At 40.8% G+C, this 95,837-nt stretch carries 98 protein-coding genes; 63 read left to right on the top strand and 35 right to left on the bottom strand.

Annotation, left to right across the window (positions count from 1 at the left end):
• The 3 genes from FHS57_RS31715 to FHS57_RS29225 all read left to right on the top strand — a co-directional run.
• Nucleotides 1-254 (top strand): hypothetical protein (locus tag FHS57_RS31715; protein WP_221225761.1); only part of this gene is annotated, 254 nt, incomplete at its 5' end.
• A 4-nt stretch (nt 255-258) separates the two neighbouring features.
• Nucleotides 259-1,479: an MFS transporter gene (locus tag FHS57_RS29230; protein ID WP_183979951.1), complete on the top strand. Its 1,221-nt coding sequence runs from the start codon at nt 259-261 to the stop codon at nt 1,477-1,479.
• 195 nt (nt 1,480-1,674) lie between these two features.
• Nucleotides 1,675-2,046, top strand: a complete 372-nt coding sequence (locus tag FHS57_RS29225) for a hypothetical protein (RefSeq protein ID WP_183979961.1) — start codon at nt 1,675-1,677, stop codon at nt 2,044-2,046.
• Between the two features lie 13 nt (nt 2,047-2,059).
• On the opposite strand, the gene FHS57_RS29220 is transcribed toward FHS57_RS29225, so the two are convergent.
• Both FHS57_RS29220 and FHS57_RS29215 read right to left on the bottom strand, forming a co-directional pair.
• Nucleotides 2,060-3,043, bottom strand: coding sequence for a tyrosine-type recombinase/integrase (locus FHS57_RS29220; RefSeq protein ID WP_183979949.1), 984 nt, complete (start codon nt 3,041-3,043; stop codon nt 2,060-2,062).
• Nucleotides 3,009-3,407, bottom strand: coding sequence for a hypothetical protein (locus tag FHS57_RS29215; protein WP_183979947.1), 399 nt, complete (start codon nt 3,405-3,407; stop codon nt 3,009-3,011). The genes FHS57_RS29220 and FHS57_RS29215 overlap by 35 nt, the downstream gene beginning before the upstream one ends.
• A gap of 335 nt (nt 3,408-3,742) precedes the next feature.
• On the opposite strand from FHS57_RS29215, the gene FHS57_RS29210 reads away from it, so the two are divergent.
• The 22 genes from FHS57_RS29210 to FHS57_RS29110 all read left to right on the top strand — a co-directional run bounded on the left by FHS57_RS29210 (nt 3,743) and on the right by FHS57_RS29110 (nt 30,171).
• The gene (locus FHS57_RS29210) at nt 3,743-4,183 is read left to right on the top strand and encodes an HYC_CC_PP family protein (RefSeq protein WP_183979945.1); all 441 of its coding nucleotides are present in this window, start codon (nt 3,743-3,745) and stop codon (nt 4,181-4,183) included.
• A 122-nt stretch (nt 4,184-4,305) separates the two neighbouring features.
• Nucleotides 4,306-4,869 carry an AraC family transcriptional regulator gene (locus FHS57_RS29205; protein WP_183979943.1) on the top strand — a complete coding sequence of 188 codons (564 nt, stop codon included), beginning with the start codon at nt 4,306-4,308 and terminating at the stop codon, nt 4,867-4,869.
• A gap of 15 nt (nt 4,870-4,884) precedes the next feature.
• On the top strand, nt 4,885-6,375 hold the full coding sequence (locus FHS57_RS29200; RefSeq protein ID WP_183979941.1) for a multicopper oxidase family protein: 1,491 nt from the start codon (nt 4,885-4,887) through the stop codon (nt 6,373-6,375).
• Nucleotides 6,376-6,421: 46 nt separating this feature from the next.
• Nucleotides 6,422-7,471: a sialidase family protein gene (locus FHS57_RS29195; RefSeq protein ID WP_183979939.1), complete on the top strand. Its 1,050-nt coding sequence runs from the start codon at nt 6,422-6,424 to the stop codon at nt 7,469-7,471.
• Nucleotides 7,472-7,506: 35 nt separating this feature from the next.
• On the top strand, nt 7,507-8,793 hold the full coding sequence (locus tag FHS57_RS29190) for an efflux RND transporter permease subunit (protein WP_183979937.1): 1,287 nt from the start codon (nt 7,507-7,509) through the stop codon (nt 8,791-8,793).
• Nucleotides 8,790-10,724, top strand: coding sequence for an efflux RND transporter permease subunit (locus FHS57_RS29185; RefSeq protein WP_183979935.1), 1,935 nt, complete (start codon nt 8,790-8,792; stop codon nt 10,722-10,724). The genes FHS57_RS29190 and FHS57_RS29185 overlap by 4 nt, the downstream gene beginning before the upstream one ends.
• Nucleotides 10,708-11,988, top strand: a complete 1,281-nt coding sequence (locus tag FHS57_RS29180; protein WP_229601489.1) for a TolC family protein — start codon at nt 10,708-10,710, stop codon at nt 11,986-11,988. The genes FHS57_RS29185 and FHS57_RS29180 overlap by 17 nt, the downstream gene beginning before the upstream one ends.
• On the top strand, nt 11,963-13,567 hold the full coding sequence (locus tag FHS57_RS29175) for a heavy metal-binding domain-containing protein (RefSeq protein ID WP_183979933.1): 1,605 nt from the start codon (nt 11,963-11,965) through the stop codon (nt 13,565-13,567). Before FHS57_RS29180 ends, FHS57_RS29175 begins: the two co-directional genes overlap by 26 nt.
• Entirely contained in the window at nt 13,564-14,772 is a 1,209-nt protein-coding gene (locus tag FHS57_RS29170) for an efflux RND transporter periplasmic adaptor subunit (protein ID WP_183979931.1), read from the top strand. Before FHS57_RS29175 ends, FHS57_RS29170 begins: the two co-directional genes overlap by 4 nt.
• A 165-nt stretch (nt 14,773-14,937) precedes the next feature.
• Entirely contained in the window at nt 14,938-15,405 is a 468-nt protein-coding gene (locus FHS57_RS29165; protein ID WP_183979929.1) for a 5-fold beta-flower protein, read from the top strand.
• 67 nt (nt 15,406-15,472) lie between these two features.
• Nucleotides 15,473-16,345, top strand: a complete 873-nt coding sequence (locus tag FHS57_RS29160; RefSeq protein WP_183979927.1) for a DUF2911 domain-containing protein — start codon at nt 15,473-15,475, stop codon at nt 16,343-16,345.
• 13 nt (nt 16,346-16,358) lie between these two features.
• Complete coding sequence (locus FHS57_RS29155; RefSeq protein WP_183979925.1) at nt 16,359-17,006, top strand: class I SAM-dependent methyltransferase; 648 nt, start codon at nt 16,359-16,361, stop codon at nt 17,004-17,006.
• Nucleotides 17,007-17,010: 4 nt separating this feature from the next.
• The gene (locus tag FHS57_RS31910; RefSeq protein WP_183979923.1) at nt 17,011-17,223 is read left to right on the top strand and encodes a GDCCVxC domain-containing (seleno)protein; all 213 of its coding nucleotides are present in this window, start codon (nt 17,011-17,013) and stop codon (nt 17,221-17,223) included.
• A gap of 57 nt (nt 17,224-17,280) precedes the next feature.
• Nucleotides 17,281-17,760, top strand: coding sequence for a DUF3347 domain-containing protein (locus FHS57_RS29145; protein WP_183979921.1), 480 nt, complete (start codon nt 17,281-17,283; stop codon nt 17,758-17,760).
• Complete coding sequence (locus tag FHS57_RS29140; protein WP_310587024.1) at nt 17,760-18,293, top strand: hypothetical protein; 534 nt, start codon at nt 17,760-17,762, stop codon at nt 18,291-18,293. The genes FHS57_RS29145 and FHS57_RS29140 overlap by 1 nt, the downstream gene beginning before the upstream one ends.
• 231 nt (nt 18,294-18,524) lie before the next feature.
• Nucleotides 18,525-20,603, top strand: coding sequence for a copper-translocating P-type ATPase (locus tag FHS57_RS29135; RefSeq protein ID WP_183979919.1), 2,079 nt, complete (start codon nt 18,525-18,527; stop codon nt 20,601-20,603).
• Entirely contained in the window at nt 20,578-20,991 is a 414-nt protein-coding gene (locus tag FHS57_RS32125) for a DUF6660 family protein (RefSeq protein ID WP_310587023.1), read from the top strand. The genes FHS57_RS29135 and FHS57_RS32125 overlap by 26 nt, the downstream gene beginning before the upstream one ends.
• A gap of 118 nt (nt 20,992-21,109) precedes the next feature.
• On the top strand, nt 21,110-25,450 hold the full coding sequence (locus tag FHS57_RS29130; protein WP_183979958.1) for a CusA/CzcA family heavy metal efflux RND transporter: 4,341 nt from the start codon (nt 21,110-21,112) through the stop codon (nt 25,448-25,450).
• A 12-nt stretch (nt 25,451-25,462) separates the two neighbouring features.
• Entirely contained in the window at nt 25,463-26,710 is a 1,248-nt protein-coding gene (locus FHS57_RS29125; RefSeq protein WP_183979917.1) for an efflux RND transporter periplasmic adaptor subunit, read from the top strand.
• Between the two features lie 66 nt (nt 26,711-26,776).
• On the top strand, nt 26,777-27,508 hold the full coding sequence (locus tag FHS57_RS29120) for a ZIP family metal transporter (protein ID WP_183979915.1): 732 nt from the start codon (nt 26,777-26,779) through the stop codon (nt 27,506-27,508).
• 50 nt (nt 27,509-27,558) lie between these two features.
• Nucleotides 27,559-28,182, top strand: coding sequence for a cytochrome c biogenesis protein CcdA (locus FHS57_RS29115; RefSeq protein WP_183979913.1), 624 nt, complete (start codon nt 27,559-27,561; stop codon nt 28,180-28,182).
• 12 nt (nt 28,183-28,194) lie between these two features.
• The gene (locus FHS57_RS29110; RefSeq protein ID WP_183979911.1) at nt 28,195-30,171 is read left to right on the top strand and encodes a heavy metal translocating P-type ATPase; all 1,977 of its coding nucleotides are present in this window, start codon (nt 28,195-28,197) and stop codon (nt 30,169-30,171) included.
• A gap of 14 nt (nt 30,172-30,185) precedes the next feature.
• On the opposite strand, the gene FHS57_RS29105 is transcribed toward FHS57_RS29110, so the two are convergent.
• Complete coding sequence (locus FHS57_RS29105; protein ID WP_183979909.1) at nt 30,186-30,611, bottom strand: MerR family transcriptional regulator; 426 nt, start codon at nt 30,609-30,611, stop codon at nt 30,186-30,188.
• An 88-nt stretch (nt 30,612-30,699) separates the two neighbouring features.
• Between FHS57_RS29105 and FHS57_RS29100 the strand changes: the two genes are divergently transcribed.
• Genes FHS57_RS29100 through FHS57_RS29085 form a run of 4 tightly spaced genes read left to right on the top strand, consistent with a single transcriptional unit; the run spans nt 30,700 to nt 32,355 of the window.
• On the top strand, nt 30,700-30,990 hold the full coding sequence (locus tag FHS57_RS29100; RefSeq protein ID WP_183979907.1) for a hypothetical protein: 291 nt from the start codon (nt 30,700-30,702) through the stop codon (nt 30,988-30,990).
• Nucleotides 30,991-31,025: 35 nt separating this feature from the next.
• Nucleotides 31,026-31,355: a YnfA family protein gene (locus FHS57_RS29095; protein ID WP_183979904.1), complete on the top strand. Its 330-nt coding sequence runs from the start codon at nt 31,026-31,028 to the stop codon at nt 31,353-31,355.
• Between the two features lie 12 nt (nt 31,356-31,367).
• Nucleotides 31,368-31,748 carry a hypothetical protein gene (locus tag FHS57_RS29090; protein ID WP_183979902.1) on the top strand — a complete coding sequence of 127 codons (381 nt, stop codon included), beginning with the start codon at nt 31,368-31,370 and terminating at the stop codon, nt 31,746-31,748.
• Between the two features lie 31 nt (nt 31,749-31,779).
• Nucleotides 31,780-32,355 (top strand): redoxin domain-containing protein, encoded by a 576-nt coding sequence (locus FHS57_RS29085; RefSeq protein WP_183979900.1) that lies wholly within the window; start codon nt 31,780-31,782, stop codon nt 32,353-32,355.
• Between the two features lie 60 nt (nt 32,356-32,415).
• On the opposite strand, the gene FHS57_RS29080 is transcribed toward FHS57_RS29085, so the two are convergent.
• The 3 genes from FHS57_RS29080 to FHS57_RS29070 form a co-directional block, all read right to left on the bottom strand.
• The gene (locus FHS57_RS29080; RefSeq protein WP_183979898.1) at nt 32,416-32,625 is read right to left on the bottom strand and encodes a heavy-metal-associated domain-containing protein; all 210 of its coding nucleotides are present in this window, start codon (nt 32,623-32,625) and stop codon (nt 32,416-32,418) included.
• Nucleotides 32,626-32,646: 21 nt separating this feature from the next.
• Nucleotides 32,647-34,863 carry a heavy metal translocating P-type ATPase gene (locus FHS57_RS29075; RefSeq protein WP_183979895.1) on the bottom strand — a complete coding sequence of 739 codons (2,217 nt, stop codon included), beginning with the start codon at nt 34,861-34,863 and terminating at the stop codon, nt 32,647-32,649.
• Nucleotides 34,864-34,951: 88 nt separating this feature from the next.
• Nucleotides 34,952-36,142, bottom strand: coding sequence for a replication initiation protein (locus tag FHS57_RS29070; RefSeq protein ID WP_183979893.1), 1,191 nt, complete (start codon nt 36,140-36,142; stop codon nt 34,952-34,954).
• An 877-nt stretch (nt 36,143-37,019) separates the two neighbouring features.
• Here FHS57_RS29070 and FHS57_RS29065 point away from each other — a divergent pair.
• The 4 genes from FHS57_RS29065 to FHS57_RS29050 all read left to right on the top strand — a co-directional run bounded on the left by FHS57_RS29065 (nt 37,020) and on the right by FHS57_RS29050 (nt 41,184).
• Nucleotides 37,020-38,021, top strand: coding sequence for a hypothetical protein (locus FHS57_RS29065; RefSeq protein ID WP_183979890.1), 1,002 nt, complete (start codon nt 37,020-37,022; stop codon nt 38,019-38,021).
• A 230-nt stretch (nt 38,022-38,251) separates the two neighbouring features.
• On the top strand, nt 38,252-38,734 hold the full coding sequence (locus FHS57_RS29060; RefSeq protein WP_183979889.1) for a hypothetical protein: 483 nt from the start codon (nt 38,252-38,254) through the stop codon (nt 38,732-38,734).
• A gap of 877 nt (nt 38,735-39,611) precedes the next feature.
• Nucleotides 39,612-40,409, top strand: a complete 798-nt coding sequence (locus FHS57_RS29055) for a hypothetical protein (RefSeq protein WP_183979887.1) — start codon at nt 39,612-39,614, stop codon at nt 40,407-40,409.
• A 220-nt stretch (nt 40,410-40,629) separates the two neighbouring features.
• Nucleotides 40,630-41,184, top strand: coding sequence for a hypothetical protein (locus FHS57_RS29050; protein WP_183979885.1), 555 nt, complete (start codon nt 40,630-40,632; stop codon nt 41,182-41,184).
• Between the two features lie 120 nt (nt 41,185-41,304).
• Here FHS57_RS29050 and FHS57_RS29045 read toward each other — a convergent pair whose 3' ends face one another.
• The 3 genes from FHS57_RS29045 to FHS57_RS29035 are packed head-to-tail and all read right to left on the bottom strand — an operon-like array spanning nt 41,305 to nt 42,998.
• Complete coding sequence (locus tag FHS57_RS29045; RefSeq protein ID WP_183979883.1) at nt 41,305-41,787, bottom strand: hypothetical protein; 483 nt, start codon at nt 41,785-41,787, stop codon at nt 41,305-41,307.
• Nucleotides 41,784-42,167, bottom strand: coding sequence for a hypothetical protein (locus FHS57_RS29040; RefSeq protein ID WP_183979882.1), 384 nt, complete (start codon nt 42,165-42,167; stop codon nt 41,784-41,786). Before FHS57_RS29040 ends, FHS57_RS29045 begins: the two co-directional genes overlap by 4 nt.
• A 6-nt stretch (nt 42,168-42,173) precedes the next feature.
• Entirely contained in the window at nt 42,174-42,998 is an 825-nt protein-coding gene (locus FHS57_RS29035; protein WP_183979880.1) for a ParA family protein, read from the bottom strand.
• A gap of 155 nt (nt 42,999-43,153) precedes the next feature.
• Here FHS57_RS29035 and FHS57_RS29030 point away from each other — a divergent pair, with 155 nt between their 5' ends.
• The 5 genes from FHS57_RS29030 to FHS57_RS29010 all read left to right on the top strand — a co-directional run bounded on the left by FHS57_RS29030 (nt 43,154) and on the right by FHS57_RS29010 (nt 45,188).
• Nucleotides 43,154-43,588, top strand: a complete 435-nt coding sequence (locus FHS57_RS29030; RefSeq protein WP_183979877.1) for a plasmid mobilization protein — start codon at nt 43,154-43,156, stop codon at nt 43,586-43,588.
• Entirely contained in the window at nt 43,585-44,211 is a 627-nt protein-coding gene (locus tag FHS57_RS29025) for a relaxase/mobilization nuclease domain-containing protein (protein WP_183979876.1), read from the top strand. The genes FHS57_RS29030 and FHS57_RS29025 overlap by 4 nt, the downstream gene beginning before the upstream one ends.
• Nucleotides 44,212-44,327: 116 nt before the next feature.
• Entirely contained in the window at nt 44,328-44,618 is a 291-nt protein-coding gene (locus FHS57_RS29020; protein WP_183979874.1) for a hypothetical protein, read from the top strand.
• 113 nt (nt 44,619-44,731) lie between these two features.
• A complete protein-coding gene (locus FHS57_RS29015) occupies nt 44,732-44,944 on the top strand; it encodes a helix-turn-helix transcriptional regulator (protein WP_183979872.1) in 213 nt (70 codons plus the stop codon).
• Complete coding sequence (locus FHS57_RS29010; RefSeq protein ID WP_183979870.1) at nt 44,937-45,188, top strand: HipA N-terminal domain-containing protein; 252 nt, start codon at nt 44,937-44,939, stop codon at nt 45,186-45,188. The genes FHS57_RS29015 and FHS57_RS29010 overlap by 8 nt, the downstream gene beginning before the upstream one ends.
• On the opposite strand, the gene FHS57_RS31905 is transcribed toward FHS57_RS29010, so the two are convergent.
• The 4 genes from FHS57_RS31905 to FHS57_RS28995 form a co-directional block, all read right to left on the bottom strand.
• Entirely contained in the window at nt 45,189-45,398 is a 210-nt protein-coding gene (locus FHS57_RS31905) for a GDCCVxC domain-containing (seleno)protein (RefSeq protein WP_229601488.1), read from the bottom strand.
• The gene (gene merTP, locus FHS57_RS29005) at nt 45,398-46,000 is read right to left on the bottom strand and encodes a mercuric transport protein MerTP (protein ID WP_183979868.1); all 603 of its coding nucleotides are present in this window, start codon (nt 45,998-46,000) and stop codon (nt 45,398-45,400) included. The genes FHS57_RS31905 and merTP overlap by 1 nt, the downstream gene beginning before the upstream one ends.
• Nucleotides 45,997-46,371 (bottom strand): ArsR/SmtB family transcription factor, encoded by a 375-nt coding sequence (locus tag FHS57_RS29000; protein ID WP_183979866.1) that lies wholly within the window; start codon nt 46,369-46,371, stop codon nt 45,997-45,999. The genes merTP and FHS57_RS29000 overlap by 4 nt, the downstream gene beginning before the upstream one ends.
• A 225-nt stretch (nt 46,372-46,596) precedes the next feature.
• A complete protein-coding gene (locus FHS57_RS28995; protein ID WP_229601487.1) occupies nt 46,597-46,932 on the bottom strand; it encodes a hypothetical protein in 336 nt (111 codons plus the stop codon).
• Between the two features lie 388 nt (nt 46,933-47,320).
• Here FHS57_RS28995 and FHS57_RS28990 point away from each other — a divergent pair, with 388 nt between their 5' ends.
• Nucleotides 47,321-48,304: an IS110 family RNA-guided transposase gene (locus FHS57_RS28990; protein WP_229601486.1), complete on the top strand. Its 984-nt coding sequence runs from the start codon at nt 47,321-47,323 to the stop codon at nt 48,302-48,304.
• Here the strand turns inward: FHS57_RS28990 and FHS57_RS28985 are convergent.
• On the bottom strand, nt 48,283-49,125 hold the full coding sequence (locus tag FHS57_RS28985) for an IS110 family RNA-guided transposase (protein WP_183979862.1): 843 nt from the start codon (nt 49,123-49,125) through the stop codon (nt 48,283-48,285). The genes FHS57_RS28990 and FHS57_RS28985 overlap by 22 nt on opposite strands.
• Nucleotides 49,126-49,334: 209 nt before the next feature.
• Nucleotides 49,335-49,757, bottom strand: coding sequence for a transposase (locus tag FHS57_RS32025; protein ID WP_374758009.1), 423 nt, complete (start codon nt 49,755-49,757; stop codon nt 49,335-49,337).
• Between the two features lie 195 nt (nt 49,758-49,952).
• Here FHS57_RS32025 and FHS57_RS28975 point away from each other — a divergent pair, with 195 nt between their 5' ends.
• Nucleotides 49,953-50,342 (top strand): HipA domain-containing protein, encoded by a 390-nt coding sequence (locus tag FHS57_RS28975; protein ID WP_229601485.1) that lies wholly within the window; start codon nt 49,953-49,955, stop codon nt 50,340-50,342.
• 1 nt (nt 50,343) lies between these two features.
• Here FHS57_RS28975 and FHS57_RS28970 read toward each other — a convergent pair whose 3' ends face one another.
• The 12 genes from FHS57_RS28970 to FHS57_RS28915 form a co-directional block, all read right to left on the bottom strand.
• Complete coding sequence (locus tag FHS57_RS28970; RefSeq protein WP_183979860.1) at nt 50,344-50,907, bottom strand: conjugal transfer protein TraO; 564 nt, start codon at nt 50,905-50,907, stop codon at nt 50,344-50,346.
• Nucleotides 50,908-50,928: 21 nt separating this feature from the next.
• Nucleotides 50,929-51,873, bottom strand: a complete 945-nt coding sequence (gene traN, locus FHS57_RS28965; RefSeq protein ID WP_183979858.1) for a conjugative transposon protein TraN — start codon at nt 51,871-51,873, stop codon at nt 50,929-50,931.
• Nucleotides 51,874-51,887: 14 nt separating this feature from the next.
• The gene (gene traM / locus FHS57_RS28960) at nt 51,888-53,363 is read right to left on the bottom strand and encodes a conjugative transposon protein TraM (RefSeq protein ID WP_229601484.1); all 1,476 of its coding nucleotides are present in this window, start codon (nt 53,361-53,363) and stop codon (nt 51,888-51,890) included.
• Between the two features lie 248 nt (nt 53,364-53,611).
• Nucleotides 53,612-54,226, bottom strand: coding sequence for a conjugative transposon protein TraK (gene traK, locus FHS57_RS28955; RefSeq protein ID WP_183979854.1), 615 nt, complete (start codon nt 54,224-54,226; stop codon nt 53,612-53,614).
• Nucleotides 54,223-54,432, bottom strand: coding sequence for a hypothetical protein (locus FHS57_RS28950; protein ID WP_183979852.1), 210 nt, complete (start codon nt 54,430-54,432; stop codon nt 54,223-54,225). The genes traK and FHS57_RS28950 overlap by 4 nt, the downstream gene beginning before the upstream one ends.
• A 4-nt stretch (nt 54,433-54,436) precedes the next feature.
• A complete protein-coding gene (locus FHS57_RS28945) occupies nt 54,437-55,702 on the bottom strand; it encodes a TraJ family protein (protein ID WP_183979850.1) in 1,266 nt (421 codons plus the stop codon).
• A 1-nt stretch (nt 55,703) separates the two neighbouring features.
• Entirely contained in the window at nt 55,704-56,705 is a 1,002-nt protein-coding gene (locus FHS57_RS28940) for a hypothetical protein (RefSeq protein WP_183979848.1), read from the bottom strand.
• 11 nt (nt 56,706-56,716) lie between these two features.
• A complete protein-coding gene (locus FHS57_RS28935) occupies nt 56,717-59,239 on the bottom strand; it encodes a TraG family conjugative transposon ATPase (protein ID WP_183979846.1) in 2,523 nt (840 codons plus the stop codon).
• Nucleotides 59,236-59,568 carry a DUF4133 domain-containing protein gene (locus FHS57_RS28930; RefSeq protein WP_183979845.1) on the bottom strand — a complete coding sequence of 111 codons (333 nt, stop codon included), beginning with the start codon at nt 59,566-59,568 and terminating at the stop codon, nt 59,236-59,238. The genes FHS57_RS28935 and FHS57_RS28930 overlap by 4 nt, the downstream gene beginning before the upstream one ends.
• Nucleotides 59,565-59,984: a DUF4134 family protein gene (locus FHS57_RS28925; protein WP_183979843.1), complete on the bottom strand. Its 420-nt coding sequence runs from the start codon at nt 59,982-59,984 to the stop codon at nt 59,565-59,567. Before FHS57_RS28925 ends, FHS57_RS28930 begins: the two co-directional genes overlap by 4 nt.
• Before the next feature lie 2 nt (nt 59,985-59,986).
• Complete coding sequence (locus FHS57_RS28920; RefSeq protein ID WP_183979841.1) at nt 59,987-60,376, bottom strand: DUF4134 family protein; 390 nt, start codon at nt 60,374-60,376, stop codon at nt 59,987-59,989.
• 4 nt (nt 60,377-60,380) lie between these two features.
• Nucleotides 60,381-60,698, bottom strand: a complete 318-nt coding sequence (locus tag FHS57_RS28915) for a DUF4134 domain-containing protein (RefSeq protein WP_013931207.1) — start codon at nt 60,696-60,698, stop codon at nt 60,381-60,383.
• 269 nt (nt 60,699-60,967) lie between these two features.
• Here FHS57_RS28915 and FHS57_RS28910 point away from each other — a divergent pair, with 269 nt between their 5' ends.
• The 5 genes from FHS57_RS28910 to FHS57_RS28890 all read left to right on the top strand — a co-directional run bounded on the left by FHS57_RS28910 (nt 60,968) and on the right by FHS57_RS28890 (nt 65,133).
• Entirely contained in the window at nt 60,968-61,564 is a 597-nt protein-coding gene (locus tag FHS57_RS28910; protein ID WP_183979838.1) for a nucleotide-binding protein, read from the top strand.
• Between the two features lie 14 nt (nt 61,565-61,578).
• Complete coding sequence (locus FHS57_RS28905) at nt 61,579-61,848, top strand: hypothetical protein (protein ID WP_183979836.1); 270 nt, start codon at nt 61,579-61,581, stop codon at nt 61,846-61,848.
• Between the two features lie 3 nt (nt 61,849-61,851).
• Nucleotides 61,852-62,292 carry a hypothetical protein gene (locus FHS57_RS28900; RefSeq protein ID WP_183979835.1) on the top strand — a complete coding sequence of 147 codons (441 nt, stop codon included), beginning with the start codon at nt 61,852-61,854 and terminating at the stop codon, nt 62,290-62,292.
• A 106-nt stretch (nt 62,293-62,398) separates the two neighbouring features.
• Entirely contained in the window at nt 62,399-64,561 is a 2,163-nt protein-coding gene (locus FHS57_RS28895; RefSeq protein ID WP_183979832.1) for a YWFCY domain-containing protein, read from the top strand.
• 47 nt (nt 64,562-64,608) lie between these two features.
• Entirely contained in the window at nt 64,609-65,133 is a 525-nt protein-coding gene (locus tag FHS57_RS28890) for a hypothetical protein (protein ID WP_183979830.1), read from the top strand.
• A gap of 5 nt (nt 65,134-65,138) precedes the next feature.
• Here the strand turns inward: FHS57_RS28890 and FHS57_RS28885 are convergent, their stop codons facing one another.
• The 4 genes from FHS57_RS28885 to FHS57_RS28870 all read right to left on the bottom strand — a co-directional run bounded on the left by FHS57_RS28885 (nt 65,139) and on the right by FHS57_RS28870 (nt 67,303).
• A complete protein-coding gene (locus FHS57_RS28885; RefSeq protein WP_183979828.1) occupies nt 65,139-66,152 on the bottom strand; it encodes a HipA domain-containing protein in 1,014 nt (337 codons plus the stop codon).
• On the bottom strand, nt 66,149-66,490 hold the full coding sequence (locus FHS57_RS28880) for a HipA N-terminal domain-containing protein (protein ID WP_183979826.1): 342 nt from the start codon (nt 66,488-66,490) through the stop codon (nt 66,149-66,151). The genes FHS57_RS28885 and FHS57_RS28880 overlap by 4 nt, the downstream gene beginning before the upstream one ends.
• Entirely contained in the window at nt 66,487-66,690 is a 204-nt protein-coding gene (locus tag FHS57_RS28875; RefSeq protein WP_183979825.1) for a helix-turn-helix transcriptional regulator, read from the bottom strand. Before FHS57_RS28875 ends, FHS57_RS28880 begins: the two co-directional genes overlap by 4 nt.
• Before the next feature lie 97 nt (nt 66,691-66,787).
• Nucleotides 66,788-67,303, bottom strand: coding sequence for a M23 family metallopeptidase (locus tag FHS57_RS28870; protein ID WP_229601483.1), 516 nt, complete (start codon nt 67,301-67,303; stop codon nt 66,788-66,790).
• Between the two features lie 200 nt (nt 67,304-67,503).
• On the opposite strand from FHS57_RS28870, the gene FHS57_RS28865 reads away from it, so the two are divergent.
• From FHS57_RS28865 to FHS57_RS28850, 4 genes are read left to right on the top strand one after another with little or no spacing between them, the layout of a single operon-like run.
• Nucleotides 67,504-67,785, top strand: a complete 282-nt coding sequence (locus tag FHS57_RS28865) for a hypothetical protein (RefSeq protein ID WP_183979823.1) — start codon at nt 67,504-67,506, stop codon at nt 67,783-67,785.
• A gap of 20 nt (nt 67,786-67,805) precedes the next feature.
• Complete coding sequence (locus FHS57_RS28860; protein ID WP_183979822.1) at nt 67,806-70,121, top strand: toprim domain-containing protein; 2,316 nt, start codon at nt 67,806-67,808, stop codon at nt 70,119-70,121.
• Nucleotides 70,122-70,127: 6 nt separating this feature from the next.
• Nucleotides 70,128-70,568 carry a DUF1896 family protein gene (locus FHS57_RS28855; RefSeq protein WP_183979821.1) on the top strand — a complete coding sequence of 147 codons (441 nt, stop codon included), beginning with the start codon at nt 70,128-70,130 and terminating at the stop codon, nt 70,566-70,568.
• A complete protein-coding gene (locus tag FHS57_RS28850) occupies nt 70,558-75,540 on the top strand; it encodes a helicase-like domain-containing protein (RefSeq protein WP_183979819.1) in 4,983 nt (1,660 codons plus the stop codon). The genes FHS57_RS28855 and FHS57_RS28850 overlap by 11 nt, the downstream gene beginning before the upstream one ends.
• Before the next feature lie 3 nt (nt 75,541-75,543).
• Here FHS57_RS28850 and qatD read toward each other — a convergent pair whose 3' ends face one another.
• Genes qatD through FHS57_RS28830 form a run of 4 tightly spaced genes read right to left on the bottom strand, consistent with a single transcriptional unit; the run spans nt 75,544 to nt 80,228 of the window.
• On the bottom strand, nt 75,544-76,266 hold the full coding sequence (qatD, locus tag FHS57_RS28845; RefSeq protein ID WP_183979817.1) for a Qat anti-phage system TatD family nuclease QatD: 723 nt from the start codon (nt 76,264-76,266) through the stop codon (nt 75,544-75,546).
• A gap of 1 nt (nt 76,267) precedes the next feature.
• Nucleotides 76,268-77,599, bottom strand: coding sequence for a Qat anti-phage system QueC-like protein QatC (gene qatC, locus FHS57_RS28840; protein WP_183979815.1), 1,332 nt, complete (start codon nt 77,597-77,599; stop codon nt 76,268-76,270).
• Complete coding sequence (gene qatB / locus FHS57_RS28835; protein ID WP_183979813.1) at nt 77,596-78,381, bottom strand: Qat anti-phage system associated protein QatB; 786 nt, start codon at nt 78,379-78,381, stop codon at nt 77,596-77,598. Before qatB ends, qatC begins: the two co-directional genes overlap by 4 nt.
• A 2-nt stretch (nt 78,382-78,383) precedes the next feature.
• Complete coding sequence (locus FHS57_RS28830) at nt 78,384-80,228, bottom strand: KAP family P-loop NTPase fold protein (protein WP_183979811.1); 1,845 nt, start codon at nt 80,226-80,228, stop codon at nt 78,384-78,386.
• 418 nt (nt 80,229-80,646) lie between these two features.
• On the opposite strand from FHS57_RS28830, the gene FHS57_RS28825 reads away from it, so the two are divergent.
• The 14 genes from FHS57_RS28825 to FHS57_RS28760 form a co-directional block, all read left to right on the top strand.
• Entirely contained in the window at nt 80,647-81,225 is a 579-nt protein-coding gene (locus tag FHS57_RS28825; protein ID WP_183979809.1) for a restriction endonuclease subunit S, read from the top strand.
• Entirely contained in the window at nt 81,218-82,729 is a 1,512-nt protein-coding gene (locus FHS57_RS28820; RefSeq protein ID WP_183979807.1) for a type I restriction-modification system subunit M, read from the top strand. The genes FHS57_RS28825 and FHS57_RS28820 overlap by 8 nt, the downstream gene beginning before the upstream one ends.
• Before the next feature lie 12 nt (nt 82,730-82,741).
• The gene (locus FHS57_RS28815; protein WP_183979805.1) at nt 82,742-83,899 is read left to right on the top strand and encodes an SAVED domain-containing protein; all 1,158 of its coding nucleotides are present in this window, start codon (nt 82,742-82,744) and stop codon (nt 83,897-83,899) included.
• A 2-nt stretch (nt 83,900-83,901) separates the two neighbouring features.
• Nucleotides 83,902-85,113: a nucleotidyltransferase domain-containing protein gene (locus FHS57_RS28810; RefSeq protein ID WP_183979803.1), complete on the top strand. Its 1,212-nt coding sequence runs from the start codon at nt 83,902-83,904 to the stop codon at nt 85,111-85,113.
• 4 nt (nt 85,114-85,117) lie between these two features.
• The gene (locus tag FHS57_RS28805; RefSeq protein ID WP_183979801.1) at nt 85,118-85,579 is read left to right on the top strand and encodes a type II CBASS E2 protein; all 462 of its coding nucleotides are present in this window, start codon (nt 85,118-85,120) and stop codon (nt 85,577-85,579) included.
• A gap of 11 nt (nt 85,580-85,590) precedes the next feature.
• Complete coding sequence (locus tag FHS57_RS28800) at nt 85,591-86,670, top strand: Fic family protein (RefSeq protein WP_183979799.1); 1,080 nt, start codon at nt 85,591-85,593, stop codon at nt 86,668-86,670.
• On the top strand, nt 86,654-87,967 hold the full coding sequence (locus FHS57_RS28795; RefSeq protein WP_221225759.1) for a restriction endonuclease subunit S: 1,314 nt from the start codon (nt 86,654-86,656) through the stop codon (nt 87,965-87,967). Before FHS57_RS28800 ends, FHS57_RS28795 begins: the two co-directional genes overlap by 17 nt.
• Nucleotides 87,968-87,972: 5 nt before the next feature.
• Complete coding sequence (locus tag FHS57_RS28790; RefSeq protein ID WP_183979796.1) at nt 87,973-88,719, top strand: DUF3800 domain-containing protein; 747 nt, start codon at nt 87,973-87,975, stop codon at nt 88,717-88,719.
• A gap of 220 nt (nt 88,720-88,939) precedes the next feature.
• A complete protein-coding gene (locus FHS57_RS28785; RefSeq protein WP_183979794.1) occupies nt 88,940-89,824 on the top strand; it encodes a CBASS cGAMP synthase in 885 nt (294 codons plus the stop codon).
• 77 nt (nt 89,825-89,901) lie between these two features.
• Nucleotides 89,902-93,150: a type I restriction endonuclease subunit R gene (locus FHS57_RS28780; protein ID WP_183979792.1), complete on the top strand. Its 3,249-nt coding sequence runs from the start codon at nt 89,902-89,904 to the stop codon at nt 93,148-93,150.
• Nucleotides 93,137-93,847: a M48 family metallopeptidase gene (locus FHS57_RS28775; protein ID WP_183979790.1), complete on the top strand. Its 711-nt coding sequence runs from the start codon at nt 93,137-93,139 to the stop codon at nt 93,845-93,847. The genes FHS57_RS28780 and FHS57_RS28775 overlap by 14 nt, the downstream gene beginning before the upstream one ends.
• 96 nt (nt 93,848-93,943) lie before the next feature.
• Nucleotides 93,944-94,246: a hypothetical protein gene (locus tag FHS57_RS28770; protein WP_183979789.1), complete on the top strand. Its 303-nt coding sequence runs from the start codon at nt 93,944-93,946 to the stop codon at nt 94,244-94,246.
• Between the two features lie 6 nt (nt 94,247-94,252).
• Nucleotides 94,253-94,819, top strand: coding sequence for a Crp/Fnr family transcriptional regulator (locus FHS57_RS28765; protein WP_183979788.1), 567 nt, complete (start codon nt 94,253-94,255; stop codon nt 94,817-94,819).
• 70 nt (nt 94,820-94,889) lie between these two features.
• The coding region (locus FHS57_RS28760; protein WP_183979787.1) for an MBL fold metallo-hydrolase at nt 94,890-95,837 on the top strand (948 nt) is incomplete at its 3' end.

The following is a 95,837-nucleotide window of genomic DNA, read 5'->3' as shown; positions in this document are numbered from 1 at the left end:
AAATTCTACCTGCCCATACCTCAAAGTCAATTGAAATCGGGCAAGGAATTATTTCATCGAGCTTAGGTCAAATCAAAAAGTCAATCACAATGTTATCTCTTGAAAAAGAGATGTTTATCGAAACTGTTTTGTCAAAATTGCCACCTACTCCTGCAAATTATTTACAAATCGCCGAAATCAATCGAAATGCCGACGCCTCTGGTTATTCTCTGGCTGATTTAGAAGCGGGAGCGAACCGTTGCGCCATTCAGTAGGACTATGAAAAATATACAACAGGGGTTACGAGAGAACTGGCAACAATTTTCGTATTTAGTTATTGTCAATGCTTTTGTAGGGGGAATGCTTGGTCTTGAACGTACTGTTTTGCCACAACTTGCTGAACAGGAATTTGGCATTACGTCCAAGACGGCCATTTTTTCATTCATCACTACTTTTGGAATCACAAAGGCAATCTGTAATTATTTTACGGGCAAATGGGCAAATGTTTTCGGTCGAAAGAAATTACTTGTCTTGGGCTGGTTTTTTGCGTTACCTATTCCTTTTATGCTAATATATGCCGAAAGTTGGACATGGATTGTGCTAACTAATATTTTACTCGGCATTAACCAAGGATTGACGTGGAGCATAGCAGTTGTGATGAAAATAGACCTTGTGGGCGACAAAAACCGTGGCTTGGCAGTCGGTATCAACGAGTTTGCGGGGTATCTATCTGTTGGGATAGTTGCTTTTCTGACTGGATTTCTTGCCGAGCAATATGGCGTTAGACCATACCCTTTTTATATCGGTATTTTGTTTTCGTTTTTAGGGCTTGGAATAAGCATTTTTAAGGTCAAAGACACAGGACATTATGTATTAAAAGAAACACTATTAAATAACAAAGTTCCTCTCCTCCATCCTTTTTTAGATACCTCCTTTCGGCATAAATCATTGAGTTCCATTACCCAAGCAGGTCTAATCAACAACCTCAACGACGGTATGATATGGGGCCTTCTCCCTTTACTGTTATTCACCCAACACTTCGGGTCTACTACCATTGGAGTGATTTCAGCAGTGTATCCTTCGGTTTGGGGAATCAGTCAGTTATTTACTGGAAGATTATCTGATATTTATTCCAAAAGACTGCTTCTATTCTGGGGGATGCTGATACAAGGCTTGGCGATTATGTTTTTGACTTGGGCTTTTACATTTACCCATTTTATACTCATAGGAGTCACCTTGGGGCTGGGGACTGCACTGGTTTATCCAACATTTCTAAGCTCCATTGCGGATTACACTAATCCAACGCAACGAGCCGAATGTTTAGGAACATTTCGTTTTTGGCGGGATTTAGGGTATGCCATAGGGGCATTATTGACTGGTACACTTGCTGATGCCTTCGGTATAAATATGTCCATTACATTTATAGGTGTATTGACCATTATTTCAGGGATTATCATTTTGATTAGAATGGATAATCAAAGTGCTTTACCTAATTCGTAAAATTCTTTCAGCTTATAGTACCAACTTCGTAGCCGTGCCTTATATCAATCCAAAAAATGATTTCAGCCTTGCTTTCGGAAAATGGGGCAATTACAACCAATGTTGCAGAAAATGAAGATTTAAAAAGAAAACTAATGAAGAAGTGATTGAAAAAGATAAAAAATCCGTTCTTTGCAGAATAATGCTGATTTAAATATGGCTGATTTAAAATTGCAATCTATTCTCCAACAGGTACTTATAGATTTAAGTGATGAATCAAATCATTACTTCCTTATGGCTAATTATTATGAGCACACCTCATCTGAAAAATTGAATGAACGATGGTATTTAGCCAACATCTATATCCATAAAGATGCCATCTCTAATTTGCTTGTTGGTCAAGATAGTATTGGTATTGACGTTAGATTAAACCCTGATAGTCCTCAGCAAATTGACAGCATCAAAATTAATCTTGATCAAATTTACCGAATTCGAAAGAATAAAACAGGTGGAATATTTAGCGACGAAGATGATATTTATGTAGAAGTATCTAAATTAAATCTCCCTACTTTTACAAAGGAGGGCTAATCCTATTTTCGTTTTAAAGCCCCAATTTCGTAGCGGCATTGTGCTGCTTGATGTCTTCAATACGGGTATAGCGTTGAATCATCACACTCGTCTTGTGCTTAGACTGGCGCATAATTTCTGAGTCATCAGCCCCGTTGATTTTAGCAATGGTAATAAAAGATGCCCGTAAGGAATGTGCCGAATATCGGCCACCTATATACTTTTTGACTGTATCATAAACGGTCATGTCATTGAGTCGTTCTTCTGTGATTTTATCCCCTTTCCGAACACGTACAAACAATGGACCAGTGGGTCCCTCCAAACGCTCAATCCACTGTTTTAAGTTACGAATGGGGCAAAAATTAACCTCGGGGCTATAAAAAAAGGCTTTCTCCTCTGATTCTCCATATTGATTGGTTTTGCTTTTAGACAAGGATATGATTACTCCATCGTCATTAAATACAACATCCTCAATATTCAAACTTACTAACTCTGATCTCCGATAAGCTCCTACAAAGCCAATCAGCAACAAGCATTTATCACGCAAACCTGCGTTGGTAGTCGTGTCTATTCCTTGCAAAATAGTTTTCAACTCCTTCATCTTAAAAGCAGGAGCTTGTTTTTGTCGAACGCCATTGGTACGCTTGATGCCTTCCATCACTGCACGAAAAGCTTTGTCTTTGGTCGGCAAGTCCAAATTGTTTAGTTCGTGTAGCTTGCTAATCGCCGCCAATTTTCGATTGATGCTGGCCCACTTATGAGTATCGGCTAAGTGTGACACATACGCCGCTAATGTTATGGCTGAAACAGGCAATTCAGACTGGTCATGTTCAACGCACCAGTTTTTAAAATTCCTAATGTCCGATTTATAGGCCCGTTGGGTATTGGTCGCCCCCTCTAAACCCTTGCGGGCGTAGCCAGCCATTTTTTGGGAAAGCACTTCACTGACAGGGGAAGACCGACCTATCTCAATCTCCGTGATTTCATTGGTCATCACCATCGCTTTTTTTGTATTCATTCCACTTTTCCCAATCTGCTGGACGCAATAATCTTTTGATATATTCATCCATCCCAATATCACGACGCTCCATCACATGACGGCGAAAAGGCCAGGCGGATTTAGACGCTTCAAATCCTTCTTCTTCAAAATGCGTTCTTATGTTTTCGGGAAGTCCTTCAAGCCATTCTTCAAAATCTTCTATCGTTTCTTCACCTCTGGCAAGGCTCATATAGCGATATGAAGCATTTCCAAAATTCATAGACAGCAGCCAAAAATCGAAATTATCGTCAACCCTTGATAACAAGAAATCTATTTGATTCTCTCCCGTCTGTTTGTGGGGATGTTTGACATATATGAGTTTTTCAAGTTCTTCTCTGGACATAATTTTAAGTTTTTTACAAAGGTATTATTACTTACGATAATTTAATGTTATCGTAAGTAATAAATATTCAATTTTCAATGACTTTGTGAGACTACTTTAATATTAAAACCTCTTCCTACAATTGCTTTATCATTTTATTACTAACATCAGCCATTTCTTTGGCCGAGAAGGGCATTCGGTCTCTACCTATTTAAAAAGCAAGAATCGTCTTAAAGGAAATGAGTGTTGGCAGTTACACTCATATAATCTGAAAATTATGTAAAAAGTAACGATAAAAATATAACCTTTCATATACTTGCCTCTTCGTACATTTGTCGTTATCAAAGCATAGTATAATGAAACAATTCATCAGACGTACCTTTTGCCTTTACTTAGCTATCCAAGTGCTGTTCGCCAGCACAGGATTTGCTATGTATGAGCATTGGTGTTTGATGAAGGGAACAAAGACTATTTCTTTTGTTCACGAAGAAAAATGTCAGAAAGCAATCCACAAAGCCAGTCATAAAAAGTCTGGGTGTGGAGATAGTTTTAAGCGTAGCAAATGCTGTTCGGACAAAGTTTCTTACTACAAAATCCAGACCCCTTCGGCTGACGGCAGTTCCGTTCATTTCGTGAGCCAGCATATTGATTTGGCCTCTATTTCCCCCCTTATTTATTCCTCTTCGGCGGCTTGGATTAACCAAACTGTTTCGTTTCGCTTACCTCATTTTTATAGTGCTGCTCCGCCACTTCATGGGCGTAGTATGCTCATTTTTGTACAATCTTTCCTAATCTGATTAGATAAAAAGCCACTTGTGAGCTGATGGCGACCTTTGGGGTTGCCTGTTGGTGTTTTTCTTTTTCCACCAAGATTTATCTAATCTACCATGTTATTCTACCTACGTTTCTTAGAAACCTTATGAAACTGTACATCAAAAATATGGTGTGCAGTCGCTGTAAAACCGTGGTTCGTCAAGAACTCGAAGCACTTGGACACCAAGTATTAACAATCGAATTGGGTGAAGTTGTCCTCGAAAAACCTGCCACCGAAGTGCAACTCAATCAAATTTCGGAGCGATTGCAAGCACATGATTTTGAGTTGTTGAGCGATAAAAAACAGCAGCTTATTGAACGAGTCAAGACGGCCATCGTTGAGTTGGTTCACCTCCAAAACGATGGTCTTCGTCGGATGAAACATTCTGACTATATCACCGAAAAAGTAAGCCGAGACTACCGATACCTTAGTACACTTTTTCCAGAAGTGGAGGGAATTACCATCGAGCAATATTTGATCAATCAGAAATTAGAAAGGGTAAAAGAGCTACTGGTCTATGATGAGTTGACCCTTTCGCAAATTGCTGATTTACTTAATTACAGTAGTGTGGCTCATCTCTCAACACAATTCAAGTCCATTACAGGAATGACCCCGAGTCAGTTTAGAAAAATTCGGGATAAGAAAAGGAAGCCATTGGACGAGGTATAATAACAAAACAAAAACATGAAACGGAACGATTTTTTAAAAACACTTGGATTGGGAACGGCGGGAGTGCTGGTCGGCGAGAGTTTGTTGTCTGGTTGTATGAATCACGACATGGCGGCAATGGATATGGTAACTGCCCCTACCGTGGTTGAAGGCGCATTTACGACGGTTTTACCCATTCCCGAAACTATTACTTCGGGCACAGCACTGAATGCCCGCAGCCAAAGCGCAGCAATTTTGGCAGGCAAAACCGAGCAAGTGTTAGGTTACAAAAACGGTATTTTAGGGCCTACTTTTCGGGTGCAGCGAGGCAGTACAGTTACGATTCCGTTTACCAACGGGCTTTCGGAAGTAACCAATATTCACTGGCACGGCCTGCTTGTCCCTGCTTCGATGGACGGACATCCCGACCAAATGGTTATGGCGGGACAGTCATTTAACTATACTTTCAAAATAGATCAGACGGCGAGCACGGCGTGGTATCACCCGCACCCACACGAGAAAACAGGCAAACAGGTGTTTATGGGTTTGGCAGGAATGTTTATTGTTGAAAGCCCAGAGGAAAAAGCCTTAAATCTTCCTTCGGGCAACTACGAATTGCCGTTGGTAATTCAAGATAAACGATTGGACACTAACGGGGCAATTATGTACAGCCCCACGTTGGAAGAGGTAATGATTGGCTACATGGGTGAAACCATTACAGTAAATGGGGCAAATGCACCCGTTCAAAATGTAACTACCCGAACCTATCGTTTACGAATCGTGAATGGTTCTAATGGAAGGATTTATAGCTTGGCATTGAGTAACGGCAATTCTTTCATGGTTATCGGATCGGATGGCGGCTTACTTGCTGCCCCTGAAACGGTAATGAGCCTATTGCTTGCCCCAGGCGAAAGAGCTGATTTGTTAGTGGATTTTAGCAAAGTAGCCCTCAATAGCGACGTGTTTCTGCAAAGTAATTCTTTTTCGGGTGTAAGTTCTCAGGGTAGCCAGAGCTTCAAAATCATGAAGTTTACTGTGAACAAAGCCGAAACAGACACCTTCAAAATACCGACTTTGTTAAACTCCTTAACAAGTATTTCTGCTGCTTCTGCCATAAAAACCCGCACGTTCGATATTGGTGTGATGATGGATATGGGTTCTGGTGGGCATGGAGGCTCAATGGCCATGAAAGGAATGCACACCATCAACGGCAAGGTTTTCAACAGCAACCGCATTGACGAAAGTGTAACCCTGAACAGTACCGAAATCTGGGAGTTTGACAACACCAAGGGCGACGAGCCTCACCCCATGCACCTGCACGGCACTTTCTTTCAGGTAATCAGTCGAACGGGCGGACGGGGCAACATTTTGCCGCACGAAAAAGGTTTGAAAGATACTGTTTTGGCAATGCCAGGCGAGAAAGTTCGCATCATTGTCAAATTCGAGCATACTGGAAAATTCGTTTTCCATTGCCACAACCTCGAACACGAAGACGACGGAATGATGCTCAATTTTGAAGTGAAATAACAATCTAATTATACTTTGATTCATGCTTTTTAAACCATTCAATACCATGTTTAGTAGAATTCTTCTGGTACTTGTCATTGGTTCTTCGGTTGCTCGTGGGCAACACGTTTTATTCCAAACGAAAGGCATTCAGCCTGCCATTTGCATCGGTGAAAACGAATCCATAGAAATGGTATTTGGAAAAGGCAATGCGTTTTATTACACTGATTCAAAAAATAAAGGTCTGTCTTTTACTTCACCTGTTCTGGTTGATAGTCTGCAAGGACTGCATTTGGGGGTGTCAAGGGGTCCACAAATCGCCTCTTCTCGTCTTTCCACAGTGATTACCGCCATAGACAAGAAGGGCGATTTGTATGCATATGTGCTTAATCGTAAAATGGGAAAGTGGCAAAACCGCCTTATTATCAACGATGTACCAGAAATCGCCAAAGAGGGTTTCAATGCCTTAGCGAGTGATGGTAAGGGTACTTTTTTTGTGATTTGGCTTGACCTGCGGGACGACAAAAAGAATAAAATTTTTGGTGCAATTTCTACGGATGGTGGTCAAACGTGGGGAAAGAATAAACTTATCTATCGTTCACCCGATTCGACAGTCTGTGAGTGTTGCCAGCCCTCCATTATTATGAAAGACAAACAGGTGGTTGTGATGTTCAGGAACTGGATTGGTGGTTCACGGGATATGTACGTAACGACTTCAAAAGATGGCGGAAACACTTTTCAGCCTGCCATAAAAATGGGAAATGGAACATGGAAATTGAACGCCTGTCCAATGGATGGTGGAGGGATTAGTTTGAATAAAAACGGCGTATTAGCCTCTGTGTGGCGGCGTGAGAATCAGTTGTTCACAGCAACATTAGGCGAACCAGAACAATTCCTTGCCCAAGGTCGAAATGCCTCTATTGCGACCAGTAGTGTAAGCACATTCATCGCTTGGCAAAATCAAGGGCAAATCTGGTTGAGTCAATCTGGGCAAAAAGAACCAACAAGTTTGGGCACAGGCAGGTTTCCAAAAGTGTCTATTCTTAATGAACAGCAAGCCTTTTGCGTGTGGGAAGACAATGCCATCATTAAAGGAATGGTTTTAACTGAAAAATAAAAGATATAACAAGCAAAAATGAATTTGAAAATATTATGGTAGAAAAACTCATCCATTTTGCCCTGCACAACAAATTAATCGTGATTGTAATGGCGTTGGGTCTGTTTGGATGGGGCGTGTATTCCGTCCGAAACAACCCCATTGATGCTATCCCTGACCTTTCTGAAAATCAGGTTATCGTCTTTACCGAGTGGATGGGGCGCAGTCCTCAGCTTATCGAAGACCAAATCACTTACCCATTGGTTTCCAACCTGCAAGGTATTCCTAACATCAAAAATGTACGGGGGACTTCCATGTTTGGGATGAGTTTTGTTTACGTCATTTTTGAGGACAATGTAGATGTCTATTGGGCAAGAACTCGGGTTTTGGAACGGCTCAATTATGCGCAACGACTACTTCCACAGGGCATTACACCCACATTGGGACCCGATGGCACGGGCGTTGGACATATTTTTTGGTATCACCTCGAAGCCCCAGGCATGGACTTAGGCGAGCAACGGGCTTTACAGGATTGGTACGTCAAATTTGCCTTACAAACCGTAAAAGGAGTAAGCGAAGTAGCTTCGTTCGGTGGGTTTGGAAAACAGTACCAAATCAACATTGACCCCTATAAGCTCAATTATTTCAACGTGCCGCTCATGGATGTACTCAATTCCATCCGTAAGAATAACAATGATGTGGGCGGTCGAAAATTTGAAATGTCGGACATGGCCTACATCGTGCGGGGATTGGGGTATATAAAAAATGTCAAAGACATTGAGGATATACCCATAGGAAATTATGGCTCCGTTCCTGTGCGGGTGCAAGATGTGGCAACAGTTCAAATGGGCGGAGAACTCCGTTTGGGTATTTTCGATGTAGATGGTGAAGGCGAAGTCGTAGGCGGTATCGTGGTGATGCGTTACGGTGAAAATGCCGATGCAGTCATCAAAGATGTAAAAATCAAAATGAAGGAGGTTGAGAAAGGGCTTCCGCCAAACGTGAAATTCAAGGTTTCCTATGACCGCAGCGAGTTGATTGAAGCGGCCGTAGCGTCAGTAAAAGGAACGTTGATTGAAGAAATGATAACTGTTTCGATTGTAGTTCTCATCTTTTTGCTGCACTGGCGCAGTGCCTTAATCATTCTGATACAGTTACCGATTTCAGTGGCAATTGGCTTCATCCTGCTCAATGCATTTGGTATCTCTTCAAACATCATGTCGCTAACGGGCATTGCTTTGGCTATTGGCGTGGTGGTAGATGACGGCATCGTGATGGTTGAAAATGCGTATCGGCATCTTTCGGAAGCCCAATTGGATAAAGAAAAAAATCAAAATCTATGAGTTGGTTTAAAAATAAATTTCGGATCTCAAAAGACCCGCTTACCCACGATGAACGGTCGGAGATTATCGAAAAATCATCGAAACAGGTAGGACCCGGGGTATTTTTTTCGACGATTGTGACGATTGCTTCCTTCTTACCTGTTTTTTTACTGACGGGTATGGAAGGCAAACTGTTTTCCCCTTTGGCATGGACCAAAACATTTATCCTGCTCGTTGATGCGTTTTTGGCAATTACCCTAACTCCCATATTGATTGTCTTGTTACTTAGAGGAAAATTAAAACCTGAAAGTGCCAATCCAATCAACCGATTTCTCGAAAAAATCTATACACCTATTCTAAAATGGTGCTTAAAATACCGCAAGACTACTATTGGTATCAATCTGTTGGCATTGGCTGTTAGTGTTCCGATGATGCTCAACTTGGGCACAGAGTTTATGCCACCACTCGACGAAGGTTCGCTGCTCTTTATGCCCGTTACTCTTCCTGACGTATCCAATTCAGAAGTAAAACGGTTGCTGCAAGTCCAAGACAAATTGATAAAAACAGTCCCCGAGGTTAGTCACGTTATGGGAAAGGCGGGTCGAGCCAATACCGCCACCGACAATTCACCCATCAGTATGTTAGAAACGATAGTACTGCTCAAACCAAAAAGCGAATGGCGGGAAGGAAAAACCAAAGATGACATCATCAACGAATTGAATGCCAAACTGCAAATCCCGGGGGTAACGAATGGCTGGACGCAACCCATCATCAATCGCATTAACATGCTTTCAACGGGAATTCGTACCGATGTGGGATTGAAGGTGTACGGGCAAAGTTTAGATTCAATCAATCGAGTTTCGCAGATGCTCAAAAAGCAATTGGAAGGCATTGACGGAGTAAAAGACTTATATGTTGAACCCATTACAGGAGGTAAGTACATTGATATAATTGTCAAAAAGGAAGAAATCGGGCGTTATGGACTGAGCGTGGATGACGTAAACATGATTGTAGAAAGTGCCCTGGGAGGTATGATTCTGACTACTACCGTAGAAGGTCGTCAGCGTTTTACGGTCAATGCTCGTTTTGCCCAAGACTTCCGAAACAATATTCAAGCCTTGAAACGAATGCAGGTTCAAACGGCAGGCTACGGGCCTATTCCCCTGGATGCCGTTGCGGAGGTGAAAATTTCAGAAGGCCCCCCAATGATTAACTCAGAAAATGCCATGCTTCGGGGTACGGTACTTTTCAATGTCAGAGATCGAGACTTGGGAAGTACGGTAGAGGAAGCTATGAAGAAATTGGAATCTTCGGTAAAAAAATTACCCAAAGGGTATTTTATCGAATGGAGCGGGCAGTGGGAAAACCAAATCCGAGCTAATCACACCCTTAAAATCATCCTGCCAATCGTGCTGGTCATTATTTTCTTCGTATTGTATTTCACTTATAATTCGATGAAAGAGGCACTTATTACCATGATTACCGTGCCATTTGCCCTCATTGGCGGGGTATATATGGTGTATTTCTACGGGGTTAATCTTTCGGTGGCGGTGGCGGTGGGCTTCATTGCCTTGTTCGGTATGGCTATCGAAACCGCTATGCTCATGACGATTTATCTCAACGAAGCCATGCAAAATTTGGTCGCTGCCAATGGTAATTCAAAAGATACCATCACCAATGCGGATATTCGTGAATATGTGATTCGGGGAGCTGCCCAACGGCTTCGCCCCAAGCTCATGACCGTCTCCGTTTCTTTGTTTGGTCTGATTCCGATTCTGTGGGCAACCGGCGTAGGTTCAGATGTGATGCTGCCCATTACAATTCCACTTATTGGCGGCACCATTACTTCTACAATTTATGTGCTATTAGTTACACCCGTTGTGTTTGAGATGACCAAAGAATGGGAACTTAAACGATACGGAAAAATTGAACTTTATGATGTTAAAGAGTAAAAAGCCATGGTTAGTAGTAGGGTTATCGCTCTATACTATTGTTTGCGAAGCGCAACAAAAACTGAATTTGAGCGGGATACTCCATCAAATTGAGCAAACACACCCCAATTTGAAAATGATGGATGCCAAAGTGAAAGAATTAGATGCTTACGCCGAAGGTGCTCGAAACTGGGAAGCTCCCAAATTTGGGGCAGGATTCTTTATGACCCCGTACAACTATATGATGTGGAGTCGGGCGGGTGCATTATACCACGAAGGCATGAATCAGGGCATGGGTTCCTTTATGATTCAGGGAGAACAGATGATTCCCAATCGTAAAATGCTTGATGCCGATGAACGCTATATGAAATCCATGTCAGGTATGGAAACCGCTCAAAAAGGCGTGATGAGGAATATGCTTTTTGCCGAAGCTAAAATGGCTTATTATCGTTGGTTAGTGTTGGAAAAGAAAAAAAATGTCTTGAAAGAGAGCCAGAATCTACTCAAATACATGATTGAGTCGGCAGAGGTTCGGTACAAATACAACCAAGAAAAATTAAGTAGCATCTACAAAGCCAAAGCTGCCCTCTTAGATTTAGATCGCATGAACCTGATGTTCGACGGTGATATTCGTCAACAAAAAGTAATGCTCAACACGCTCATGCTGCAAGACCGAGCCGCTGATTTTCAGATTGATACGCTTTCTTTGGCCTATCTGTACCCAAACACTCCGTTAAATTTGGATACCATATCTGTAATCAACCGCAGTGATTTGAAGGTGATTGACCAAAGCTTAACCATTTCTCGCTACAAACAGGAGGTGGAATTTCAGAAACTCAAACCTATGTTTGGAGTGCAGTACGGCCACATGTTCGCTTTTGGCAACCAATGGCAGTTTACGCTCATGGGCATGGTCACAATTCCATTTGCCAAGTGGTCCAGCCGCCAAATCAAGGCCAATATCAAAGGACTTGATTATCAGCGACAAGCCTACAATAAACAGCGAGAAGGCTTGACCAATCAGATTTTGGGAAATTTGGCAGACCGTCAAGTCATGATGCAATCGTACCAAGCTCAAATCAAACAGTACGACAACGAGCAAATCCCCACACTACGGAAACGCTACCAAAGCACCTTATTAGCCTATGAACAGAATACCGACGAATTGTTTATGGTACTCGATGCGTGGATGGAGCTAAAAATGGCTCGTATGAACCAACTGGATTTGTTGCAACAATTACTACAAGCCCAAGTAGAATATGAAAAAGAATTGGAAAAAAGATAACCGCCTCGTTTGGTTCATTCTTGTCTTACTCGTTGGTTTATCAGGTTGTCAGTATGTCAACCAATATTTCCAAAAAGGAGAAGACAAGCCGAAAGATGTGTATGCCTGCACCATGAAATGCGAAGGCAACAAAACCTATGATAAGCCAGGTTCTTGCCCTGTTTGCGGGATGGATTTGGTAAAAGTGACTAACCACCAAACCCACAGCGATACAGCAACGGTAATGATGGGGCAGATGAAGAAAGTAGGCAAGAAATATTACTGTACTATGAAATGCGAGGGCGCAAAAACCTACGACAAGCCCGGTTCCTGCCCTGTTTGTGGGATGGATTTGGTCGAGAAAAAACAAACTGCCTCAACTGAAAAAGTAGTTTACACCTGCCCCATGCACCCCCAAATTCAGAAAGGCCAAGCGGGTTCTTGCCCAATTTGCGGGATGGACTTAGTAAAAAAAGGGGGTGCTGCCGAGGGAGAAACTCTTTCTCCTGATGATAGTTTAGCGATTCTGGTGAAGCCCACTTATGAGTATGTATTGAGTGGCGTAAAAACCACCCAACCTGAGCAACGCTCCCAAAAACTGGTGGTCAATGCTTTTGGTTTTTTGAGTTATGATGCACGGGCTTTAAACAGCATTGCCACCCGCTTTGGCGGTCGTATTGAGCGACTGTACGTGCGGTATCCGTTCCAAGCAGTGAGCAAGGGACAGAAAATCATGGACATTTACAGTCCCGAAATTGTAACAGCCCAACAAAACTTAATTTTTCTTTTACAAAACGATGCTGATAATCAAAACTTAATAGAAAGTGCCAGACAACGATTATCGCTGTTGGGCCTAACTTCTGAGCAAATCAAGACTGTTGAACAAAGTAAAAAGCCAACGATTCAATTGAGCATTTACAGCCCGTATAGTGGTGTGATTGTCGAGCGTGGAGTTGGAGGATCAGCCCCAATGCCTTCGGGTGGAAGCAGCATGAGTAGCGGTATGGGCAGCTCCAAAACTGGTTCAGCAATTGCTCCACCACCCACCGCTCAAAACGGCGAATTAACCCTTAAAGAAGGGATGTACGTGCAAAAAGGACAACGCTTGTTCGAGGTACAAAGCACGAGTACGGTCTGGGCAATGCTTGAATTTTATCCAACTGATATACCCAAAGTAAAAGTAGGACAGACGGTTATGATTATGTTGGAAAACAATGAAGAAATCCAGCTTTTTGGCAAAGTAAACTACCTCGAACCCATGATTTCTGCCAACAATCGCAACCCACGGGCGAGGGTATATCTGAGCAATCCAAACGAAAAATTAAAAATTGGTTCACTGGTCAAAGCCTCTATCAATGCTGGCAGTCAGGCCGCTTTGTGGGTACCAACAACAGCCTTGCTTGATATGGGCAGAACCAAAACAGCATTTGTACAGACGAAAGGAGCGTTCCTCTCCCGTACCGTCAAAACGGGCTTGCAAGAAGGCAACTGGATTCAGGTGTTGTCTGGTCTTTCGAGCCAAGATACGATTGCTAAAAATGCCCAATTTCTCATGGACAGCGAAAGTTTTGTAAAATCTAACGACCTCTCAATGCGATGAAAAGACGAGCATTTATCAATACCGCAGGTTTAATAGGGCTAACGGTACTTTGGGAATCTTGCAAACCAAAAAGCACTGAAAAAGTAGCCGATAATGTATTTTATACCTGCTCAATGGATCCACAGGTTATGGAAAAAAAGCCTGGCACTTGTCCGATTTGCAAGATGGCTTTGACCAAGATTGTCATTGACCCCAACATGAAAAATCAGGGGTTAAAACTAAGTGACCAGCAGAAACAACTGGCAAATGTACAGGTAGAAACGGTAGTCCTGCGGCCACTCGGTGAAGAAATTACGCTGGCAGCCGTACTTACAGAAAACAAAGACAAACTATCAACCGTCACGGCTCGGATACCCGGACGTATTGAAAGGTTGTTGGTACGCAATGTAGGTGAGTTTGTGCGAGTAGGACAGCCCATTTATGAGATATACAGCGAAGAACTCTCGGCTTCGCAACGGGATTTCTTGATTGCTTCGCAAAAACAAAAAGTGCTGAAAGACATAGACATTAACTTCAAACAGTTGGTTGAAGCCGCCAAGAATAAATTGTTGCTTTGGGGCATGAGTGATGCTCAAATTGCTGAATTGGAGAAGTCAGAACAACCCAACAACAAGCTGACTGTCAATAGCCAATACGCAGGTGTAGTGAGTGAGGTTCTTGCAGAAGAAGGTTCATACCTAAGCGAAGGAAGTACTGTATTGAAGCTCTCTGACCTTAGTACACTTTGGGCGGAGGCACAATTGTACGTAACAGAATTGCCATTCCTGAATCAGACCAAGGATGCGCTTGTGGAGATTCCGTATTACGCCGACCGCATCATCAATGGGCGGGTTAATTTCGTCAATCCTGAGCTGCAACCTTCAAGTAAAATCGTCACGATTCGGGTGGATATTCCGAACAGCAAACGGGAGTATCAGACAGGCATGCAAGCCTACATTACCCTGAAAGGCAAGGTAAAAAATACCATTGCTGTACCCACTAACGCCCTGATTCAAGACACAAACGGCGTTACGGTCTGGTTAGAAAACGCTGTTGGTGCTTTTGAAAGTCGCATGGTAAGCGTTGGCATGACAAATAAAGACTATACCGAAATTACGAATGGCTTACACGTGGGCGAAAAGGTGGTAGTGTCAGGGGCGTATCTGCTCAATAGCGAGTATATCTTCAAAAAAGGGAGTAACCCAATGGAGGGTCATAAAATGTAAGTACCATGAAAGAATGTTGTAAAACAGGAAATGAGCCACCCCTCAAAAGTGGAAAAAGTATCTCAGATGGCTGATTATTGTCATTTTAGTGGGCCTGATTCTATTCGTAACTTTTCAGAAGTAAACCAATTTTTAAATTTTAATTAACAATCAATTTCAATCAAAATGAAAACAAACCAATTATTCCGAATCGGGGCTTTTATCGCCCTATTGTCAATCGTTTCAATTTCTGTCTTTGCCCAAGCCAATTACAAACAACCCATGAGTATTGGCAAAGACGGCAAAATTATGGACAGCAAAGGCACAAGTGTAGGGCTGGTAACCAAAGACCAAATCATCAAAGACCATGACGGTCACAAAATTGCCTTTGTGGACGGCGAGGGTAACTTGATAGATGCCAAGACCAACAAAAAAATGGGTAGAATGGGCAAAGACGGCAAAACATATTACAATGCACAAGGCCAGCTACTATTCACGATAAAAGACAATCCAGATGAAACTTGTGACATTGTAGATGCCAAAGGAAAAGTAATTGGAAACGTACACGATAGCTTAAAAGGTGTTGCCTGCGCTATCCATTGTTTTAATAAAGATATGGCTAAAAAGGCAGACGGTAGCCACATGAAACACTAAACTCAAAAGTCAGGTGGCAATAATTGTCCACCTGACTTTTTTCACTCTCTATAAACATCAAAACCCAATGAAAAAATTACTTATTCTCGCATTTTTAACGGCAAGCCTTTCGGCAAATGCCCAATTAAACTTCCCCCCAGCCAGCCCCGAAGCCCACTTTACCCAGCAAGTAGGTTTTACTCAAATCACTATAAAGTACGAACGCCCTCTGGCTCGTGGACGCAAAATTATGGGCAGCTTAGTGCCGTATAATGGCGAACTTTGGCGAACGGGCGCAGGGGATTGCTCAACCATTAAATTTAGCGAAGGCCTTACCATTGGTGGTCAAAAAGTACCCGCAGGAAACTATTCGCTTTTTTCCATTCCCAGTGCTGACGAATGGACGATTGTACTAAACCGTGATACCACCATGCACGGTACAGGTGGATATGACCAAGCAAAAGATTTGGTGCGCTTCAAGGCAAAATCCGAAGCTACTAATCGCTATTATGAAGCCTTTACGATTGATATTCAGGACATCATAAAAAACAATGCCAATCTGTATTTGACTTGGGAAAACACTTCCATAAAAATTCCAATTCAAACGACTGCCGATGAAAAAATTATGACAGACATCAAGAAGAAAATTGTAGATGAAAAAGGCACTCGCCCCATGCTGTTGTTTCAAGCGGCTAACTATTACTACGAAAATGATAAGGACATAAACCAAGCTCTTTCGTGGATTCAGCAAGCCACGGCACAAGAAGCCAAAGCTAATTTTTTGATGACCCAAGCCCGAATCCAAATGAAAGCTGGTAAACACAGCGAGGCCATTGAGTCAGCAAAAAAATCAGCAGAAGTGGCTCGTACTGATAAAAACGAGGCGGCGGCCAAAGCGGCAGAAGCGTTTATTGCCGATATGAATAAAATGCACAGTGGAGGCATGGAGCATAAGCATTAAAACGAGAGTATCTATGAGCGACACCACCTACATCCCCGCCCTACGATTCAACTGGTTGACGAAAATATATGACCCTTTGATTCAATGGACAACGCCCGAAAGACTATTTAAACAAGACCTTATCATAGAAGCGGGTATCGAAACCGAATTCCATGTCCTTGATTTTGGGTGTGGAACGGCTACGCTTTCGATGATGACTAAATCGAAATACCCTTCGGCTTTCGTGACGGGTGTGGATGTAGATGCAGAAGTACTGGCAATTGCCAAGAACAAATTAAAGGATTTCCCCTACCCTATTCGTCTTGATCAATATGACGGTATGAAACTGCCTTATCCCGATGAAACATTTGACCGAGTGATTTCAAGTTTGGTATTTCATCACCTCACCCCCATTCAGAAAGCGAAAGCCTTCCAAGAAATCAAACGGGTATTGAAATTTGACGGTGAGTTGTACATCGCCGATTGGGGCAAAGCCGAAAATAGCCTGATGAGGGGATTGTTTTATGGTGTGCAACTCTTGGACGGCTTCAAAACAACCCGTGATAACGTATCGGGTCTGATGCCCTCCTACTTGCTTGAAGCAGGCTTTTTGAGTGCTAAGGTTTTGAAAAAATACCGTACTGTATTTGGAACGTTAGAATTATTCAGAGCAAAAAAATAAAACTATGGTGACCGCTATCATTTTGCAATCTGAAATCACCTGCCCAAGCTGTGGTCATCAAAAAATAGAAGCCATGCCTACCAACGCTTGTCAATTCTTTTATGAATGTGAGCAGTGTAAAACTGTTTTGAAGCCCAAAGATGGTGATTGTTGCGTCTATTGTAGCTATGGCGATATGCCTTGTCCACCCATTCAACAAAACCAAACTTGTTGTTAAGATTAAAACTCTTTCACTTTCAATCAATTATTTTTTACAATCAAACAATTCAAAACAATGAAAAAAACAATCATTCTTATCCTTGCACTTTTAATTTCAGGAATAACATTTGCTCAACATGAAGGTCATGATATGAGCAAAATGAACATGGGTATTGACCCCGTTTTGACAGCTTATTACAAGGTTAAAAATGCTCTGGTTGCCTCAGATGCAAAAACTACCGCAGTCGAAGCAAAAGCCCTTTCGGCTGCACTAAAAAAAGCCGAAAAAATGGTGAGTGCTGATGCACTGAAAGCGGCAGATTCCATTGCTAAATCATCGGACATTGATACCCAACGTGCTCAACTCGGTACGCTCACCGCAGGGATATATGCCGCCGCAAAAATGGCAAAACCAGGCAGCCCTGTTTATTATGATTTCTGCCCGATGGCCAACGGTAATAAGGGCGGCTATTGGTTGAGTGAGAAAAAAGAAATCGCCAATCCGTACTTTGGAGATATGATGCTCAAATGCGGTAAAGTCAAAGAAACGCTCTGATGAAACGAGCGGAACTGCACCGTAAAATTCGCAAGAGCCACCGCTATTTAGGGGTGGCTCTTGGCGTTCAATTCTTGTTTTGGACACTGGGCGGACTGTATTTCAGTTGGTCAGATTTGGACGATGTCCATGGTGACCATCAAAAAGCCCATATCCATCCCGTGGGAGGCAATGTTCAACTGGCTCCGCTGTATGATGTTTTACAAAAACTCAAAGCAAAGGATACAGTCAATTTTATTTTCGATACGCACTTGATTCAGGTTTTGAGCGAACCTGTCTATCAAATCACCTATTCCAAAGAGCATGACCGAGGCAAAAAAATCCAATTAGCCAACGCCGTTTCGGGTGAATTGAGACCCGCATTGAATAAAACCGAAGCGGTTCAAGTAGCTCAACGCAATTTTACTGATGACGCAAAGGTGAAATCGGTTGAATACCTAACCCCACCAACGGACATCACGAATACAGAGCAGAACCCTTACCAGCCTTCGCTATCACTTTCGACCACCCTTCTAACACAACGGTCTATGTAAGCACTGAATTAGGTACTGTTCAGAAGTTTAGAAACAACAAATGGCGCATCTTTGATTTTCTGTGGATGCTACACACCATGGATTACCAAACCCGAAACCACTTTGGTAACGGGTTGTTACGGGCTTTTTCAATTTTGGGGTTATTGACTATTTCCTCTGGATTTTGGCTGTTTTTTTTGAGTAGAAAAAAGAAAGTTACCCCTCAAACATCTCTTTCCAATCGCTAATACCATGGAACACTCACATCATCACTCGTCCAACGATACCAATAGGAATAAAGGCAATGCCAAAAAGATGGACATGAAGCCGATGGATCATTCACAGCACGACATGAGTCACGCAGGGTATGGGAGTAATCCGAAACACGGCGAAATAGGGCATAATCATTCAGCCATGATTGAAGATTTTAAACGGCGGTTCTATGTAAGCTTAGGATTGACAATCCCAATTTTAGTGCTATCTGACATGATTCAGCATTGGTTGGGCTTTCAGTTGGAATTCATGGGAAGAAAATACCTACTCTTGGCACTCTCGACGGTATTGTTTTGGTATGGCGGGAAACCATTTTTAGAAGGGTGTATGGATGAACTCAAAAGTCGTCGCCCTGGCATGATGACCCTAATTGCTATGGCCATTACTATTGCATTTGTATATAGTGTAGCCACTGTTTTCGGGTTTCAAGGCATGGATTTCTTTTGGGAATTGGCTACGCTGATTGTAATTATGTTATTGGGTCACTGGCTCGAAATGCGTTCAGTTGCCAATGCTTCCAAAGCCCTCGAACTTTTGGTACAGATGATTCCTGCCGAAGCTCACGTGATGCACGGGGAGATGATACACGATATGCCTTTGAAAGAAGTAAAACCAGACTTTCGGATTTTGGTACGCCCAGGCGAAAAGATTCCTGTGGACGGTACAGTTTTAAAAGGAGAAAGTTACCTCAATGAGTCCATGCTTACGGGAGAATCCGCCCCCGTCCTCAAACAAGTCGGTACGAAAGTGATAGCAGGAGCATTAAATGGTAACGGTTCACTCGAAATTAAAGTAGAGCAAACGGGTGAGGGTACGTATCTGGCAAAAGTGATTCAAATGGTGCAGGATGCCCAAAATACCAAATCAAATACCCAACGGCTGGCCGACCGTGCTGCATTTTGGCTTACCATTGTTGCCTTAGTAATGGGTTTTGGTACGTTGACGGCATGGCTTCTCATAGGCCAATCGTGGGCGTATGCCGTGGAGCGTATGGTTACGGTCATGGTTATTTCTTGTCCTCATGCTTTGGGTTTGGCGATTCCGTTGGTAGTAGCTATTTCTACTTCCCTTGCCGCCAAAAACGGGTTGTTGATTCGTAACCGCACTGCCTTTGAAAACGCCCGCAAGATTTCGATGCTTATTTTTGATAAAACAGGAACACTCACTACGGGTATTTTTGGAGTCACTCGTAGAGGAAGTTTTTTACCCAATCTTACCAAAAACGACCTTTTGGCGATTACCGCAGCGTTGGAACAAAACTCAGAGCATCCCATTGCCACGGGCATCATTACCGAAGCCAAAGCCCAAAATATATCCATTCCCCATGTAGAGGATTTTCAGGCAATCACTGGAAAAGGTGTTTCGGGTAAGGTTGGCGGAAAAAATGTATTGGTTGTCAGCCCGGGCTATTTACGAGAAAACAACCTCAATATTCCCGAAGGAGCAGTCGCTGATGCCTCTGAAACGGTCGTTTTTGTGTTGATTGATAACCAATTGGCAGGCTTTATTGCCCTTGCTGACCAAATCAGGGAATCGTCTGCCGAAGCCATTCAAATTCTTAAAAGCCAAGGAATTAAAACATTTATGCTAACAGGTGATAATCAGAAAGTAGCCGAAACTGTCAGTGAAAAATTAGGCATGACGGGCTACATTGCCGAAGTGTTGCCTCATCAAAAGTTAGAAAAAATAAAAGAACAACAGCAAAAAGGCGAGTTTGTGGCCATGACTGGCGACGGTGTAAACGATGCTCCTGCTCTTGCCCAAGCCGACGTAGGTATCGCCATCGGTTCAGGTACAGACGTAGCCGCCGAAACCGCCGATATTATTTTGGTAAACAGCGATCCAAAAGATGTTGCATCCCTGATTCAATTCGGACGTGCCACGCACAAAAAAATGATTCAAAATCTAATTTGGGCAACCGCCTACAACACCATAACGTTACCCTTAGCCACGGGTTTTATACCAGGAATAGTTATCTCTCCTGCCATTGGGGCTGTGTTTATGAGTTTGAGTACTATTATCGTGGCTGTTAATGCGCAGACATTACGGTTTAAGTAATTCCAATTTAGATGTAAATTGTCATTCTGAAACCCTGTTTCACAACATTTTAACTTATATTTGCCGTGTGAAAATTTTAGCTGTCATATTATCCATGTATGTACTCGTGCTTTCATGTCTGCCATGCAGAAATGATGCCTGTCATGTATTGAATAATGGAAAAATATCAACATCTCAAACCAACTACACCGACCATCAAGAAACCACCGAATCATGTTCGCCTTTTTGTGCTTGTTGTGGCTCAATCATTTCATTTGGTTTTCATTTTCCTGTATCAGTTCCTGACAATCAAACTTCCTTTTTTACCCAAAGAGTAAAAAATATTCTCCACGACGATTCTTTCTTTTCCAATTTCTACGGAAATATCTGGCAACCGCCTAAAATCTAATTTTAAAAGTCTTATTGCCATTTCCTCATGCTGATAGGTATCTATCGGCATGGATAATTATTTGTGGCATTTGCGGAACGCCGCTCGTATCAATTTTTTAAAATTAGATTCAAAAGAAATGTTAGATAAAATCATTCAATTCTCAATAAAAAATAAGTTTATCATAGGCTTATTTACGTTGGCACTGGTGTTGGTAGGTATCTATAACCTCAGCCGCCTGCCTATTGATGCCTTGCCTGATATTACCAATAATCAGGTTCAGGTCATTACCAATGCTCCTACATTGGCCACCCAAGAGGTGGAACAGTTTATTACCTATCCCATTGAACAAACGATGAAAACCATTCCCAAAACCGTTGAAATGCGTTCTTTCAGCCGCTTTGGATTAAGTGTCGTTACCTTGGTTTTTGAGGAAGATGTGGATATTTATTGGGCAAGAACTCAAATCAGCGAGAAACTAAAAGAGGCTGAACGGCAAATTTCCCAAAGCATAGGTACGCCCGAATTAGCGCCTATCAGTACAGGTTTGGGCGAGATTTACCAATATGTGATTTATGCCAAAAAAGGCTTTGAAAATCAGTATAATGCTTCCAAACTACGAAGTATTCAAGACTGGATTGTAAAACCGCAGTTGTTGGGTACACCAGGCATCGCAGAAGTAACAACCTTGGGCGGTAGCCTCAAACAATACGAAATTGCGGTTCAGCCCGACCGGCTGAAAAGTATGAACGTGACCATTACGGATGTTTTTGATGCCCTCGAAAAAAATAACGAGAATACGGGCGGAGCTTATATTGATAAACAACCGTATGTGTATTTTATCAGGGCCTTGGGAATGGTTAAATCTATTCCTGACATTGAAAAAATAGTAGTAAAAAATAACAATGGTGTACCGATTTTGATTCGTGACGTGGCAAAGGTGCAGGAAGGTTCAGCTTTGCGCTATGGGGCGGTTACCAAAGACGGTAAAGGCGAAGTAGTAGGCGGAATGGTGCTGATGCTCAAAGGCGAAAACTCGTCGGCGGTGGTGAATCGAACCAAAGAAAAAGTGGAGCAAATTCGCAAATCATTGCCCGAAGGCATTGCCTTAGAGCCATTTATTGACCGTACTAAATTAGTGAACAGTGCCATCGGAACGGTGCAAACCAACCTACTTGAAGGCGCTTTGATTGTAATTTTTGTATTGGTTTTATTGCTTGGAAATTGGCGTGCAGGTTTGGTAGTAGCCTCAGTAATACCCTTGGCGTTGCTTTTTGCTGTTAGTATGATGAATCTATTTGGCGTGAGTGGCAACCTGATGAGTTTGGGCGCCATAGATTTCGGATTGATTGTAGATGGGGCCGTCATTATTGTGGAGGCCGTTATTCATCGGTTGCACCTGAATAAAGAAGGGCAATTAACTGCCCAACAGATGGATGAGGAGGTTTTTGGTGCATCAAGTAAAATTAGAAGTAGTGCGGCTTTTGGCGAAATCATCATCCTAATCGTTTATTTGCCCATTTTGGCACTGGTTGGCACAGAAGGTAAGATGTTTAAACCCATGGCCCAAACGGTTACGTTTGCTATTTTGGGGGCTTTTATTTTGTCACTTACCTACGTTCCGATGGCTTCGGCTTTGTTTTTGAGCAAAACGATTAACCATAAAAAGACTATTTCCGATAAAATCATTAATGTCATTTACCGTTTCTACCAACCCATTTTAGACAAAGCCCTGCGCATGAAGGCTTTGATTTTGGGTATATCAGTCGCTTTGTTTTTCTTTGCTTTATTTGTTTTTAGTAGAATGGGGGGTGAATTTATCCCCACCTTAGAAGAAGGAGATTATGCTATTACCTTTCGAAATGCTAATGGAAGTTCGTTGAGTATGAGCATTGAAACATCAACCAAATTAGAGAAAATTTTGAAAACAAAGTTTCCCGAAGTGGTGGAAGTAGTTACAAAAATTGGCTCTGCTGAAATTCCAACCGACCCCATGCCTATTGAATCGGGAGATATGATTGTCATTCTAAAACCTAAAAAAGAATGGACAACCACCCAGGATTTCTACGAATTGGCTGATTTGATGAAGGAAGAATTGGAGCAAATCCCAGGGGTAGGCTTCGAGATTTCACAACCGATTCAGATGCGTTTCAATGAATTAATGACAGGTGTAAGAAGCGATGTAGCCATTAAAATTTTCGGCGAAGATTTAGAAAAATTAGCAGCTACTGCCACTACTGCCATTGGCTTAATTGGCAATGTTGAAGGCGTGGCCGATATAAAAGCAGAACGTATAACGGGGATGCCACAAATTACAGTGCGGTATAATCCTGATAAATTGGCTTTGTATGGCCTAAATGTAGGCGACTTAAACAAAGTAATCAGAACGGGCTTTGCTGGCGAAGCCACGGGCAAAGTATATGAAGGTGAAAGGCGATATGAATTGGTGGTGCGGTTAGACAAAGATTTTCGTCAGGATATTTCTAATGTAAAAAATATTTTTGTGAGCCTGCCAAATGGCAATCAGATTCCATTAGAACAAGTAGCGGAGGTAAGCATTGAGCAAGGCCCGGCCCAAATCAGTAGAGAAAACGGCAGAAGAAGAATCGTCATCGGGTTAAATGTGCGTGGTCGTGACGTAAAAAGCGTCGTCAACAACATCCAAGCCATCATAGACACCAAACTCAAACTCCCCGAAGGCTATTATGTAACCTACGGCGGCCAATTTGAAAATTTGGTCGAGGCCAATAAACGCCTTTCGGTGGCCGTTCCTGTGGCTTTGCTGCTGATTTTTGTGTTACTTTTCTTCACTTTCAATTCCGTAAAGCAATCTTTATTGATTTTTACCGCTATTCCCCTTTCTGCCATTGGCGGCGTGTTTGCGCTTTGGTTGCGTGGAATGCCGTTCAGCATTTCGGCAGGAATTGGCTTCATTGCCTTGTTTGGCGTGGCGGTTCTAAACGGAATCGTGCTGATTGGCTATTTTAACCAACTCAAAGCCGAAGGTTGGGACAATGTATTGGATAGAATCAGGGAAGGGACAAAAGTTCGTTTGCGACCTGTGGTCATGACGGCGGCAGTGGCCTCCATGGGTTTTTTACCCATGGCATTAAGCAACGGTTCAGGGGCGGAAGTTCAAAAACCATTGGCAACTGTTGTGATTGGAGGCTTATTAACGGCCACTTTACTGACGCTTATTGTTTTGCCGATTTTGTATTTATTGCTTGAAAAAGGCATAAAAACCAGCAAAAAAACAAACATTACATCGGCCATAATCTTAATTGGGTTGTTTTTGGGCGGAAATGTTCAGGCTCAAACTTCTCTCAATCTCCAACAAGCCATTGAGTTGGGTACTAAAAACAATGGCCTTGTGCAAGCCAATGAACTGGCCGTCAAGTTGCAAAATCAGCTAAAACCAACGGCGGTCGAATTGCCCAAAACCAACATCAATGCCATGCTTGGGCAGTATAATACCCGTAGTTTCGACCAAAATTTTAGCATTTCGCAAGGGTTTAGTCCGTTTCAGTTTCAAGCCAAAAGAGGCTTAATCAATGAATACATCAAAAGTAGCGAACTGAAATTGGTGGCTACGAAGTATGACATAGCCTTTCAGATTCGGCAGTCTTGGAACACCATTTTGTATCTCACTGCTCTGAATCAATTACTTCAAAAGCAAGATGAGTATTTACAAACATTCGTCAAAGCGGCCAGCCTCAAATTCAAAACGGGCGAGAGTAATCTATTGGAAAAAACGACTGCCGAAACCAAACAGCAGGAGTTGGTACAAATAATAAAGCAAAATGATGGTTTGATTGTGAGTGAAAAAATCAAATTAAAAAGCATTTTGAATCTCAATAATGATTTTACGCTTGCCGAAAATGAGTTTTTACCCTCAAAACTTTTTAGCAGCGATTCGGCGCTTATCACCCAAAACCCAATGTTACAAATAGCGTTGCAACAACTTGAAATAGCAGCGGCCAATAAAAACGTAGAGAAAGCCCTGCGAAAACCTGATTTTTCGGCGGGCTATTTTCTACAATCGCTCACAGGAAGCCAACAAGTTGACGACAAAGCGGTTTATTACAATGGAGTACCCCGTTTTCAAGGAGTAACCTTGGGCGTAAGTATCCCCATTTTTGGCAAAGCCAGTAAAGCTCGCATCAACGCCTCGGAAACGGATATTCAAATCCAACAAAAAAATGCTGAATACCTGAAAAATCAGCTCAATAGTCAGCTTTTGCAGCAAATTCAGGAACACAGGGTTAATCAATCGCTGCTTGATTATTTTACTCAAACGGCTTTGCCCAATGCCGAAATTATCTCCAAAAATGCCACCAAAGCCTATCAAAGTGGCGAAGCGGGTTATGTGGAGTACCTGCAAGGATTAGAAACGGTTTTGAGTATTCAGCGGAATTACTTGCAAGCCATTCTTAATTTGAACCAAAACATCCTCAATATCCAGTATTTGTTGAACAACTAAATTTTTGAAACAATGAAATTCAATATAAAAAATATTTTTTCAGTAAGCACGGCTTTTGCCCTTTGCTTTTTGCTCCTTTCCTCTTGCGACAAAAAAGCGGAAACCACCCAAGCCGAAGAACACCACGACGACGCAAAAAACGTGGTAGAACTTACGCCTGCCCAAGTAAAAGCGGCACAAATTGTCTTCGGCAATTTTGAAAAGAAAAACCTGAGCGAAGTCATCACAACCAACGGGTACACCCAGTTACCACCTCAAAATCAAGCGGATGTATCGGCTTTTATGGGCGGAATTGTCAAAACAATTGCCGTCATTGATGGGCAATATGTAAAAAAAGGACAATCACTTGCCACTTTTCAGAGTATGGAGTTTAATAACCTTCGCCTTGAAAAAGCAAAATTGACGGAAGAATTGCAACAAGCCAAAGTCAACAAGGAATTTTTGGATTTAGATTTTGCCCGACAAAAAGAATTGAGTGATGAAAATGTCACGGCTAAAAAAACGTTTCAAAAAGTCAGTTCAGAACTTGATTTGGTGAATAATAAAATAAAAATAACCCAGCAGCAAATCGAGATTTTAGAGCAAAACCTGCTACTCAGTGGTAATGGCAACTCTACTACTATTGTCATTACCGCCCCAATTTCTGGTTATATCACCGCCGTAAATGTAAAAATAGGGAGTAACGTTTCGGCGAATACTTCTTTGTTTTCAATTGTAGATAATTCAGAAATGTACGTTGAATTATTGGTTTACGAAAAAGACCTCTTTAAAATAAAAGTAGGGCAAAATTTACGTTTTGTACTTACTAATCAAGGCAATAAAGAGATTGTCGGCAAGATTTTCAGCATTGGCAAAGCCTTTCAGAAGGAAACGAAATCGGTGGCAGTCCGTGCCAATATTAATAATCTGAATATTGGTTTAATCCCAGGTATGTATGTCAATGCTTTGATTGATATTGGCAATAGTGATGTGAATACCCTACCGATTGATGCCATTGTAAAAGCCGAAGGCAAAGAATTTATTTTTATTCATGAAGCCGAAGAAAAACACGAACACAAAACGGGCGAAAAAGTCCATGAAGAAGATACTGGCGTGCATTTCAAGCGAATTGAAGTAAAAACAGGCACAACGCAATTAGGATACGTTCAGGTTACGCCTTTGGAAGCGATTCCAGCGGGTGCAAAACTCGTCACAAAAGGGTCTTACTATTTACAATCATCCATCGCAAACGCTGAGGGTGGAGATGAGCATGGACATTGAATAACCTAAACAAACAATGCCTAACAATCCATTTATCGCACTAAAAAAACGCTTTTTTTAAAGTTCATGACAAAATTTTTAGACGTTATCCTTTATGCACTAATCCCAGTCATTTCTATTGTTTTGGGGGGAATTGTGGGCTTATTCCGAAAACCAAGCGGAGTATTTCGAAGTTCGGTGTTACATTTTGCTGCGGGCGTGGTTTTTTCGGTGGTTGCCGTAGAGTTGTTGCCTGATATTATTAAAGAACACAAACCCATAGAGGTAGGCATTGGCTTCGGATTAGGCATTGTTACTATGCTTTTCATAAAATATTTCGCTGAAAAATTTGAATCAAAAAGCGAAGAAAATAGAAATGCAAAAGCTTTACCAATGGGACTGTTAATTGCTTTGGGGATAGATATGGTGATAGACGGTTTGTTGTTAGGCGTAGGCTTTGCCGCAGGAAATATTGAAGGTATTTTGCTATCAATAGCATTGGCATTTGAGGTCTTTTCATTGGGCTTAGCTGTTGTGCTGGCTTGCAGCAAAAGCAATATCTCTAAACAAAAGAACCTAATTATTTTATTCGTTCTGGGCTTAATGTTCTTTGCAGGAGCCGTTTTGGGAATTACTTTATTGTCAAGTTTATCACAAGAAATGCTTGAACTGGTTTTATCGTTTGGATTAGCTGCCTTGCTGTTTTTAGTTACAGAAGAACTACTCATCGAAGCTCATGAAGAAAAAGAAACCCTCTTACAAACCAGTATGTTTTTTATCGGTTTTCTTATCTTTCTTTTAGTAGGAATGGTGACATAACTTTTAAATGTTTGGAAGTCAAGAATCAGATACCCCCCAACAAGCAAAATATGAACCAAATCCTCATCGGCTCATTGATACTGAGCATTTTACACGCTCTGATTCCCAGTCATTGGCTACCCTTTGTCACCATTGGCAAAACGGAACGCTGGACCGAAAGCCGCACACTTACTGTAACAGCTTTGGCAGGACTTGCCCATACGATTAGTACCACTATTTTAGGGCTAATCGTTGGCTTGGCTGGCTACAAGTTAGCCGAAAATTATCATCAACTCGCTGAGAGTGTGATTCCTGCCGTACTGCTCATGTTGGGGCTTTGGTATCTGATGCAACACCTGCGACACCAACACGCCCACGAACACATTGATACCCAACAACAAAAGGGTAAATCATTCAAAACGCTCTTGTTCTCACTTTGCCTCGGTATGTTCCTGTCGCCCTGCATGGAAATCAACGCTTATTTCCTGAGTGCTGGGGCATTGGGCTGGCAAGCATTGGGTTTGGTGGCACTTATCTATAACTTGGTGACCCTCGCAGGAATGCTCCTCATGGTCTGGGTAGCTGGTCGAGGGTTACGACTTATCAATGCCCACTGGTTTGAACATAACGAAAATCTCATTACAGGGCTGACGCTAATTGCCTTAGCCATTCTCAATTTCTTTATCGAATTCTAACTGATTATTTCCATGGAAAAGAAAGTGCAAAATCATACAGATGATTGCTGCGAAAAGCCGATAGAAGTACAAACAACAACACATAGCGATAACGACGGACATGACCACGATGAAGAATCGGGTGAAGAAAACCTGCTGAAAAGCCGCTGGCGACTGTGGGTGAGCTTAGTCATTTTATTGGGCTTTGTGGCACTTACGCAACTTGCCAAGATAGAAGTCTCCAAACCCGTCGAAATCGCTTTGATGACGCTCGCCTACCTGCTGGCGGGTTACAACACCCTCGAACGGGCTTTTCGATCGCTACGACGGGGCGATTTTTTTAATGAGTTTACACTCATGTCCGTTGCTACGCTGGGGGCATTTTACATCGGCGAATACAGCGAAGGCGTTGCCGTCATGATTTTCTACGAAATCGGTGAATTGTTTCAAGATTTGGCCGTCAATCGCTCCAAGCGTTCTATTAAAGCCCTCTTGGATGTTCGTCCTGATACCGTAACCGTACTACGAAACGGAGCGCAACAAACAGTCAGCCCTGCATCAGTACAAATCGGTGAAACGATTATGATAAAGCCTGGCGAAAAAGTAGCCTTGGATAGTACCTTGCTTACTGATAATGCCAGTTTTAATACCGCAGCTCTTACGGGCGAGTCTCGCCCTGACACCAAGCGTACGGGCGAAGCAGTATTAGCAGGAATGATTAACTTGGATAAAGTGATTGAACTGAAAGTAACCACTGCTTTCAAAGATTCCAAACTCTCCCGTATCTTAGAAATGGTGCAGGAGGCTACTGCCCGAAAAGCACCTACTCAATTGCTTATCAGCCGTTTAGCCAAAGTTTACACACCCGTTGTTTTCCTCTTGGCCATTGCCATTTGCCTTTTGCCCTACTTATTTGTTCAAGATTATTCGTTCAATCAGTGGCTGTATCGAGGTATGGTGTTTTTGGTGATTGCCTGCCCGTGTGCGTTAACAGTCTCAATTCCATTGGGTTACTTTGGAGGTATTGGATTAGCTTCTCGCAATGGCATTTTGGTAAAAGGAGCTAACTTTTTAGACGTGCTAACCGAAATTAATACGGTTGTTTCAGACAAAACAGGGACACTTACCAAAGGCGTTTTTAAGGTACAGGAAGTAAAAACAAACCTTGGTAAAAGTAAATTTATAGAATTAACTGCTGCTCTCGAAAGTAACTCTACTCACCCTGTTGCCAAGGCTGTTGTAGAATATGCTAATGAGCAAAGCACAAAATGGCTACAAACAAAAGTAGAAGAGGTAGAAGAAATTTCGGGACATGGGTTAAAAGGGATTGTTGACAACAAAACAGTTTTGGCGGGTAATCTCAAATTATTACAAAAATTTAGTATCTCATACCCAGTTGAATTAGAGCAAATCGTTGAAACAATCGTTGTGGTTGCCATTGGCAATCAATACACTGGCTACATCACCATTGCCGATGAAGTCAAAGAAGATGCCAGCCAAACCGTCGCTGATTTGAAGGTGTTGGGTATCGAAACCGTCATGCTGTCGGGTGATAAAACAACAGTAGTCAAAAAAGTAGCCGACCAACTCGGCATTACCCAAGCCTACGGCGATTTGCTGCCCGAAGGAAAGGTAGAAAAAGTACAGGAACTTAAAAACCAAGGCAGAAAACTCGCTTTTGTCGGTGATGGGGTGAACGATGCTCCTGTGATAGCTCTCGCTGATGCAGGAATCGCCATGGGCGGCATGGGTTCAGATGCGACCATCGAAACTGCCGATATTGTGATTCAGAATGATCAGCCACACAAAATCGTGTCGGCCATCAAAATCGGAAAAATTACCAAATCAATCGTTTGGCAGAATATTTCGTTGGCCATGGGCGTAAAAATCGCCGTGATGTTGCTCGGTGCAGGTGGCATTGCTACACTTTGGGAAGCCGTGTTTGCCGATGTGGGTGTGGCTCTGTTGGCTATTTTGAATGCTTATCGGATTCAGGGTAAGAAAATATAAGATAAGAATATGTTCTATGATGCTGGCGATAGAGCGAACTTATCATCCGTCAGCATCATGCAGTTCGTTGATTCATCATTGGGCATACAGCAACTCAAACAATTATTAACTCCGTTCAGCATACTATTGCGTAGTTCTTGTAATGCCTTTATTTTTTCGTCTATAAGCGTCACTTTTTCAAGCATTTTTTGCGACACGTTATCGCACGAAGCTGTATTGGAGGCTAACAATGCTAAAAAATCTGCTGTTTCATTTAAGGTAAACCCAAAATTTTTTATCCTTTTGATGGCAAGCAGATTTTGAAGCGTTTCTTCCGAATATTCTTTATAGTTGTTGAACCGTCTTTCTTTACGTCCAATTGCAATCAAACCTTGTTTTTCGTAAAAGCGGATGGTGTCTCTGGACAAGCCTGTTTTATTTGACAATTCTCCAATTAACATTTTTTTAAAATATTTTAAAGTTTTGCTTGACCGTGGACTATACTCCACTGTTTACCTTTGCAAAGGTAATTTTAAAACATTCAAAAAAATGGAAAAAAGCGAAACAAAATTGAAGCAATCCAGCTTTAAAAAACTTGGCTGGGTAAGTATCGGATTATGTGGATTGTGTTGTACCTTACCTATTATCGGAACCTTTGCAGGAATTAGTTCATTAACAGCCATTGCTTTTTATATGGAGAAAATCGGTATAGTGACATTAGCTTTGGCAGGTTTTTTGTTTTTCTATTCATTTTACAAAAAGCAACAAGCAACAAAATCTTGTATGACTTCTTGTGATGTAAACTGTGATTGTAAAGAACCGAACACAATAAAATCGTAGGTGTATTGTGTTTGAGAGCCGTCAAATTCAAGCAAATGAGCTTTATAAAGGTAATAACAGTTTTTGTTTTGGCAGGTTTTTGTGAAATTGGCGGTTGTTATTTAATCTGGCTTTGGCTCAAAGAAGACAAATCTTTCTGGTACGGGCTATTAGGTAGTGCAATACTGGTGTTGTATGGCGTTGTCGCAACCCTTCAACCCAATAGCTTTGCCCGAACTTACGCTGCCTATGGAGGGATATTTATTATAATGTCCTTCCTATGGGCTTATAAATTTGACAATTTTAAACCTGATAAATTTGATCTTATCGGGTCATTATTTGTATGTGTCGGTATTTCGATTATTTATTTTGCTAAACGTCATTAAAACCAATCAAAGATGAAACAACTAACAATTCTTGGAATCGTCCTTTTGAGCTTTCAAGCGATGGCACAAAAAAAGGAATCTTGTTGCAGTGAAGATGCTGCAATGGCTTGTAAACTTACATCAGCCGAGTTTAAAGAAAGAAAAGCAACGATTATTGAAAATTTGAAGAAAGAAATCGTTGAAACTGTTGAACTTAAAAACGGTATGAAATATGCCTTCAAAGATAGCGATGAGACGATAGCTATGTTGGCTGATTTTATAAAAACAGAAAGACAATGCTGCGATTTCTTTAATTTTGGACTTTCGGTTTCTGCCCAAAAAAAGTATGTATATTTGGAACTGACTGGACCAAAAGGCGTAAAAGACTTTATCAAGTCAGAGTTATCGCTGTAAATTATCACAATACATTTCAACCCATTTGGTTATGAAAACCTTATTAATTTTTGTTTTAAGTTTTAGCTTTTTTACGAGCGACACTCCAACTGCCCCATTTTTGAATAGTAAAGCGATTGCTTTTGAGTTGAAAAACGTCAATGGTGAAACCATTTCAATGAACAGTTTTAAAAACTCAAAAGGCATTATCCTAACATTCCTTACCAACAATTGCCCTATTGCCAAAATGTATCAAAATCGGGTGAAGGCATTACAGGAAAAATATAGTAAGTTGGGTTTTGTTGTGGTAGCCGTTGACCCCGCCGATTCGATGGAAGATATGAAAAAAGTTGCCTCAGAAAAAGGCTTTAATTTCTATTATTTGCATGATGCTAATCAAAAAACCTCGTTTTCTTATGGTGCAATCGTCAATACGCATACATGCATTTTGGTAAAAGAAAAAGATGGTTACAAAATCGTTTATATTGGTGCAATTGATGATAATAGGGACGAAAGTAAAATTACCGAGAAGTACATCGAAACAGCAATTGCATCCATTTTGGCAAAAGAAGAAATAAAAGTGACTACCACTACCGCCAAAGGATGTGTAATCACTTATCGAAAATAGGACAATTCTCAAAATATCTAAAAACTACAAGAGGGCTAATAATCAGCCCTCTTGTAGTTTTTAGACGAGTTCAATCTCAAATCCAGCTTGTTTAACCGTCGTTTCTACGAGTTCGCAAGTCAGGTCTTCACCCACTACTGTCAGGATTTTATCAGGATTGGCAGTATCTACTTTCCAGTTTTCTACTTCTTCCAGTTGATTCAGAAAGGGAGTCACTTTTGCCACGCACCCGCCGCAATTGATATTGGTTTTGAATTGTAAGGTTTCCATTGGATTGATTGTTATGATTGTTTAAAAAGTTTTGTATTTGAGTCTAAGGCTATTAGCTACTACCGATACCGAACTGAGTGCCATGGCCGCCCCTGCAATCATAGGATTGAGCAAAAAGCCATTGACAGGATACAGCACCCCCGCCGCCAGTGGAATTCCAATAAGGTTGTAAATAAACGCCCAAAACAGGTTTTGATGAATGGCGACTACTGTCCATTTAGAAAGGCGAATGGCTTGGGGTATTTTCTGCAAATCGCTCGAAATAAGCGTCATTTTGGCCACGTCCATGGCAATGTCTGAGCCTTTTCCCATGGCAATGCTCACATCGGCTTGGGCCAAGGCGTGAGAGTCGTTGATACCATCACCGACCATCGCTACTACCTTGCCTTGACTTTGCAGTTCCTGCACAAAGGCCGCTTTATCGGCAGGCATAACCTGCGCCTTAAATTCCGAAATACCGACCGCCATAGCTACTTTTTGCGCCGTGGCAGCATTGTCGCCCGTGAGCATATACACTTCAACTCCATCTGCTTGCAATGCTGCTACGGCCTGCGCCGAAGTAGCTTTAATGGGATCGGTAATACCGAAAATAGCCAAAATCTGCTGTTCGTCGGCAAAAGCAATCACCGTCTGCCCTGCTTGTTGCCACTGCTCAACGGGCAAATTCACCACAGGAAAGCCCAGTTCGTTTATCCAGGTCGGGCTTCCTATGCGATACCATTTTCCTTCCACCATAGCCTGTACGCCTTTACCCGTCAGATTTTCAAACTGTTGGACGATGGTTGTCTGAACGCCTTCGGCCCGTAAGTGTTTGACCACCGCCTGCGCCAATGGGTGGGCTGATTGGCTCTCAATGGCAAGAACAATTACTTTAAGTTCCTGTGAGTCGGGTAGCAACCATGACTGATTGACTACCGTAGGTTTTCCTTCGGTGATAGTGCCAGTTTTGTCCAAAATAACTGCATTGATCCTATGTGCTAATTCCAAACTCTCGGCATCTTTTATCAAAATTCCGTTTTCGGCTCCTTTTCCTACGCCTACCATAATAGCCGTCGGAGTCGCTAATCCCAAGGCACAAGGGCAGGCAATGACCAGTACTGTTACGGCTGCCAACAAACCCTGAGTAAAGGCATTCTCCTGACCCAAAACGACCCAAGCAAGCAGGGTAAGTAACGCAATACCTATCACAACAGGTACAAAAATCCCCGCAATTTTATCCGTAAGTTTTTGAATAGGAGCTTTACTTCCCTGAGCATTTTGAACCATTGCAATGATTTGAGCCAGCAGCGTTTCACCACCCACTTTTTTAGCAATAAATCGAAAGCTGCCCTGCTGATTGACAGTGCCTGCATATACTTGATGTCCTTTACTTTTTTCGACAGGAATCGGTTCTCCTGAAATCATGCTCTCATCTACAAACGAAGTACCCGATAATACTTTTCCGTCCACGGCTATCTTATCACCTGGCTTCACAATGATTCGGTCGCCTACCCGTACTTCACTAATCGGGATTTCTCGTTCTTCGCCATTTTCAATAATCCACACTGTGCGGGGTTGCAATCCCATGAGCTTTTTGATGGCCGAGGAGGTGTTGGCTTTGGCTCTTTCCTCTAACAGTTTACCGAGCATGATAAATACAATGACCACAGCCGCCGCTTCGTAATAAACGTGGGGGTGTAGGCCACGGTTGTGCCAAAAATCGGGATAAACCGTATTGAAGAGGCTGAACAAATACGCTACCCCTGTACTGAGGGCTACCAGCGTATCCATGTTAGCCTTCCCATGTTTAGTCTGTTTCCAAGCATTGACAAAAAAAGACCTTCCAAACACCACTAAAACGGGAGTCGAAAGTACCAACATAAGCCAATTAGCATAAGGAGTGTCCATAAAAAACATCCCGATTATGACCACAGGCAAGGTCATTACTCCCGCCCATATTATCCTCTTTTTGAGACTTTCGTAGTGATTAGCCTTGATTTCAGCCTGTTTAGTCGAAGCATTTGCAGTATCCAGCAAATCATACCCAACCGCTTGGAGCGACTTTTTGAGTGCCTGCATGGTAGTCTGCGACGAATCGAAGGTGATTTTGGCAGACTCATTGGCAAAGTTCACGGCAGATTCCAATACCCCTGTTTGTTGGTTCAGGATAGTTTCTACGCTGTTGGCACAGGCGGCACAGGTCATGCCCGTTATGGGTACGATATGTTGCTGTGTTGCTTGATTGATAACCGTTTTCATGATTATTGTTCATTTGACAGCACAAAAATACAGCCTACTGATGGGTGGGCTGTTACAAGATTTTCGGTAAGATTTATAGAATTTTATGCTATATTGCCTTTGTCACTTTCAACCCAAATCCCTCGTCTAATTCAAAGTATAGCAAAAATCCTCGTTGTTTAGATTCTTGTTCCGTAACTTCAATGTGCGAGCGAATAGCAGAGAGTGAGCGTAATGATTCAGCATGGTAGGGAAACATACGGAAGAATTCTTTCATCATCCATTCTACATCAGTTATCATATTGAACTGATTGACTAAGGCTGTGCCTTGGAATTTGGCAACTAATTCTCCATAATGAATCTTATTGGCTGCATTACCCAAGAGGCGGTCATAAAATTCATCGGCGTGTTTTCGTAGCCGAGTTTTATAGTCGGCTGTTACTTGCTCAATGTATTTGTCCACGTCCACGATGGCTTCTCCCCTACCCTGCTTGGCTTTCTTCTCTTCCAGGATCTTCACGTTTTTCTTTTCCCACACCCAAAACCGTATGCCTGTTACTCGTGGTTTTTTTGATTCTAAATTATTACCAAGTAGTTCATATTTTACAAACAAGTCCGTTTTCTCGTTTATCTCGTGAATGGCTGGGTCAATGACGTGCTTCTTTAAAGACGAAAAACGTGAATAAACTGCTTTATTGAAGCCCAATTTTTCCTTGAATGACTTCAAATCTACGTCAATGGGGCGACCATAATTCTTCCAACTACTAAAAAAAGGAAATAGCTTGATAGACCGAGTAGTTTGTAGCGCAAATACGTTCTTCTTGAAGAAACTAAAATTCTCGGTTTCTTTTACTTGCAAAATCTGTTTGGCTAAGTCATGCGAGATGTATAGGTCTATCTTCCCTGAATCGTGCTTATGTACACTCTGTGAAATAATCGGTACGATGATGGTCTCTCGACCTTCTATCCATTCTACAAGCGTAGTTTGAAGCATTTTAATCGAGTCAATCAAATACGAATAGCCCGATGTATTGGTAGTTTGGATACTTTTTAAGAAGTCTTTAATTTCGAGTGTTAGTACAATGTTTGTATTGCGGCTTAGGTTTTCTAAGTCGGAGGGTTTTAGGCGTGAAGCAATTTCGTAGAATAACTTTGGAGTATATACTTCGTTAATCTCCGCTTTTTTGCTTTTCGACAACTGACGTATAAAGGTGGGCGTTGCAATGGGGTTATTCAGAATGACCACATCGGAATTATTCTGCAAGTCTTCAATGTATTCTGAATTGGTCTTCTTTGCCATTACGAGTATGATTGGATTTAGAATTCAAGCAAACATAGAAAAAAAGTAAATACACTCAAAATACATTTACATTGTTACTTTATAAGTATATTGATTATCAGTCAATTAACCATTATTCAGTAATGAACGGATATACATTATCGCCAAAAATGTATATTACCTCACACCAGTATTCATTTTTTGGAGTTGGTCACGGCAGTTTTACATGAATGGATATACATTTTATCCTGAGTTATCAACAATAAATTTAATTTAACTATTTGTTTATCAGATCAATAACTACTTATCCACACATGAATGAATATACATTTTATCCGTTTGGGGTTTATACATGAATGGATATACATTTATACATGACTCAATATACATTTTCACATGAATGGATATACATTTATACATGACTCAATATACATTTATACATGAATGGATATACATTCTATGTTTTATAAACTATTAAAAATCAGGCAATTACAGCCACTTTTAGGACTTCTAAAAAACTATTATATAAAAGCATTTAAAAACCTTCCTTAAAAAACTATATAAAAAAGATATTTTTGATTTTTGTTCTTTTATTTTTTGAATCAATGGGGAAAAGAAAAATTTATTAAAAGGATGTCACAAAAACTAAAAGTTTAGTTTTTGTATTGACTTTAAAGATAAAGATACTTTAAATTGATAAAATAAACAAAATTATTTATTGCTCGACATGAATGAATATACATTCTTACAAGAGAATCAAATCGAACCGCCGATGCGGGGGTAATTTTGAACCGCAACCAGAGGGATAAATAAGTGATTTTTAGATATTTAAGTGCTTTTTTCAATCAACATTCGTTCGTACTTTTGAATTGTAACAAACACTTTAACACTTATCACAATGAAAACAGCATCAAAAAATGCCAGTAAAAATCTATTGTCTCATGCTACGAATTGGGACAAAATCTGCTTTCCTGTTGAAACCGTAGCCTTAGAAGGACTTTTGCCCGAAAACTATAACATTATAGCGACTGACCGCCAACAAGCGATTGTAGGCCAAAAGGCAGACGGTAGTAACCAAGTTTTCGCTATCCAGAGCAAAAGCTACTCTTTGATTCCTAATTCGCTCATTAAGTCCGTGGCCGACGAGTGCTTAGGCCTTGATTATGAACTTAGCATTCGGTACAGCTCACAAGGTGAGTTTTCGATTGGGATTGTACTGCCTGATTCGATGGTAATTGGTAAAACTGGGAATGATACCATTCGGAAACAATTGACTTTTACGAACTCTTACAATGGGAAAACGCCTTTTACCATTCAGGGGCATGAAATGCGAGGTATGAAAAGTGCCGTCATGAGAGTTTCGTATTATCGCCAAATATGCTCAAACGGAATGATGGGTTGGGCCGACGAGTTTATTTCATTGGATGAGTATTTGCGCTGGCTCACAAACGGGATGCCTGCTAACGCCAAGGTAAAAGGGCTCGAAGAACGATTTGAGAAAAATGAAGAAGAACAATTCCTTCGGATTTTCTCGCACAAAGGCATTAACTTAGACAAGTTTCAACAGTTCTTAGTGGGTTTGGTCAGCGACTTTTCCCAAACTAAGAAAGAAAGCAGTACTTCTCAGGTGTACAACTTAATGACGGATTTACAAGTAACAGATTTGGACGAAGCAACCGAAATTGTACGAAAAGTCGGCATTCCTAAAAAGTTAGTAGCGGCGGCTTTGGAGCGAATGGAATTAGAGCAAGGATTGTTGGGAAGCTCCGCCAATGTTTGGCTGTTTTATAATGCGGTGAATCACTCTCTATTTAATCAACCAACCTCTATGAGCGTGCAAGACAGATTCTATGCTGATGAAAGGGTGTTTCATGGTTTGCTAACAGCATATCTTAACTAATAAGATATTTTAATATTTACCTATCTTAATATGAAAATAATTAAGGTTTTCTTGATTTTCTAATACTTCAAAAAGTAGCTTGATTTTACAAGCTACTAAAATCGGGAATCAGGGGGTAATTGAAAAATGTAAAACAATAGGTGATTAGAAGTTGATACTAACTTTCTGATAATGAGAAAGATATTTTAGTATTTAAGTATCTTTATATCAAGATAATAAACTAAAATCCAATGAGAAAAACAAAACGTGTGCCTACCCTTTTGAAAAAGGAATTCCAATTAGAATTGATTCACTTCGGCAAAAGTAAGCTGGAAGAATTTGCCACTGCCATTGCTGAAAAGGTAGAAAGTGGTGAGGTTAATCCTGTGCTTGCGGAATCTTGGCTCTACCGAATTGAGTACATTGCCAAGCAAGCCCGTGAAAAAATCGCTCAAACTTTGCAAGATGAATTAGATCGTTATCCTGAAAAAATTCCTGCTGCTTATGGATTGGCTTTTACCCGAAAGGCTACTTCGACACGCTACGATTATTCGGCAACGCCTGATTACAAACGCTTGAAGGACGATGTGGCGTTGATTGAGCAATATGCCCAGAAAGCCGAAAAATCGAAAACACCAGTTCAACTCTATGATGAAGACGGGACTTTTAGATTCACCATTCATCCAGCCAGTAAGATTCAAAAATTCGGGTATAGTCGTGAAATCGTTGATTAAATCATCATGCCCAAACGCTGAAACAGCCCGATACCGTCGGGCTGTTATTTGTCATACGATTGATATGGTTCTCAGAAAAGGACTCGTAGGAAAGGTGATTCCTAATCAGAAACAAATACTGCTTGCGAACCACAGGGTTACACCCGATTTTGAGTTCGTACCAGACATCAATCCTGATTTATCCTTTTTGGTTTTTGAATCTGAGATTGCGTTTTTGTAATCTCAGATTTAGATATTTTTCTATTTTGATACTAAAATACTGGGCTGCTTTTTTGAGAACGAAAAAAAAACGTATAAGGATATGAGTTCACAACCTTGTACGCTGTCAAGAAACCAAGGGGAAGCCTTCAAAATAAGTTCAGCTTTGCTTTAAACACATTTTGAAGGCAAAATACACACCAAAGACATTCAAGCCAGACACGCACAAAACCCCTTCTCAACTCAATTGTCTGACTTGAAAATCTTTGACCCAAGCGCAATCATGGGGAAAAATCACACCAAAGCCCTTCAAATCAGATATGCACGAAGCCCCTACGCAAATCTTTTGTCTGATTCGAAAACCTTTGACCTAAGCACAATCAAGGGGAAGCCTTCAAAATAAGTTCAGCTTCGCTTTGAACACATTTTGAAGGCAAAACACACCAAAGACATTCAAGCCAAACACGCACGAACCCCCTACACAGGTCAGTTGTCTGGCTTGAAAGTCTTTGACCTAAGCGCAATCATGGGGAAAGCTATAATCGTCTAATCAAATGGTAGTTAGAAGTTTTATAACTAATTGATTATCAGATATGAATTGTTTTTGTTGTGCTTTAAAATCCGTATTTTTGGTAAGTAATCAAAGATAAGTTATTCTTTCACTTTAATCATTTTCATCATGTCAGCAACTGCAATTTCTCCTGAAACTACCACAGTTTCAACTGCTCTAACTGTAAACGGTACGCAAAGACCACTTCAAGAATTGTTCCCTAATTTATTTGAAACGTTAGTAGATGAAGATACAGGTGAGGAGACGCTCGAACCCAAAATCATTTACATTGAAGGAAGACCCAAGATATACCGCTTTGATGGAAAAACAGGGCGTTTCAATCTCGATGGGAAAGAAGATTTAGGGACAGAGTTTTCTTTTCAACCTTTTGCTTGGCGGCTTTTCAGTGGTGGATTATTCGACCGTAAAGAAAGTACACAGTGGGTTGAGTTCTTCTTTTTGGACGCTGATTTGTGTGTCAGCACGATTATGTTTAACAACACGAGCGCTATTAACTTCAAAGAAGCCCGTGAAAAAATAGTCTATCAGCGTAAGAAATTTGAAGACTTAAAGTTCGTATTAAAAGCCGAAAAGAAGGATTACGAGATAACTCTACCCGATGGAAAAACGCAAAAAGGCAACTACTTTGCCGCAACTTTTCAATTTGAAGAAGGTGATTTAGGATTTCGGAAGTTAGGGCGAGATGTGGCACGAGCCTACAATGTGTATGGAGTTGTTACCCTTCAAAATACCGTTACTACCTTCCTATCTGACTGGTTTCCCAAACACCTAATTTATGGACTTCCCTTAATTGAACCACCAAAGGAAGAAGTTAGAAGCGAACCATTACCAGTAGTTGAGCCCATACCTGTTGAGGAGGTACAAATCGTTTCAAAATCCAGCTCTAAAAAATCGTCAAGAAAGTAAACCAACACGAAGGTAAGGCTTAACTGCTTTGCTTTTCGTTGGTTGGGAATCAAGGGGTAGAATCCAATTTAAAACGAATGGTAGTTAGAAGTCTAAGGTAAATGCTTGATTATCAAGTTAAATATAAAAATATCTAAATAGTTAGGTATCTTTATAGTAAGCTAATTACTCAAAATGGGGCAGTTATTAGCACTTTGTTTCATCATTAATCAATCACAAAATGAAAAATTTATTACTCAAAATTACAGTTATTTCTCTGGTCTTTTCTTTAACAATTCAGGCTCAGACCGATTCAACTAAACGCTTTACTTTATCGAATGCAGAGGCCATGGTGGGCTTGGGACTTCACCCTACTGGCAATATGTACGGCTTTCGATTAGGATTGAAAGATAATCTAAACCCTAATCGAGATATACGAGTATGGTTCAATTCGACCAAATTGATTGGCGACAATACGACCCGTCAAATATTAGCTGGTGTAGGGATAAGGAAAAAAATCCTTGAATTGCAAAGTGGCGTGTCTGGTTTTTGGGGTTTGTCCGTTTTTGGTGGGCACGAGAAAAAATCCAGCGAGTACCAGGTATTAGGCTTTGTGGTCGAAGGGAAGCAATCCCGCTTTGTTGCTGGCATTGAGGGAAATGTAGAAGCTGAAAAAGGACCAATTGTTATTGGTTTTCGTTACCGAGTTAGTCCTTTATCACTGGCTGAGAAAAGTTATGCGCTTGTTTCCTTCGGGTATCGTTTCGATGCTCAGTTATTTCGATTGAAAAAATAATCCAAATCGAAGCCCCAAGCGATTTGGTTGAGCCTCTGAAAAGGAGGCTCTTTGCAGGGAGAATCAGGGGGTAAACGCTAATAACCGAATAATAAAATAGAAAAATATCTAAATAGAAAACTACTCAACTATTTTATTCTCCTCTTCCATGGCCTCCAATAGTTGCTCAAATTCAAATAACTCAGCTTTTCGTTCTTTACGCTTGGCTATAATTTCTTCCAAGTTTTGTTGAGCTTGGCTTACCGAGGCTTGAATCTCCTCATTAGAAAATAGCGCAAAATGCTGTTCTGAATCATCACTTGCAAACTCGGAATGTTCTTCAATAGGTAGAGCCGCTGGTTTTAGTTTCTGACCTATTAAGCTATTTTGATAGGAAACTATTTTAGTATCTAAGTCATCTAACCGTGAACTAATGATTAAGTCATCCGTATTTTTGAATGAGCCACCTTGTTTAGGCTGAAAGAATGTGAAGGTTTCGGGAGTAGGTCTTTTTTTCTTAGTTCGTTTTGAAACTTTGAAAAAGCCCAAGAGCAGAGCCGCCCAGATTACAATTATCAATATGGCACCGACTAAGTATAAACTCAACGAGATTTGTAACATCATTGGGTTTTAGCTTGAAAATAATCTGCCATTTCTGCTAAAAAATCATCAGATTCGCTTTTTTCAACAGCTTTGGCATGAAGGAACTCAACATATTTCTGCATTGAAATCTCCACACCATTCCGCAATGCCAACGAGTATTTGATTTGTAACCACTCCGAACGGAATTGCTCATCTAATTTTAGACCGATGTGAAATACCTTTTCGGATTTTACCTTTACTGCCTGCTGAGGCTTGGGTTTTATACTTGTTTGGTAAGTAGATACCCGCCGATTGAGGGTCTCGTCGTCAAAGTCCATTTCTGAGATGGCAGAAGGGGTTTGGCTTTCTGCCTTCTTTTGTTTGGACAATCCTGTTTTGAGGGTTTCGGGTAGTTGTGGCATGGATATTTAACTATTTTGATAATTAGATAGCTTAATAACTTCCTCGGTGAACCGTGCAATACCATTGAGATACTGACCGCCTTTGAATAGGATAGGAGACGAAATGGTTGTCCACATCTTGGCACGGTCAAAGCCAGTGTCGGCATCATTCAATCGAGTTTCAAGAAAGTCAAATGAAACGCCCTTGGCAGCAAACTTGGTTTTTAATTGCAATTCAATGAGTTCGGCTTTTTTCTGAAACGTGAACTTATATTTGTTCCAAAAGCAATGAAATTGGGTTGAGTCCGAAAGATGTCCTTGCTTCACATGGTCGGCTAAGGTTAGACAATATTCAAGCGAAGCCATCACATCAATGTTTTGCGTTGTAAAAGGGACGAGAACCAAATCGGCAAAACGGAGTGTACGAACAATACTTTCGTCAAACCTACCACCCAAATCAAAGAAAACAAAGTCGTAGGAGTCACTGATTTTCTCAATGTCCAATTCGTCTAATTCCGATTGCTCAACAGTGTAAATCGGATAAAAATCAGTAATACTGCGTTGTTGATTGTGGCGATACCGTTCATAAATGGCTTGGTCGGCTGCTGAAAGCTGAGAGGCAAAAAGAGCTTTTTTGACCTCATCAAAATCGTGACATTTTTGGCTGATATTTTGGTAAATGGTTTGTTCTCGATGGCGCAGGCTGTCAATAGAAAACTGCGGAGCATCAGCATCAATCACCAAGACCCGTTTACTCAATTCGTAAGTTAAGTAAGACGCTAAAATGGTCGTGATAGTAGATTTTCCTGTTCCACCTTTGGAAGTGTGTACACAGATGATTTGAGCCGACATAAATTTAGTAAATTATATTAAAGTTGCTAAAATAAATAAAATAGTTTATTTAATATTGTTTTTGAATTGAGATAACTCGAAATTAGTTCGATAAAGAGGAAAGAATTTAGGAATGAAGGGGAAACTTTAAAGGTTAAAATCAGAATAAGCAAGTTATGTTTTTGGCAGACAAAAAAAGGGTAGAAGAAACAGACGAAGGGTTAAAATCCAAACTCAAAAAATCGAAAATTCCAGTAAATGGCCGCCCTAAAAAAGACGAAACGAAAGTAAGGAATAGGCGACTTACTGTACGATTTACGGAGGCTGAATGGGACTTATTGAGTAAACAAAGTAAAGCAAGTAACCTGAGTAGGGCTGACTTTTTGAGGCAATGCAGTATGCAAAATAAGCCCTACTTCCCTGTGCAACAATCGTTACCGACGGATGTACTTGCTTTACTCAAAAACCTTGAAAAGTTATCAGGAACGATGTTGCAAATGAGTCACAAAGTAAGCCACGAAAAAACTATTTCAACGGAGATAAAACAGACTGCTTTGCAGGTATCTAATATCGTTCAGCGTACTTATGACTATCTGGAAGAAACCTTATGATTGGAAAAGTAGCCTCTATCGGAACGAGCTTCTTGGGAACACTGGAATACTGTTATTACACCACTCGCCCCAATCGAAGCTTGGACCGTTCACAAGTAAGGGGTGAATTGGTCTATTTTCAGCACGTACCTGTTTCGACAGTCAATGATTCAAGGCAGGAACAAGGGGCAAAAGAGATTTTTCTAAATCTCGAAAAAATGGCAGAACGGATGCAGCGAACAGCGGGTATGAATCGTCGTATTGAGAAACCCGTTTGGCACCAGGCTTTTTCGTTTCCAGTAGGTGAGAAAGTTGATACCGAAACGATGGCCGAGATTTGTCAGTTGTTTGCACAGCGTTTCGGCATGGAAAACAACCAACTTGTTGCTTTTCGTCATGCTGATAAAGACCATGATCATTTTCACATCATTGCCAACAGAATCAGTTTAGACGGAAAAAATACCGCAAAAACTCGCTTCAATTTTTTAGAAATGGGTCGTTTTTGTAGGGAAATGGAGCAACATTATGAGCTTACGCCAACTACTCAAATGAAGCGAGTTACTTGGAAAGAACAGCAAAGTGCTGATACCAAAGATGTTACGGAAACGATTAATTCTAAACGTCTAAAAGTGCGCTTTGGATAATCTTATTAATTTAAGAGGAATCTATTTGGATAAAAAAATCACCTATTAAACCCTATTTTTTGGCAAAATAATTTACTATCTGTATATTTAGATATTAAAATAGCTAAATATTTCCAATGGAAACAACAACATTACCAATTGAACAAGCACCCAAACGACGAGCCGAAGCATTGGGATTTCAATTGGTTCGAGTACAACAGCAATCGGCAGATGTGTATCAGATTTTCGACCCAACAGGGCATTTGTGGCAAATCAGACTTTGTGATGAATGGGACGAAGACCCAAACTGGCAACGTTGGAGCGAAGCCGAAAAAGATGCCTTGTTCACCTTGGCAATGGATGAATACTACGGCTCACTTTTTTGGGAAGAAGGCGGAGACTTAGGAATCATGCCCTGTTTAGAATAGGCATGAAAATAGTTTGTACCCATTCGGGTATAAATCGAAAGTATTTTATATATTCGTACCCGATTGGGTATAAAATGTATAAATGTAAATAAAATAACCCCGAACAGGTATAAATGAAAAGCCTTATCGCCGAATTTGTAAAGGAAAAACGTAAATCGCTGAAACTAACCCAAGTAGATTTGGCCGAAAAATCAGGCGTGGGACTTCGCTTTGTGCGAGAACTCGAACAGGGCAAAGCCACGCTGCGACTCGACAAAGCAAACCAAGTCTTGGATTTATTTGGGTGTGAAGTAGGACCCGTCAGGAAGGAGGTAAGCCATGAATAGGAGTGGAGAGGTTTATTACCAAGACTACTTGGCTGGTATCATTAGCGAAGAAGAAGAAGAGTATGTATTCACGTATGAAGCAGTTTATTTGAAAAATAATTTCCTGCCAGTGAGCTTAACTTTACCGCTGAGGGAAGCATCCTATAAAAGCAAAATTATATTCCCATTTTTTGACGGATTGATTCCCGAAGGTTGGTTATTGGACATTGCCATTCAAAATTGGAAGCTCAACCCGAGGCTATAATTAGCAACAAAATTTGTTGTGTTGAATTGGTGGACATGGAACTGTTCCATAACTGCAAAAAACACAACAATCTCCACTTTTTGGCTTTAAAACTTGCTTACAATTCTCACATTCATAAAAAAATTGGCAAGAATCAGTTGGCATTATTTCAGTTTTTTTATATTCGCAACTCGGGCAAGTAATTTCTGATTCTAAAATTATAGTTTCCATTATGTAAGAATTTTATGTTTAACAACTTTGTAACCTGTCGAATTGATTGCTTTCTCAATTTCTTCAACATTTGTTTTTCTTTTCTCAAATTTGATAATAGCATTTCCCTTTTCATAAGAAACCAAAACTTCGATTATACCTTTCAATTTTTGGATTTCAGCTTTTACATGATGTTCACAACCTGTACAAGTCATACCTTTTACAGTAAATTCTACTTTTTGTGTTTCGGCTATGGCAACAAACGAATTTTGATTTTGTGATTTGGGAAAGAAAAGATAAGAGTAGCTTGGAAATGATAGCAAAATAACCGATACGATTGTAATGATGCTTAAAAATGCCTTTGATTGCCAAAAAGAAACTGTATTTTCTTTCTCACAATTACATGAAACTTCCTTCTTTTGGTTTAATTTATGATACCATGCGAAGCCTAAAATCAGAACTGTCGAACCGATAAAATAGGGTCTGGCAGGTTCAAGCCACGAAATATTTGAAGCCATGCCAGAAGTTCCTGCTAAAAAAGCAAAAACAGGTAAAATACAGCAAAGAGAAGATGCAAATGCTGATAAAATACCTAAGTTTGGAATTAAAAGCGTATTTTTCATATTGATAATTCGATTTGGCTTATATGTTCAAATAAGGGTTTGACGATAGAAAAATGGTTAGATTTTAATGAATAAAAGATAGTTTGTCCCTCTTTTCGAAACTGAATAACATTGGCATCTTTCAATTTTCGGAGGTGTTGAGAAATAGCAGGTACACTCATTTCTAAAATATCTGAAAGATCGCAAGGGCATAATTCAGATTCTTTGTCAAGTAGAAAGAGAATTTTTAACCGTACTTCATTACCTGCCAAACTCAAAACTTGTGAAAGGTTTGAAAACGACTCATCCGCAAGCTGCAAATTTTCCTTGCAATTTTGAATTTGTACTTGATTTGCAAATATTCTTTGACAGTTTATATCTTGATTTTCCATTTAATGTGTTTAGTTATGAACACCAAAGGTAGATAACAATTTGCTTATTTAAGCAAATTGTTAAATTAATTCAAAATAAATATATTATCAAACATTTGTTCGAATAAAACTATCATTGGGAAGCTGTTTAAACTTTCTGTTTTTTATCAATTTTTCGTAGGAAAATGACTGAGAATGCGATAAAATGCAAAGCCATCCAATTTCGCACCGAGAATTCAAATCTGACTAAAAGGGCTTTAAATCCATCAATCCAGGCATTTGCGTGTTCAAAACCGACCTATCTTTGTAAAGTTCATCATCAAAAATATGAGTTCCTGATTCATAAGGTTCTTGTTCTTGATTAGCTGAGTTTCTTGTATTGGCTTTGACGTTAGCAATAATTTCTTCTTTTTGACAAGCCTCCCGAAATTCTTTGGAATCAAAACCTGGATCTGCGTTTAGAAATAAATCTTTTAAGTTTATACCAGCGGCTTTCAAAATGGTACAAATTTCATCAAAGAGTGTCTGAATTTGGAATAAGTCATGATGTTGGCCTTCTTGTGGCGTGGACATAGCAAGCATAATACCGCAGGGATTTCCATGGTTTAAGCAAGCACAGGCGTATAATTTTTATCATATTTTTTTCCATTATGCACCACTGCACATACCCGATGAATAAGTTTATTACGCACCGCATTGAGGACCAGCCGCATCGGCCTTTAGATTTGCGTGATATAAAAAATCCAAGAAAATCATAACTTAGAATTCTCTTAAAGTGAGAGTAAACCAGTTCCAGTGGGGATGCCTTACCGCCGTCGGCTGAGTTAATGACTCATGGATCGATTTAAGACCCCACTGGGTTACTGTAACACAGGACTCAGATAGAAATTCGGGTTTGTGACCCATGAGCAAGGTATCGAGTGTGCGACAGTGTACTGGTTTGAGTAAAAACATAAACTCATTCAAAATTATGGAAACATTTTCATTTTTCATCGGTATTGACATCTCAAAAGCGACGCTTGACTTTGCCGTCGTAGTGGCTAAGAAGTTGCTGTTTCACTATCAGTCAACGAATGATAAAGCAGGAATAAAGTCGTTTGTAAAACATTTAAAAAGTCAATGTCCTGATGCTGATTTTACCAATAGCCTTTATTGTATGGAACATACAGGCATATATAATAATCATTTACTGAACTACTTACATTCAAAAAAAGCGAAAATTTGGTTAGAACATCCTATCCACATTAAAGATAGTTTAGGGATGATTCGGGGCAAAAATGATAAGATTGATGCTCAACGAATCGCTAATTATGCTTACAAAAATCGTGATGAGGTTCGATTATGGATGCCTAAACGTGATGTAATTCAAAAACTTGACCGCTTAACAGCCATGCGTAATCGTCTTGTTAAAACTCGAAAAATGTTACAATCCCCCTTGACTGATTCTGATGGTTTTATCTCTAAAAAAGACCATAATGAAGCAAAAAAAGCTTGCCAAAGTACGATGGATGCACTTAAAAAAGACATCAAACAAGTTCAAAAAGACATTGATACCACTATTCAAGGCGACCCATATCTAAATGAGTTATACGAATTGATTGAATCTGTCAAAGGTGTTGGACCTGTCATTGCAACTGAAATTCTGATAGTTACAAATGAATTCAAGGACATTAATGACCCTAAAAAATTTGCTTGTCACGCGGGAGTAGCTCCCTTTATTTACTCCTCGGGACAATACAAGGGGAAAGCTAAAACCAGCAATAAGGCTAATAAGCAACTCAAAGCATTACTCCACAATGGAGCGGCGTCTGCTATACAGCATTCCAAAGAAATGAAAGAGTATTATGTTCGTAAAACTGCCCAGGGGAAAAACGAAATGCTGGTCAGAAATAACATTTGTAATAAGTTAATTCATCGAGTTTTCTCGTGCGTTCATCGAAAGGCCCCTAAATGAAAAAGGCTTTTTAACCGTTTTCGCGCATGATGGTTCACCCTTGCTTTACCTCTGATGCTGCTCCCTGATTGATGCTCAAAAGGAGCTACGCCTGCATGACAAGCTAATTTTTTGGGATCGGTAATGGAAGTAAATTCGTTAGTGGCGACAATGACCTCGGAGGCTGTAGCTGAACCTACCCCGGGTACTGAGGTAATTAATTCAAAAAGTTCTTTTAAATCAGGGTCTTTGTTTATCAGCTCTTTAATCTGTTTTTCAATCTTGTCAATGTCAAGATTGATGGCTTTCAATGATGTCTGACAGGTTTTGGTAAGCTGTTTTTGCAACGAAGGGGTTAGAAATCCCTGTTGCTCCTGCAAGGGTTGTTGTAATTGCTGACGAGCACTTAATAATCTTTGGCGAACTCCACTCAGCGCTGCCAACTGCTGAATAACCTGACGTGGAGGTTGCCATAAGCGAATTTTGTCTCTGAAACGACAAGCATATTCAGCAATACGAACCGCATCAACAGCATCGGTTTTCCCGCGTTGCAGCCCTCCGGCTCGTTTAATTTGGAGGCTGTTTTCTAACCAAACAGGAAAATGTAACTTATGAAGGTAAGCCAACAGATGGGCATTATAAATACCCGTATGTTCCATACAAAACACTGACTTTTCACGATCAAAACCGGGTAGAGATTCAATGATTTTTACAGTGGCTTTAATAGCAGTTTCTGAATTGGCCGATTGCGTTTGATAGATAATTGTTCCTCCAAGACTGTAAACCGCCCAATCTAAAGTTGCTTTAGAAATGTCAATGCCAATAAAATGTTGAGTGTCCATGAGCATTAATTTTTTAATGATTCTACCAATAACTTACCTTTCAACTCAAACCCTTACTAATGGGCCATAATGCCCTAATTTCCATTTGAGCTTTGGTAAGCAATATAGAGTAGGGCCTGAATCCGTGCATAGAGTTAACCTCTGCGGCCCTATAGGGAAACCTACTCTATTACTGTTTGATAAAAATACACAATCTTGAAATTTTACCATCATACAAATCTAAAGGGCGGCCCCGCTTGATTATCAGATACAAATAGGGCATTTGTTGTGTTAGATGACTTGCGTCCCTGATAACCGACAGCATCGCCACCATTTTTAGCTGGTGTATGACTGCCATCGAATTCGACACTCGACAAATCCAGATATTTTGAATTTTGACTCAAAATATTAATCCAAATTTTACGCCAACAATCGTCCTTAGACCACGCATTGAAATGATAATAGACACTATTCCAACTTAGTATTATATCATTAAAAAACGCTTTTGTTGGCACTTCTCGCCACTGGCAACCTGTCTTTAAACGATAAAATATGCATTCTTCTATCTCTATTATGGGTACTGTTGGTTCAAAACCCCGTTCCCCTACTGTAAGATGTGGTAAAATCCACTTTTCAATCATATCTTTGCTCATAGTCACCATTAGTATGTGTGTTTAAAGTTCGCACTTCAAAATTCACATTACTTTGGGGATTTTTGTATAAGTTTAAACAGCCTCTGGTTTAGTTTTCATAACTTACTGAAAGTTGTCAAAAAATAGTATTTTCAGACCTAAACCAAATTCTATCATGCGATCAAGTTGTAAATATTTAACAAAGGGTTGGATGCGTTGGCTCTATTTGAGTTGGTGGTTTTTTGTTTTATTACGGGCAATGCCGATATGCACCTAAAAAACTTTTCATTGGTACGGTTTGATAATGGAGAAGTGGCTCTATCTCCCGTCTACGATTTAGTTTCTACCAAATTGGCTATGCCCGAAGACCTGGAAGAATCGGCTTTAACCATAAACGGCAAGAAAAACCGACTCAAACGAGCCGATTTTGGCGAATTAGCCTTGAAACTGGGCATTCCTGTTAAATCCTCCGAACGGGTTTATGATAAGTTTGCTAAGAAGCAATTGGTGATGTTAGAGCTGATTGGGCAGAGTTTTTTGCCCGATGCAATGAAGGAGGAGTATGCTCAGATGTTGATTGAAAGAATTGAGAGGCTGACCCAATAGTTCATCTTCTATGCCACCTCACTCCCACAAACACTGTTGAGTGAAACACTTGCACCGAGGATATAGGATTCCACCGTTGGCGGAAACCGAATACAATGGGGTTTATTTCTACTTCGAGGCCAGCGTCCAAACCTACCAGAAACTTGGAGCGTTGTGTTGTAGTTTCAGAAATAACTTGGTCATGGTTGATGGACTCGTACCCTGCAAAGGGTTGAGCCAATCCCCTTACAAAAAAGGTACGGGTGGCATTGCGGTGTAAGATGAATTCGTAGCCATATCCCAAGGTAAATTGTTCTTGTGGAATGTTGGTTGAATCAACCAATGCAGAGGTTTTACGTTGGTAACTGGCGGTGGCTTTCCAGGCGTTGTAATGACGGTTGTATTTTCCAGTTGAAAGCAGTATTTGGGCACCACTAAGGGGACGAAAACCGCCCACTGTTCCCAAATAACCTTCAAAAAACCGTTGTCCTTTTAAATGATTTTGGGCATTTGCTGAAAGCCCAAATATGAACCAAACGGAAGCTATTTGAATAGAAAGATATTTTGATAGTTTATTATTCTTCATTTTCAACTCAAAATCAAAGGATTATAGATTCTTGGCTTGCAGCATGATGTCGCTTTCTACTTGGAAACGCAAGTGGCGACCACCGTCTTTTTCGTACAATTCTACTTCAATTACTTTGTCTTCGGGGAAAGTTCGCAAGGGGAGGGCATACACCGTGGTGTATTCGGTATTGCTGCGGATGGTAGTCAATGTTTTAGGATAATTGGCGAAAGGTTTCATTTCTACTTCTTGGGCAGCCATGCGTTTGAGTACGTCTTTGTCTCGCAGGTAAAACTTGAAGAAATCAATTTCGTAATCAATCTCAGAATCGTTTCTAACGCTCATTTGAAAGTAAATCGTTTTGTTTTTCACGTATAGGCTGGTGAGCAAACAAGTCAATTTCATTTTGGAAGCACCGATGTTCCGAATGTACGAAGTTAGTTTCTGAACCTTCTGACATTCGGTTAGCAGCTCATTTTCGTTTTTCTCATTGGGTTTATCTACGAATGAAATGATAGGACTGTGATTCATCCCTTTTTGTTCAGACGTAAAATTGTCTGCTAAAAGATTGTTGGCAATGTTGATGTTCAGTATTTCAGGGTCTTCTTGAAAACGAACCAAAAAACTATAAAAACCTCCTTCCTCAGTAATGACTGTCATGTTGGTTTCGCAGAAATCGGCTTTTTCTTTGGCTTTTATCCGCAATATATTCGGTACTGTTTCAGGGATTTGGGCAATCACATCGCCTGTGCCGGCGTCAAACTCTCTGATTTTTGCGGGGAAAATAATGTGTGTTGTTTTTCGATTGGAAACCCCGATTGGGTAGCTTCCTTTTACCGAACCTTTATCAATCGGCAGAATATAAGGAGTGCTGTTTACTGATTGAGTCAGTATTGGATTGGCGACGGAAACGCTCTCTTTCTGTGCGTAACCTGAAAATGACAAGCTGAGACCGACAAATACCGTCGGATAGAAAAATATTTTCATATCAAGATAGTTTATTATTCGTTGATTGTTCCGAGCGAATTACCCCGTTCGGTGGGTTTGAGTAAGATTTTGTAATTGGGTTTTACGGTTACTTTTACGTTCGCAATTTTCGCTTGGGCGTATGCTCTTACACCCGAAAATATCGAATTTCCAGCTTGCAGTGCCATTTGTGTACCCACTTGTTGCCCTAAACTGCCTTGCTGAATAAAGAAAGAAGGCGAAGCTACCGCAGTTTGTGCTGATTGCCCCAAACTATTGGCCATGATATTTTTCTCCCGAATTTTAGGAACATAAAGCCCTGCACGGCCATCCAAGTCATATACCGTGAGATTGGTTTGATAGAGGGTTGCCCCGAGTCTAATACTACTGATTGTAACGCTAATCCTTTCGCCGTTAATTTGACAAGTCCCCGCCAGTAGTGTGTGAGCTGGCAAGGTAACTCGTTCGCCATTTAGCAGAAGTTGTACGGTTTCGGTTAATCGAATTTTCAGCGTACTTCCATTTTCTACTACCACTTTGTCACCATCGCCGTGTATTACTGCTTCAATGGTGGTGTTGTTCGTTCGGGCTGATTTGGAGTTGGTTTTTGCACTATTAGCTCCGTAAAAACCATTAGTAGATTTCTTTTCGGTTTCTGTCAAAATTAGGGTAGTGGGTTCTTCGGCTTCATTTTTAAGCAGGCCCTTGTTCTCTGCTTCAATTTCCTTTTTGAACAACGTGCGGTACTCAGTGGGCAATTTGCCTCCGTAGGCTTTTTTGAGGGTCAAGTATTCTTTGCTCATCAATGGCTCGGCAGATAGGGTAGGGGAAGCTCCACCTTCGGTTTGGCCACCCACGGTCCTTTGATTCGCCATTTCAATTTGTCGTAAAACAGTTTCAGTCGCATGACGATTAAAATCACGGTCAGCTTGGTCTTGGCGTTCCTCGGTTAATTGCTCCTTACTTTTCGGGCTGCGGTACATCGTATTCAGGACTCGTTGCTGTTCCCGCAATCGTCGTTGGTTTTGTTTCGTGAATTGACGTTTTTGAAACTGCTTTTGCTCAATGGGCGAAGCGTATTTTAGTTTATCATTTCGTTGTTCAATTTCTCGCAAATCATTTTCAGTCAAGTATTCATTCGTGCCCAGACGTTGCGTTGGGTTTTGGCCCGTGAGCATTTCGGTATTTTGAGCAGCGTGTTGATCGAGGGCATTTGTACCTGAATGATTAGGGCTAAGGTCGGAAGGGGTAAAGTCTTTGTCATACTTCTCGTCACCCTTTACATCTTTTAGTTTTGCTTCGGGTGGAGCTAAGTCGAAGTGAGTACTATCAGCAGAAGTACTTTGACCAGTTGAGATAAATCCACCCATTACTCCAAAAATCCCTATTCCAATCAAACAAGCAATTGGGATTAGAAACATGGCCAACTGTTTTTTATTGAAGCTCAATTTTTTAGCCGTTTCAGCTCCCGCCGTCATGGGTACGTGGTGCGGATTTGAGTTGTCATTCATGTGCATTGTTAGTGAAAATTTCAATTAAAAACATTCCTTAATTGCCAGATGAACCAGGAGAACAGTAAAAGCAAAATGCTTAAAATCAGTACGTTCCTTAACCGAAAACCTACTCGGTGTTGCCAACTATTTAGATAGTTTGCTATTTTAATAGTCAGTTCCGAAAACCATTTTCCTACTTGTTCGCCCACTTGAAAGGCTGGATGTTCTTCCTCCTTTTTGACTTTTTTGAATAAGGATAACATGGCTTATTTGGAACGTTCCCGCACAATTTTGGAGGTAAGAATTTGGAAATCACGCATCAAAAAACCATTCGGTGAATTATCGGAACGATTGATGTCCACCAAATATGTTTGCGTAATAAGTTGCCTTTCTGAAATAGCAGTGGCCCGTTCTTGGATAAGCGTTGCGTAGGTGATGGTTCGATAGGGGTACATCCGTAAGTCTGTCAAAACAGAATCTACTTTAACTCGTTGGGTTACGTTTCCCTGTATCATTTCACGGTAAAAATTCTGCTCGCTGAGGTTATCGTGCAGTTTCTTTGCTGACTCATCGCAGAGAAATAACGCCTTTTTCATGTTGTCTTCAATGGACTTCGGGTCAGGCGAAACATTGAAGAATAGTTCATGAAAACGGCTCACGTGGTGACGGGCCTCGGCTGGGCGGTTGTCGGTTACATCTCCACAGGTTACTTCGATGGCCTCACCTCTATTGACCAAATAGATGCGTTTTGAGAAATCGTTACTATACTTAAAAGCCAGCACCACTGCCGTAATAGAGATAAGAAACGAACAGGCAAATGCCACGATAACCAGCAGCCTACCTCGCTGAAAATCTTTTTCCAATTGCAATAACTCTTTCATTTTTTGTCGTCGTAGATTTCAATGGATGCTCCTTTTGGATGGAAAACATAGGTTTTAGCCGTGTGATGTTGGTATTTTTTGAATGACCAAACCACTACCACAATTGTTATGAAGGCCAATAGCCCTAACGCCCCAAGATGGAAATTGAGCGTTTTTCTATGGCAGTACAGCAGGTTGTTTCGGTATTGAAAAGCTTTTAAAAGCATAGATTTACAAACGGTTAATTTTACGATTAAAGCGATTCTTTTGGCGTTTACCCTCTTGTTTGGTAGCGTTCAGTGCTCCGATGGCGGTAGCTCCAATTGTAGATTTTGCCAAACCACCGACTCCGCCAATAACCCCACCCACTATTTTCCCCTGTAGGCTATATGTTGCTCCTTTGGTCGAGCCTTGTTGCACCCCTGCTGAAACGTTCTTGGGAATGTTTCCTAAACCATCTAATGAAGCTTTACTGGTATCTCTCGATATCCGAATACCAGACCCAGCCGTTCCTTTGGCAACTGATGAGGCTGCACTGCCAAGCGTTTGATTGGCCATGCGGGTAGCACCTTGTACCATAGCACCGACTCCTCCGACGGTTACGAGCATATTGGTCATGGACGGAACTTGAAAATAGCCAATTAAGAACATGACGAGCAGGGCGATGTAAGCCAGTCCCAAATATTCGGGTTGCTGTGCCTCAGCTCCGCCTGACTGTACGGCAGCAGCAGGGTCGTAGGCGTTTAGGTAAGCATCCGAAGCAGCAAATGCAATGCTGCTGTACAAAGCGGCTACGGTAGGCATAAGCGTGTAGTTGATGTAGCTACCAAACCAACTGGCAATATTTTGGGTAAAGCCAGGGAAGATTGCTAATACAAATGCAATGGGTGCACCCATGCGAAGGATAAGACGGTAACAGATGGAAATCAAGAATAAAATGGCTTCGGCCAAGTGCATGATTGCCATCAGAATATCTTGAAGAGCTGATAGAATCTGAAACTTGAATTCTTCGGTAAACCGCTGAAAGCCAATTTTAAAATCAACCCCTACGCTACCCAGACCCATAAATGCTTCACGGTCTTCGTTTAGGTCACCACCGAAAATTTCTTTGTATCGTTGAGGATTAGTTCCAATTTCATCCCACTTCTCCCGAATTTTCTTTTGTATCATTTCGGTATTCTTCTTTACCTTTTCGTACAAATCCCCGTTCGATGCGTTGACCAAACCTACTGTTTTCTTGCCAAAAGCGTCCATTACGTCGCACATCTTGGGTGCAGAGGCAATAAGTAAAACCATCAGAAACGGTCGTAGATACGGAAAAAAGTCAATCGGTTCATTACGGGAAATCTGCCCAATTAGTCTCGAAAAGATATACACCAATGCTCCGATTCCCGCAGCCGCTCGTATGCTGACTTCGATTTTCTCAGCCGCACTATTAGAACTGGTCAGGGTGCTTTGATAGACTTGTTCGAGGGTTTTTAGAATATCGAAGTTCATGCTATTTTAGTTTAATGCCTTCGTCAATTCGATATTTTTTGGTCAGCTCTTCCCGCATAGGAACGAGAAGTTCCCTTCCTAAAATTTTGACTATTACTTCAAATTCTTCTTTGGAAATCTCTTTGCCATCGGGGGTAGCCCAGCCCACCGTTTTAGTGCCTGCCCAGTTTTCAATGGGCCGATAACCCTCGGCCAGTTTTATCCCCAGTGCAATGCGTTGAGCTTTCATTTCGGCGATTTGTAACTCATCTTGGTAATTCAAGAGGCGTTTATTAAAATCTTCCTGTGCCTGCCGCATTTTTACCGCATCTTCGGTTTCGGTATAATTGTCCAGAACGGATGAACCTTCGGGGTAAAAGGCGTCATAGGCTTGTTCGTTTCCGTTGTTAAAGTTGAAATTACCTCCTAACGGATTGGTCGTGACGTTTGCCAAAGCAATGTCATAGAGTTTTGCCGTGGCCTGACGGTCTCTTAAATTTCCTGCCCTCCGCATGGACGTGGCTCGAATTCGATTGTAGTATGCCTGTACCAGATTTTGAAATTTTCCCGCTCGTTCGTGCGCCATATTGAGCCAGTTCATCCGTTCAGAATCATTCATTTCCAGAATATTTTGTGAGGTAGATTGTCGCATATCTTTCAAAATGTCCGTACCCGCCTTGGTTAGACCTTGGAAATCCTGAATAATCATTTGGTACTCAGCAGGATAGATATGTCCATCTTTTCCAATTGAATTTGCCATTTGGTTAAGCATCGAAGTTGTTTGAGTAATGGTTGAAACCAACTGAGTTCCCCGGTGAAATTGCTGCACACCACTGGTTACTCTCTTTAACTTTTCGACATTCTTGACCAAGGTTTTAAATGAGGGGTCTTGTAATAGTTTGATGAGCTGAGTAACTGCCGTGTGTAAAGGGTCAGACACAACAAATTGGGCATTGGCTTTCAATTGAAAAAAAGTCAATAAACCTGTCAGAGCGAGTAATTTTAAGGGTTTTAAGTGTATCATGGGAATAGATATTAAGGTTGAAAAACAGTTGCTCGTTCACCATTTGCCCACGCTTTTACGGCATTTTCAAGGTTGCCGTTGTACTTGTTTTGGGCTAAGTCTTGAATTTCCTCTACTTCTCGCCGCTCAGTTGTGAATGTTCCATAGGCAGTTTTGGAAACTTCGACACCATAAACTTTACAATAATCACCCAGTAATAATGCCAATTCTTTGTAAGGTGGGCGATTTGGGTTTTTGCCTTTGTTGATACTCAAAATGATGTTGGCCTGCTTTTCTGAGAGTGCCAGTGTCTGCATGATTTCGCCAAAACGTTTCTCATAATTGCTCTGGTCGAGCAGAAACTTAATGGGTGAATTGTTGATAATGGCGTCTTTGACGATGGCATTTCCAACCAAATCATCTACTTCCTGCGTAACTACTCCCAATGAGCCGTAATGTTTCCGAACAGTTTTAGAACACCACCTGAGGAAGTCGGAAAAACTATCCTTTGCCAAAGCTTTCCAAGCTTCTTCAATCACCAGCATTTTCAACACACCTTTGACAGTGAACAGCTTACGAACGTAAGTGTTCATAATCATGATGGTTGTCACAGGAAACAGTACGGGGTGGTCTTTGATATTGTCCAGCTCATAAATCACAAAAGGTAAGTCCATGAGGTCAATGTTTTGCCGAGAATTGAGCAGGTAATCATATTGGCCACCTTTGTAATATGGGCGTAATACGTACAGAAAATTTTGTAAGTCGAATTCTTTCTCCGAACGTCCTTGATTCTGCCTGAAAATGTCCGGGTATTCGGTTTGGGTAAACTCATAAAAACTATCAAAGCAGGCGAAAAGGTCGTTTCCATCATTTCTATGGCGACGCAATGCTGCGTAGTATTCGTGAACAATGCTCGAAATGGTTACTTCTTCTGACTTTGATGACCGTTCCCCGTCCTTCTTCCAAAGTGCCATCAATAAGTTAGCCAAAGCATCTTTGGTTTCTTCATCGGGGTTCAAATCCTTCATATAGAACGGATTGAAATTTATCGGGTTATCAGTTTCGTAGGTAATGTACCTTCCGCCCATAAGATGGCACAGGCGTTTGTACGAGTGTCCCACGTCCACCATGCTGATATGAACACCGTGTGAAAGTAAGTAGTAAATGATGTTGTTCATCGTAAACGACTTACCCGACCCCGATGGGCCAATGACCATAAAATTTCGATTGGAAATCAAACCTTTTTCCAACGGTGCAAAGAAAGGATCCACCATACACGGGCGGCCAAAGCGGTCAGTGAGCAGAATTCCATTTTTGTTGAAAAAGCCATCTTGGTAATTGGTTTCTACGTTCCAGATGGTTGTAGCCTCTTCCAAAAAACAAGTAGCCAAATTGTCTTTCCCAATTTCTGAAATATTACCGGGAATACAAGCCCAGAACAACGTTTCAGCGTCCCAAGTAGCCAACTTTGGCTTGAAACCTAACTTGGAAATCGCCGCTGCTGCTAATGAACGATAATTGTCGGCAGTTTCGGAATCTCGGTGAAAAACCATCACATTGAAATGTGCTTTTACAACCTTTCGGTTGTTGGCTTTTACTTCTCCCATGAAGGTATCTTTGGCTGAAATACTCACTTCGTTTTCCTTCGACCATGCTGAAAAAGAATAGTGTCGGCGTACTTCACCGACCATTTCATTTACCATTGCATCACCGTCGCAAATCACTAACGCCTGATTATATACGTGATTGCAGGAGAGCATCATTCCAAGCGTCGAACCCGACGAAATGGGAAAATGACTGCTATCAGTCGAGAACTGTTCGAGCCGAGCCGAATTTTGCAAATCATTCGGAAAATCGTTGAGTTCGGTAATGGCGTAGGTGTAAGTTGTGTTACCTGCTACTTTCAAACCGTCTCTTGTTTCGAGGTCGTACAGCGCTTCATCATCGAACGAAAGCGAAAAGTATTTTTGAAAAATTCCTGTTTCTCTTTTTGTACCGAGAATTTCGTCTTTGTTCAGCCTGTTCAGCTTTACCTTTCCAGAATCGTTGAAGGTTGCCTCGAATTGATTTACGATGTCTGTAAACTCAATCCACGTTTTTGGATCTTGGATTTCCTTGGGTACTAAATGCCGTTTGAGTAGCGAAGATTGCTGACTGGTTCGTTTCAAAGGCGAAGAAGCAGGACGAGTAATGTACAAATAGCAACGATGCCGCAGGTAGGGACGCTCTGCAAAGTGTCGTTCGTTTTCCCAAGCAACATAATTGTTGGATTGCAGATATTCACTCTCAAAATTTGGATTGTATTCATCCTCAATAAAAATATCTTGCTTATGAATCATGTAGCCAATGGGCAGAATCTTGATTGCCCGAACCAAAATATCATGCAGCGTATCGTATTCGCTATCCGAAATGGCGAATATTTCGGGGACTTTCATTTCAAAAGCTACCGACAAATCTGCATTTTTAGAAACAATGATATCCGTTTCGGCATCCACTGCCAAAATAGGGAATAGTGTTTCAAGATTTTTTGCCTTGTTTGGATTGATACTTTTCACTTGCGTTTGGATAAGGTTCGTACTTCAATCAATCGAGCAAACGAACGATTTTGGTAAACATAAAAGGGCTTGTGATTTTTGACGGCCAGTTTGATTTCACCCCAGCGTCCGTGCCGTTTATTGGCATCGTAAGTATAAAAAAGCGTACTCCCTGCGCTGATCAACAACACTGAAATGGCAATCAGTGTGTTTAAACCAATGATGTACAAAAACAGCGTCAGGAAAATACTGGCGATGATTCCGACGGCGGCGTAGTAGAAATGTTTGCCTCGTAGTCCTCGAAACTCAATTTCATTGTCAACGCCCCTAAAAACAGGAAAAGACTTCATAAAATCGCACTGATTAAATAACCCATACTGAACAAAAACACCAATGAACCAAACCATTTGAGCATATACTCGTAAATGTCCTCTTCACCATTTTGAAATTTTCGGTAGATTTTGATGATTCCCACAATTGTAATAACGATACCGAGTAGTAATGAGGCTTGATAAAGTTCAATTGAAAGACCTTCTGCTGTTCCCGAAATTCCCGTAAAAAAGACATAAGCTCCGCCGACGATGAAATTATCTACCATGACTACGATACCACCCGCAAACAAGATTCCGATTAACCAGATAAAAATCATGCCTTCTACTTCTTCACCACGGTTCCATTTTTGAAAAAGCCGTAATCCCGCAATCACCGCAGCGGCAGCGGCTAATGATAGGCAGGTATTTCGGGCTATGGCGTAGAATGAGTCCATTTTTAAGGGTTAATTCCAAAATCTTGCTGAGTAACTCGCCGAGAACCTACTTCCATTTCTGAAACGTAAGCACTCAGACCCGTAGTGATGGCAAGTACGGCCAGTATGGCAGCCACCCACCTCCAAATTTCAATTGTAATACGTTCACTTTCACCCAGTTGCCAACGGTTATAGATGCGTAATCCACCAATCAATCCGATCAGCCCGCAGACTAAATAAGTAAAGGTGACGAACATAGAAAGGTTATCATGCAGCGGGTCGGTGAATTGTTCACCAATTCCCACCCTCGAAAACCCGTTTTTCTTCGTCAAATCTACTGATTGAGCAAATGTATATTCATTCATTAGTGCAATCAGTAATAATGAAGAAACGATATATTGGAGTCGTTTCATTGGCTTAAAAGAAGACAGCTTGTAGGGTAGCAGCAATGGCTAAAATGAACAAAATTGCACCCATCCAGCCCACAGCGGCTTTTTGGGTATCTTGGTCACCATTTTGCCACTTACTATAAATCCGAAATCCGCCAACTAAGCCTACAATGGCGGCAATTACATAGATAATGGTGGTTACGGGCTGGAAATAAGACTGCAAAGCGGTAGCTTGTTGCTCAATTACCTGTGCGCCTCGTTGAATTCCTGCGTTCTGTGCGTTGGATTGGGTTAAGGTCGCTATTGTCAATGCAACTCCCCATAGGTAGTGAACCTTCCTTTTCATCAATACGTATTTATTTTGGTTTGTGATTAATTTTCAAACGCAAAATAAATCATTTTATTTATTATTAAAGCTATCAAAATAATAAAAATTATTTATTTAAAACCATAATGTATCTTTATTCATGTATAAATCAATGAATTATGTTCTGTTAAAACTTGACAGATTTTTAGTAAGATATTTTAATATTTTTCTATTCAGATACATTTTTATTTTGATATTTTACTATTTATCAGTTGATTTGTCCCAGAAAAAGACTTTATAAAAAACCGATGAAAGTAATAACCGTGGCACATCAAAAGGGGGGAGTAGGCAAGACCACATTGGCATTGAACCTTTCCTTTCTATTTAAGGATACGCTCAAAGTAGGTATTCTCGATACCGATTTACAAGGCAGCGTAGTAGGTTTGGGTGACTTGCTTGAAGGGATTACACTCGTACCGCAGGAAGTTCTGACCACAGGAGATGTGCCAGAGTTAGATATTTTGATTATTGACACACCGCCTTACTTAACAGACCAACTTTCAACGCTATTTGAGATTTCGGATTTTGTGTTAGTGCCTACCAAGGTGAGTTATTTGGACGTTATGGCTATTAAAGCAACTATTGCTCTGATTGCTGAGGCCCAAAAACAAAATCCGGCCATGAAGGCAGGAATTGTTTTGAACATGGTGAAACACCGCACGAGTGTCAATGCCGACATCAAAAGTATTTTGGATAGCTACCCGATTCCAACTTTGAAAACAAAAATTATGGAGCGGGTAAGTTACATTCGGTCGGTAGTGGCTAATGGGGTAGGAAATATCGAAGATGCAAAGGCACGTGAAGAAATCATGGCGTTAGCCGAAGAAATCGTAGGACAACTTTAAACGAATTGAGCAATATGGCAGTAAGTGACGAATTTAAAAATCGCCTGGGCAAGTTAAGTACAAAATTAGCGGAAGAGCCAGCTACTTTGCCCATGCAAAAAGTTGAACCTGTTCAACAGGTTCAGAAGAAAACCGTGGAAGAGCCGGAGGAGGAAATCACGCAGTTTAACGTGAAAATTCCCGCTACACTGATGAAAAAAATCAAACTCAAAGCGGTGGAGCAGGACATCAACATCAAGGACATGGTGGCTCAGATTTTGATTGATCACTTTAAGAATTTGTAAAGAATGAAATTAGAGTACGGAAAACATTATTCAGAAGTTGATTATCCAATTGGGATTTTGGACTACGAAGCTCTTGCCATTGGCATTTTTGCGGGATATAAAGTCTGTAAGGTATATGATTTGCATTGGTCGTATGGCTTGCTTGTATTCTTTGTTGCTGCGGTGACTTTTTGGGCATTGATTCAAGTGAAGTTTATTCGTCTAATCTTGATTTGGGGCTTAACGCTTATCATTGGATTTTTGACCTACTACATGGTACGAGACTCAGTGGATAATTTTATGGGAATTGTGACTGGCTCGCTGATTGGAGCGTTGATTTACTACAAACACACCAACGATTACAAAGTGTATCTCTATTATCAACACCTTAAAGAACGAATGAAGGAGGACGAAGAAAAGGATTCCAAAGCCTTAGAGTTAAGGCGGGCATTTGAGAACAAATAGTGTAAATACCGCCGCTTATCTACTCAAATAACATAAAAATATAATTTAACGTTATATAATTAAATGTTTCTATTATTTTAAGCCCCTAATTAAATGAATATTTGAAATGTCGGGGCTGACGAGCAAAGAGAAAGAAGGATATGCTCAGGGTGTTGAGCTATTGCTGATTATTGCCATTCTGTTGTTAGTGTTTCACTTTTTGTGGTTTTGCCATGAGATTGTAGCTGAAAGCCTACCTATTCGAGGCTTCATTTATACGTTTTTGACCAAGATCCACCGCCAATTTGGGCTCTTTAATACACCTATTCTTTCTAAAATTCTGACCTACTTCCTGATTTTTCTGTATTCACTTGGCTCAAAAGGAAAGATTGACCCAAATGTAAAACGGCAGAAAATTATGGCTGATGCCGCAATGGGGACGGCCTTATTCATGGGTTCAATTTTTTTGCTTTACCTCAAAGTAGCATTTTCTCCTATTCTGATTGATACGCTCTATATTATCGTCACATTGGTGGGTACACTGTTTTTGATCAAGTCAGGTCAGCACCTATCCCGATTGCTTTTTGCTCAGCCCGAAAATGATATTTTTAATGAATCAAATGAGGAATTTCCTCAAAATGAAGCGTTTGTATCTAACGAGTTTTCAATTCACTTCAAAACAACGTATCACTATCGTGGTAAATGGCGAGAAGGCTTGGTCAATATAGTCAACCCGTTTCGTTCGACGATGGTGTTGGGAGTGCCAGGCTCGGGTAAGTCGTATGCTATTTTGATACCCGCACTTTGGCAGTCTATTTACAAGGGATATACGGCGTATGTGTATGATTTTAAGTTCCCTGATTTAACCGAAGAAGCCTACAATGCGTATTTGAAAACCCTGCGGGAAAATAAATTTGCCTGGGGAAAAAAAGCGAACGGTGAGCCAATTATCCCCAAATTTTATGTAATCAATTTCGATGACATTGAATACTCACATCGTTGTAATCCGCTGCTACCAGAGTTGATGACCGACGTAATGGATGCCTATGAATCAGCGCAAACCATTATGTTGAATCTCAACCGTACTTGGGCGCAGAAGCAAGGTGAGTTTTTTCCCGAATCGGCGATTAACTTCCTAACTTCGGTGATTTGGTATTTACGAACGGTCAGCATGAAGTATCGGGAGTTGTACGAGCAAGAAAAACAAAAGAATGAAGGCGAGCAAAGCCCTAAACTTTTGGAGGATTTTAAGCGATTAGGCCAAATCTGTACTTTTCCGCACACGCTCGAATTTACCAACCGCCGTTACGACGAAACGTTTCAGATAATGGAGCAGTACCCCGAGGTCGAGATTTACGTCCGTCCGTTTATTGATGCCAAAGCAGGTGGCGCAATGGAGCAGTTAGAAGGACAGATTTCGTCGGTGCGCATTCCCATGGCCCGACTTTCGTCGCCAACACTATATTGGGTAATGACAGGCAATGATTTTAGTTTAGACATTAACAATCCAGACGACCCCAAAATACTTTGCACAGGTAACAACCCCGAACGGGTTAGCGTGTATGGTACGGCGTTTTCACTCTATACTTCTCGGATGATGAAGCTCGTGAACAAAAAAGGGAAGCTAAAATCAGCACTTTTTTGGGACGAATTGCCGACCATGTTTATTAAAGGGATTGATATGCTCATTGCCACGGCTCGAAGCAATAAAGTAGCGACTTGGTTAGGAATACAGGACTTTGAGCAGTTGGTGCGGGACTATGGTGAGCGGGAAGCAAAGGTAATTATCAACATTATCGGCAACCTGTTTTCGGGAACGGTAGTCTTTGAAACCGCCGAAAAACTATCCCGTCGTTTTGGCAGAACTAATCAGGAAAAGGAATCAATCACCTACTCTAAAAACGATACAACCATCAACGTTTCGACGCAACAGGCCGATGTAATTCCTTCCTCAAAAATCTCGACATTAAAGCAAGGCGAGTTTGTAGGGCAGTTTGTTGACAATTTTGGCGAGGAATTTGATTTAAAAACATTCAAAGCATTTGTAAGTGTTGAGAAAGACCAACTCAAAAAAACACAAAAACTGCCTAAAATCAATGACTTGGCCGTTTTGGTTGAAAGAAAGTATGAAATTGATTACCAAAAATTAACTGAACCCGAGAAACTTTCTTTCAGAAATCGGCTTTTACAAGAACATTACCACCGTGTAAAGCAAGACATTTCACTACTAATTGAGTATGAAATGGCAGAATACGGAATTACCACCGCTTCGGCGCCCCGAAACCACTAAGTAATCTAACCACCGCTTCGGCGGACCACTTTGAAAATTTGTAACCAATGAACCCACGAGGAAGACCTAAGTTAGCTGCCGATGAGAAAGGTAGCTACAACCCTATTTTGGTAGGAGAAGATGTACTGAAAACCTTGCAGATATCTTCGGAAAAGCCCGAGGAACAAGCCGAATTGCAAGTCAAACTAACAATTGTGAAAGAACACCCCGAAGCAAGTGAATACTACTGGAAGTTGGTATTTACCTACTCGTTTTTTGTGTATAAAAACCGACGTATGACCGACGCTATTTTTGAACGGGCAGACACGACTACACTCGAAAATATCAAGAAAATGAACCTCAAACAGTTGGCCGAAATAGTGGATATTGAGTATCATAACTTCAAAAATATGTACTCAGGACGAGGAAATGCCAAGAATTTGTTGCAATATCAGTCATTTTTGTACGAAAACGGTGTCAATTTTATTTCGTTACAATACACAGATACGCTCATCAATAAGGCGTATTCCTACTATCAACTTCTGCAAAGTGATAAATATACCAGTGAAGAATTGAAGGACTTGTTTTTCTGATTTTCCTACCTATTCATCTTGAAAGCGTAATTTAATCGCTTCAACCGAGATTCGTAACAAGCTAAGTATGTGGCCTTGGCAGCATCGCTCAACCAAGAATTTTGTGTCATGGCCCGTACTTTCTCGTAGTCTTTCTGAAAAATAACCAATTGCTGACGTACTCGTTTTTCGGCAATACCAATACGAGAGCCAAATATCAGGAAATCATCGAAAGCGTAAAAAGCATTAGCGGTGTAGCTATCTGTTTCGTAATCATTACTAAAAAGCCCGTCTTTTAATGCCATATCCGAATCGGTGAGATGTAAGCGGGTACAAATCAAGTCGTAAGCGGGGCTAAGTACAAAATCACCGTCAAGGGTTTCGACAATGGAGAAGTTTTTGAGGTGAGCATCCCCGTTCGAGAACAAATAATTGAACAAGAGCAATCGAAAAAACTTCTCTGTCTCTACCCGATAAGCAGGCAAATGTTGTTTAATCAATTGAGCCACTTCTTCGTAGCTTCCTTCGTATTTATAATCTAATCCTGCGGTTTGCTTGGTCCTTCCTGACAATGAAGCAAAATCTTCCTGCCGCCATTTTGAACCATCAGGGCGAAAATCAAAGCGTTTGATGAGCAAAGCAGGTTCTTCGTCGGCAAAGAAAATCAGACCATTGGCCGCTGTTGGAATACTATATACTTGCTGGGCAATTTGCATGGTCAGGTGTTCATTGGCAGGAATTTCGCTGGCGTTGGGTAAATCGGGCGGAATAGGTTTTAGAATGTACTTCGTTTGCTCATTGGGTTTAGGTAGCCGTAAGGTATTACTGTCAAGAACTAATCCATATTTTTCTTGTACTCCCGAAATAGAAAGCTGTCGAAACGATTGCCCAAAACCCTGAAAGGCCGTGGTTCTGATGTCTTGGTGTTTGAAGGGTAGGATAGGTGAAACTTGTTTGCCGCCGAAAAGCGATTTTCGAGCTTTGGGGCTAAAAGTATCGAATCCTGATTGTAGGGTAGAAGGACAAACGATTGTTTTCATACTTCAAAAGTCAGGTTTTTAGTTTGCTCTATCACCCGCACCGCCCCAACCGTATCAGTGTGGGCAATGGCCAGCAAAAGTCCAAAATCGTCATTTTCGTCAATTTTAAGCAATCGGCATTGCACGGCACGATTGTAACCCTCTGATAGTAGCCCATAGAAAAAGGGAAATAAAGAAGACGACCTAAATTCTTGTTGAGAAATAGGCATTGTTAAACTCAACGCACGGGCATTGGGGCGAGCGATATAATTGTCATCATACTGAAAAATGAAACCGTCAGGCATTTCAGAGAGTTTTCCAACGGCTTCTAAGTTGAGAAATACAGTGGCTTTTCTCATGATTTAATAGTCAAAGTAAGTTCTAAACCCAGCACATCAATAATTTTAGTAAGCGTTTCAAACGATGGATTGCCCTTTCCGTTTTCAATGGCGATGAGGGTACGAAGCCCCACCCCCGACAACTCGGCTAAGTCGTTTTGCCGAATGTCGAGCCGTTGTCGTCGTTGCTTGATGGTTTCACCTACTTGAACAAGGTTCATAAATGCCAATTTGAATGTGCAATATAATGCCTATTTAGTAGTATTGCAAATACTTATTAGGGTATTTTTATTAAAATGTGTAATATATTGCAGATTATTATTTATGAAAATAACCTTCCAAAAATCGAATTCCGAGCGTCAAGTATTCCGCAGGATTCACATAAATACTGTTTTTCTTGATGGCATAATGTAAGTGTTTCCCTGTGGAATGGCCTGTATTCCCCAATATTCCAATCTTTTCGCCAACGTTTAAAAATTGATTTTTTTTCACCTGAATATCAGCCAGATGACCATAAATGGTCTGATATGAGTTGCCATGATTGACAATAACGAATAAACCGAGGGCGTTATCATAGCCCACTTGCTCTACTAAACCTGTTGCTGTTGTTCGGACATATTGATAGTTTCCTGCAATGTCAATTCCGCTATGGTGCTGAAACTTGCCCTTCAATGGGTGTTTACGCCAGCCGAATCCCGAAGAAATTCGGTTTCCCTCCCAAAAACCGACAGGAGGAAGACAAGGAATGGTGAAAGCCACGACTGGGTTTGATTCAAAAAAAGAAGGAAATTGACGGATAATCTCGGCATGAGATAATCGCTGTAATTCGCTCATTAACGACCTTTCTGAGTGTAGAATACTATCTGACGTAGCTTGTGCGTTGGTTAGTATTGGAAATAAAAATAAGATTATTTTCAATATACATTTAATCATAAAGGCAAAAATAAATAATTTGTTTTATTAAAATGACTTAACTTACTTTGTAATTGAAAAATAAGTTGAGCCATTTTTCAACTGCTAATCCATAACTATTGATGATGTTATCTCTCAATGACCTAACGAAAAGGTACGGGGCCGAACGAATCAACGTAGCTATTCAGCCGCTTTACATTGCTGACGGTGAAGAACCGCTCGACCCAAGTAAATATGTGATAAATGCTTCTATCAACGACCCTGAACTATGGGAATCACTATCTAATGACGAGCAAAACCTACTCTATACAGCTCATTTGGATACGCTTTTCGATACCAAAGACTTGTTAAATTCACTGTTCGACATCAACGAACCCGAAGGTGGTTTTGAAATTCCTGACTAACCTCTAAGTCCGAAAAGACCATGCAAGATGTCAAAAACCGAGCTTCGAGAGAGCAATTAGCCATTCTTCGACATTTAAACAAAGAAGCAGTTCGCTACATCGCATTCGGTGATTTTGCTTTAAATGGCATTGATAATACCCGCACGATTGGAAATGTTCAACTCTGGATTGAACCTACACCCGATAATGTTGAAAGGTGCAATAAGGCCATCAAAAATATGTATGGGGCCAGGAGCATCACCCAACTGCCTCAGAGCGTCGTTACCAATCCAGAAGCCAAACGTACTTTAACATTGGGGAGTGGTGAGGTTCGAGTTGCTGTTTACCCCGCAATAAGTGGCTTTCATCCTGCCGAGTTTAAAGAGGTGTATCAACGAAGCGAAAAAGGTCGAGCGTATTTACCAAGTCAAACGGGTAAGTTAGATGGTTCTGTTGGGTACAAGCAGTTAAATCTGAACGACTTGTATCACAATGTTCGAGAATCAAAGTCGGTTCATAAGGCGTGGAATCTGGAAACTATTGAGCGATTTGCTGCTAAAAATGATTTGACCTTAAAAAATCCTGATGGTAGTGAAATTACGGAGCGAGATAAAGTAGCTATATCATCCCAAACCCAACGAAAAGGCGGACGCATGACCCGAGATTTGAGCCAAATAAAGCAGGATTTAGATTTAGAAATTGTACTGCAACATTATGGTTACCAGTTAGATAAAAAGAAGTCACGCCCCAATGACGCTTGGCGACTGTACGAAACGGGAATCAAAGGCGATAAGCAACGATTGGCAGTAGCAGCCGTAAAGGATTATGGGACGAAGTTTTTTGTGGACTTGAATGACCCACAGTTTAAGGGCGATATTTTCAAATTCATGGAACGTATGGAGCACGGAAACTACCGCCATATTTTTCAAACGATTGACTCAATCATGATGCAAGACGGATTTGCTGAAAAGAAGCGACTTGTTGAGCCAATGATTGAAGTTTCTGCCAATTATTTTTTGAAAGATACGCTCCTCCGAGAGCAGGATTTGTACAGTAAATATCAGATTGCCCCGCTGACTGATACCGAATATTTGGAAGGACGGAATATTGCAAAACAGATACTTTTTTCCAAGGAATTTGAGGGACGAATCAAAAATGTGGCGTTTGATACTGGCGTGATTCGGCACGTGAATACAGCCTTCCCCATGTATGCTCGTGACGGAAACATTGCGTCAATGGATATTCGGAATTTGGCTTACAAAGCATTTCCAGAAGGTGAACGAGGAGAGGCTTTATGGCACTCAAATCGGTTTTTTAAGGCAAAAGAAGCAGTGAAAGATGAAAAGGGGCAAGAAATCCCAATAGGAACAATTGGTACAATTTACCGCCAAGATGCTAAAAACGTGGTATTTTTATATGGAGAATTAGGGGAAGAAAAGCGTGTTATTCTGCCCATTGAGCAAGCAAAAACGGGATTTTATGAAGTTCCTGTCCAACGAATTGTGATTTCAGAATCAGCCATTGATGCGATTTCGTTGAAGCAACTCAACCCCGAACAAGCTGATGAACGACGTTTTTATGTCGCCACAGGTGGGCAGCCTGGCGGTAAACAAATAGCTTTTTTACAAGAAATCTTGAATCGAAATCCACAAGCGCAATTAGTGATTGCACAGGATGGTGACAATGCCGGGCTACGGTTTGCGGTGAATTACTTGGCCTTAGACCACCCGTCCGAAAACCCTGAAATGAAGATTAAACCTTACTTGACGTATTCATCTCCAACCAATCAACAAGTCAAAAAAACGGAGGAAAGCACTGAGAATCAAGAATCCGTAGGAACGAATCGGTTGAACTTAGAGCTTCGCTACCCCTTAGCGTTGGGGGCAAGAAAAGCGCAGGAGTTAAACGAAGGATTTATAAAAGATTTGGTCGAAGACATGAACTTGTTCGTGAAAAGATACAGCACAGATTTGAACGATAAAGAAAAGAAAATCAATGAGTTTCAGCGGGAAACGATGCTCGATGAAAACATGAAATTCATGATTACCCGTACCATTATTCACTTCCCGAATGATACTAAATTATTGACCAAGGCATTGAACCGAATTAGTGATGAAATAGAAAAACGGCAAGAGCAAAAGCTATTTCAAATCGTTCGTCCGACCCGTCAGCAAAAAGATTTGAACGAGGTGTTGAAAGAGCGTAATGGTCAAGCCTTACCACCTTCTCATAACCTCAAATTGAATGAACCACCTGTCATCAAATCCTATCAAGAGATTCAAAAATCAAAACAGGAAAAAATGAAAAGTGCTGAATCACAGGGGTTTGCACAAGGAAAGAACAAAATTGGTTTTTGATTAACTATGCAACAGGATTACTTTACCATCTACTTACAAAGCTATCTGCAAAGCGATTTTTCTGATGTGCTGGCTAAACTCACCACAGAAGAAATAGAGAATCTTGTTTCAGAGCGGGTAAATCAAGCGGCTTCTATTTTTGAGCAAGAACGATTGGCAGGAAAAGACATTCTACAAGCCCAAGAGGTAGCCATTGCTGAACTCACCAATGGGTTATCTTTTTCGACCTATTCGTTTTTAAATAATTTACTCGAAACAGAGTTTCTGTCTGACTATCAGAGACTAACCGCATCAGAGAAACGGCAAACCTTTCTCATTGCAATTTGCCCCTTGCTTGAAAATTTGGTAAAAAAGCACGAAGAATCAGACACGGGCGAGAATCAGCGACTCTGCTACCATTTAATTATCAGTCAACTTGAAAATTTGATTCAAACGCATGGCGTTTAATCCCAAACACCACCTCGTTCAGAATACGGAGGCGATTCGCCTTGCTTTGCGATTACAAAAAGAAAGCAAAGTCCCAACCGAAGAACAAGCCGACCTTATTCGGCACTATGCAGGTTTTGGTGGTATCAAAGCGATTCTGTTGCCATTGGAAGATGACAATGCTTGGCAAACCAAAGCTGATATTGAACTACGTCCCTATGTGCAACTACTGCGGGGAACAATAGAAAATGAAGTAGGAGAACAACGAGCCGATGAATATTGGCAAAGCCTTAAAAACAGCGTTTTGACCAGCTTTTACACGCCACCTGCGGTGATTGAAGCTCTGGGCGAGGCTATCCGAAATACAGGATTTGAGGTAAACAGTTTTTTAGACCCTTCGGCAGGACTGGGGCAGTTCTCAGATGGTTTTCAGCGAGTTGGCTTGCCGCTTTCCAAGCTCCTTTTGATTGAAAAAGACTTACTGACGGCCACGCTGTTAGAAACCCTGCACGGCAAAAACCACGTCAAGCAACAAGGATTTGAAGACATCAGCAGTCGCTACTTGAATACCTTCGACTTAGTAGCCTCCAACATTCCCTTTGGCGACGTGACCGTATGGGATGCGTCCTTTGCCAACAGCAAAGACAAAACCAAACGACAAGCTTGCCGTAGCCTGCATGGTTATTTTTTTACCAAAGCCGTGGACGTGGCCAAAGAGGGTGGGGTAGTGGCCTTTTTAACGACCGATGCTTTGATGAACAGTCCAAGTAATGAACCGATTAGACAGTATTTGATGCGGAATACTAATCTGGTAAGTTCGGTTCGTTTGCCCCACAATTTGTTCACCAACTTTGCAGGAACGAGTGTCGGCACGGATTTAATCCTCCTCCAAAAAGACACGCAAAAAACCAGCTTGAACCAACGGGAGCGGCTTTTCGTCCAAAGCACTCGCCGAGAATATCCAAGTAACCAATATTACGAAGACCTCAGTCGAATTGTTCACAATCAACTGCAATTTGATACTGACCAGTACGGTAAACCCGCCCAAATTTTTACCCATCAAGGTGGTACCGAAGCCATAGGGCAGGAATTGAAAAAAATGCTGGACGAGGATTTGGGTCAGTACCTCAAAATCGTTGCACCAACAGCAAAAATCAGTATTTCTACCAGCAAAGCACCACTTACGCCGCAATTAGACCTTTTTGCCACGATTCAGCCAATCATTGAACCTCAACCCTTTGAGGGTATTAAATATCCTCACTTGAAAGAAGGCTCATTGGTGGAACAAAATGGGGAAGTAGGCAAGGTCTATGAATTGACTGAGAAAAATCCACTTTTTCGTTCCCTCGAAGTTTCAAAAACCCAGCAAGGAAAAGTAAAAAACCTAATTCAACTTCGAGATAACTACCATTTACTTTACAACTTTGAACAGGAATTTCAAGTCGAAAATGCAGGTTTACGTCAATTACTCAACGAATCGTATGACCAATTCAAGCAACAATACAGAGAGTTAAACCGTAAAGAAAACGTAGGGACAGTCTTGCTTGATCCGCAAGGCAAAGAACTGTTGGCCTTAGAACGAGTCAAAGATGGGCAATTTGTCAAGGCCGATATTTTCGAACAATCTGTTGCGTTTTCCTCTAAACAACGAATTGAAACTGCCGAGGATACCTTACTTGCTTCGTTGAATTGGTTTGGGAAAGTGAACATAGATTACATGCAAGAAATCAGTGGCCAAAGCCAAGAAAGGCTGCTGAACCAATTGCAAGACCGGTTACTTTATAATCCGATTCGAGAAGAATACCAAACCCGTGAAATGCTTTTGTCGGGCAACGTTTTTGAAAAACTACAAGCCGTTCAAAACTACTGCGAAACTAACCCCCACAACAACGAAGCTCGCAGAACCCAAGCGGCGCTTGTCGAAAACCAACCCGAAAAAGTCCCTTTTGAATTATTGGAATTCAACTTTGGCGAACGCTGGATTCCGACGCAAGTTTATCAGGATTATTTAAGTCATTTGTTCGACATTCCTATTCGGATTCAATATGCCCAATCCACCGATACTTTCACAGTACGCACCTCTCGCAGTACCCAAAGTAATGCTAAAATTACCACCGAATATGCCGTCAATGCCCAAACCCGTACCTACGACGGTCTTGATTTAGCCGAATATGCCTTACTGAATACCAATCCGCATATTACTAAGAAATTGTACGATGGCGGGCAGGAAGTTACGGTCAAAGACCAGGAGAAAACCCAATTGGCCGCCGGCAAAATTGAACAGATTCGTAATCAGTTTCCCACTTGGTTAAATGAGCAACCAAAAGAACTCAAAACCGACATAGAACAGCGTTACAACCAACTGTTTAACTGTTATGTCAAACCCCAATACGACGGTCAGCATCAACAATTCCCGCACCTCAATTATAAAAACTTAGGTATTCCGAGTCTGTACCAAAGTCAAAAAGATGCCGTGTGGATGTTGTTGCAAAACGAAGGCGGCGTAGCCGACCACGAAGTAGGTTCGGGAAAAACCCTGATTATGTGCGTAGCGGCTTATGAGATGAAACGGTTGGGGATCGTCAACAAACCAATGATTATTGGCCTGAAAGCCAATGTCCACCAAATCGCCGAAACTTTCCAATCAGCCTATCCCGAAGCCAAATTATTGTACCCGCAAGCCAGCGATTTTAGCCCCGAAAACCGAGTCAAGCTATTCAATGACATCAAAAACAATAATTGGGATTGTATTATTCTGACCCACGACCAGTTTGGCAAAATCCCCCAATCGCCGAAAATTCAGCAAAAGACTGTTCAAGCCGAATTAACAAATGTAGAGTTGGATTTGGAAGTAATGCGGCAACAAAACAACGAAGTATCGAAAGCGGCTCTGAAAGGTTTGGAAAAACGCAAAGCCAATCTGACGGTAGAGATGTCCCGTATCAATCACCAACTCAAAGAAAAGAAGGACGATGTGCCCGACTTTCAGCAGATGGGTATAGACCATTTATTTATTGACGAAAGCCACCGTTTCAAAAACCTGATGTTTACGACCCGTCACAACCGAGTGGCAGGCTTAGGCAATCAAGAAGGAAGCCAAAAGGCCATCAACCTACTATATGCCATCCGAACCATGCAGCAACGAAAAGACAAAGACCTCTGCGCCACGTTTTTATCGGGAACAACCATCAGTAATTCACTTACCGAGCTGTATTTGATTTTCAAGTACCTGCGTCCTAAAGAACTCCAAAAACAAAACATCGTTAATTTTGACGCTTGGGCGGCGGTGTATGCCAAGAAAACCACCGATTTTGAGTTTTCGGTGACCAACAATTTGATTCAGAAAGAACGTTTTCGCTATTTTATCAAAGTGCCTGAACTGGCGATGTTTTACAATCAAATCACCGATTTTAGGACGGCAGACATGATTGGAATTGAACGTCCAAAATTGAACCAAAAGCTCGTTCATGTGCCGCCGACCCCTCAGCAAGAGGACTTTATTCATAAGCTGATGAAGTTTGCAGAAACTGGCGATGCAACGTTGTTGGGTCGTCCCAAACTAAGCGAAGGCGAAGAAGCCGCTAAAATGTTGATTGCGACGAACTACGCCAAAAAGATGGCCTTGGATATGCGCTTGCTCAATCCCCATTATGATGACCATCCCAACAATAAAGTAAGCCAATGCGCCAAGAAAATGGCTGAACATTACGAGCAAACCAAACAGCACAAAGGAACGCAGTTGGTTTTCTCGGATTTGGGAACCTACAAAGCTCACCAATGGAATGTGTATAGCGAATTGAAACGAAAGTTGGTAGAAGACTATCACATACCGCCCAACGAAATTAAATTCATTCAAGAATGCAAAAACGAAGCCCAACGAACCAAACTCTTTGCCGACACCAACGCAGGTAAAGTAAGAATCTTGTTGGGTTCGACCGAAATGTTGGGAACGGGGGTAAACGTACAACAGCGGATTGTGGCCATGCACCATTTGGATATTCCTTGGAAACCTTCGGAATTAGACCAACGTATAGGAAGGGGCGTTCGTAAAGGAAACGAGATAGCGAAATTATACGGCAATCAAGTTCACAACTACGTGTACGCCGTCGAAAAGACCTTGGATAATTACAAATTCAATCTGTTGCAGAACAAGTCCTTGTTCATTAGCCAAATCAAGAACTCCAATCTGGCCACTCGACGGATTGACGAAGGTAGTTTGGACGAGAAAAACGGCATGAATTTTAGCGAGTACATCGCCATTTTGTCGGGCAATACGGATTTATTGGAAAAGGCCAAGATTGAAAAACGACTGGGCAGATTAGAGTCAGATTTATTGATTTATAACAAGGATGTGGTACAGGCAAAGCAGCGTTTAGAAGGAAAAGAACAGCAAGCGAACAAAGGAGAAACGCAATTGAAAAAAGTGGAAGCTGACCAAATTCATCTCAAAAAAATAAACGCTTATGACGAAAATGGGAAGCTGAAAGGACAGCTCGTTATTCTCGATTTGGAGAGTAAAGACCCCAAAGAAATCGGTAAAAAACTTATCATTATTGACAAAAACAACCGCAATTCCGAACCGAAAGTGGTAGGAGAGTTGCACGGTTTTAAGTTGGAAGTAACGACGATTACCAATTTTGTCGAAGGCTATGCCCAGCGAGAAAACCATTTTTCGGTGGTATCACCCAACGGCATCAAGTACCAGCACAATGGTGGACAAATGCCTCGAACGCCCGAAATTGCGGCGCAGTTTGTCCACAATGCCCTCGAAAAAATCCCCAAAATTTCTGAAGACCAGAAAAAGCGGTTAGTAGATTTCAAAAAGGACATTGACCAACTGAAAGAATTTGTGTCAAAGCCGTGGCCACACAAGCACGAACTCACTCAGCTTCGACAGGATCTTCAACGAATTGAAAAGAAGATTCAGGATTCGCTGACGGAGAAGATTTCGGAAAAGAAAGAGGAGCAGAGGAAGGGGGTGAAGATTGGGTAGGTGTTAAGATAAAAGCTGGAAAAAGTTTTGATATACCTGTTTTTTTAAATCATTAGGGTGCATATTTCTAATCAAACTAATCGCTTCGATAGTTTGATTCATATTAAGTGGTGAGGCATTATTTTTAGAATTTATCTTTTGAAATGGCCCATCGGATTCAGTAAGTATTCGATCTATGGGAATAGAATTTATTATCTTACTCCCATTCTGGTTTTTTGACATAGAGAAGTTGACTGAGAAATTGAAACCAAATTCTAATGCTTTTTCTAATGGTTTTAGTCCGCCCGAATACCAATGCAAAATCACTTTACCGGGGAATTTTCTCCCAATTATTTCAATGACCTCTTCTTCGGCACCTCTTGAATGAATAGAAAGTATTTTGTTTCCTGCCTGAGCACAGATATCTATAATTTTCTCAAAAACTTGCTTCTGTATTTCAAAATCTGCCCCCTTCTTATTGTCTAAACCAATTTCACCAACGTAGCGGGTTTGATGGATAAGTTCTTTAAATAATAATATTTCTTTCGCTCGTTCAGAGGCAAGTTGGGGGTGTAAGCCCAATGCCGCTCGAATGAATTTTTTGTTTTTTGCTTGATTTTGAGTAAAAAAGAAAACAGAAGGCGTATTTGTGACTGCAATTGTATAAATTTTTTCGTGTTCAATTAAGTCAGCAAACTTATTGTCTTCAAAAAGGTCTAAATGGCAATGAGTATCAATGAAGTACATTTTAGGTGTTATTGATGAATGAAGCTACTTCTCCAATTCCATTTTGATACATACTGACGCACTTTTCAAGGCTTGATTGCCCGAGGAAAGATAATGGTCCTGAACGCAAAATGTGAAACAACAATTGTCTTTGGTTCATCGAATTTGTTTCTTGAATAGCAAGTTTGAATGCTCGCAAATCACTGCTCCTTTTTTGATTAGCAGGAATAGCATCTTGTAATACATCCTTAAAATAATAGGCATCTCTTAGCCCGTTTTTTGTTAGTGCAGCCCGACGAATTAAACATGGAACGCAGTAGCCACAATGTTGGTTGGGTTTGTCACCTTCAAGGCGCATTACATCTGGGTGAGAGCAAGAAACTGTTTTTTGGAAATGTTCTTTAAAAAAGTTAAGATTTTTGCAATTGTTAATCATTTCACCCTTTGTGCAGTATAGGTAAGGGTTGTCAAGTGTATTTAAAATGCCAAGCTCGGTAAGTAACTCTTGAAAAGTATTGAGGTAAAATGGATGTGTGGTTCGGGTGCTATTACTACCTAATCGGGTTGAGGTCAATGGTACATTAAGTGAAATAAACCCATTTTCAGGAATAATTAATGGAACATTTTCACCAAAGCTATGAGCCACAGCCAAGCCCAGACAAATGAATAGAAAAGAACGTCCACGAGATGAATTCTCTTTTTCTATGCCTTTTCTGTGCATAGGTTGAACATAAAACTGAAAGTGTTTAAATGAATTTTTCCCATACGATGTTTCAAAAGCCGTAACAATCTCATTTTGAGTTTTGCTTTCAGCACCACCTCTTTTATAGTGGCTCACAAAAGCAATTTTTTCCTTAGTTTCTAATAAGTCAATCGCACCGATGAAAGAATCTAAGCCGCCAGATAATAGACAAGCATTTGTTATTTGTAATGGATTTTTTGGACTGTATGGTTTATAAACGTTTAAGTTATCTTTCCTAAAATTAAATTCCCAAAAATCTCCTGTCAGAAAAGAGAGCATTTTTTCAATAATTGGCTTATTTCCTGCCCAAAGTTCAGGCTTTAATACAGGTACATGACATATAAAGTGTCTTGACCAACTAAGATACCCTTGATGCCTTCTTGAAACTAATTGGTCTGTTGTATAGACAAATAGACCAATTTTTAATAAATCCCACATTGCGGTACTTAAAGTTACTTGATTGGTTTTTAGTAGTTCAAAGACTTTCTCAGCAACCAAAGTTTCGGCATCAAGGGCGTGTAAATTGATGGTAATGGCTTTTTCGACATTGCCCAAATCAAGAGAAAAATTATCCTCTGTATGGGTTTTCAAAATAATATGAGTTGCGTTCATTTTGATTGTTCTATAAATGAATAAGCTGTTTCAAATATGGAGTCCATATTTTTGTCGGTTTGAACAGACCGATAATCATAGTTAATCATATTCTGATTACTAAAAGCATTTCTCACTTCTTCTTTTATAAAACTTCGTGCTTCTTCTTCTGTTGAAGCGACAACAGAAATATCTACCATTTTTTTCTCAATTGCGATGCCTGTTTCATGTATCCAACGGGAAAAAATAAATGCAGTTACTGCCGTAAGCATAGCTTCTTGTATATCTTCTTGATTTAGGTTTTCAAGCGTATCAACATTGCGGCCCTCAGTTTCATACTTTTCCCAAAGGCAATCCAGTGCTTTCAAAATAGCTTCTCGAATATAATCATCTTGTGGAATGCCCCCAGAAGGGGCAAATTTGTCTGCAATATTGGCAAAAACAATCTGTACAGGTTTGCCAATACAGTTTTGTAATCCATACTCTGCTAAGGTTTCATTAAATCCAGACCCTGAAACACTGGATAGAAAACCACCAAACCCTCCAATTGCTTGGCTTCCTTTCTGGGAGGAACGAGCTGCTGACTTTGCGCCACCCAAACCCCTTACATAACTTCGAGCAGCATTTCCAATTGAAGCACCAGATGTGCCGCTTACAACTCTACCCAAAGCACTTTTTGCCCCTTGCCATTTACCATTTTTTGGCGTTTCTTCTTGGGGATTTATGTCATTATCTACATTAGCCCATGAAGGAAGTAAAGAAGAGTTAGGTTTCGACCCACCAAATGAACTGGATGTTCCCATATTTATTTTAGTTTGGCAGCATTAGCTATATTTTTATTAGAAGATTCTGACCATTTTTTTAACAGTAATTGCCCTTGTTGATTTGTTGTATTTGAAAGTACCCGTTTTACTACGGATATTGCAGGGATAGGTAAGTTCTTTTCGGGTATGCTATCTAAAAATAAATAAAGAGAAACGTGTAATTCTATCCTCAAAGCGCAAAAGTCAAGTAAGTATTGAAGCATTGAATCCTCCCAAGAAGGTTTCCCTTCGACTTGTCTTATTTTTTCTGCCATAGTCTCAAAAATCGCATTCGCATCATTAGAACTCAGTGTTGTGACTGATTTTAATCCCATAGTTCGTTTAACCTGACTTTTATCGGTTATTTGTAGGAAACTCTCTTTTGCAATTTGAGACATTTTTTGGACAAAAATATCGGTCATACTTGAAGTGTCACGAGCGATATAAAAATATTCGCTAACATTTTCATCCGCAAGTTGAGGCTCTATTTTAAGCCAAGTCGAAAACCATTTATCGTCTTTTATGGCGGTGATTTCTTCGGATATAGATGGGGACTTCGTTTTGTCGGTGTAATTGACTATCTCAGTTTCTGCATTTTGAAGCTGTTTTAAGATACCGTGTTGCTTTTCTTGCCATTGACTAAACTTTCTAAATATTTCGGATTTACAATATTCTAATAGCATTAACTTAGCCAGTATTTGTTTTTTCAAAGAAATACCCTTTTGCTCGGCTACTTCCATACGCATCAAAAGCATGTTTAAGAATCTCTTTGCTTGTCTTGGGTTGCCATTTAATCCTTGGGCAAGCAGTGGGGTAATTTGATAAGACGTTTCCAAAGAATCTTTTAAATCTTCTGGTATTTTCCAATTTATTTTTTCTGCAAACTCGTTAGCGTTTTTGGTAGAGAAGCCTTCTCGCAAATTTCCGTTTTTTCTGTCCTCATTTAGAACTTTTGTAAGCGAAGTGATAGATAAAAGTGGGCAATGCAGAGAAACAAATAATAGGTTAATATAGGTTGTAAGTTCGGCAGCAGTTAAGGGAGGGATGATTACGGGGAATTGAATAAGTTTCTCCAAATAATCTCTACCTACTTCTGTACGGTCTCTATCGTCTGGTATTTCGGGAAATCGCTTTCTGACAGCATATTTTATGAGACGTTCATCCGCACCAATTACAAAAATTGTCTTCTTAGAAAACAAAAATAGCTTAATTGCTTCAAGTGTTCCGATAATTGTATCGGGCATGCAACGATCTAAATCGTCTATGAATACGATAATTTTCTTCAATTTAGTTTCTTCCAGAAGCTCATCAAAGTCTTCGTGAAAGGAGTGCAGACCATTTCGTAATGTTTTTTCAAACTGTTTGCCTTCTGATTTACCTAAATCTTTGAGGTAATTGGTATAATCAAAGTCCTTCATGCCTTCAATAGAAGAGGCAACTATGTTCCCAACTGGACCAGCGACAGCAAAAGCCATAGCGTGCTTAGCAACGGCCCCTGCAACTTTCATGTAGTCTATACGCTTTAACAAATTAGCACTTAGAAGTAATGCTTTGTTTGAAAGTGTCTTCTTTTTAGCAATCTCCTCAATAAGCTGACCTATTAAAACTGTCTTGGCATCCTCATATCCTTCAAAAAGCCAACCATTAAAATGTATTGTTAATATATCTTCGAATCCGTTATATCGGTTGTAAAGCATCTTCATTAGACTTGACTTCCCACTGCCCCAATTGCCAAAAATGCCGATACTGCATGGATGTAAAACATCGGTGTCTATGATTTTAGAAGTAGCCTTTATCAATGGCTCAAAATCAATAAAATCTAATTCGGTCTCGTTATCAGCCCACATAGGTAGTCTTTGATTGTTTTAGTGCAATTTAATATTATATCCGTACATTTTTTCCATAAGCTCTGGTGAGTAGTTGCTTATTTACCGACATCAACTGTTGTTATAAGTGATACGCATCGGTGGGGTATTGTGATGTCTCGATTACAATTCATCCAAAATGGATACCATAGACTTCGATAACATCCAAATGAAGCACGATTTCGGAGTCGGGTATCGTCTGTCAGCAACAAGTACACACTTTTTTGAAAATTAATATGCCTGCCAATCCTGCTCGGAGAGGTTTCGGTCTAAGGTTATAGACTCATAAATCTTAATCATTTCTTTAAGGATAATATCACAAATAATCATTACATAAAAATAAAATAAAAAATAATTAGACTATTTGAACTAAAAATCATCATTGTATTGTTAATAAGCTATGAAACCAATTAAAGAAATAGCGGAAATTCTCTTTGGTGTATATGCCAAAGAAAGAAGCGCAACTGGCGGGGTGTTGTACTTGCAAATTGGTGACTTTGATGCCTATGGAAATCTGGTTTTAGGCAAAGATAAATCTTATATAAACCAAACTGAAATTAATAACGAAAGACAATTCTTAACTTCTGGTGACATACTTTTACCAGCCAAAGGGCTAAAAAATGCTGCTTTTCATATCAATGAACATCATTTGCCTGCTGTGGCATCTTCGCTGTTTTTTGTGATTCGACTACAAGATAGAACCATCTTGCCTCAGTTTCTTGCCATCTATCTGAATCACCCAGCAACTCAGTCAAAAATAAAGGCCATGATTAGTTCTACTTTGACTGTACCTGTTTTGAACAAAAAAGAGTTCCAAGAGTTGCCTGTACCTATAATTTCATTGGCTGAACAAAAAGAAATCATTCAATTGCACCACATTTACCAACAGGAACGAGCAATTACGATTCAATTACTCGAAAAAAAAGAACAACTATTTCACGGGATATTCACTCAAATCATCACCCAAGACCATGTCTAAAATCATTACCCAATCAGAGATTAACAATGCCGTTTGGAAAGCCTGTGATACATTCAGGGGGGTAATAGACCCCAGTCAGTACAAAGATTATATCTTGACTTTTCTGTTTGTGAAGTACCTGTCTGACTTATGGAAAGACCGCTACAACTACCATCTGAACCGCTACGATGGCAACACCGAACGAACCGAAAGAGCCATGCGAAACGAACGTTTCCAATTGCCCGAGCATTGCCAATACGACTATCTCCATACTAATCGCAACGAACCCAACATCGGCGAACTTATCAACGAAGCACTTGAAGAGTTGCAAGACTCAAACCGTACTAAGCTGGAAGGCGTATTTCGGAATATTGATTTCAATTCAGAGTCGAATTTAGGGCAGACCAAAGACCGTAACAGACGCCTGAAAAACCTCATTGAAGATTTCAAAAATGTCGATTTAACACCGTCACACTTGGAGTCAGCGGACATTATTGGTGATGTTTACGAATTTTTAATTGAACGTTTTGCCTCCGACGCAGGCAAAAAGGCTGGGGAGTTTTATACGCCTTCACCAATTGCTACACTTTTGGCAGCCTTAATGAACCCTCAGCCAGGCAATCGCATTTGTGACCCTACTTGCGGTTCAGGTTCTTTATTGATTAAAGTCGCTCAAAAAATTGGCTCTAATAATTTCTCCATATACGGCCAAGAGGTAAACGGCTCAACGTATGCGCTTGCCCGTATGAACATGTTCTTGCATGGTATGGACGATGCTACCATCCGTTGGGGCGACACTATTAATAACCCGCTATTGCTGGAAGGCGACAATCTGATGAAGTATGACATCGTCGTAGCCAATCCGCCATTTTCACTTGATAAGTGGGGAGCCGAAGACGCAGGGCATGATCGTCATAATCGTTTTTGGCGGGGAGTTCCACCGAAATCAAAAGGTGATTTCGCCTTTATTAGCCACATGATAGAAACCGCCTATGAAGGTAAAGGTAAAGTGGGCGTAGTTGTGCCGCATGGCGTGTTGTTCAGAGGTGCAGCCGAAGGCAAGATTCGCCAGCAACTTATCGAAGACAACGTGCTCGAAGCCGTCATTGGTTTGCCTGCCAATCTATTCTTCGGAACAGGCATCCCTACTGCCATCATGGTGTTTAACAAAGGCAAACAAACCTCCGATGTACTCTTTATTGATGCTTCTAAGGAATATGCAGAAGGAAAAAATCAAAACTCACTCAGCACGGAAAATATCAATCATATTACAGAAACATACAGAGCGTTTCAAACCTCCAAATCAACAGCAGGAATAATTGAATCTAAATATGCCTATCGTGCTGATATTGAGGAAATACGCCAAAACGATTACAACTTGAATATTCCTCGTTACGTGGACACATTTGAGGAAGAACCAGAAATAGATCTGAAAGCTACCCAAAGCGAGATTGATAATCTTGAAAACCGATTGACCGATATTAAGCAGCAAATGAAAGCCTATTTGCAGGAATTAGGAATCTAAGTAATTACAGCCATGAAAAACGAGGGAGAAAAAAAGAAAAAGAATAGAAAAGAAATTCCAGAGAAAGTAGTAAATCTGCTTTGGGCAAGAGCCGCAGGTAGGTGTCAGTATGAAGGATGTAATGAGATTCTTTCACGGGACATCCTCACAAAAAGAAACTATAATGCTGCATACATTGCTCACATTATCGCAGCAGAACCAGACGGACCAAGGGGAGATATAATTTTATCACCTAAACACTGTCAGGACTTTGAGAACCTGATGCTAATGTGTGACAAACATCATCGTTTGATTGATAGAATTGAAGTTGTAAGCCATTCCATCGAAAGACTTGTAGCAATGAAACGACGGCATGAGGCACTGATAGAGCGCTTGACTGATTTCAAGGATAAAACAGAGTCTGAAATTTTACTTTTTGGGGCGAATATCGGTAATCAGAAGGTTTTATTAACGTATAATGATGCCTTTGATACGATTTCGGAGAAGTATTATCCGTCAAGTAATTACGGAATAGAATTAGGGTTGCTAAATAGCGGTGTAATTGATCATCGAGAAGAGTTCTGGGTAATGGAAGAAGCTAACCTAAGAGCAAATTTTGGTGATAAAATAAAGCAAAAACAGGAAAAAGGTACAATCAAACACCTATCCGTTTTTGGGTTAGCTCCCCAGCCTTTACTGATTCTTTTGGGTAGCCTATTGGGTGATTTACACCCAACGGAGGTTTATCAGCTTCATCGAGAGCCGAAAACATGGAAGTGGTTGAATGAAATGGACGAGGTAACTTTTGAGATAATCAAACCTCAAAATAGTTACTCGACCGTTGCTTTGGTATTTGCGTTGAGCGCTACCATTATGGAAGACCGTATCGTGAGCGTATTAGGTGAGGAATGTTCGATTTGGACATTTACAGTGAACAAACCCAACAATGACTTTCTGAGAAATAGAGAGCAATTGGCACGGTTTAGAACGGAATTGCGATTGCTCTTGAATGAAATAAAGGCCCGCCATGGTCAAAATAACCTCATTCACGTATTCCCTGCAATGCCCAGTGCCATGGCAATTGAATTGGGAAGAGTAAGAATGCCTAAGGCAGACTTACCGATGCTCGTTTACGACCAAAATTTTCAAAACCCAGCCAGTGGGTTTTACCAAACAATCAAAATTGATTAAAAATGACCCCAGAAATAGACAGAGAGTACAGCAAAATTCTTGATAAAATTGCTGAAAAATTAGACCTTACAGATACCCAGTATGAAATTGCCACACGGAGTTATCAAGCCGTAGCAAGTTGGTTAGATGCCCCCGATTCACCATTAAGACCATACCGTCCGCATATCAGCCCACAAGGGTCTTTTAGGTACGGAACAGTGATTAGACCGCTCTTGGAAGATGAAGAGTACGACGTTGATTTGACTTGTAAACTACATATCTCCGAAAGCCAAGTTACACAACAGCGGTTAAAAAAAGTAGTAGGTGATCGCTTGAAAGCGAATGAAACTTACAAGCGTATGCTTGCGCCCGAAAAACGGAGATGTTGGCGACTGCAATACAATGACCAGTTTCGTTTTCATTTAGACATCGTACCGTCTATTCCTGATAGCCCTCAGTATATTCAGCAACTCACTTCGTTACTGGCTGTACCTCGTTCGCTGGCCATTCATGCCCTTTGTATTACGGACAATGAAACTTGGCATACCGACATTGATTTTCCTAAGAGTAATCCCGAAGGCTATGCCTTGTGGTTTTTGCAGTGTATGAGGGTTGAGTTTGACCGCCGTCGTTTACTTTTGGCAGAGCAGTTGAAAAAAAGTATGGATGCTATACCCGAATACCAAGTGAAAACTCCCTTACAGCGGGTAGTGCAACTTTTGAAACGCCACCGAGACTTATGCTATGGCGACAATCCCAATGCACCTATTTCGATAATTATTACGACCCTTGCAGCCAAAGCCTACCAAAACGAAACCGATATTTTTGTAGCCCTACGCAATGTACTGAGCCGAATGGCAAGTTTTATTGAGCTGGATGAGCAAGGTAATAGAGTTGTTAAAAACCCCGTAAATCCACTCGAAAACTTTGCTGATAAATGGGCAGAGAATCCCGAAAAAGAACGACTGTTTTTTGAATGGCTAAACCGTGCAAGGGGAGACTTTGAACAGCTCGCTCAAAAAAGAGGGCGCCCCGAACTATCAGTACCTTTGAAAGAATATTTTGGTGAGGGTGTAGTAAATAAAGCCCTCAACGAGATAGCTGAACAAACGTTGAAAGAACGAGAAGCCAATCGTCTCTTTATGGCCGCAGGAACAGGTATTTTAAGCTCACAACATACGCCCAAAAGTGTACCCGTAACCCAACACAATCCGTATGGGAGCCATAAAGATTAAAAAAATGACTCCTATTATGCAGGGAGCAAGGTTGAAAACCTTGTTCCCGTTGTCTGATTTTACGGTACTGGCACACGGTTTGGGTATCAGGTGGAAAGGGGGCATACAGCCCAATCCCATTAGTCAACTCTATCAAATAAGCGTAACATACTTCCAAGGTAAGCCGCCAATTACCAAAGTTCACTCTGCGTTGTTCATCCCCGAAGGCAAAAAACTCCCTCATGTATATTCGCAGAACAAGCAGGAGCTTTGCCTCTATTATCCCAAAAATAATGAATGGTACAGCGGTTTATGGATTGTAGAAACCATTGTCCCTTGGGCATCAGAATGGCTATATCATTACGAAAACTGGGTAGCTACTGGCGATTGGAAGGGTGGTGGAATTGAGCACGAACAACCCAGCAAAGTAGAGGTAGAATCAAAGAAAAGATTTAGTGTATTACTACCCAAATTATTGAAACGCTAACCAAGCCCAACATGGAATACACCATACCGCTACTGCCACTACCCCAAGACATCGAAACAAGGGTTGTATTGAAAAAAACAGCCAAGGCACACCAACAGTTAGCTGAACTGAAAGGTATTGCCCAAACCATCCCTAACGATGCCATCATTATCAATACGCTGGCTTTGCAAGAAGCCAAAGACAGTTCGGCTATCGAAAATATCATCACTACGCACGACGAACTTTACCAAAGTGATGCCCTCAAACGTCACTTTGCAACTATGGCCGCCAAAGAGGTGCATAGCTACGCCCAAGCCCTCAAACACGGCTATGGGCAGGTTCGTTTGCACGGCATCCTGACCAACAATTACATTATTCAGATACAGGGCATCATCGAAGAAAACAGTGCGGGTTTTAGGAAATTGCCAGGAACCGCCCTCAAAAATGAACAAACTGGCGAAACCGTTTATACCCCTCCACAGACCCACGACCAAATTGTGGCGTTGATGCAAAACCTCGAACAGTTCATCAATGACTCGGAAAGCTCAGACCTCGACCCCTTGGTAAAAATGGCCATCATTCACCACCAGTTTGAGAGTATTCACCCGTTTTACGACGGAAACGGCCGCACGGGACGTATCATCAATATTTTATACTTGGTTAAAGAAGGGCTGCTGACACTCCCCATTCTGTACCTCAGCCGCTACATTAATCAGCACAAAGCCGAATATTACCGCCTGCTGCAACAAACCCGCCAAGCCCAAGATTGGGAACCGTGGCTACTGTTTATGCTCGAAGGCGTGGCTCAGACAGCCCAGCAAACCACCCAAATGATTGTAAACATCAAAACCCAAATGCAGGAGGTGAAGCATACCATGCGGAGCCAACTCCCCAAAATATACAGCCAAGACCTACTCAACAACTTGTTTAACCACCCCTACACCAAAATTGAGTTTGTGATGAACGAGTTGTTATTGAGTAAACCCACGGCTATCAAATACCTCGACGCACTCATTGAAATAGGTATTTTGCAAAAACACAAAATAGGACGAGAAACCTATTATATCAATCAACGGCTTTTTGAAACGATTATGAATGTCCCTAAACTGTAAAGAAAATGCCATTTTTCTTTACCTATTCTCAAAACAAGTAAACAAAACCGCCATTTTCTTTACCTATTTTACCTCTATGAACAACCCCAAACACACCCTCCCCAACGGCTGGTCCCTCAAAAAATTAGGGGAAGTATTCAATATTACATCAGGTACAACACCTTCAAGAGCCGTAAATGAATATTTTGAAAAAGGAACTCATTTATGGGTTAAAACCACAGATTTAAACAATCACTTCATCAACGATACCCAAGAAAAAGTAACTGATTTGGCAATGAAGGAGACATCTCTAAAAAAAATGCCAGTGGGAACGGTATTGGTAGCGATGTATGGCGGGTTTAATCAAATAGGGCGAACAGGTCTTCTTCAAAAAGAAGCAAGTGTAAATCAGGCTCTTTCAGCAATTCTTCCAAACTATGAAGTTGTTGAACCCTACTTTTTGTTGAACTGGCTAAATTGTAAAATAGAAGATTGGAAAGGTTTTGCGGCAAGTAGTCGAAAAGACCCCAATATCACAAAAAGTGATGTGGTTAGTTTTCCTATTATACTCCCCCCCCTTCCCGAACAGCAGAAAATAGCGGCCATATTGGGCACTTGGGATACGGCCACCCAAACCGCCACTGCCCTACTGGCCCAACTCGAAAAACGCAAAAAAGGACTCATGCAACAACTCCTTAGCCCAAAAACCGACTGGAAAGAAGTGAGATTGGGGGAGATAGGGAGCACATTTAATGGAATTACGGGAAAGTCGGCAGAAGATTTCGGAAGAGGGAAGCCATATATTACTTATCTCAATATCTTCAAAAATACCATAATTGATTTGTCAGATGTTGGATTAGTTGATATTTCACAAACAGACAATCAAAATGAGGTTCGATACGGTGATATTTTTTTTACTGTATCGTCAGAAACACCCGATGAAGTGGGCATGTCTTCTGTATTTCTTCGAAAAATAGAAGGCTACTACTTGAATAGTTTTTGTTTTGGATTTAGGCTAAATGATTTTGAAACTCTACTTCCAGAGTTTGCAGGGTATTTGTTTCGTTGTAGAGAATTTAGAATTGAGATGTACAAATTAGCGCAAGGCTCAACAAGGTTCAATATTTCAAAAGGGGAAGTAGTAAAACTCAAAATCAACCTTCCCCCCCTCGCTGAGCAAATCCGCATTGCCGAAATCCTGAACGCTGCCGATGCTGAGATTCGGGAAACGAAGGCGTATTTGGAGCAACTCAAAGCCCAAAAACGGGGGCTGATGCAGCAGTTATTGACGGGAAAGGTGCGGGTGAAAACAACCTAACAACTATGCAAATCATGTACGTGGACGAAAGTGGAGACAACGGATGCTCAAAATATGGTTCACAGCACTATATTTTGAGTGGGATTGTCGTGAGTGAAGACGATTGGCAAGAATCACTGAATAGGATGAAAGCGTTTCGCAAACACCTAAAAGACACCTACGGATTGTTGATTAGAACCGAACTTCATGCTGCTGAATTGATACGGGTCGGTAAAATCGAAGAGTATAAAAAAATACATAAGTCTCAAAGAATCAATATTTTGAAAGAATTTGTACGCCAAATACCCATCATTTTCAATAATGCAGTTATTATCAATATTGTACTGAATAAAAATAATTTTCCAAAAGAGACAAATTTTCAAGAACTGGCTTGGGCAAGACTTATTCAACGTTTTGATACGTATTTAAAAAAAATGCATAAAGGCCGTGGAATTATCGTAAGCGATGATTGTCAAGATGCAAATATCAGAAAACTATTACGCAAAATGCGAGTATATAATCCAACCCCATCGCATTATGAGGGGTTTTATAACGTACCCGTGGACAATATCATTGAAGATATTTTTATGCGTAGTTCTCAACACTCGATGTTCATACAAGCGGCAGATTTTGTAGCACATACACTTTATCGCAAGGAGTTTCCCAAGGGTAGTTTGAAGAAATTTGGTTTAGATAAAATTTTTGATGAATTGGAATCTATTTTGCTAAAAAAAGCCAGTAGAAACGATCCACTCGGAATTGTCAGAAAATGAAAAAGCCCTGGTTACAAACCAAGGCTCAAAAGGATTTTGATTGTTGCGGCCCGATACAAACAAGGGTTTGACCGAGTCGACTTGATGCAAAAGTGTTTAAATATTTGAATATTTCCAAATAAAGTACAATGTTTTTTGTACAATGTACAATAAAGGTCAACTAAATCACCCTAAAACACAAAACTAAGTGTACACTTAGTAATTATAAAATGAGAACGTCATGGCAAATTGTCATCAACAATTCATCACCTATCGGAGTAACTTGGATATACCAAGGACGACCTTTGACCGCTTGAAAACTGCCCAATATGGGGTAGAAAAACAACTGAGGAAGTATTTCGATAAAAGGGAAGGGTATAATGTAAAGGGTTTCAAGGTACAAGGTTCAAAAAGTATCAGCACCATGATTCGCAAGCAAGGCGATACCGTGGACATAGATTTTGGGGTCTATTTTTATCCTAAACCCAATGTACAACCTGCTACACTTATTGAGCGAGTCTATAATGCTCTACACGAATTACGTACTGTATATGCACCTACTCGAAAAAACAAATGTGTTAGAGTAGAATATGTTGAGAAATCAAAAATCCACATTGATGTACCTATTTTTTATTTAGAACAGCTAAGGGGAGAGCGCAATCCACAATTGGCTACTCGAAACGGTTGGATTTCGAGTGATGCAACCGAATTTGAGGCATGGTATAAAGAAAATAAGGGCAGTAGAAATGTTCAATTGACGCACATTATTCGCTACCTAAAAGGTTGGGCAACTTACCACGGCCAACAGATTGAAATGCCCAAAGGAGTGGCTATGACCGTTTTAGCAGCTACCCATCACGAAAAACACAGTCGAGATGATATAGCATTTTTAGAAACCATAGTAAGTATCAGGCAAACTCTTAAAAGGGGTTTTAGTTGTAATATGCCAGTAAAACCGAATGATGACTTGTTGAGAAATATAAATACATTGCCAAAGCGACAGGCGTTTTTTCGCCTTCTTGATGCCCTCATAGAAGATGGAGAAATCGCTGTTAAAACAACAAAGAAAGAGAAAGCAATCCAGCTTTGGCGAAAGCATTTAGGTAAACATTTTCCAACCTATTAACATTTTACAGGCAAGATTTTGCAACCGTTTAACCACTGAAAATCATTGAAGAAGCAAATAATTAAACGTCTAAAATTATGAATCACTCCTACCGAGAAGACGATATAAGCCAAATACCCGCTCTGCTGGCCTTGCAAGCCATAGGGTACAAGTATTTGACCCCTTCCGAAGCCCTTAAACTTCGGGGTGGCAAGACCAGCGGCATCGTATTGGAGGAGGTTTTGCGGGAACAAATACATAAAAACAACGCTTTTCGCTACAAAGGTCGAGAACATAGCTTTTCAGAAACCAACATAAGCAATGCCATCTATGCATTACAAGATTATCCGCTGCAAGAGGGGTTTATGGCCTCAAACAAATACATCTATGACCTCATTACACTTGGGAAGAGTTTTGAAGAGACGATTTTGGGAGACAGAAAAAGCTATACACTACACTATATAGATTGGCATAATATCGCTAATAACGTTTTTCATGTAACAGAAGAACTCAGTGCTCAGCGGTCTAATCGTTCTGATGGGGCTGCCACCAGTCACTATCGTCCCGATATTGTTTTGTACGTCAATGGCATTCCGTTGGTGGTGATAGAGTGCAAAAGCCCCAAGATTGATAGACCCCTCAGCCAAGCCATATCACAGCATTTACGCAACCAAAACGAAGACGGCATCCGTGGTTTGTACGTGTTTTCCCAGCTTTGTATGGCCCTGTGCGAAAACACCGCCCAATATGGCACCACCGCCACCGAAGAGGCGTTTTGGGGAGCATGGCGAGAGCAATATACCAACAGACAAGCCGAAGAAAATCAAAAAGCAGTCTTACAGACCCTCAAAAACGAAAGCATTAACAATATCATTTATTGGAATAACCTATTGCGCAATGAAGAGCGAACAGGGCAATATAACCCATACCAAGAAGCCATCGGAGCGGAGTGGAGTATCACAAGTCAGGACGAACACCTATACAATATCTGTCGTCCCGAAAGGCTCTTCGATTTGATTTTTAACTTTGTAGTTTATGACGCTGGTGCCAAAATCATCGCTCGATATCAGCAATACTTTGGCGTTCGGAAAACCTTAGAGCGGCTCAAAATTTCAAGCCCTTCGCCCGTAGTACCAGGCGTTATGGTGCGGACTGGCGGTGTGATTTGGCACACGCAGGGGAGTGGCAAATCTTACACGATGGTCATGCTTGCGCAGTTACTGGCCATGGAAAAAACAATTCCAAATCCGAAAATTATCTTAGTAACTGACCGTGTAGAATTAGACGACCAAATTTACCAGACTTTCGCCAAGTGCGATAAAGAAGTAGTACAAGCCAAAACAGGCAACGATTTAGTAGTCTATTTAAGCCAAAGCTCGGATGCCATTGTTACAACCATTATCAACAAATTTGATGCTGCCGTTAAAAAAATGACGGAGGCCATTACCACTCCAAATGTTTTTGTACTCGTAGATGAAGGACACCGTACCCAATACGGCACGCTGAATGTAAAAATGCAACGGGTGCTGCCCACGGCTTGTTTTATTGCATTTACAGGTACTCCCTTGATGAAGAAAGAAAAGAATACCGCTGCTAAGTTTGGTGGTATCATAGACAGCTATACCGTATCTGATGCCGTAGCCGACGGGGCAATAGTGCCGCTGTTGTTTGAGGGCCGTTCACCGCTTTTCAACGTCAACGAAAGACCCTTAGACAACTACTTCAATAAGATTTCGGAGCCGTTGAATGACTATCAGCGGGCGGATTTGAAGCGAAAATTTAGCCGTCAAGATACGCTTACGGCAGGGGAGCAGGTGATTTATGCCAAGGCTTGGGATATTTCTAAACACTATAAAGACAACTGGCAGGGAACAGGCTTCAAAGGGCAATTGGTAGCGCCCAACAAGCAAGCCGCCGTAAGGTACAAACGGTTTTTAGACGAAATTGGGTTGGTATCAAGTGAAGTATTGGTATCGCCACCCGACGACCGAGAAGGAACAGAAGATGCCTACGGCCACATTAGCGATGAGGTGTTGATGCACTGGAAAAAGATGCTGGATAAGTACGGTACCGCCAAAAAATACGATGAAACCCTACGGCAAGCCTTCAAAAAAAGTGATACACCTGAGCTCATCATCGTGGTTGATAAACTACTGACGGGCTTCGACAACCCTCGCAATGTAGTGCTGTATTTGTGCAGAAAGCTACGGGAGCATACGCTTTTTCAGGCCATAACCCGAGTAAATAGAAAATATGCAGGCAAAGAGTTTGGTTACATCATTGATTACGACGGTGTCATTGAAGAATTAAACCGTACCCTTCAACTATATACGAGTTATGAAGACTACGATAATAAAGACTTGGAAGATACCATCACCAATATCCAAGAAGAGATTCAGCAATTGCCGCAGGCTCATTCAATGGTTTGGGACATATTCAAAACAATAACAAACAAGAAAGACTCGACAGCATACGAAAATTTGCTTTCAGATGAAGCGTTAAGAACCTTGTTTTTTGAAAGGCTATCTCGCTTCGCTCGATTGCTTAAAATGGCACTTTCTTCGTATCAATTTGCCACCCAAGCCCCTGAATCAGAACAAGAAAGATACAAAAATGACCTTGCCTTTTTTCAGAATTTACGAAAAACCGTTATTCAAATCTATTCATTAGAAATTGACTATAAGCAGTTTGAAGGACAAATACAGAAGCTGATAGACACCCACGTATCTGCCGATGAAATTGTTAGCATTACCCATCAAGTCAATATCTTTGACAGAGAAAAATTTGAAGCGGAGGTTCAAAAAATAGTAGGTACTGCCTCAAAAGCACACGCTATTGCCAGTCGAACTCAGAAGACCATTACGGAAAAAATGGAAGAAGATCCCGCATTTTACAAGCGGTTTTCGGAGATGATTAAAGACACCTTAGAAGCCTATCGGCAACAGCGGATTAACGAAATTGAGTTTTTGAATAAGGTCAATGAAATTAAGGAGTCTGTTTTAAATCGTAAGTCGGACGATATACCCGAGTTACTTCAAGGTAGAGATACGGCCCAAGCGATTTACAGAATTTTAGCAGAAAAAGGAATGGAAACTTTAATAGGTCAAACAACATTGTTAACGATTCATATTGATGACACGATTCAAAAAATCGTGTTTACTGGTGGCGTTGCTATTATTGATTGGCAAAACAAAAGTGAAGTAGTAGGAAAATTGAGAACGGCGTTTGATGATTTACTGTGGGATTTCAAAAGCGATTATGGCTTAGACTGGAATATGAGTACGCTTGATGATTTAATTGAAAAGTTTATTAACCTTGCCAAGGTTCGTTTCAATGGAAAACCATAGTATCAAATTTGGCTCAACAGAAATTATGTTTTCGATTAAATATCGGAAGCGTAAAAGTTTGGAAATTACGGTTTATCCCGACGGATTGATAGCAGTAATTTCCCCAATAGATGCCACGATAGAACAAATCAAGGAAAAGGTATATCGCAAAGCTGCTTGGATAATAAAACAACTGGATAATTTTCAGCAGTTTCAACCCAAAACTACTCCCCGAAAATACGTTTCGGGTGAGACGCACTATTACTTAGGTCGGCAATATCGTTTGAAGGTCATCGAATCGCCGAAGCAAGAAGTGGTTTTCCGAGGCGGATATATTGAAGTTTACACCATTGATAAATCAAATAAAATAACAATTAAGAGAGCATTGGAAAAATGGTATATAATAAAAGCGAAAGAAAAGTTTGGGCCTATTTTTAAGAAGTGTCTTGAAAAATTACCATTGGAAGAAGAGCGTAAAGAAAAACTTCATTTCAAGATACTCTCAATGTTCAAGCGTTGGGGAAGTTGCACTGTTGCAGGAAACATATTACTCAACCCTAATCTTATCAAAACTTCAAAAGCCTGTATTGAGTATGTAATTTTGCACGAGTTATGTCATTTAGTGATTCCATATCATAATACGGCATTTTATGAGTTGCAAACGAGATTAATGCCTGATTGGAGAGAGTTGAAGAAGAGATTGGATTTATCAGTATAGTAATTATTAAATGATTTTATAACGGAATTATCACGATATAATTTTGATATATAAAAATCTTCAATTATCTTTACTATAAGATAACCGCTTACCCTTATGCCTCAATTAGACCGCTCCAACTTCAAATACAACGCCAAAGTCTTTGAAAAAACCTGCCTTTGGTGTGGAACCATTTACTTTGCCAGTCGCTCAACGGCTAAATATTGTTCAGCTACTTGTCGTGGTTACGCCAACCAAGCCAAAGCCGCCGAACAAGCCGTGCCTTATGACGAAACAGAAAAGATGATCTCCGCCCTGCTTTCCGAAAATGCCTATTTGAAAGGACAATTGCAAAGGTACGTAACCGACAATGAGACGTTAAGAAAGGAATTGGAACGTTTTCAATCAAATGGTAATTAAAAAATCATGAAAGAACTCTTGATGTATTTTAACCGATTTCAAGCATTGCCAAAAGAGGCTGAAATAGCCATTACTGAAATATGTTCTACCCTTAGTATCAAGAAAAACGAAAATCTCCAATCCATTGGACACACTTGCCGAACCATTTATTTTGTCAAAAAAGGTATCGCACGAATTTATTATTACAAAGACGGGATTGACATTACAGAATCTTTTTCCACCGAGAACACCATAATTGCACGAGTTGAAAGTCTTTTTACGGGTACTCCCTCCCGAAAAGCCATTCAGATTGTGGAAGATGCCGTAATTGTCGCTATCAATGCCCATAAGTTGTTCCAACTTTACGACACTTTTCCATCAATTGAACGACTTTTTAGAAAAATTTTTGAGCGTGCTTATGTCGAAACAGTCAACCGAATCGAAAGTATCCAATTCCATTCCGCAGAGGAACGATATTTGGCTCTTCTGCAAGACACCCCCAACATCGTACAACGGGTTCCCCTCAAATGTATCGCTTCTTATTTGGGCATTACACAGGTAAGTTTGAGTCGGATTAGAGCCAACATTAAGTGATTATTTAACAAATGTAAAAGGATTGCATTTGTAGCTGTCTGACCTTTGTGAAGAACTAATCCCCTCTACAATGGCAACAGTCAAAACAATTGATACTCAGACACTGAGTGATTGGTTGGCGACGGACAAAAAAGTGTCTATTTTAGACATTCGCCCTTTATCCGAAAGAACCGAGTGGCACATTCCACAAAGTATCCACTTAAACGTTTACGAAAATTTAAAGGCAGGAAACAGAGACGCATTCGATTTTTTGCTTCTTGATAAATTACTTCCCATAGTTACTTTGTGTGCAGGTGGAAACCTAAGTCTTTTTGCTACCGAATTATTATCCGAAAATGGCTATGACGCTTATTCGCTTGAAGGTGGTATGAAGGCGTGGAATTTTGCATGGGATACAGCTATTATCGAACTCGGCAACGTTAAAATCATCCAAGTTAGGCGATTAGCAAAAGGATGTTTATCCTATATAATTGGTGCAGGCCATAAAGCGATGGTTATTGATGCCTCGCTTCACCCTTCCATTTATTTGAACCTTGCTGTTCAACATGGGTATGTCATTGAAAAAGTAGCCGATACGCATATCCACGCAGATTATGTTTCGAGAACCAAAGAATTAGCAAAAGCCACGGGAGCAGCGCATTTGATGCTTGATTTGGCAGAGGTCAATTACGACTTTATACCTGTCAAAAATGGAACAGAATTGTTGTTGGGTAACACACCCATAAAAATTATTCATACGCCTGGACATACACTCGAAAGCACCTCTTTTCTAATTGAGGATAGTGTTTTACTGACAGGTGATACTTTATTTATAGATAGTGTTGGACGACCTGATTTAAAAGCCAACGAACACGAAACTTGGCTGAAAGCAGCAATGCTTTATGATACACTTCACTTGATTACAGCATTGAACGATAATGTTGAAATTCTACCTGCCCATACCTCAAAGTCAATTGAAATCGGGCAAGGAATTATTTCATCGAGCTTAGGTCAAATCAAAAAGTCAATCACAATGTTA

The organism is Runella defluvii (genome assembly GCF_014195535.1).
GTDB lineage: Bacteria > Bacteroidota > Bacteroidia > Cytophagales > Spirosomataceae > Runella > Runella defluvii.
Note: the sequence above shows the minus strand (reverse complement) of the source record. Positions and strands in the feature narration are given on the sequence as shown.

What these genes read in the sequence shown, in the direction of transcription:
- FHS57_RS29230 (WP_183979951.1), top strand. Translation starts at nt 259, where the DNA reads ATGAAAAATATACAACAGGGGTTACGAGAGAACTGGCAACAATTTTCG.
- FHS57_RS29225 (WP_183979961.1), top strand. Translation starts at nt 1,675, where the DNA reads ATGGCTGATTTAAAATTGCAATCTATTCTCCAACAGGTACTTATAGAT.
- FHS57_RS29220 (WP_183979949.1), bottom strand. Translation starts at nt 3,043, where the DNA reads ATGAATACAAAAAAAGCGATGGTGATGACCAATGAAATCACGGAGATT.
- FHS57_RS29215 (WP_183979947.1), bottom strand. Translation starts at nt 3,407, where the DNA reads ATGTCCAGAGAAGAACTTGAAAAACTCATATATGTCAAACATCCCCAC.
- FHS57_RS29210 (WP_183979945.1), top strand. Translation starts at nt 3,743, where the DNA reads ATGAAACAATTCATCAGACGTACCTTTTGCCTTTACTTAGCTATCCAA.
- FHS57_RS29205 (WP_183979943.1), top strand. Translation starts at nt 4,306, where the DNA reads ATGAAACTGTACATCAAAAATATGGTGTGCAGTCGCTGTAAAACCGTG.
- FHS57_RS29200 (WP_183979941.1), top strand. Translation starts at nt 4,885, where the DNA reads ATGAAACGGAACGATTTTTTAAAAACACTTGGATTGGGAACGGCGGGA.
- FHS57_RS29195 (WP_183979939.1), top strand. Translation starts at nt 6,422, where the DNA reads ATGTTTAGTAGAATTCTTCTGGTACTTGTCATTGGTTCTTCGGTTGCT.
- FHS57_RS29190 (WP_183979937.1), top strand. Translation starts at nt 7,507, where the DNA reads ATGGTAGAAAAACTCATCCATTTTGCCCTGCACAACAAATTAATCGTG.
- FHS57_RS29185 (WP_183979935.1), top strand. Translation starts at nt 8,790, where the DNA reads ATGAGTTGGTTTAAAAATAAATTTCGGATCTCAAAAGACCCGCTTACC.
- FHS57_RS29180 (WP_229601489.1), top strand. Translation starts at nt 10,708, where the DNA reads ATGATGTTAAAGAGTAAAAAGCCATGGTTAGTAGTAGGGTTATCGCTC.
- FHS57_RS29175 (WP_183979933.1), top strand. Translation starts at nt 11,963, where the DNA reads ATGAAAAAGAATTGGAAAAAAGATAACCGCCTCGTTTGGTTCATTCTT.
- FHS57_RS29170 (WP_183979931.1), top strand. Translation starts at nt 13,564, where the DNA reads ATGAAAAGACGAGCATTTATCAATACCGCAGGTTTAATAGGGCTAACG.
- FHS57_RS29165 (WP_183979929.1), top strand. Translation starts at nt 14,938, where the DNA reads ATGAAAACAAACCAATTATTCCGAATCGGGGCTTTTATCGCCCTATTG.
- FHS57_RS29160 (WP_183979927.1), top strand. Translation starts at nt 15,473, where the DNA reads ATGAAAAAATTACTTATTCTCGCATTTTTAACGGCAAGCCTTTCGGCA.
- FHS57_RS29155 (WP_183979925.1), top strand. Translation starts at nt 16,359, where the DNA reads ATGAGCGACACCACCTACATCCCCGCCCTACGATTCAACTGGTTGACG.
- FHS57_RS31910 (WP_183979923.1), top strand. Translation starts at nt 17,011, where the DNA reads ATGGTGACCGCTATCATTTTGCAATCTGAAATCACCTGCCCAAGCTGT.
- FHS57_RS29145 (WP_183979921.1), top strand. Translation starts at nt 17,281, where the DNA reads ATGAAAAAAACAATCATTCTTATCCTTGCACTTTTAATTTCAGGAATA.
- FHS57_RS29140 (WP_310587024.1), top strand. Translation starts at nt 17,760, where the DNA reads ATGAAACGAGCGGAACTGCACCGTAAAATTCGCAAGAGCCACCGCTAT.
- FHS57_RS29135 (WP_183979919.1), top strand. Translation starts at nt 18,525, where the DNA reads ATGGAACACTCACATCATCACTCGTCCAACGATACCAATAGGAATAAA.
- FHS57_RS32125 (WP_310587023.1), top strand. Translation starts at nt 20,578, where the DNA reads ATGCGCAGACATTACGGTTTAAGTAATTCCAATTTAGATGTAAATTGT.
- FHS57_RS29130 (WP_183979958.1), top strand. Translation starts at nt 21,110, where the DNA reads ATGTTAGATAAAATCATTCAATTCTCAATAAAAAATAAGTTTATCATA.
- FHS57_RS29125 (WP_183979917.1), top strand. Translation starts at nt 25,463, where the DNA reads ATGAAATTCAATATAAAAAATATTTTTTCAGTAAGCACGGCTTTTGCC.
- FHS57_RS29120 (WP_183979915.1), top strand. Translation starts at nt 26,777, where the DNA reads ATGACAAAATTTTTAGACGTTATCCTTTATGCACTAATCCCAGTCATT.
- FHS57_RS29115 (WP_183979913.1), top strand. Translation starts at nt 27,559, where the DNA reads ATGAACCAAATCCTCATCGGCTCATTGATACTGAGCATTTTACACGCT.
- FHS57_RS29110 (WP_183979911.1), top strand. Translation starts at nt 28,195, where the DNA reads ATGGAAAAGAAAGTGCAAAATCATACAGATGATTGCTGCGAAAAGCCG.
- FHS57_RS29105 (WP_183979909.1), bottom strand. Translation starts at nt 30,611, where the DNA reads ATGTTAATTGGAGAATTGTCAAATAAAACAGGCTTGTCCAGAGACACC.
- FHS57_RS29100 (WP_183979907.1), top strand. Translation starts at nt 30,700, where the DNA reads ATGGAAAAAAGCGAAACAAAATTGAAGCAATCCAGCTTTAAAAAACTT.
- FHS57_RS29095 (WP_183979904.1), top strand. Translation starts at nt 31,026, where the DNA reads ATGAGCTTTATAAAGGTAATAACAGTTTTTGTTTTGGCAGGTTTTTGT.
- FHS57_RS29090 (WP_183979902.1), top strand. Translation starts at nt 31,368, where the DNA reads ATGAAACAACTAACAATTCTTGGAATCGTCCTTTTGAGCTTTCAAGCG.
- FHS57_RS29085 (WP_183979900.1), top strand. Translation starts at nt 31,780, where the DNA reads ATGAAAACCTTATTAATTTTTGTTTTAAGTTTTAGCTTTTTTACGAGC.
- FHS57_RS29080 (WP_183979898.1), bottom strand. Translation starts at nt 32,625, where the DNA reads ATGGAAACCTTACAATTCAAAACCAATATCAATTGCGGCGGGTGCGTG.
- FHS57_RS29075 (WP_183979895.1), bottom strand. Translation starts at nt 34,863, where the DNA reads ATGAAAACGGTTATCAATCAAGCAACACAGCAACATATCGTACCCATA.
- FHS57_RS29070 (WP_183979893.1), bottom strand. Translation starts at nt 36,142, where the DNA reads ATGGCAAAGAAGACCAATTCAGAATACATTGAAGACTTGCAGAATAAT.
- FHS57_RS29065 (WP_183979890.1), top strand. Translation starts at nt 37,020, where the DNA reads ATGAAAACAGCATCAAAAAATGCCAGTAAAAATCTATTGTCTCATGCT.
- FHS57_RS29060 (WP_183979889.1), top strand. Translation starts at nt 38,252, where the DNA reads ATGAGAAAAACAAAACGTGTGCCTACCCTTTTGAAAAAGGAATTCCAA.
- FHS57_RS29055 (WP_183979887.1), top strand. Translation starts at nt 39,612, where the DNA reads ATGTCAGCAACTGCAATTTCTCCTGAAACTACCACAGTTTCAACTGCT.
- FHS57_RS29050 (WP_183979885.1), top strand. Translation starts at nt 40,630, where the DNA reads ATGAAAAATTTATTACTCAAAATTACAGTTATTTCTCTGGTCTTTTCT.
- FHS57_RS29045 (WP_183979883.1), bottom strand. Translation starts at nt 41,787, where the DNA reads ATGATGTTACAAATCTCGTTGAGTTTATACTTAGTCGGTGCCATATTG.
- FHS57_RS29040 (WP_183979882.1), bottom strand. Translation starts at nt 42,167, where the DNA reads ATGCCACAACTACCCGAAACCCTCAAAACAGGATTGTCCAAACAAAAG.
- FHS57_RS29035 (WP_183979880.1), bottom strand. Translation starts at nt 42,998, where the DNA reads ATGTCGGCTCAAATCATCTGTGTACACACTTCCAAAGGTGGAACAGGA.
- FHS57_RS29030 (WP_183979877.1), top strand. Translation starts at nt 43,154, where the DNA reads ATGTTTTTGGCAGACAAAAAAAGGGTAGAAGAAACAGACGAAGGGTTA.
- FHS57_RS29025 (WP_183979876.1), top strand. Translation starts at nt 43,585, where the DNA reads ATGATTGGAAAAGTAGCCTCTATCGGAACGAGCTTCTTGGGAACACTG.
- FHS57_RS29020 (WP_183979874.1), top strand. Translation starts at nt 44,328, where the DNA reads ATGGAAACAACAACATTACCAATTGAACAAGCACCCAAACGACGAGCC.
- FHS57_RS29015 (WP_183979872.1), top strand. Translation starts at nt 44,732, where the DNA reads ATGAAAAGCCTTATCGCCGAATTTGTAAAGGAAAAACGTAAATCGCTG.
- FHS57_RS29010 (WP_183979870.1), top strand. Translation starts at nt 44,937, where the DNA reads ATGAATAGGAGTGGAGAGGTTTATTACCAAGACTACTTGGCTGGTATC.
- FHS57_RS31905 (WP_229601488.1), bottom strand. Translation starts at nt 45,398, where the DNA reads ATGGAAACTATAATTTTAGAATCAGAAATTACTTGCCCGAGTTGCGAA.
- merTP (WP_183979868.1), bottom strand. Translation starts at nt 46,000, where the DNA reads ATGAAAAATACGCTTTTAATTCCAAACTTAGGTATTTTATCAGCATTT.
- FHS57_RS29000 (WP_183979866.1), bottom strand. Translation starts at nt 46,371, where the DNA reads ATGGAAAATCAAGATATAAACTGTCAAAGAATATTTGCAAATCAAGTA.
- FHS57_RS28995 (WP_229601487.1), bottom strand. Translation starts at nt 46,932, where the DNA reads ATGCTTGCTATGTCCACGCCACAAGAAGGCCAACATCATGACTTATTC.
- FHS57_RS28990 (WP_229601486.1), top strand. Translation starts at nt 47,321, where the DNA reads ATGGAAACATTTTCATTTTTCATCGGTATTGACATCTCAAAAGCGACG.
- FHS57_RS28985 (WP_183979862.1), bottom strand. Translation starts at nt 49,125, where the DNA reads ATGGACACTCAACATTTTATTGGCATTGACATTTCTAAAGCAACTTTA.
- FHS57_RS32025 (WP_374758009.1), bottom strand. Translation starts at nt 49,757, where the DNA reads ATGAGCAAAGATATGATTGAAAAGTGGATTTTACCACATCTTACAGTA.
- FHS57_RS28970 (WP_183979860.1), bottom strand. Translation starts at nt 50,907, where the DNA reads ATGAAGAATAATAAACTATCAAAATATCTTTCTATTCAAATAGCTTCC.
- traN (WP_183979858.1), bottom strand. Translation starts at nt 51,873, where the DNA reads ATGAAAATATTTTTCTATCCGACGGTATTTGTCGGTCTCAGCTTGTCA.
- traM (WP_229601484.1), bottom strand. Translation starts at nt 53,363, where the DNA reads ATGAATGACAACTCAAATCCGCACCACGTACCCATGACGGCGGGAGCT.
- traK (WP_183979854.1), bottom strand. Translation starts at nt 54,226, where the DNA reads ATGAAAGAGTTATTGCAATTGGAAAAAGATTTTCAGCGAGGTAGGCTG.
- FHS57_RS28950 (WP_183979852.1), bottom strand. Translation starts at nt 54,432, where the DNA reads ATGCTTTTAAAAGCTTTTCAATACCGAAACAACCTGCTGTACTGCCAT.
- FHS57_RS28945 (WP_183979850.1), bottom strand. Translation starts at nt 55,702, where the DNA reads ATGAACTTCGATATTCTAAAAACCCTCGAACAAGTCTATCAAAGCACC.
- FHS57_RS28940 (WP_183979848.1), bottom strand. Translation starts at nt 56,705, where the DNA reads ATGATACACTTAAAACCCTTAAAATTACTCGCTCTGACAGGTTTATTG.
- FHS57_RS28930 (WP_183979845.1), bottom strand. Translation starts at nt 59,568, where the DNA reads ATGAAGTCTTTTCCTGTTTTTAGGGGCGTTGACAATGAAATTGAGTTT.
- FHS57_RS28925 (WP_183979843.1), bottom strand. Translation starts at nt 59,984, where the DNA reads ATGGACTCATTCTACGCCATAGCCCGAAATACCTGCCTATCATTAGCC.
- FHS57_RS28920 (WP_183979841.1), bottom strand. Translation starts at nt 60,376, where the DNA reads ATGAAACGACTCCAATATATCGTTTCTTCATTATTACTGATTGCACTA.
- FHS57_RS28915 (WP_013931207.1), bottom strand. Translation starts at nt 60,698, where the DNA reads ATGAAAAGGAAGGTTCACTACCTATGGGGAGTTGCATTGACAATAGCG.
- FHS57_RS28910 (WP_183979838.1), top strand. Translation starts at nt 60,968, where the DNA reads ATGAAAGTAATAACCGTGGCACATCAAAAGGGGGGAGTAGGCAAGACC.
- FHS57_RS28905 (WP_183979836.1), top strand. Translation starts at nt 61,579, where the DNA reads ATGGCAGTAAGTGACGAATTTAAAAATCGCCTGGGCAAGTTAAGTACA.
- FHS57_RS28900 (WP_183979835.1), top strand. Translation starts at nt 61,852, where the DNA reads ATGAAATTAGAGTACGGAAAACATTATTCAGAAGTTGATTATCCAATT.
- FHS57_RS28895 (WP_183979832.1), top strand. Translation starts at nt 62,399, where the DNA reads ATGTCGGGGCTGACGAGCAAAGAGAAAGAAGGATATGCTCAGGGTGTT.
- FHS57_RS28890 (WP_183979830.1), top strand. Translation starts at nt 64,609, where the DNA reads ATGAACCCACGAGGAAGACCTAAGTTAGCTGCCGATGAGAAAGGTAGC.
- FHS57_RS28885 (WP_183979828.1), bottom strand. Translation starts at nt 66,152, where the DNA reads ATGAAAACAATCGTTTGTCCTTCTACCCTACAATCAGGATTCGATACT.
- FHS57_RS28880 (WP_183979826.1), bottom strand. Translation starts at nt 66,490, where the DNA reads ATGAGAAAAGCCACTGTATTTCTCAACTTAGAAGCCGTTGGAAAACTC.
- FHS57_RS28875 (WP_183979825.1), bottom strand. Translation starts at nt 66,690, where the DNA reads ATGAACCTTGTTCAAGTAGGTGAAACCATCAAGCAACGACGACAACGG.
- FHS57_RS28870 (WP_229601483.1), bottom strand. Translation starts at nt 67,303, where the DNA reads ATGAGCGAATTACAGCGATTATCTCATGCCGAGATTATCCGTCAATTT.
- FHS57_RS28865 (WP_183979823.1), top strand. Translation starts at nt 67,504, where the DNA reads ATGATGTTATCTCTCAATGACCTAACGAAAAGGTACGGGGCCGAACGA.
- FHS57_RS28860 (WP_183979822.1), top strand. Translation starts at nt 67,806, where the DNA reads ATGCAAGATGTCAAAAACCGAGCTTCGAGAGAGCAATTAGCCATTCTT.
- FHS57_RS28855 (WP_183979821.1), top strand. Translation starts at nt 70,128, where the DNA reads ATGCAACAGGATTACTTTACCATCTACTTACAAAGCTATCTGCAAAGC.
- FHS57_RS28850 (WP_183979819.1), top strand. Translation starts at nt 70,558, where the DNA reads ATGGCGTTTAATCCCAAACACCACCTCGTTCAGAATACGGAGGCGATT.
- qatD (WP_183979817.1), bottom strand. Translation starts at nt 76,266, where the DNA reads ATGTACTTCATTGATACTCATTGCCATTTAGACCTTTTTGAAGACAAT.
- qatC (WP_183979815.1), bottom strand. Translation starts at nt 77,599, where the DNA reads ATGAACGCAACTCATATTATTTTGAAAACCCATACAGAGGATAATTTT.
- qatB (WP_183979813.1), bottom strand. Translation starts at nt 78,381, where the DNA reads ATGGGAACATCCAGTTCATTTGGTGGGTCGAAACCTAACTCTTCTTTA.
- FHS57_RS28830 (WP_183979811.1), bottom strand. Translation starts at nt 80,228, where the DNA reads ATGTGGGCTGATAACGAGACCGAATTAGATTTTATTGATTTTGAGCCA.
- FHS57_RS28825 (WP_183979809.1), top strand. Translation starts at nt 80,647, where the DNA reads ATGAAACCAATTAAAGAAATAGCGGAAATTCTCTTTGGTGTATATGCC.
- FHS57_RS28820 (WP_183979807.1), top strand. Translation starts at nt 81,218, where the DNA reads ATGTCTAAAATCATTACCCAATCAGAGATTAACAATGCCGTTTGGAAA.
- FHS57_RS28815 (WP_183979805.1), top strand. Translation starts at nt 82,742, where the DNA reads ATGAAAAACGAGGGAGAAAAAAAGAAAAAGAATAGAAAAGAAATTCCA.
- FHS57_RS28810 (WP_183979803.1), top strand. Translation starts at nt 83,902, where the DNA reads ATGACCCCAGAAATAGACAGAGAGTACAGCAAAATTCTTGATAAAATT.
- FHS57_RS28805 (WP_183979801.1), top strand. Translation starts at nt 85,118, where the DNA reads ATGACTCCTATTATGCAGGGAGCAAGGTTGAAAACCTTGTTCCCGTTG.
- FHS57_RS28800 (WP_183979799.1), top strand. Translation starts at nt 85,591, where the DNA reads ATGGAATACACCATACCGCTACTGCCACTACCCCAAGACATCGAAACA.
- FHS57_RS28795 (WP_221225759.1), top strand. Translation starts at nt 86,654, where the DNA reads ATGTCCCTAAACTGTAAAGAAAATGCCATTTTTCTTTACCTATTCTCA.
- FHS57_RS28790 (WP_183979796.1), top strand. Translation starts at nt 87,973, where the DNA reads ATGCAAATCATGTACGTGGACGAAAGTGGAGACAACGGATGCTCAAAA.
- FHS57_RS28785 (WP_183979794.1), top strand. Translation starts at nt 88,940, where the DNA reads ATGGCAAATTGTCATCAACAATTCATCACCTATCGGAGTAACTTGGAT.
- FHS57_RS28780 (WP_183979792.1), top strand. Translation starts at nt 89,902, where the DNA reads ATGAATCACTCCTACCGAGAAGACGATATAAGCCAAATACCCGCTCTG.
- FHS57_RS28775 (WP_183979790.1), top strand. Translation starts at nt 93,137, where the DNA reads ATGGAAAACCATAGTATCAAATTTGGCTCAACAGAAATTATGTTTTCG.
- FHS57_RS28770 (WP_183979789.1), top strand. Translation starts at nt 93,944, where the DNA reads ATGCCTCAATTAGACCGCTCCAACTTCAAATACAACGCCAAAGTCTTT.
- FHS57_RS28765 (WP_183979788.1), top strand. Translation starts at nt 94,253, where the DNA reads ATGAAAGAACTCTTGATGTATTTTAACCGATTTCAAGCATTGCCAAAA.